The 114205-nt window shown below is 62.9% G+C and carries 103 protein-coding genes, 1 tRNA gene and 1 other RNA gene (1 of these 105 cut by a window edge); 50 read left to right on the forward strand and 55 right to left on the reverse strand.

The features are described from left to right. Positions 1-285: 285 nt before the first annotated feature. Positions 286-2040, reverse strand: coding sequence for an ABC transporter ATP-binding protein (locus NKH03_RS05275; protein WP_352967483.1), 1755 nt, complete (start codon positions 2038-2040; stop codon positions 286-288). Between the two features lie 169 nt (positions 2041-2209). Here NKH03_RS05275 and NKH03_RS05280 point away from each other — a divergent pair, with 169 nt between their 5' ends. Both NKH03_RS05280 and NKH03_RS05285 read left to right on the forward strand, forming a co-directional pair. Continuing rightward, the gene (locus tag NKH03_RS05280) at positions 2210-3490 is read left to right on the forward strand and encodes an amidohydrolase family protein (RefSeq protein ID WP_352967484.1); all 1281 of its coding nucleotides are present in this window, start codon (positions 2210-2212) and stop codon (positions 3488-3490) included. Between the two features lie 210 nt (positions 3491-3700). After that, positions 3701-4624, forward strand: coding sequence for a DMT family transporter (locus NKH03_RS05285; protein WP_352967486.1), 924 nt, complete (start codon positions 3701-3703; stop codon positions 4622-4624). Positions 4625-4636: 12 nt separating this feature from the next. Here NKH03_RS05285 and NKH03_RS05290 read toward each other — a convergent pair whose 3' ends face one another. After that, positions 4637-5539, reverse strand: coding sequence for a phosphotransferase (locus NKH03_RS05290; protein ID WP_352967488.1), 903 nt, complete (start codon positions 5537-5539; stop codon positions 4637-4639). Between the two features lie 103 nt (positions 5540-5642). Between NKH03_RS05290 and NKH03_RS05295 the strand changes: the two genes are divergently transcribed. Further along, positions 5643-6275, forward strand: a complete 633-nt coding sequence (locus NKH03_RS05295; RefSeq protein ID WP_352967489.1) for a class I SAM-dependent DNA methyltransferase — start codon at positions 5643-5645, stop codon at positions 6273-6275. Here the strand turns inward: NKH03_RS05295 and NKH03_RS05300 are convergent. Beyond that, positions 6272-8725: a GcvT family protein gene (locus NKH03_RS05300; protein ID WP_352967490.1), complete on the reverse strand. Its 2454-nt coding sequence runs from the start codon at positions 8723-8725 to the stop codon at positions 6272-6274. The two genes, NKH03_RS05295 and NKH03_RS05300, sit on opposite strands and share 4 nt — an antisense overlap. Next, on the reverse strand, positions 8722-9609 hold the full coding sequence (locus NKH03_RS05305) for a phosphotransferase (protein WP_352883795.1): 888 nt from the start codon (positions 9607-9609) through the stop codon (positions 8722-8724). Before NKH03_RS05305 ends, NKH03_RS05300 begins: the two co-directional genes overlap by 4 nt. A gap of 403 nt (positions 9610-10012) precedes the next feature. Here NKH03_RS05305 and NKH03_RS05310 point away from each other — a divergent pair, with 403 nt between their 5' ends. The 7 genes from NKH03_RS05310 (at position 10013) to NKH03_RS05340 (ending at position 17668) form a co-directional block, all read left to right on the forward strand. After that, on the forward strand, positions 10013-10789 hold the full coding sequence (locus NKH03_RS05310) for a DeoR/GlpR family DNA-binding transcription regulator (protein WP_352868889.1): 777 nt from the start codon (positions 10013-10015) through the stop codon (positions 10787-10789). A 69-nt stretch (positions 10790-10858) separates the two neighbouring features. Next, the gene (locus NKH03_RS05315; RefSeq protein ID WP_352967491.1) at positions 10859-11770 is read left to right on the forward strand and encodes a LysR family transcriptional regulator; all 912 of its coding nucleotides are present in this window, start codon (positions 10859-10861) and stop codon (positions 11768-11770) included. Positions 11771-11988: 218 nt separating this feature from the next. Beyond that, positions 11989-13143: an ABC transporter substrate-binding protein gene (locus NKH03_RS05320; protein ID WP_352967492.1), complete on the forward strand. Its 1155-nt coding sequence runs from the start codon at positions 11989-11991 to the stop codon at positions 13141-13143. Positions 13144-13354: 211 nt separating this feature from the next. After that, positions 13355-14365, forward strand: coding sequence for an ABC transporter ATP-binding protein (locus NKH03_RS05325; RefSeq protein ID WP_352967493.1), 1011 nt, complete (start codon positions 13355-13357; stop codon positions 14363-14365). 14 nt (positions 14366-14379) lie between these two features. Next, positions 14380-15330, forward strand: a complete 951-nt coding sequence (locus tag NKH03_RS05330) for an ABC transporter permease (RefSeq protein ID WP_352967673.1) — start codon at positions 14380-14382, stop codon at positions 15328-15330. Beyond that, positions 15320-16135: an ABC transporter permease gene (locus tag NKH03_RS05335; RefSeq protein ID WP_352868875.1), complete on the forward strand. Its 816-nt coding sequence runs from the start codon at positions 15320-15322 to the stop codon at positions 16133-16135. The genes NKH03_RS05330 and NKH03_RS05335 overlap by 11 nt, the downstream gene beginning before the upstream one ends. Before the next feature lie 105 nt (positions 16136-16240). Beyond that, complete coding sequence (locus tag NKH03_RS05340) at positions 16241-17668, forward strand: gamma-aminobutyraldehyde dehydrogenase (RefSeq protein ID WP_352868873.1); 1428 nt, start codon at positions 16241-16243, stop codon at positions 17666-17668. Positions 17669-17803: 135 nt separating this feature from the next. Here the strand turns inward: NKH03_RS05340 and NKH03_RS05345 are convergent, their stop codons facing one another. The 9 genes from NKH03_RS05345 to NKH03_RS05385 all read right to left on the reverse strand — a co-directional run bounded on the left by NKH03_RS05345 (position 17804) and on the right by NKH03_RS05385 (position 26910). Then, positions 17804-18118, reverse strand: a complete 315-nt coding sequence (locus NKH03_RS05345; RefSeq protein ID WP_027039679.1) for a hypothetical protein — start codon at positions 18116-18118, stop codon at positions 17804-17806. A gap of 136 nt (positions 18119-18254) precedes the next feature. Then, complete coding sequence (locus NKH03_RS05350) at positions 18255-18617, reverse strand: nuclear transport factor 2 family protein (protein WP_352967495.1); 363 nt, start codon at positions 18615-18617, stop codon at positions 18255-18257. An 84-nt stretch (positions 18618-18701) separates the two neighbouring features. Continuing rightward, the gene (locus NKH03_RS05355) at positions 18702-19676 is read right to left on the reverse strand and encodes an alpha/beta fold hydrolase (RefSeq protein WP_352967496.1); all 975 of its coding nucleotides are present in this window, start codon (positions 19674-19676) and stop codon (positions 18702-18704) included. Between the two features lie 111 nt (positions 19677-19787). Next, on the reverse strand, positions 19788-20099 hold the full coding sequence (locus NKH03_RS05360; RefSeq protein WP_352872016.1) for a formate dehydrogenase subunit delta: 312 nt from the start codon (positions 20097-20099) through the stop codon (positions 19788-19790). Next, the gene (fdhD, locus tag NKH03_RS05365; protein ID WP_352872017.1) at positions 20089-20919 is read right to left on the reverse strand and encodes a formate dehydrogenase accessory sulfurtransferase FdhD; all 831 of its coding nucleotides are present in this window, start codon (positions 20917-20919) and stop codon (positions 20089-20091) included. The genes NKH03_RS05360 and fdhD overlap by 11 nt, the downstream gene beginning before the upstream one ends. A gap of 2 nt (positions 20920-20921) precedes the next feature. After that, positions 20922-23834, reverse strand: a complete 2913-nt coding sequence (gene fdhF, locus NKH03_RS05370; RefSeq protein WP_352967497.1) for a formate dehydrogenase subunit alpha — start codon at positions 23832-23834, stop codon at positions 20922-20924. Positions 23835-23844: 10 nt separating this feature from the next. Beyond that, entirely contained in the window at positions 23845-25401 is a 1557-nt protein-coding gene (locus NKH03_RS05375; protein WP_352967499.1) for a formate dehydrogenase beta subunit, read from the reverse strand. Next, a complete protein-coding gene (locus NKH03_RS05380) occupies positions 25398-25871 on the reverse strand; it encodes a formate dehydrogenase subunit gamma (RefSeq protein ID WP_502913488.1) in 474 nt (157 codons plus the stop codon). Before NKH03_RS05380 ends, NKH03_RS05375 begins: the two co-directional genes overlap by 4 nt. Before the next feature lie 139 nt (positions 25872-26010). Next, positions 26011-26910 carry a LysR family transcriptional regulator gene (locus NKH03_RS05385; RefSeq protein WP_352967674.1) on the reverse strand — a complete coding sequence of 300 codons (900 nt, stop codon included), beginning with the start codon at positions 26908-26910 and terminating at the stop codon, positions 26011-26013. 152 nt (positions 26911-27062) lie between these two features. On the opposite strand from NKH03_RS05385, the gene NKH03_RS05390 reads away from it, so the two are divergent. The 4 genes from NKH03_RS05390 (at position 27063) to NKH03_RS05405 (ending at position 32136) form a co-directional block, all read left to right on the forward strand. After that, positions 27063-27704 carry a DUF47 family protein gene (locus tag NKH03_RS05390; RefSeq protein WP_352872022.1) on the forward strand — a complete coding sequence of 214 codons (642 nt, stop codon included), beginning with the start codon at positions 27063-27065 and terminating at the stop codon, positions 27702-27704. 3 nt (positions 27705-27707) lie between these two features. Beyond that, the gene (locus tag NKH03_RS05395) at positions 27708-28712 is read left to right on the forward strand and encodes an inorganic phosphate transporter (protein ID WP_352967675.1); all 1005 of its coding nucleotides are present in this window, start codon (positions 27708-27710) and stop codon (positions 28710-28712) included. A 275-nt stretch (positions 28713-28987) separates the two neighbouring features. Next, positions 28988-29944 carry a glycosyltransferase gene (locus tag NKH03_RS05400; protein ID WP_352967501.1) on the forward strand — a complete coding sequence of 319 codons (957 nt, stop codon included), beginning with the start codon at positions 28988-28990 and terminating at the stop codon, positions 29942-29944. Further along, positions 29941-32136: a GtrA family protein gene (locus NKH03_RS05405; RefSeq protein ID WP_352967502.1), complete on the forward strand. Its 2196-nt coding sequence runs from the start codon at positions 29941-29943 to the stop codon at positions 32134-32136. Before NKH03_RS05400 ends, NKH03_RS05405 begins: the two co-directional genes overlap by 4 nt. A 151-nt stretch (positions 32137-32287) precedes the next feature. On the opposite strand, the gene NKH03_RS05410 is transcribed toward NKH03_RS05405, so the two are convergent. Then, complete coding sequence (locus NKH03_RS05410; RefSeq protein WP_352967503.1) at positions 32288-32665, reverse strand: VOC family protein; 378 nt, start codon at positions 32663-32665, stop codon at positions 32288-32290. 246 nt (positions 32666-32911) lie between these two features. Here NKH03_RS05410 and NKH03_RS05415 point away from each other — a divergent pair, with 246 nt between their 5' ends. After that, a complete protein-coding gene (locus NKH03_RS05415) occupies positions 32912-34099 on the forward strand; it encodes an Mrp/NBP35 family ATP-binding protein (RefSeq protein WP_352967504.1) in 1188 nt (395 codons plus the stop codon). A gap of 61 nt (positions 34100-34160) precedes the next feature. Here NKH03_RS05415 and NKH03_RS05420 read toward each other — a convergent pair whose 3' ends face one another. Then, the gene (locus tag NKH03_RS05420) at positions 34161-34613 is read right to left on the reverse strand and encodes an SRPBCC family protein (RefSeq protein WP_352876055.1); all 453 of its coding nucleotides are present in this window, start codon (positions 34611-34613) and stop codon (positions 34161-34163) included. A 147-nt stretch (positions 34614-34760) separates the two neighbouring features. Between NKH03_RS05420 and NKH03_RS05425 the strand changes: the two genes are divergently transcribed. The 4 genes from NKH03_RS05425 (at position 34761) to NKH03_RS05440 (ending at position 39473) form a co-directional block, all read left to right on the forward strand. Further along, positions 34761-36566 (forward strand): IlvD/Edd family dehydratase, encoded by a 1806-nt coding sequence (locus tag NKH03_RS05425; protein WP_352967507.1) that lies wholly within the window; start codon positions 34761-34763, stop codon positions 36564-36566. Between the two features lie 233 nt (positions 36567-36799). Further along, positions 36800-37624 carry a chromate resistance protein ChrB domain-containing protein gene (locus NKH03_RS05430; protein WP_352967677.1) on the forward strand — a complete coding sequence of 275 codons (825 nt, stop codon included), beginning with the start codon at positions 36800-36802 and terminating at the stop codon, positions 37622-37624. Beyond that, positions 37621-39012, forward strand: coding sequence for a chromate efflux transporter (gene chrA, locus NKH03_RS05435; protein WP_352967509.1), 1392 nt, complete (start codon positions 37621-37623; stop codon positions 39010-39012). Before NKH03_RS05430 ends, chrA begins: the two co-directional genes overlap by 4 nt. Positions 39013-39074: 62 nt before the next feature. Next, on the forward strand, positions 39075-39473 hold the full coding sequence (locus NKH03_RS05440) for a hypothetical protein (protein WP_352967510.1): 399 nt from the start codon (positions 39075-39077) through the stop codon (positions 39471-39473). Positions 39474-39492: 19 nt separating this feature from the next. On the opposite strand, the gene NKH03_RS05445 is transcribed toward NKH03_RS05440, so the two are convergent. Together NKH03_RS05445 and pdxR are read right to left on the reverse strand one after the other, a co-directional pair. Continuing rightward, positions 39493-41079, reverse strand: coding sequence for a trimethylamine methyltransferase family protein (locus NKH03_RS05445; protein ID WP_352872031.1), 1587 nt, complete (start codon positions 41077-41079; stop codon positions 39493-39495). Positions 41080-41266: 187 nt separating this feature from the next. Next, on the reverse strand, positions 41267-42760 hold the full coding sequence (pdxR, locus tag NKH03_RS05450; protein ID WP_352872033.1) for a MocR-like pyridoxine biosynthesis transcription factor PdxR: 1494 nt from the start codon (positions 42758-42760) through the stop codon (positions 41267-41269). A gap of 275 nt (positions 42761-43035) precedes the next feature. Between pdxR and pgi the strand changes: the two genes are divergently transcribed. Together pgi and NKH03_RS05460 are read left to right on the forward strand one after the other, a co-directional pair. Continuing rightward, positions 43036-44706, forward strand: coding sequence for a glucose-6-phosphate isomerase (gene pgi, locus NKH03_RS05455; RefSeq protein WP_352967678.1), 1671 nt, complete (start codon positions 43036-43038; stop codon positions 44704-44706). 5 nt (positions 44707-44711) lie between these two features. Further along, positions 44712-45434: an HAD family hydrolase gene (locus tag NKH03_RS05460; protein WP_352967511.1), complete on the forward strand. Its 723-nt coding sequence runs from the start codon at positions 44712-44714 to the stop codon at positions 45432-45434. Positions 45435-45647: 213 nt separating this feature from the next. Here the strand turns inward: NKH03_RS05460 and NKH03_RS05465 are convergent, their stop codons facing one another. Beyond that, the gene (locus NKH03_RS05465) at positions 45648-46526 is read right to left on the reverse strand and encodes an SDR family oxidoreductase (RefSeq protein ID WP_352967513.1); all 879 of its coding nucleotides are present in this window, start codon (positions 46524-46526) and stop codon (positions 45648-45650) included. A 129-nt stretch (positions 46527-46655) separates the two neighbouring features. On the opposite strand from NKH03_RS05465, the gene NKH03_RS05470 reads away from it, so the two are divergent. Together NKH03_RS05470 and NKH03_RS05475 are read left to right on the forward strand one after the other, a co-directional pair. Further along, positions 46656-47282: a TetR/AcrR family transcriptional regulator gene (locus NKH03_RS05470; RefSeq protein WP_352829656.1), complete on the forward strand. Its 627-nt coding sequence runs from the start codon at positions 46656-46658 to the stop codon at positions 47280-47282. Positions 47283-47524: 242 nt separating this feature from the next. Continuing rightward, entirely contained in the window at positions 47525-47770 is a 246-nt protein-coding gene (locus tag NKH03_RS05475; RefSeq protein WP_352967679.1) for a cupin domain-containing protein, read from the forward strand. A 175-nt stretch (positions 47771-47945) separates the two neighbouring features. Here the strand turns inward: NKH03_RS05475 and NKH03_RS05480 are convergent, their stop codons facing one another. The 4 genes from NKH03_RS05480 to NKH03_RS05495 form a co-directional block, all read right to left on the reverse strand. Next, positions 47946-48680 carry an NADPH-dependent F420 reductase gene (locus tag NKH03_RS05480; protein WP_352967514.1) on the reverse strand — a complete coding sequence of 245 codons (735 nt, stop codon included), beginning with the start codon at positions 48678-48680 and terminating at the stop codon, positions 47946-47948. Positions 48681-48697: 17 nt separating this feature from the next. Then, positions 48698-49054 (reverse strand): MarR family winged helix-turn-helix transcriptional regulator, encoded by a 357-nt coding sequence (locus NKH03_RS05485; protein ID WP_352553916.1) that lies wholly within the window; start codon positions 49052-49054, stop codon positions 48698-48700. A gap of 473 nt (positions 49055-49527) precedes the next feature. After that, positions 49528-50271: a class I SAM-dependent methyltransferase gene (locus NKH03_RS05490; protein WP_352872038.1), complete on the reverse strand. Its 744-nt coding sequence runs from the start codon at positions 50269-50271 to the stop codon at positions 49528-49530. Then, on the reverse strand, positions 50268-52277 hold the full coding sequence (locus NKH03_RS05495) for a long-chain fatty acid--CoA ligase (RefSeq protein WP_352967515.1): 2010 nt from the start codon (positions 52275-52277) through the stop codon (positions 50268-50270). The genes NKH03_RS05490 and NKH03_RS05495 overlap by 4 nt, the downstream gene beginning before the upstream one ends. Before the next feature lie 454 nt (positions 52278-52731). Between NKH03_RS05495 and NKH03_RS05500 the strand changes: the two genes are divergently transcribed. The 5 genes from NKH03_RS05500 (at position 52732) to NKH03_RS05520 (ending at position 57994) form a co-directional block, all read left to right on the forward strand. Beyond that, complete coding sequence (locus NKH03_RS05500) at positions 52732-54324, forward strand: ABC transporter substrate-binding protein (protein ID WP_352967516.1); 1593 nt, start codon at positions 52732-52734, stop codon at positions 54322-54324. Positions 54325-54374: 50 nt separating this feature from the next. Continuing rightward, positions 54375-55382, forward strand: a complete 1008-nt coding sequence (locus tag NKH03_RS05505) for an ABC transporter permease subunit (RefSeq protein ID WP_352876027.1) — start codon at positions 54375-54377, stop codon at positions 55380-55382. Positions 55383-55452: 70 nt separating this feature from the next. Further along, a complete protein-coding gene (locus NKH03_RS05510; RefSeq protein ID WP_224618710.1) occupies positions 55453-56307 on the forward strand; it encodes an ABC transporter permease subunit in 855 nt (284 codons plus the stop codon). Between the two features lie 2 nt (positions 56308-56309). Continuing rightward, positions 56310-57167, forward strand: a complete 858-nt coding sequence (locus NKH03_RS05515; protein WP_352967680.1) for an ABC transporter ATP-binding protein — start codon at positions 56310-56312, stop codon at positions 57165-57167. Further along, complete coding sequence (locus NKH03_RS05520; RefSeq protein ID WP_352967517.1) at positions 57164-57994, forward strand: dipeptide ABC transporter ATP-binding protein; 831 nt, start codon at positions 57164-57166, stop codon at positions 57992-57994. Before NKH03_RS05515 ends, NKH03_RS05520 begins: the two co-directional genes overlap by 4 nt. Positions 57995-58064: 70 nt before the next feature. Here NKH03_RS05520 and NKH03_RS05525 read toward each other — a convergent pair whose 3' ends face one another. The 4 genes from NKH03_RS05525 to NKH03_RS05540 all read right to left on the reverse strand — a co-directional run bounded on the left by NKH03_RS05525 (position 58065) and on the right by NKH03_RS05540 (position 61259). Continuing rightward, positions 58065-59339 carry a cysteine desulfurase-like protein gene (locus NKH03_RS05525; RefSeq protein WP_352872044.1) on the reverse strand — a complete coding sequence of 425 codons (1275 nt, stop codon included), beginning with the start codon at positions 59337-59339 and terminating at the stop codon, positions 58065-58067. 43 nt (positions 59340-59382) lie between these two features. Next, complete coding sequence (locus NKH03_RS05530; RefSeq protein ID WP_224698919.1) at positions 59383-60057, reverse strand: amino acid ABC transporter permease; 675 nt, start codon at positions 60055-60057, stop codon at positions 59383-59385. Positions 60058-60208: 151 nt separating this feature from the next. Further along, positions 60209-61006 (reverse strand): ABC transporter substrate-binding protein, encoded by a 798-nt coding sequence (locus tag NKH03_RS05535; protein WP_352967518.1) that lies wholly within the window; start codon positions 61004-61006, stop codon positions 60209-60211. Between the two features lie 73 nt (positions 61007-61079). After that, positions 61080-61259, reverse strand: a complete 180-nt coding sequence (locus NKH03_RS05540) for a hypothetical protein (protein ID WP_352872046.1) — start codon at positions 61257-61259, stop codon at positions 61080-61082. 23 nt (positions 61260-61282) lie between these two features. Between NKH03_RS05540 and NKH03_RS05545 the strand changes: the two genes are divergently transcribed. Together NKH03_RS05545 and NKH03_RS05550 are read left to right on the forward strand one after the other, a co-directional pair. Then, positions 61283-61564 carry a hypothetical protein gene (locus tag NKH03_RS05545; RefSeq protein ID WP_352872047.1) on the forward strand — a complete coding sequence of 94 codons (282 nt, stop codon included), beginning with the start codon at positions 61283-61285 and terminating at the stop codon, positions 61562-61564. A 49-nt stretch (positions 61565-61613) separates the two neighbouring features. Continuing rightward, positions 61614-62705 (forward strand): LLM class flavin-dependent oxidoreductase, encoded by a 1092-nt coding sequence (locus tag NKH03_RS05550; RefSeq protein WP_352967520.1) that lies wholly within the window; start codon positions 61614-61616, stop codon positions 62703-62705. A 173-nt stretch (positions 62706-62878) separates the two neighbouring features. On the opposite strand, the gene NKH03_RS05555 is transcribed toward NKH03_RS05550, so the two are convergent. From NKH03_RS05555 to NKH03_RS05615, 13 genes are all read right to left on the reverse strand, one after another. After that, entirely contained in the window at positions 62879-63274 is a 396-nt protein-coding gene (locus tag NKH03_RS05555; RefSeq protein WP_352872049.1) for a RidA family protein, read from the reverse strand. 58 nt (positions 63275-63332) lie between these two features. Next, positions 63333-64481 (reverse strand): acyl-CoA dehydrogenase family protein, encoded by a 1149-nt coding sequence (locus NKH03_RS05560; protein WP_352872050.1) that lies wholly within the window; start codon positions 64479-64481, stop codon positions 63333-63335. Positions 64482-64694: 213 nt separating this feature from the next. Continuing rightward, positions 64695-65507 (reverse strand): enoyl-CoA hydratase family protein, encoded by an 813-nt coding sequence (locus tag NKH03_RS05565; RefSeq protein WP_352967522.1) that lies wholly within the window; start codon positions 65505-65507, stop codon positions 64695-64697. Next, positions 65504-65974, reverse strand: coding sequence for a MarR family winged helix-turn-helix transcriptional regulator (locus NKH03_RS05570; protein WP_352661046.1), 471 nt, complete (start codon positions 65972-65974; stop codon positions 65504-65506). Before NKH03_RS05570 ends, NKH03_RS05565 begins: the two co-directional genes overlap by 4 nt. After that, a complete protein-coding gene (locus tag NKH03_RS05575; protein ID WP_352967523.1) occupies positions 65968-66726 on the reverse strand; it encodes an SDR family NAD(P)-dependent oxidoreductase in 759 nt (252 codons plus the stop codon). The genes NKH03_RS05570 and NKH03_RS05575 overlap by 7 nt, the downstream gene beginning before the upstream one ends. Positions 66727-66919: 193 nt before the next feature. Beyond that, entirely contained in the window at positions 66920-69208 is a 2289-nt protein-coding gene (locus NKH03_RS05580; RefSeq protein WP_352967524.1) for a bifunctional salicylyl-CoA 5-hydroxylase/oxidoreductase, read from the reverse strand. A 140-nt stretch (positions 69209-69348) separates the two neighbouring features. Continuing rightward, a complete protein-coding gene (locus NKH03_RS05585) occupies positions 69349-69948 on the reverse strand; it encodes a VOC family protein (RefSeq protein ID WP_352967526.1) in 600 nt (199 codons plus the stop codon). 76 nt (positions 69949-70024) lie between these two features. Then, the gene (locus NKH03_RS05590) at positions 70025-70861 is read right to left on the reverse strand and encodes an ATP-binding cassette domain-containing protein (protein WP_352967528.1); all 837 of its coding nucleotides are present in this window, start codon (positions 70859-70861) and stop codon (positions 70025-70027) included. Then, positions 70854-71732, reverse strand: coding sequence for an ABC transporter ATP-binding protein (locus tag NKH03_RS05595; protein ID WP_352967530.1), 879 nt, complete (start codon positions 71730-71732; stop codon positions 70854-70856). The genes NKH03_RS05590 and NKH03_RS05595 overlap by 8 nt, the downstream gene beginning before the upstream one ends. Continuing rightward, positions 71729-72577 carry an ABC transporter permease gene (locus NKH03_RS05600; protein WP_352872058.1) on the reverse strand — a complete coding sequence of 283 codons (849 nt, stop codon included), beginning with the start codon at positions 72575-72577 and terminating at the stop codon, positions 71729-71731. Before NKH03_RS05600 ends, NKH03_RS05595 begins: the two co-directional genes overlap by 4 nt. Further along, on the reverse strand, positions 72570-73577 hold the full coding sequence (locus NKH03_RS05605; protein WP_352967532.1) for an ABC transporter permease: 1008 nt from the start codon (positions 73575-73577) through the stop codon (positions 72570-72572). Before NKH03_RS05605 ends, NKH03_RS05600 begins: the two co-directional genes overlap by 8 nt. Positions 73578-73761: 184 nt before the next feature. Further along, positions 73762-75291 carry an ABC transporter substrate-binding protein gene (locus NKH03_RS05610; protein ID WP_352967534.1) on the reverse strand — a complete coding sequence of 510 codons (1530 nt, stop codon included), beginning with the start codon at positions 75289-75291 and terminating at the stop codon, positions 73762-73764. Between the two features lie 108 nt (positions 75292-75399). Next, positions 75400-76974 carry a phytoene desaturase family protein gene (locus NKH03_RS05615; protein WP_352967536.1) on the reverse strand — a complete coding sequence of 525 codons (1575 nt, stop codon included), beginning with the start codon at positions 76972-76974 and terminating at the stop codon, positions 75400-75402. 120 nt (positions 76975-77094) lie between these two features. Here NKH03_RS05615 and NKH03_RS05620 point away from each other — a divergent pair, with 120 nt between their 5' ends. From NKH03_RS05620 to NKH03_RS05640, 5 genes are all read left to right on the forward strand, one after another. Next, positions 77095-77886: a cyclase family protein gene (locus tag NKH03_RS05620; RefSeq protein WP_352967537.1), complete on the forward strand. Its 792-nt coding sequence runs from the start codon at positions 77095-77097 to the stop codon at positions 77884-77886. Between the two features lie 150 nt (positions 77887-78036). Continuing rightward, entirely contained in the window at positions 78037-79608 is a 1572-nt protein-coding gene (locus tag NKH03_RS05625; protein ID WP_352967539.1) for a phytoene desaturase family protein, read from the forward strand. Next, positions 79608-80090, forward strand: a complete 483-nt coding sequence (locus NKH03_RS05630; protein WP_352967541.1) for a MarR family winged helix-turn-helix transcriptional regulator — start codon at positions 79608-79610, stop codon at positions 80088-80090. Before NKH03_RS05625 ends, NKH03_RS05630 begins: the two co-directional genes overlap by 1 nt. Before the next feature lie 102 nt (positions 80091-80192). Further along, positions 80193-82346: a thiamine pyrophosphate-dependent enzyme gene (locus NKH03_RS05635; protein ID WP_352967543.1), complete on the forward strand. Its 2154-nt coding sequence runs from the start codon at positions 80193-80195 to the stop codon at positions 82344-82346. Then, positions 82339-83928, forward strand: a complete 1590-nt coding sequence (locus tag NKH03_RS05640; protein ID WP_352967546.1) for an indolepyruvate oxidoreductase subunit beta family protein — start codon at positions 82339-82341, stop codon at positions 83926-83928. Before NKH03_RS05635 ends, NKH03_RS05640 begins: the two co-directional genes overlap by 8 nt. 49 nt (positions 83929-83977) lie before the next feature. On the opposite strand, the gene NKH03_RS05645 is transcribed toward NKH03_RS05640, so the two are convergent. Both NKH03_RS05645 and NKH03_RS05650 read right to left on the reverse strand, forming a co-directional pair. Then, positions 83978-84166, reverse strand: coding sequence for a YodC family protein (locus tag NKH03_RS05645; RefSeq protein WP_352872076.1), 189 nt, complete (start codon positions 84164-84166; stop codon positions 83978-83980). 393 nt (positions 84167-84559) lie between these two features. After that, positions 84560-84635 (reverse strand) — tRNA-Thr (locus NKH03_RS05650). A gap of 322 nt (positions 84636-84957) precedes the next feature. Here NKH03_RS05650 and NKH03_RS05655 point away from each other — a divergent pair. Then, a complete protein-coding gene (locus NKH03_RS05655; RefSeq protein ID WP_352967547.1) occupies positions 84958-86115 on the forward strand; it encodes a hypothetical protein in 1158 nt (385 codons plus the stop codon). 24 nt (positions 86116-86139) lie between these two features. On the opposite strand, the gene NKH03_RS05660 is transcribed toward NKH03_RS05655, so the two are convergent. Both NKH03_RS05660 and NKH03_RS05665 read right to left on the reverse strand, forming a co-directional pair. Beyond that, a complete protein-coding gene (locus tag NKH03_RS05660) occupies positions 86140-87741 on the reverse strand; it encodes a cisplatin damage response ATP-dependent DNA ligase (RefSeq protein WP_352967549.1) in 1602 nt (533 codons plus the stop codon). 4 nt (positions 87742-87745) lie between these two features. Continuing rightward, positions 87746-88756 carry a ligase-associated DNA damage response exonuclease gene (locus NKH03_RS05665; RefSeq protein ID WP_352967551.1) on the reverse strand — a complete coding sequence of 337 codons (1011 nt, stop codon included), beginning with the start codon at positions 88754-88756 and terminating at the stop codon, positions 87746-87748. Between the two features lie 105 nt (positions 88757-88861). Here NKH03_RS05665 and NKH03_RS05670 point away from each other — a divergent pair, with 105 nt between their 5' ends. From NKH03_RS05670 to NKH03_RS05680, 3 genes are all read left to right on the forward strand, one after another. Further along, entirely contained in the window at positions 88862-89779 is a 918-nt protein-coding gene (locus NKH03_RS05670) for a class I SAM-dependent DNA methyltransferase (RefSeq protein ID WP_352967552.1), read from the forward strand. Between the two features lie 117 nt (positions 89780-89896). Then, on the forward strand, positions 89897-90259 hold the full coding sequence (locus tag NKH03_RS05675; RefSeq protein ID WP_352967553.1) for a hypothetical protein: 363 nt from the start codon (positions 89897-89899) through the stop codon (positions 90257-90259). 63 nt (positions 90260-90322) lie between these two features. Next, positions 90323-90850: a P-loop NTPase family protein gene (locus NKH03_RS05680; RefSeq protein WP_352967681.1), complete on the forward strand. Its 528-nt coding sequence runs from the start codon at positions 90323-90325 to the stop codon at positions 90848-90850. 13 nt (positions 90851-90863) lie between these two features. Here the strand turns inward: NKH03_RS05680 and NKH03_RS05685 are convergent, their stop codons facing one another. The 9 genes from NKH03_RS05685 to NKH03_RS05725 all read right to left on the reverse strand — a co-directional run bounded on the left by NKH03_RS05685 (position 90864) and on the right by NKH03_RS05725 (position 101555). Further along, entirely contained in the window at positions 90864-91805 is a 942-nt protein-coding gene (locus tag NKH03_RS05685; RefSeq protein WP_352967554.1) for a 2-hydroxyacid dehydrogenase, read from the reverse strand. 129 nt (positions 91806-91934) lie between these two features. Then, complete coding sequence (locus NKH03_RS05690) at positions 91935-93563, reverse strand: ABC transporter ATP-binding protein (RefSeq protein ID WP_352967556.1); 1629 nt, start codon at positions 93561-93563, stop codon at positions 91935-91937. Beyond that, positions 93560-94060: a type II toxin-antitoxin system VapC family toxin gene (locus tag NKH03_RS05695; RefSeq protein ID WP_352875958.1), complete on the reverse strand. Its 501-nt coding sequence runs from the start codon at positions 94058-94060 to the stop codon at positions 93560-93562. Before NKH03_RS05695 ends, NKH03_RS05690 begins: the two co-directional genes overlap by 4 nt. Next, entirely contained in the window at positions 94060-94347 is a 288-nt protein-coding gene (locus NKH03_RS05700; RefSeq protein WP_352875955.1) for a hypothetical protein, read from the reverse strand. The genes NKH03_RS05695 and NKH03_RS05700 overlap by 1 nt, the downstream gene beginning before the upstream one ends. Positions 94348-94450: 103 nt before the next feature. Continuing rightward, positions 94451-95596, reverse strand: coding sequence for an ABC transporter permease (locus tag NKH03_RS05705; RefSeq protein ID WP_352967558.1), 1146 nt, complete (start codon positions 95594-95596; stop codon positions 94451-94453). Further along, on the reverse strand, positions 95596-96696 hold the full coding sequence (locus NKH03_RS05710; RefSeq protein WP_352967559.1) for a microcin C ABC transporter permease YejB: 1101 nt from the start codon (positions 96694-96696) through the stop codon (positions 95596-95598). Before NKH03_RS05710 ends, NKH03_RS05705 begins: the two co-directional genes overlap by 1 nt. Before the next feature lie 279 nt (positions 96697-96975). Further along, positions 96976-98847 carry an extracellular solute-binding protein gene (locus NKH03_RS05715; RefSeq protein ID WP_352967561.1) on the reverse strand — a complete coding sequence of 624 codons (1872 nt, stop codon included), beginning with the start codon at positions 98845-98847 and terminating at the stop codon, positions 96976-96978. After that, the gene (locus NKH03_RS05720; protein ID WP_352967562.1) at positions 98844-100721 is read right to left on the reverse strand and encodes an extracellular solute-binding protein; all 1878 of its coding nucleotides are present in this window, start codon (positions 100719-100721) and stop codon (positions 98844-98846) included. Before NKH03_RS05720 ends, NKH03_RS05715 begins: the two co-directional genes overlap by 4 nt. A gap of 156 nt (positions 100722-100877) precedes the next feature. Next, positions 100878-101555 carry a c-type cytochrome gene (locus NKH03_RS05725; RefSeq protein WP_352872093.1) on the reverse strand — a complete coding sequence of 226 codons (678 nt, stop codon included), beginning with the start codon at positions 101553-101555 and terminating at the stop codon, positions 100878-100880. A 193-nt stretch (positions 101556-101748) separates the two neighbouring features. Here NKH03_RS05725 and NKH03_RS05730 point away from each other — a divergent pair, with 193 nt between their 5' ends. Further along, complete coding sequence (locus NKH03_RS05730) at positions 101749-102477, forward strand: 3-deoxy-manno-octulosonate cytidylyltransferase (RefSeq protein ID WP_352967564.1); 729 nt, start codon at positions 101749-101751, stop codon at positions 102475-102477. Positions 102478-102496: 19 nt separating this feature from the next. Further along, a complete protein-coding gene (locus NKH03_RS05735) occupies positions 102497-103360 on the forward strand; it encodes a prephenate dehydratase (RefSeq protein WP_352967565.1) in 864 nt (287 codons plus the stop codon). Here the strand turns inward: NKH03_RS05735 and NKH03_RS05740 are convergent. From NKH03_RS05740 to NKH03_RS05750, 3 genes are read right to left on the reverse strand one after another with little or no spacing between them, the layout of a single operon-like run. Beyond that, positions 103357-103662 (reverse strand): Dabb family protein, encoded by a 306-nt coding sequence (locus NKH03_RS05740; RefSeq protein ID WP_352604110.1) that lies wholly within the window; start codon positions 103660-103662, stop codon positions 103357-103359. The genes NKH03_RS05735 and NKH03_RS05740 overlap by 4 nt on opposite strands. Before the next feature lie 36 nt (positions 103663-103698). Continuing rightward, positions 103699-104643 carry an NAD(+) diphosphatase gene (gene nudC, locus NKH03_RS05745; protein WP_352967567.1) on the reverse strand — a complete coding sequence of 315 codons (945 nt, stop codon included), beginning with the start codon at positions 104641-104643 and terminating at the stop codon, positions 103699-103701. 41 nt (positions 104644-104684) lie between these two features. Beyond that, positions 104685-105104: an HIT domain-containing protein gene (locus NKH03_RS05750; RefSeq protein WP_013527933.1), complete on the reverse strand. Its 420-nt coding sequence runs from the start codon at positions 105102-105104 to the stop codon at positions 104685-104687. 306 nt (positions 105105-105410) lie between these two features. Between NKH03_RS05750 and ffs the strand changes: the two genes are divergently transcribed. From ffs to NKH03_RS05795, 9 genes are all read left to right on the forward strand, one after another. Beyond that, an RNA gene (gene ffs / locus NKH03_RS05755) (signal recognition particle sRNA small type) lies at positions 105411-105507 on the forward strand. 105 nt (positions 105508-105612) lie between these two features. After that, positions 105613-107430 (forward strand): DNA polymerase III subunit gamma/tau, encoded by a 1818-nt coding sequence (locus NKH03_RS05760; RefSeq protein WP_352967568.1) that lies wholly within the window; start codon positions 105613-105615, stop codon positions 107428-107430. Positions 107431-107460: 30 nt separating this feature from the next. Next, complete coding sequence (locus NKH03_RS05765; RefSeq protein WP_013527931.1) at positions 107461-107784, forward strand: YbaB/EbfC family nucleoid-associated protein; 324 nt, start codon at positions 107461-107463, stop codon at positions 107782-107784. Positions 107785-107810: 26 nt separating this feature from the next. Next, complete coding sequence (locus NKH03_RS05770) at positions 107811-108227, forward strand: hypothetical protein (protein ID WP_352967683.1); 417 nt, start codon at positions 107811-107813, stop codon at positions 108225-108227. Between the two features lie 125 nt (positions 108228-108352). Further along, positions 108353-109279: a cell wall hydrolase gene (locus tag NKH03_RS05775; protein ID WP_352967569.1), complete on the forward strand. Its 927-nt coding sequence runs from the start codon at positions 108353-108355 to the stop codon at positions 109277-109279. Positions 109280-109482: 203 nt separating this feature from the next. Further along, a complete protein-coding gene (recR, locus tag NKH03_RS05780; RefSeq protein WP_352872101.1) occupies positions 109483-110088 on the forward strand; it encodes a recombination mediator RecR in 606 nt (201 codons plus the stop codon). A gap of 26 nt (positions 110089-110114) precedes the next feature. After that, positions 110115-111398: a lytic murein transglycosylase gene (locus NKH03_RS05785; protein WP_352967570.1), complete on the forward strand. Its 1284-nt coding sequence runs from the start codon at positions 110115-110117 to the stop codon at positions 111396-111398. A gap of 261 nt (positions 111399-111659) precedes the next feature. Further along, a complete protein-coding gene (locus NKH03_RS05790; protein ID WP_352967572.1) occupies positions 111660-113303 on the forward strand; it encodes an ABC transporter substrate-binding protein in 1644 nt (547 codons plus the stop codon). Positions 113304-113320: 17 nt separating this feature from the next. Then, positions 113321-114205: the 5' portion of an ABC transporter permease gene (locus NKH03_RS05795; protein WP_352967574.1), read on the forward strand. The gene runs 177 nt beyond the window's last position; 885 of the gene's 1062 nt are visible here — the first part of the coding sequence; the start codon lies at positions 113321-113323; its stop codon lies off the right edge, out of view.

Below are 114205 nucleotides of genomic sequence, written 5' to 3' on the forward strand. Positions count from 1 at the left end.
CAACGAAGCCATCGTCGAAACCTCCAGAATCAACAATGGCAGCTACAGAATCACATACGATTCAACCGCATCAAGCCATTTTCCGCCTTCGCTTCTTCACACTTGACCACAGCACGAAGCAAATGTGTGCGCACGCTAGCCCCCTGTGGGAGAAGGTGGCCGAGCGAAGCTCGGTCGGATGAGGGGTGTTCCAGCTTGGCAAAGACGGTACTCCGTCCAACACCCCTCAACCGTCTCGGCGCTGCGCGCCGATCCACCTTCTCCCGCAGGGGGAGAAGGAATGAGCTACGGCATCAGCTGGTACTCATACAGCTTCTGGTAAAGCCCGCCTTGCCTGAGCAAGGTCTTGTGCGGACCGCTTTCCACCACCTTGCCGGCTTCGAGCACCACGATCGTGTCGGCCTGGTGCACGGTCGACAGGCGATGCGCGATGACGATCGTCGTGCGCCCTTCCGTCAATTGCTGCAGCGCGTCGCGGAAGAGCGCTTCCGATTCGGCGTCGAGCGCGCTGGTCGCTTCGTCCAGGAGCAGGATTTCGGCATTGCGCAACATGGCGCGCGCGATCGAAATCCGCTGGCGCTGGCCGCCGGAAAGCAGTGCGCCGTTTTCGCCTACCTCGGTCTCGTAGCCTTTCGCCTGCGCGCGGATGAACTCATGCGCGTTGGCCGCCCTGGCGGCGGCGATCACCTCTTCGTCGGTCGCGCCCTCGCGCCCAAGCCGGATGTTGTGCATGATCGTGCCGGCAAACAGGAACGTGTCCTGGCTGACATAGGCGATCTTTTCCCGCAGCGAGGCAAGCGTCGCATGGGATATAGCCTGGCCATCGAGCAGCACCCTGCCGCTCCGCGGGTCGTACATGCGCATGATCAGGTTCAAAATCGTCGATTTGCCGCCGCCGGAAGGCCCGACCAGCGCCGTCATCTTGCCGGGCGCAAGGGTCAGGTCGAACCTGTCCAGCACCGGCGGGCCATTCTGATAGGCGAAGCTGACGGCGTCGAATTTGATCTCGCCCGGACCGGCCAGAAGCGGCTTTGCATCCGGCTTCTCGGCCAGCGTCAGCGGCTCGTCGGCCAGTTGGAACATCATGCGCACGCCGACGATGCCGCTCTCCAGTGAGATGCGCACGCGCGCAAGGCGCTTTGCCGGTTCATAGGCGAGCAGCAGTGCCGCGATGAAAGCCATGATGCCGCCCGGTGTCTGGCCGCCCTCCAGCACCATGAAGCCGCTGACCATAACGGCGCCCGCGATTGCCAGCCCGGCGAGCGTCTCCATCACCGGACTGGTGATCGCCTCCAGCGTGGCGATGTTGTTGGCCCGGTTCTCGACATCCGACACCGCCTTGAACATGCGCTTGCGCATCACGCCTTCGAGGTTGAAGGATTTGACCACGCGCACGCCGATCGCGGTTTCCTGCATCACCTGCACGATCTGGCCGACCGAGCGGAACTCCATAGCGGCGAACTTGCGCACGCGCTTCAGGATGCGGTTGACCCCATAGATGGCCAGGGGACCGACGATGAAGCAAATCAGGGACAGCGCCGGCTGTTGCACGATCATGACCAGCACAAGGGCAACCAGGGTCACCAGATCCCGCACATAGGACGTGACGATGAGGTCGAGCACGTTGCGCGCCGCTTGCGCGTTGTTGGTCATGCGGGTGATCAGGTCTGATGACGAGGTCGAGTGATAGAACTCGATGCCTTGCGCCAGGACGCGATCGTAGATCTTGCGTTGCCGTTCGGCGATGATGGCGTTGCCGACCCGGCTCATGAAATAGGCCTGGACGAAATTGGCGATGCCCTTGACGATGAAGATCGCGGCGACCGCCAGAGCAATCATGTTGACGCGATCGATCCTTTTGTCGACCACGAATTCATTGGTGATTTCGCGCAGGATCCATGCGCTGGCAGCCGTCATGCCGGCCACCACCAGCATCGACAGGACGGCGGCGCCGTAGCCAAACATATGCTGACGGAAGGATTCCCGAAGCAGCCTCACAACGAGGCGCTGGTTCTCCGTCGAGCGGAAAAAACGAAACAAATGGCTGGTCCTTGAAACCGCGACAACGAAGGCGGCTTATAGAGGGAGTTGCGGCCGGATGGAACCATAGGCAGATGCGGCGGACAAACCACTGTTGCAAGCGGCATCGACGGGATGCGATTTTCGGCCTCGGCCACATCAGATGATTCTTTTGACGGGATGACGACAGATGGATTTTGACCTTATCGTTCGCGGCGGCACATTGCCTGATGGCAGGGTAGCCGACATCGGCATCACCGGTGAGACGATCGCGGCGATCGAGCCCACACTGCAGGGTGCCGCGCGAACCGAGATCGATGCCCGTGGCAATCTGGTCTCCGCGCCCTTCGTCGACCCGCATTTCCATATGGACGCGACGCTCTCCTACGGCATTCCGCGCATCAACGCGTCGGGCACGCTGCTCGAAGGCATTTCGCTGTGGGGGGAACTAAAGCCGCTTTTGACGCATGAGGCGGTGCGCGACCGCGCGTTGGCCTACTGCGACTGGGCGGTATCGATGGGCCTGCTCGCCATCCGCACCCATGTCGATGTCTGCGATGACCGCCTGCTGGCGGTCGAGGCCCTGCTCGAGGTCAAGAAGACGGTCGCCCCTTACATCGATCTGCAACTGGTCGCCCTTCCGCAGGACGGGTTCTACCGCTCGCCGACGGCACGGGAAAACACCCTCCGCGCGCTGGACATGGGCGTCGATATTGTCGGCGGCATCCCGCATTTCGAGCGCACCATGGCCGACGGCACGCGCTCGGTAACGGAATTGTGCGAGATCGCGGCCAGGCGCGGCCTGATGGTCGACCTGCATTGCGACGAGACCGATGATCCGCTGTCGCGTCACATCGAGCAGCTTGCCCATGAGACGCAACGCCTCGGGCTGCACGGCAAGGTCGCCGGCTCGCACCTCACCTCGATGCATTCGATGGACAATTACTACGTCTCGAAGCTGCTGCCGCTGATCGCCGAAGCCGGTGTCTCGGCCATCCCCAACCCGCTGATCAACATCATGCTGCAGGGCCGCCACGACACCTTCCCGAAGCGCCGGGGTATGACCCGGGTCAAGGAAATGCAGGCGCTCGGCATCCGCGTCGGCTGGGGCCAGGATTGCGTGCTCGATCCCTGGTATTCGCTGGGCACCGCCGACATGCTCGACGTCGCCTTCATGGGGCTGCACGTCGCCCAGATGTCGAGCCCGGCCGACATGGCGCGCTGCTTCGACATGGTCACCAATGTCAACGCGTCGATCATGGGCCTCGATCATCTCGGCCTGGCGGTCGGCAAGCGCGCCAGCCTTGTCGTCCTCGATGCCGGCAATCCGGTCGAGGCCCTGCGCCTGCGCGCCGAACGCCTGTGCGTCATCGCCAGGGGCAAGGTGGTGGCGGAGAGGACGAAGCAGGAGACCAGGCTTTCGATCGATGGAAGGCCGGGAATGGTGAACCGGCGGCACATATCCAGCTAGAGCGGGTCACCGTTTCGCGGAAACGGCGAACCACTCCTAGCTCTTTGTTTTGACGCAATTCCGGACAGAAAACCGTTTCACACTTTTCCTGGAATTGCTCTAGATACAGCCGATTCCCGGCGCTGGTCTTACCGATTGCCCGAATTCTCCTCGTCAAAGCCGCCGCTTCCGTCTACGACGCGGCTTGCATGGGGAGGAATCGGGATCGGCATGTCGCAGCCCGTGGCGCAGAATTCCACAGTCAGGAACGTGCTTTTGGCCGGCATTCTGCTGATGCTGGCCGGCGACTTCCTGTTTGCGCTGAACGACGCAATGGGCAAGTGGCTGGTCGCCAGCTTCTCCGTCGGTCAGGTGGTGCTGATCCGGTCCATTGGTGCCTTCTTCGTGCTTGGCCCGATGATCGCCCATCAGGGCACGGCCAAACTGTTCCGCATGGAGCGCCTGGAGCTGCAGCTGCTGCGCGTTGTCATGACCACGCTCGACACCGCGCTCTTCTATGCCGCCGTCGTCTATCTGCCGCTTGCCGATGTCATGAGTTTCTACATGGCCGGGCCGATCTACGTTGCGGCACTCTCGCACCTCCTGCTTGGTGAAAAGGTCGGCTGGCGCCGCTGGATGGCGATCCTGCTCGGCTTCTGCGGTGTGCTGATCATGCTCAAACCGTCCTCGGCGGCGTTCTCGCTGTCATCGGGGTTTGCGCTCGTCGGCAGTATCTCCTTCGCCTTCGCCATCATTCTCAATCGCCGGCTGCGCGGCACCAGCGACACCAATCTGGTGACATGGCAGACCATCGGCACGCTGCTGGTCGGCGGCGTGCTGACCATCGGCGCCTGGCAGACGCCGTCAGCGCTCGATTTCGGCGCCATGCTGCTGCTCGGCATTGTCTCCTGCGGCGCGCATCTGATGATCACCAGGGCGCTCAAGCTGGCTCCGGCCTCGACACTGGCGCCGCTGCACTACACGCTGCTCCTGTGGGCGGTCGTCTTCGGGCTGGTGTTCTTCGGCGACGTTCCGGGCCCGCGCATCCTGATCGGCTCGGGCATCGTCGTTCTCGCCGGCCTGTTCATCTTCCACCGCCAGAAAGTGGTAGAGACCACGGTGCCGCCGGAAAACGTGCCGAAGGGCGTGAACTAATTTAGTCCAGGCTCAGCCCTGACGTATGGCCGCCAGATGCCTTGAAAATTCGGGGGTCTCCATCAGTGCCTTGCAGCGCGCGAACCGACCATCGGCATAGGCGCGGAAATCATCGACCGGATTGTTGTTGGCGAGCTGGATCAGCCCCCACAGCGTCCACAACAGATCGCACATCGCCTTGTAAATCACGACGCGGCCGCGCTCAGTCGGTCGGGCCTCGCCGCCGAAATAGGCGCGCATCATCTCTTCATCCTGCGCCGTGTCGAATTTGCCTTCCACGCTGAGGTCGCCAAGGTCCCAGAGCGGGTCGTTCATGCCCGAATATTCCCAGTCGACGATCCACATCCGCTCGCCGGTGTCGAGGAAGTTCTCGCACAGCGGGTCACAGTGGCAGGCGACGAGCGGCAGCGGATGGGCGGCGAGCGCCGACCGCACGGTCTCGGCCTCGCGCACCACGTCATGGTAGCCGGCGGGCAGGGCGACATCCTTGGTCGACAGCACCTTGAGATAATCGTCGATCATCGCAAACAATTCGAAGCGGAAGGGAAACACTGCACCGGAACCGTGCAGCTTGCGGAGGGCCTCGCCCGCACGGGCCGGACTGCCCGGCTGAAGCCTGAATTTCTCCGGCGACATGGTTTCGGCGCCGGCGATGAAGCGCGTCACCATCACGCCGGTGCCCGGGTCCACATGCAGCACCTGCGGACTGACCCCTGCCTTTGCCGCCTCGCGCGCCGCTACCGCTTCATTGGCACGGTTGATGTATTCCTCGGTGCCTTTGCCGGGGATGCGCAGGCAGAAGTCGCCGGCCCTGAACACCAGATTGGTGAGACCGCCGAGCCGTTCAATTGGCCCGGTGTAGCCGGCCAGCATGGGAATGGCGTCCAGGGTCGCACGCACTTCGTCTGTCACCATGCCTGCGCCCCCCACGCTGTTATTTGTCGCAGCGACGGTTCCACAATTTTCATGCTTTGGCTATCATCCGTAAAAGGGCCAAGGAATGGCGGACAGGACAAGAGTGGCGGACAGCAAACATCAGGGCGCACTTGCCGAGGCCTACGCGGCCAAGCGGCCGGAAGAAGTCGCGGCGCTCTACGACCGTTGGTCGCAGACCTATGACGCCGACATGTCGGCCGCCGGCTATCGCCATCCGACCATCTGCCTCGCGCTGCTGGCCCGCCATCTGCCGCGCGGTTCAGCCCCGCTGCTCGACGCCGGGGCCGGCACCGGGCTGATCGGCGAATGGTTGAACATCGCCGGCTATCCCCAGGTCGAGGCGCTCGACATTTCACAAGGCATGCTCGATCAGGCCGCGCGCAAAGGCGTCTATTCGGCGCTTCATTGCCTGCCTCTCGGCGGTCATCTGCCTTTTGCCGACGGCGCCTATGCCGGGATCATCTCGGCCGGCGTCTTCACCTCCGGCCATGTCGGCGTCGACGGGCTGGACGAACTGATCCGCATCTGCCGTCCGGGTGGCATCATCGTGCTGACGGTCAAGAACACGCTATGGGATCAGGGCTTTGCCGCACGCATCGCCGAACTCGAGACGCAAGGCCTCGTCAGCCGCGTCGAGGAAACACGGCCTTATGTTTCGATGCCGGGCGAGGCCGACACCGTGCCCAGCCGCGGTCTCGCTTTGCGCGTAAATTAGGCCTTCACTCTCTCCGCTGCCGGATCATACATCGGCTCGAGATGGATCTTCGCCGGCGTCCGTTCCATCGCGACCACCAGTTCGTACTCGCCCGAGGCGAGAAAATCGTCGCTGACGCCATCGGCGTTGCGCACATAGCCGTAGCCGATGTTCCTGCCCACCGTGTAGCCATAACCGCCACTGGTGAGATAGCCGACCGGCTCGCCATCGCGCAGGATGGTCTCGCGGCCGAGCAGCACGATCTCCGGATCATCGACCGTGAAGCCGGCAAAGCGTTTCTTAAGTGCCATGCCGCTGGCCGTCTCGAGCGCCTGCCGTCCGACGAAATCCGTGTTCTTGCGCAGCTTGACCGCCCAGCCGAGGCCGGCTTCCTGCGGCGTGTCGTTGGGCGTGATATCGGAGCCCCAGGCGCGATAGCCTTTTTCCAGCCGCAGCGATTCCAACGCGCGGTAGCCGACGGGGCGGATATCATGCGCCTTGCCAGCTGCCATCAACGCGTCGAACACTTCGCCGGTGGCCGCGATCGGCACATGCAGTTCCCAGCCGAGTTCGCCGACATAGGTGACACGCAGTGCCCGAATTGTGTGGCCGGCGATGGCAATCTCGCGCACATGGCCGAACGGGAAGCTTGCGTTCGACACGTCTGCATCGGTCACGCCAGCCAGCACATCTCGTGCGCGTGGTCCCATCAGCGACAGTGTGCCGAAATCCTCGGTGACATCGATAAGCGTGGCATTGAGCCCTTCGCCGATATGATCGCTGATCCATGACAGATCATGCGTGCGGAAGCCTGTGCCGGTGACGATGTAGAACTTCTCCTCGGCCAGCCGCGCCACCGTCAGGTCGGCCTCGATGCCGCCGCGTGTGTTGAGAAGCTGCGTGTAGGTCAGCCGGCCGACCGGCTTGCTGACGTCGTTGGCGCAGATCCAGTCCAGCGCCTTCAGCGCGTCGGGCCCGCTCAGCTCATATTTGGCAAAGGACGATTGATCGAAGATGCCGACCTTTTCGCGCACGTGCCGGTGCTCGTCGCCGACCGCCGCGAACCAGTTCTGCCGGCCCATCGAATAGATGTCCTGCGGCTCGACGCCTTGCGGTGCGAACCAGTTCGGCCGCTCCCAGCCGAGCTTCGAGCCGAATACGGCGCGCTGCTGTTTCAGCCTCTCGTAAAGCGGCGAGACGATACGGGGCCGCCCGCTGAGGTACTCCTCATGTGGAAAGCCGATCGTATAGTGCTTGCCATAGGCCTCCAGCGTGCGGTCGCGGACCCACTGCCGATCACGGTGCAGATTGGAAAAGCGCCTGATGTCGACCACCCACAGGTCGAGCGGCGCCTCGCCATCGACCACCCACTGCGCCAGCACCCAGCCGGCGCCGCCGCCCGACGCTATGCCGAAGGCATTGAAGCCGGCGCCCACGAACATGTTGGCGCATTCGGGCGCTGTGCCCAGGATGAAATTGCCGTCAGGCGTAAAACTTTCCGGGCCGTTGATCATCTGCTTGACGCCGACGGTTTCCAGCGCCGGCACACGCGCGATCGCTTGCACCATGTGCTGCTCGAAATGGTCGTAGTCGTCGTCGAACAGCCGGAACTCCCAATCATTGGGCACATCGCCCCCGGGGAGATCAGTCGTCCAGGCTTGCGGGTTCGGCTCATAGCCGCCCATCACCAGTCCGCCGACCTCCTCCTTGAAATAGGTGCGCCGGTCCGGGTCACGGATGGTCGGCGCGTCGGACGCCAGTCCGTCGATCTTCTCGGTGATGATGTACTGGTGCTTCACCGGCTGCAGCGGCACGTTGATGCCGGCCATCGCGCCGACCTGCCGCGCCCATTGCCCGGCGCAGTTGACCACCTTGTCGCAGGCGATGTCGCCCTTGCTGGTCTTCACCACCGTGATGCGGCCGTCCTTCATCTCGAAGCCGGTGACGCGGACATCCTCGAACAGTTTCGCGCCATGCATGCGCGCGCCCTTGGCCAGCGACTGCGTGATATCGGATGGGCTCGCCTGGCCGTCGGTCGGCAGCCAGGAAGCGCCGACAAGATCGCCGGTTTCCATGAGCGGCCACATGGCCTTGACCTCCGCCGCCGACAGCAGTTGCATGTCCATGCCGAAGCTTTTCGCCGTCGTCGCCAGCCTTTTGTACTCGATCCAGCGGTCGGCATTGGTGGCGAGCCTGAGGCACCCGGTCATCTTCCAGCCGGTGGCAAGGCCGGTCTCGGCCTCAAGTCCCTTGTAGAGGTCGACGGAGTATTTCAGCACGCGGGTGATCGAGGCCGACGAGCGCAGCTGCCCGACCAGGCCGGCCGCGTGCCAGGTCGAGCCCGAGGTCAGCTTGCCCTGCTCCAGCAGCACCACGTCGGCCTTGTGGTCGCGCGCCAGGTGATAGGCTGTCGAACAGCCGATGATGCCGCCGCCAATGACGACAATGGCGGCCTGGCTCGGCAATGTCATGATTTCGGTGTCCCGTACTTCGTTCTGTAGTTTTCCAGCGCGGCGTCGAGCCGCGTCAGGTTTTCCTCGGTGTAGGCGACGTAGTCGATGCCGGGCGCGTCGAGATAGAGCTCGGACACCATGCTCCACATCGCCTCGCGCAGCAGCGAGGCGCATTGCATGGCCGCGTGCGAGCGGCGGATCGCCTCGTCCGGTTCCTTCATGAAATACGCGGTCAGGAAGGCGAAGGATTCCTCGTCGCTCATGCCGGCGTTGGAGGCCACGCCGGCGAGGTCGAACATCGCCGTGTTGAAGCCGGCATATTCGAAGTCGATCAGCCACAGCCTGTTGCCATCGTCGAGAATGTTGGCCGGCAACAGATCGTTGTGGCCAAAGACGATCGGCAACAATTTCTGCGCGCGCTCCAGTTCGTCTGCCAGGGTCAGCAGGCGCGGCAAGTCGCTGCGCTTGCGGCTGCCGCCTTCTTCAAGCGTGCGCGCATAGTCGCGGATGACATGGAACACCCAGAACATGAAGCCGGCACCTGAGACGTGATTGGGCATCTCGCGATGGAAGGCGCGCATCAGCGCCGCGATACGACCAAGATTGGTGCGCACATCTTCCGCCTGAAAGGTTTTGGCGTCGACAAACTCCGTCACAAGGATGCCCAGCTCGGCATGGATGACGGCCGGTGCGAAACCGGCGGCATGGGCCGCCCGCGCGGTCATCACCTCGCGCTCGCGAAAGACATGGTGGAACGGATAGTCCCTGCCGAAGCGCACGACATGTTTGCCGGCCGCGTCCGTGACCACATAGTTGGCGTTGCTCAAACCGCCGGGCAGTGGTGCGATTTCGATGCCGCCGGTCCAGCAGGACAGGGCGCGGATGCGTTCTTCGGCGGTCACGGAATGATCCCTGGTTTGCTGGGGTTCGATAAGGTGCCATGGACAGCGCAACGACGGCGGGGAGAAACGCAAAAAATCTCGTCGGTGCGGGATGCCAGGATCGGTATCCCGCACCGCACCGACGAGCCCCTGGCCAGGTTTTTGAGCCCCGGCATCCGCCCCCGCGGATCTGAAAATTCGTTGCGCCTGGCACGTTGCAAACGGCCCGGTGCGTGAGTTGCGGCTCTGCCATCACCCTCCCGTTGCAGTTCCGAACCCTGTCTTGATTTCACGCCAGGGTTGCTCGGTTGTCAAGAAAAAGATGTGACCTTTTTTGGGTGTTTTGCCCGAAACCATAAGGTACCTCCTTTAAAAGCGCTTGAATTACCTTAGAATCGGTCAAAGTCTAAGTTCGGGGAACCAAATGGCTCAATCCAAACGCCACGGCGAGATCCTGCGGCTGCTGCAGGAAGAAGGCACCGTCACCATCGCCAGCCTAGCCGACCGGCTGGGCGTGTCGCTCGAGACCGTGCGCCGCGACGTCAAGCCGCTCACCGGCGACGGCTCCGTCCTCAAGATGCATGGCGCCATCGGCCTGCCGTCGATGGTAGGCGAAGCGCCGTTCGAGCGGCGCATGCGTGAGAATGCCGATGCCAAGCGCGTCATTGCCCGCATGGTCGCTGGCACCATCCGCGACGGCGAATCGATCATGCTCGACACCGGCACGACAACCTCGTTTCTGGCCCGCGAGCTGCTCGGCCATCGGCGCCTGACGGTCGTCACCAACTCATCGGATATCGCGCGCACGCTGGCCACCATCAACGGCAACAAGGTCTACATGGCAGGCGGCGAATTGCGCAGCGATTCCGGCGCTGCCTTCGGCGCCTCGGCCATCGACTTCGTCAGCCGCTTCTCGGTCAGCCACGCCATCATTTCCACCGGTGCCGTCGATGCGGTGATGGGGGTCATGGACTATGATCTGGAAGAGGCCGAATTCGCGCGCATGGTGCTATCGCGCGGCCAGCGTTCGCTCGTCATCACCGATCACTCGAAGTTCGGCCGCCTTGGTCTGGTCCAGGTTTGCGGCTTCGACAGTTTTTCCGAGATCGCCACCGACCGGTCGCCGCCGCGCGATATAGCCGCGGCCCTGGCGCAGGCCGGCGCGCGGCTCAGCATCGTCGGCGCGGAGAGCGGGTTCTGATCCAGCCAACTTACGCCGACGATTTGGCCGGCACTTCCCACCGCCGCCTCCGCCGTGTTTAGTCCGGCCATGGCTTTCACCATCCGCCAGTTGCAGTTCTTCATCGCCGTGGCCGAGCAAGGCACGGTCTCGGGTGCCGCGCAGAACCTCTCGATCTCGCAATCTTCGGTCACCGAGGCGATCAAGGAACTCGAAAGCGATCTCGGTGTCGAATTGTTCGAACGCCATCCGCGCGGCCTCAACATCACCCATAAGGGCCATCAGTTTCTGCGCCATGCCACCAAGATCCTCGCCGACGTCTCCGACGCACGCCGTTCTTTCTCAGGCGAACAGGCGGTGGCGGGCGGGCGGCTGCAGCTGGGCGTCACCTCGCTGGTCGCCGGTTATGTGCTGTCGGATCTGCTCGCCCGCTACCGCCGCGCCTATCCCGGCGTCGAGGTCTCGGCCATCGAGGATAATGGCGATTATCTCGAGCATCTCTTGATCGGCGGCAAGCTCGACATTGCCGTCATGGTCACCTCCAATTTGCGCGACCGCACCGCGCTGCAGTCGGAAATCCTCGAAGTCTCGGCCTATCGGCTGTGGCTGCCGCTCGGCCATCCGCTCGCCAGCGCCGACATCATCAGCATTGGCGACATTGCCTCCGAAACGCTGATCATGCTGACCGTCGATGAGATCGAGGAAAACACCGGCAAGCTGCTGACGGCAATCGGCGCCAAGCCGCATGTCGCCTTCCGCACCCGTTCCGTCGAGGCCGTGCGCAGTCTGGTCGCGACCGGCGCCGGCGTGGCGCTGTTGCCCGACCTCGTCTACCGGCCCTGGTCGCTGGAAGGCGACCGCATCGAATCGCGTGACATTTCGGGCTCCTTGCCCGTGGTGCAGGTCGGCATGGTCTGGCGGCGCGGCTCCGGCCTGCCGCAGGCGGCGCGCGATTTCATCGGCCTTGCACAGTCGCAACGGACGGTCCGTCAGCGTGTCTGAGAGGTCGGCCGCCGACCTATCGGAAAAACCGATATCGACCTTCTGATAAATGAATTTGCGAAACCGGAATTTTCCAAGCACTTTCCGTTCAGGGACCAAAGCCGCCATCAGAGCGGCATCAAGCCCAACGGACGAACTGACTTTTTCAGTCCGCGCGTGACCCCTAGCGAAGACCGAAACCGGCTTTCGCAGTCAGGCGCCAAAATGGGAGATCGACGATGAATTCATTCCTCAAGTCATGCACTGCCTTGACGGTCGCGCTGACCTTTACCGGTCAGGCCGTCGCCCAGGTCAAGGAACTTGGCAAGGGCGAGGGTCAGGTCAACATCGTTGCCTGGCCGGGCTACATCGAGCGCGGCGAAACCGACAAGGGCTATGACTGGGTGACCTCCTTCGAGAAGGAGACCGGCTGCAAGGTAAACGTCAAGACGGCCAACACCTCCGACGAGATGGTCTCGCTGATGAACGAGGGTGGTTTCGACCTCGTCACCGCTTCGGGCGATGCCTCACTGCGCCTCGTTGCCGGCAAGCGGGTGCAGCCGATCAACACCGATCTTATCCCAAGCTGGAAGACTGTCGACGAGCGCCTCAAGGACGCGCCGTGGTTCACCGTCGGTGGCGTCCACTATGGCGTTCCCTACCAGTGGGGACCAAACGTCCTGATGTATAACACCGACGTGTTCAAGGAGGCTCCCAAGAGCTGGAACGTCGTGTTCGAAGAGATGAAGCTGCCGGACGGCAAATCCAACAAGGGGCGCGTGCAGGCCTATGACGGGCCGATCCACATCGCGGATGCCGCCAACTATCTGATGTTCCACAAACCGGAACTCGGCATCAAGGATCCTTATGAACTGAACGAGGACCAGTACAAGGCAGCGCTCGAATTGCTGCGCGTCCAGCGCACGCTGGTCGGCCGCTACTGGCATGATGCCGCCATCCAGGTCGACGATTTCCAGAACGAAGGCGTCGTCGCTTCCGGTTCGTGGCCGTATCAGGTCAACACGCTGGTCGCCGCCAAGAAGCCGGTCGCTTCGACCATTCCGGAGGAGGGCGCGACCGGTTGGGCCGACACCACGATGATGGAAGCCGACTCGGCCAATCCCAACTGCGCCTATATGTGGATGGAACACTCGCTGTCGCCGAAGGTGCAGGGCGATGTCTCGGCCTGGTTCGGTTCGCTGCCCGTCGTGCCCGCCGCCTGTAAGGGCAATGAGCTTTTGACCGACGAAGGCTGCAAGACCAACGGCTATGAGAATTTCGGGAAGATCAAGTTCTGGAAGACGCCGGTGTCGAAATGCGCCACCCAGAACGACAAGTGCGTGCCCTACTACCGCTGGGTGTCGGACTATATCGGCGTCATCGGCGGGCGGTAAGCGCCCTTACCCTCCCCCTTGTGGGGAGGGTCGACGCGCAGCGGCGGGGTGGGGGGTCGCGCGGACACGATTTTGCCTATGAGGCCACCCTCAACCCTCGGCCTCCCCCATCGAGGGGGAGGTGTAGTGGCGCGCGAAATTCGCCATCCGCTGCCATGATTTGCAGGCGAGGGTGATCGACAGAACTGAACCGGCAACAGACTGACAGCCCATGACCTCCGCCGTCTCCTTCCAGAAAGCCTCGCGCCATTTCGGCATCGTTCGCGCCGTCGACGCGGTCGATCTCGACATCGCGCCAGGCGAGTTCTTCGCCATGCTTGGGCCGTCCGGTTCCGGCAAGACCACCTGTCTGCGCCTCATCGCCGGCTTCGAGCAGCCGACATCGGGCTCGATCTCGATCTTCGGCGAACGCGCCGAGGGCGTCCCGCCCTATCGCCGCAACGTCAACACCGTGTTCCAGGACTATGCGCTGTTCCCGCATCTGAACGTGCTCGACAACGTCGCCTACGGGCTGATGGTCAAAGGCGCCGGCAAGGCTGAACGGCACAAGGCTGCGGAAGAGGCGCTGGCGCTGGTGCGGCTGCCCGGCTATGGCGCCCGCCGCCCCGGCCAGCTTTCCGGCGGCCAGCGCCAGCGCGTCGCGCTCGCCCGCGCGCTGGTCAACCAGCCCAAGGTGCTGCTGCTCGACGAGCCGCTTGGCGCGCTCGACCTCAAATTGCGCGAGAATATGCAAGAGGAGCTGAAGTTGCTGCAGAAGGCCCTTGGCATCACCTTCGTCTTCGTCACGCACGACCAGGGCGAGGCGCTGTCGATGGCCGACCGCGTCGCCGTCTTCAACGATGGCAAGATCATGCAGATCGGCACGCCGGAAGATATCTACCAGCGGCCGAAGACCCGCTTCGTCGCCGATTTCGTCGGCTCATCGAATGTACTGCCGCCGGATTTCGTCCAGCGCTATTCCGGCCAGCATCGCTGGGGCAGCCTGCGCCCTGAATCCATTCGCGTCGGACGAGCGGCCAGCGGGGTCATAGGTGGCGAAGGCGTGCCCGCCCGCCTCGTCTCGACCAATTATCTCGGCGCCACGACGAAGCTGGCGCTCGACGCCGACGGGCTGCGGCTGCACGCCATCGTGCCGGCCGGCACGGCTTTGCCGAGGGAAGGCGAGGCGGTCGTGCTCACCTTCAACCGCGAGCATCTGCATCTGATGGACGAGCCGGCATGAGACTCGACGCCGCCATGCCGCGTGCAACGGCCCCCGCCATCCTGCCGGGCAGCGGCGGCTTGCGCGGCGCGTTGTCGGACCTCTTCTGGCGCAAGCCGAGGGTCCTGCTGCTGCTCATGCTGCTGCCGCCGGTGCTGTGGCTCGGCATCGTCTATATCGGCTCGCTGTTCGCGCTGCTGGCGCAGAGCTTTTTCTCCATTGACGAGTTTTCCGGCCTGATCAACCGCCAGTTCACCTTGAAGACCTATGGCGACCTGTTCCAGGCCGCCAATCTCGACATCATCCTGCGCACGGTGACGATGGCGGCTCTGGTCACGCTGGCCTCCGCCGTCATCGCTTTCCCCATCGCCTACTACGCGGCGCGTTATGCGCGCGGCCGCTGGAAGGCGCTGTTCTATTTCGGCATCATGCTGCCGCTGTGGTCGAGCTACCTGGTCAAGATCTACGCCTGGAAGCTGATTCTGGCCAAGGAGGGCATCCTCACCTGGCTGCTCGCCAAACTGCAGCTGTCGTGGGTGCTCGACGCCTGGCTGTCGCTGCCGGTCATCGGCGGCAATTCGCTGTCGGTGTCGTTCACCGGCACCTTCATCGTCTTCGTTTATGTCTGGCTGCCTTTCATGATCCTCCCCGTTCAGGCGGCGCTCGAGCGGGTGCCCGGCAATCTGGTCGAGGCCTCGTCCGATTTGGGGGCTTCGCCGGGACAGACCTTCCGCAACGTGCTGTTCCCGCTGGCGTTGCCGGGTATCGTCGCTGGATCGATCTTCACCTTCTCGCTGACATTAGGCGACTACATCATCCCGCAGATCATCGGCACCTCGCGGCTGTTCATCGGCCAGGCGGTCTATTCGCAGCAAGGCACCGCCGGCAACATCCCGCTCGCCGCGGCCTTCACAGTGGTGCCGATCGTCATCATGGGGTTCTATCTCTGGGGCGCCAAGCGCATGGGAGCCTTCGATGCGCTCTGATCGCGGCCAATCCGCTCCGCTCGGCCTGAAGATCGCCGCTGCCTGCGGGTTGCTGTTCCTGCATTTGCCGATCCTGCTGATCTTCGTCTATGCCTTCACCACCGAAGAGAAGAGTTTCGTCTGGCCGCCGCCGGGGCTGACGACGCAATGGTTCGCCGTCACGTGGAACCGGCCTGACGTCTGGCAGGCGCTGTCGCTGTCGGTCAGGGTTGCCGTGATCTCGACGGCGATTGCGCTGATCCTCGGCACGCTCTGTTCGGCGGCGGTGTCGCGGACAAAATTCTTCGGCCGCGAAACCATCTCGCTGCTGGTCATCCTGCCGATCGCGCTGCCCGGCATCATCACCGGCATCGCGCTGCGCTCGGCCTTTTCGCTGGCCGACATCCCGTTTTCGTTCTGGACGATCGTGCTCGGCCACGCCACCTTCTGCGTCGTTGTCGTCTACAACAATGCGGTCGCCCGTTTTCGCCGAACATCGGGCTCGATGATCGAGGCGTCGATGGATCTTGGTGCCGACGGCTTCCAGACCTTCCGCCATGTCGTGCTGCCCAACATCGCCACCGCGCTGCTGGCCGGCGGCATGCTGGCCTTCGCTTTGTCCTTCGATGAGGTCATCGTCACCACTTTCACCGCCGGCCAGCAGCAGACGCTGCCGATCTGGATGCTGGAAGAGCTGATCCGTCCGCGCCAGCGCCCGGTCACCAATGTCGTCGCCATGGTCGTGGTGCTGGTGACGCTGCTGCCGATCCTTGCCGCCTATTACCTCACCCGCGACGGCGACCAGATCGCTGGAAGCGGCAAATGAAAAACAGCGAATAGGGAGTAGCGAATAGCGAATAGGGAATTTCGACGGTCAAGCCCTACTCGCTATTCGCTACTCGCTACTCGCTCCTGTTAAGGGAGAAACCTTATGGACACCCAGATGCTGATCGGCTCGAAATTCGAGAAGGGCACCGAAACCGAGGAACCGATCCTCAATCCGAAGACCGGGGCGACCATCCTCAACCTGCCCGAAGCCAGCCAGGCGCAGATCGAGGCGGCGGTGCTGGCGGCCGAAAAGGCGTTCGTCTTGTGGTCGCGCACCACGCCGGCGCAGCGCTCGGGCTATCTCCTGAAGATCGCCGACCGCATCGAGGCCGACGCAAAAGAGTTCGCCACGCTTGAGGCGCTGAACTGCGGCAAGCCGATCAATGCCGTGCTCAACGATGAGATTCCGGCCATCGTCGACTGCTACCGCTTCTTTGCCGGCGCCGTGCGCTCGATGCCGGGCGTCGTTGCCGGCGAATACATTCCAGGCCACACATCGATGGTCCGCCGTGACGCCATCGGCATCGTCGCTTCCATCGCGCCGTGGAACTACCCGCTGATGATGATGGCCTGGAAGCTGGCGCCGGCCATCGCCGGCGGCAACACCGTCGTCTTCAAGCCGTCCGAGCAGACACCGCTGACCGCGCTGAAGCTGGCGAAGATACTTGCCGAAATCCTGCCCGAGGGCGTCGTCAATGTCGTGCTCGGCCGCGGCGACAGCGTCGGCAACACGCTGATCAACCACCCGAAGGTCAACATGATCTCGATCACCGGCGATGTCGCCACTGGCAAGAAGGTACTGCAGGCGGCGGCCAAGTCGGTCAAGCGCACGCATCTCGAGCTCGGCGGCAAGGCTCCGGTCATCGTCTTCGACGACGCCGACCTCCGCTCGGTGGTCAACGGCTTGCGTGCCTTCGGCTACTACAATGCCGGCCAGGACTGCACCGCCGCCTGCCGCATCTATGCCGGCAAGAAGATCTACGACAAGCTCGTCGCCGATCTCTCGTCGGCTGTCTCGACCATCAAGTACAACCGTCCAGACGACACCGAAAACGAGATCGGGCCGCTGATCTCGCGCCGCCAGCGTGACCGTGTCTCGAGCTTCGTCGAGCGCGCCTCGGAACTGAAGCACATCGAGATCACCACCGGTGGCAAACCGGGCGAGGGCTCTGGTTTCTATTACCAGCCGACCGTGGTCGCCGGCGCCCTGCAGGAAGACGAGATCGTGCGGCGCGAGGTGTTCGGGCCAGTCGTCTCGATCACCCGTTTTTCGGAAGTCGACGAGGCGGTGAACTGGGCCAATGACAGCGACTACGGCCTGGCGTCGTCGGTGTGGACCAAGGACGTGTCGCGCGCCATGGCGACGGCCGCACGTCTCCAGTACGGCTGCACCTGGATCAACACCCATTTCATGCTGACCAACGAGATGCCGCATGGCGGACTGAAACAGTCCGGCTACGGCAAGGACATGTCGCTCTACGCGCTGGAGGATTACACCGCCGTCCGCCACGTGATGGTTGCGCATAGCTAGCGCCTTCCCTTCTCCCCGTTTACGGGGAGAAGGTGGCACGAAGTGACGGATGAGGGGCGGCGCGACGCTTCCAAAGCTGGCTCTGCCCCTCATCTGCCTGCCGGCATCTTCTCCCCGTAAACGGGGCGAAGACCGCTACTCCACGATTCGGTAGATGTTCCACAGGCTGGTGCCCGACACGACGTAGGGCTCGATCTCCTTGCCCCATTTGGCGTGCGCGTCGATCTTGCCGATCTTGGCGAAGAACGCCTCCAACTGGGCCAGGCTCTCGACCTGGTGGTGCGACTCGACCGTCGCTTCCCGGGCGCCGATCGAACCGGTCATGATCTGGAATTCCAGCTCGGCGAGGCCGACCTGCGAGCCGATCTCGCGTTCCCATTTCTTCAACAGGTCGAGCACGGTCTGCTTGTGCCCGAACTTGGCGTCGATCTGCCATCTGGCGCTGAACATTGTCTTCTCCTCCAGGGTTGCGGCCAGAGCATGATCTCGAAAAAGGGAAACCGGTTTTCTGAAAAGATCATGCCCCAGCACGGAAACAGAGCTATCCCGCTTCAATCGGGATGAATGAACAGGCTCTGCGGTTGACCTACTCGTCCCAGGCCTGCACGACGGTCTGCCGTGCAATCAGCCCGTTCTTCAGCTCCAGCATCGCGGCGCAGAACACCTTGGTGCCGTCCGGATAGGCGCAGGCCTGGGTGAAGGCCAGGCTGTCGCCCTCGGCGATGGTGGTGTCGACCTTGTGGGTCATCGCCCGGCTGCAGATGTCGTCCCAGAATGTGCTGATCGCCGCGCGCCCGCGAATCTCGCGCGGCTTGCTCGGCGGGTTGTTGCGGTCGATCACCCGCACCAGCGCGTCGTCGGCGTAGAAGCTCGACAGCATCCTGCTGTCACGGCCTTCGATCGCCTTCTTGATCGCCGCGCCATTCACTGTTTGGGTCTTGGTCAGCATTTCATCCTCCATTGGCCCGTCTTCCGACCGGGCGGTTGATGGGTCGAAGTGCTGCCCGGCGCTCATCGCCGGGCAGTGATTTCTTCACTGCGACTTGGCCTTGACGGCCGCGAACACGTCGTCGGTCTGCTTCTTGAAGGTCGTCAGATCGACCTGGCTGCCATTGAGTATCGTCGACCAGTGGCGCACGATCGCCGCCATAGCCACCGCCTCCACGCGGTCCAACTCGGCCACGGCTCGCCCACCGGTCAGGAACTCCTCGATCGGGTCGGCCACCCGATCGACATCGCCGGTCCAGATCGGATGATCGCGCCCGGGAATCTCGACCAGCCGCGCATTCGGGATCTTTTTGGCCAGGTAGCGGCTGGCGTCAGGATCGACCCGCGCATCGTTGCGGCGATGAATGAGCAGCGTCGGCGCGCTGATCGCCGCCAGCATGCCGCGCACGTCGATCCCGGCGTTCATGCGCGCCAGCGCCGCGGCCGCCGTCGGGCTCGCCGACAATCGTTCGAAGCGTGCCCACCACTGTGCGAAATGCACGTCGTCGACCCGGCTCGGCGCGAAATTGGGTAAAGTTGCGCCGGTACCCCAGGCTGTCTCAGCCATCTCGATGAAAGCATCGAGGCGTTCGGGCGACATCACCCATTTGTGGAAATGCGCATAACCGCCATAGAGCGCCAGCGCCCGCGTCCGCTCCGGATACATGGCGGCGAACAGCATCGCCATCGGCGCGCCTTCGGAGGCGCCGAGCAACGCTGCACGGCCGCTGCCGGCGGCGTCCATCACCGCGCGCACATCGTCCATCCGGGTTTCGAGACTGGGCAGGTGGTGGGCGTCGACTCGATCGGACAGACCGGTGCCGCGCTTGTCGAACAGGATCAGCCGCGAGAACGCCGAAAGCCGCCTCAGGAGCCTGGTATAACCTTCGTCTTCCCAGTGCAGGTCGAGGTTGGAAATGAAGCCCGGCACGAAGACGAGATCGAACGACCCCTGGCCGACCACCTGATAGGCGATCCGCACATCGCCGCTGTGGGCGTATCGGGTCTCGATCGGCCTCACGAGGTTTCCGCCCGGCCTGACGATTTCTGGTCGTCAACCATAGCAGAACAGCGTCGATCGCGGCAGTTTAAACTTTAGCGACAGCGAATATAGGCCGGCAAGATTCGACGGCTACTTTTGCGAGGCGGCGACGTCGGCGGGGAAGGCCTTGAGCCCGAGTTTGAGGTCGGCCTCAGCCGGGGTGATCGGCCGCTTGATCTTGACGGAGGCGGCCACCACCAACTCGTTGAAGTTCTCGGTGCCGGCGTCCAGCATTTGGAACAGTTGCAGCCGCATCCTCGGCTCCCAGAACTTGTTGATGTGCTCTGCGACGCCGGCAATGCCTTCCTCGCGTGGCTTGGAGTGGAAGAAATCGGCGATCTGGTTTGCCATGCGCACCAGCTTCTCGCGGGTGCTCATGATGTGTTCTTCGTCATGCGACATGCTTGGCAACTCCGCAAACCACCCGGCCGGGGTGGGTGAAAATATCAAAATCGTCGCCGCGAACCAGCGCCACCAGCGTCATGCCGGCCTCTTGCGCCGTGCGGATGGCAAGTGCGGTCGGCGCCGAGACGGCGATGATCAAGGCCGAGCCGATCGCCGCCGTCTTCTGCACCATTTCGACCGACACCCGCGACGTCACCACGACAGCACCGGATGCGCCATCGATGCCGGCCCTGGCAAGCGCGCCGGCCAGCTTGTCCAGCGCATTGTGACGGCCGACATCCTCGCGCGCCATGACGATGCCCTTGCCCGGTACATAGAAGCCGGCGGCGTGCACGGCTCCGGTCTCGGTGTGAAGCGGCTGCACTTTCGACAGAAGCTTGACCGAGCGAACGATATCGTCGGCATCAAGTGTAAGTTTCGACGCACCGACTTCGTCGACCGAGCGCATCGCTTCCTCGATCGATTCGATGCCGCAGAGCCCGCAGCCGACCGGGCCGGCCAGTCGTCTGCGCCGCGCCTCGAAGCGCGTGTTGGCGGTGTCCTTCAGCCTGATCTGGATGTCGATACCGGCGCCATGATCCTCGACCTCGATGGCCTCGATCTCCTCCGGCGTAGCAATGATGCCTTCGGTCAGCGAGAAGCCGAGCGCGAAATCCTCGAAATCGGCCGGGCTTGCCATCATCACCGCATGGGTCGTGCCGGCAAAGGAGAACGCCACCGGCGTCTCTTCCGGCACCATGCGGTCGGCAGCCGTCGTCCCGACCGCGCGGCGCGCCAGCCGCGATACCTGCGTCGTGGCTTTGCGACGCGCGCTCAAGACTATTCCGCCGCTTCCAGCTTCGCGATGCGACGGCTGTTGCGTGCCTGCTCGTCATAATCGCGCTGCCATTCCGACGGTCCGTTGGAGGCGCCGACCTGCACCGCCGTCACCTTGTATTCCGGACAATTGGTCGCCCAGTCCGAGAAGTCGGTCGTGATCACGTTGGCCTGCGTGTCCGGATGATGGAACGTCGTGTAGACGACGCCGGGCGACACCCTGTCGGTGATCAGCGCGCGCAGCGTCGTCTCGCCCGAGCGGCTGGTCAGCCGGACCCAGTCGCCGTCACGCAGTCCGCGATTCTCGGCATCGTGCGGGTGAATCTCCAGCCGGTCCTCGCCGTGCCACATGATGTTGTCGGTGCGCCTAGTCTGCGCGCCGACATTGTACTGCGACAGAATGCGGCCGGTGGTGAGCAGCAGCGGGAAGCGTGGCCCCGTCCTCTCGTCCGTCGCCACATATTCGGTACGGATGAACTTGCCCTTGCCGCGCACGAACGCATCGATATGCATGATCGGGGTGCCGAACGGCGCCTTCTCATTGCAGGGCCATTGCACGGATCCGACACGGTCGAGCAATTCGAAGGAGACACCGGCGAAGCTCGGCGTCGTCATCGCGATCTCGTCCATGATCTCGGAAGGATGCTGATAGTTCCAGTCCAGCCCGATCGCGCGGGCAAGCTCCTGCGTCGCCTCCCAATCGGCGTAGCGCGCCTTCGGCTCCAGAACCTTGCGCACCATGTTGATGCGACGCTCTGCGTTGGTGAAGGTGCCGTCCTTCTCCAGGAAGGTCGAGCCCGGCAGGAAGACATGCGCGTAGTTCGCCGTCTCGTTGAGGAAGAGGTCGTGCACGACGACGCATTCCATCGCGGCGAGGCCGGCTGCGACATGCTTGGTGTCGGGGTCGGACTGAAGAATGTCCTCTCCCTGGATGTAGATACCCTTGAAGCTGCCGTCGACGGCGGCATCCAGCATGTTGGGAATGCGCAGGCCGGGTTCGTCGTCCAGCTTCACCCCCCACAGGGTCTCATAGATGTCGCGCACGGCTTCGCCGGAGATGTGGCGATAGCCCGGCAGTTCGTGCGGGAAGGAGCCCATGTCGCAGGAGCCCTGCACATTGTTCTGGCCGCGCAGCGGGTTCACGCCGACGCCCGGCCGGCCGATATTGCCGGTGGCCATGGCGAGGTTGGCGATCGCCATCACCGTGGTTGAACCTTGGCTGTGTTCCGTCACGCCCAGGCCATAATAGATCGCGCCGTTGCCCCCGGTGGCGTAGAGACGAGCCGCGCCGCGGATCGCCTCGGGATCGACGCCGGACAGCTTGCCGACTGTTTCGGGGCTGTTCTCCGGCAGGGCGACGAATGATGCCCAATCCTGGAACTCGGTCCAGTCGCAGCGTTCGCGGATGAAGGCTTCGTCGAAAAGACCTTCGGTGACGATGACATGCGCAAGCGCCGTCAGTACGGCCACATTGGTGCCGGGCTTCAGCGGCAGGTGATAATCCGCTTCGATATGTGCCGACTTGACCATCTCGGTGCGGCGCGGATCGAGCACGATCAGCTTGGCGCCCTGGCGCAGCCGCTTCTTCAGTCGCGAGGCGAATACCGGGTGGGCGGAAGCGGGATTGGCACCGATGACGACGGCGACGTCGGTGTAGTCGACGGAGTCGAAATCCTGCGTGCCGGCCGAGGTGCCGTAGGTCTGGCCGAGCCCGTAGCCCGTCGGCGAATGGCAGACGCGCGCGCAGGTGTCGACATTGTTGTTGCGGAAGCCCTGCCGCACCATCTTCTGGACGAGGTAGGTTTCCTCGTTGGTGCAGCGCGACGAGGTGATGCCGCCGATCGCGGTGCGTCCGTACTGATACTGGATGCGGCGGAATTCCTTCGCCGTATGGGCGATCGCCTCTTCCCAGCTCACTTCGCGCCACGGATCTGTGATCTTTTCGCGGATCATCGGCGACAGGATGCGGTCCTTGTGGGTGGCGTAGCCATAGGCGAAACGGCCCTTCACACAGGAATGGCCGTGGTTCGCCTTGCCCTCCTTGTAGGGCATCATGCGAATAACCTCGTCGCCCTTCACTTCGGCCTTGAACGAACAGCCGACGCCGCAATAGGCGCAGGTGGTGACGGCCGAGCGTTCCGGCAGGCCCTTGGCAAGCACCGTCTTCTCGCGCAGCGCATCGGTCGGACAAGCCTGCACGCAGGCACCGCAGGACACGCATTCCGAATCGATGAATGCCTCATGCATTCCCGCCGAGACCCTGGATTCGAAACCACGGCCCTCGATGGTCAGCGCGAAGGTACCCTGCACCTCTTCGCAGGCCCTCACGCAACGCGAGCAGACGATGCATTGCGAGGCGTCATAGGTGAAATAGGGATTGGATTCGTCGCGCGCGATATAATCGACTGCCAGCGAGCCATGGCCGGGCGCCACGCCGTTTTCCGGCTTGACGTGGTTGCGGCCCTCGATGCCGTAGCGGTTCTCGGTCAGCCCGATCGACTTCGCCACCGCATCGAATTCGCTGGCGCCGGTTCCGGCCTTTTCGTTCCAGCCGGTCGGATGGTCGGAGACGTAGAGTTCCATGACGCCGCGGCGAATGGCGTCGAGCCGCTCTGTCTGCGTACGCACCACCATGCCCTCGCCGACGGGTGTCGTGCAGGATGCCGGCGTGCCGCCGCGCCCTTCGATCTCGACGAGGCAGACACGGCACGAACCGAAGGAGTCCAGCATGTCGGTGGCGCAAAGCTTCGGGATCTCGACCCCGCCTTCCATCGCGGCACGCATGATCGAGGTGCCTTCCGGGACGGTGATGCTGCGGCCGTCGACATTCAGCGTGACCCGCTTCTGCGCCTTCGATTCCGGGGTTCCATAGTCGATCTCTTCGACGAGGGATGGGAAGTCGGCTTTGATGTTCATCTGCCAGCTCCTATTCAGCAGCCACGCGCACGGGCGCTGGCTTGAAGTCATCGGGGAAATGGGTGATCGAACTCATGACAGGGTAGGGCGTGAAGCCGCCCAGTGCGCAGAGCGAACCAAACTTCATCGTGTTGCAGAGGTCGGTGACCAGAGCGAGGTTCTTCTCCGGTTCGATGCCCGCGGCAATTCTGTCGATGGTCTCGACACCGCGCGTCGAGCCGATGCGGCAGGGCGTGCACTTGCCGCAACTTTCGATGGCGCAGAACTCCATGGCGAAGCGCGCCTGTTTCAACATGTCGGCGGTGTTGTCGAACACCACGATGCCGGCATGGCCGATCAGCCCGTCCTTGGCCGCGAAGGCCTCATAATCGAATGGCGTGTCGAACAGCGCGCGCGGGAAATAGGCGCCGAGAGGTCCGCCGACCTGCACCGCCTTGACCGGGCGCCCGGTGGCCGTGCCGCCGCCGATCTCGTCGACGATCTCGCCCAGCGTCATGCCGAAAGCGGCTTCGAACAGGCCGGCATATTTGACGTTTCCGGCGATCTGGATCGGAATCGTGCCGCGCGAGCGGCCCATGCCGAAATCCTTGTAGAAGGCCGCACCCTTGTCCATGATGACAGGCACCGAGGCCAGCGAGATGACGTTGTTGATCACCGTCGGCTTGCCGAACAGCCCCTTGTGAGCCGGCAGCGGTGGTTTTGCCCGGACCATGCCGCGCTTGCCTTCGAGCGAGTCCAGCAGCGCCGTCTCCTCGCCGCAGACATAGGCGCCTGCGCCAACCCGGATCTCCATGTCGAAAGCATAGGCCGAACCCAGCACGCTGGCGCCGAGGACACCGGCCTTGCGGGCGATCTCGACGGCCTTGTTCATCGCCGCCACCGCATGCGGATATTCCGAGCGGACATAGACGAAACCCTTGGTCGCGCCTGTCGCGATTCCGGCGATCGTCATGCCTTCGATCAGCACGAAGGGATCCCCCTCCATGATCATGCGGTCGGCGAAAGTGCCGGAGTCGCCTTCGTCGGCGTTGCAGACGATGTATTTGCGGTCGCCTGATGTATCGAGCACCGTCTTCCACTTGATGCCGGTCGGGAAGCCGGCGCCACCGCGCCCGCGCAGTCCGGATTCGGTCACTTGGGCGACAATGGCGGCAGGCGTCAGTCCCAACGCATTCGTCAGTCCATTCAACCCGCCATGTTTCTTGTAGGATTCGAGCGAAAGCGGATCCGTGACGCCGCAACGTGCGAAGGTCAGCCGCGTCTGCTTGGCCAGGAAGGGGATTTTGTCAGGCGCGCCCAGCCAGCGCTTGTGATGGCCGCCGGTGAGGAAGCCGCCGTCGAACAGGCTTTTGACGTCGGAGGGCTTTACCGGTCCATAGGCGACGCGGCCGTTGGCGGTCGCCACTTCGACCATCGGTTCGAGGAAATAAGCCCCGCGCGAGCCGTTGCGCACGATCTTGGCTTCGATGCCGCGTTCGGCAAGCTCACTTGCGATCGCCTTGGCGACTTTTTCGGCACCCAGCGCCAGCGCGCCGGAATCGCCGGGAATGTAGATACGCGGGATCATGAGCGCACCTCGGCAACGATCTCGTCGAGCTTTTCATCATCGAGCCGCCCGATCACCTGGCCATCGAGAATTGCGGCGGGCGAACAGGCGCACAGGCCCAGACAATAGACCGGCTCCAGCGTCACCGAACCGTCGCCGGTCGTCTCATGGAAGCCGATGCCAAGCAACTGCTTCAGTTTGGCGGCGATGGCGTCCGAACCCATCGACTGGCAGGATTCCGCCTGGCAGAGCTTCAGCACATGCCGGCCGGCCGGATGGCTGCGATAATCATGGTAGAAGGTGACGACGCCGTGCACCTCGGCCCTGGAGATATTCAGCGCCTCGGCGATGACCGGCAGCGCATCCTTGGGCACATGGCCGAACTCTTCCTGGATGCCATGAAGGATCGGCAGCAGCGGGCCTTCGAGGCCCTTCAGCTCCTGGATGATCGCGGCCGTGCGCGATGTGATCTCGGTACTTGCAGGCTGCATCGTCACGCAGCGCCCTCCCTGGTCGATAGCGTTTTATCGCTAAGTCGTTACAAAATCAGAGGAAACCCGCTGAATCAATAAAGCTGTTTCGTTGCTCGATAGAAATTATCTATCGAGCGGTCATCCAGCATTGTTTAGCCTAGCGATGGGCGTGGAAATCGTCCGCCAGCGCCATCGCCTCGTCCAACAGCGCCGAGACCAGCGGCGTGTGCGGTTCGCGTGGCGCCGCCACCAGGCCGACCGTGTGGCTGGCGTCCGGTTCGACGATCGGGATGGCCCGGATCGGCTCGGAAAAGCCGAATGTTTCTGCAAGGTTGAGCGGCATGATCGACGACCATTTGCCGGTGCGGATATGCGAAAACAGCACGATCATCGAGTTGGATTCCAGCGTCGGCCGCACCTGCACGCCGGCTTCGGCCAGATGCTGGTCGATGATGCGGCGGTTCTGCATATCAGGCGTCAAAAGGCAGAGTGGCAGGCTGCTCAATTCCGCCCATGTCACTTTGTCGCGGTCGGAATAGGGATTTCCCATCGCGGTGATCAGTTGATAGCGCTCGTCATAGAGCGGCACGCTGGTGACCCGCCCCAGCGGCTCGTTGTCGAGATAGGTGATGCCGGCGTCGATGTCGAAATTGCCGAGCAGCGACAGCACCTCGATCGAGGTCCGCGACAGAACCGAGAAGGTGACGCCCGGGTGTTTTGCCCGAAACGGTGTCGTCAGCCGTGCCACCATGGCCAATGCGGTCGGAATGGCGGCGATGCGGATGCGTCCGGAAAGCCCGTGGCGCGCCGCGCGCATTTCCTCGCGCATGGAGCGGGTGTCGCCGACGATGCGCCGCGCCCAGACCAACACCTGCTTGCCCTCCGGCGTCAGTCCCTGGAAGCGCGAGCCGCGCAAAACCAGCATCACACCGAGCTGGCCCTCCAACTGCTTGATGCCGGCCGACAGCGTCGGCTGGGTCACGCCGCACAATTCCGCCGCCCGGCCAAAATGCTCCTCCCTGGCCAGCGCGATGAAGAATTCCAGCTTGTCGATCATGCGATCTTTCCGGTCGTTCGGCGCAAGGTCGGGGAAATTGCGTTTCATCGCAAGCGCCATGCGCAATTGGCCTGCATCCACATCTTTAAGCCGGCTACCTGTTCCCCCCGGCTGAATGCGGCGCTATGTGGATGAAACCTGGGAGATCGACCATGCTAGGCTGGTTCCGCAAGCTTTTGCCGCGCGAAGATCGCTTCTTCGAACTGTTCGAACGACATTCCCGCACCGTGGTCGGTGGCGCCGAGGCGCTGGAGCAGCTTCTCCAGGGCAAGGACATCGACCGCTGGGGCCAGAAAATCATCGATCTCGAAGACGAGGCCGACCATATCACCGCGGAAGTCCTGCTGGCGGTGCGGCGCTCCTTCATCACGCCTTTCGATCGCGGCGACATCAAGGACCTGATCCAGTCGATGGATGATGCCATCGACATGATGCACAAGACCGTCAAGACGGTGAAGCTGTTCGAAAAGAGGGAATTCGACCCGCTGATGCAGGAAATGGGCGGCATCATCGTCGCCGCCGCCAAGCTGGTGGCCGAGGCGATCCCGCTGCTCAGCAAGGTCGGGGCGCACACGGTGCGCCTCAATGCCATCGCCGAAGAGGTCATGCGCGTCGAAAGCCGGGCCGACGATCTGCACGAGCAAGGGCTGAAGGATCTCTTCAGGAAGCACGGCCGCAGCGACCCGATGGCTTACATGATCGGCAGCGAGATCTATGGCGAGCTGGAAAAGGTGGTCGACCGCTTCGAGGACGTCGCCAACGAGATCAGCGGCATCGTCATTGAGAATGTCTAGGTGATGGAAGCCACCATCGCCTTTCCCGTGCTGGTCGGCCTCGTCGCCGTCGCGCTGTTCTTCGATTTTCTCAACGGCCTGCACGACGCGGCCAACTCCATCGCCACCATCGTCTCCACCCGCGTGCTGAGGCCGCAATATGCGGTGTTGTGGGCGGCTTTCTTCAATTTCATCGCCTTCATGTTCTTCGGCCTCCACGTCGCCGAGACAGTGGGAAAGGGCATCGTCGACGTCAGCATCGTCACCCCGGCGGTGATCTTCTCGGCGCTCGTCGGCGCCATCGTCTGGAACATCGTCACCTGGATAGCCGGCATCCCGTCGAGCAGCTCGCATGCGTTGATCGGCGGTCTGGTCGGCGCCGGTGTGGCAAAGGCGGGCGTCGGTGCCATCGTCTGGACGGGACTCGGCAAGACTGTCGCCGCGATCGTCGTTTCGCCGGCGACCGGTTTTGTCTTGGCGCTTGTCCTGATCTTGACCGTTTCCTGGCTCTTCGTACGCCAGACGCCATTCGCCGTCGACAGCTCGTTCCGCGTCCTGCAGTTCTTTTCCGCCTCGCTCTATTCGCTCGGGCATGGCGGCAACGACGCCCAGAAAACCATGGGCATCATCGCCGTGCTGCTCTATTCGCAAGGCATGCTCGGCGCGACGTTCTATGTGCCGCTATGGGTCGTCCTCACCTGTCAGTCGGCGCTGGCGCTCGGCACTCTGTTCGGCGGGTGGCGCATCGTTCACACCATGGGTTCGAAGATCACCCGGCTGAACCCGATGCAGGGCTTTTGCGCCGAGACCGGTGGTGCCATCACGCTTTTTGCCGCCACCTGGCTCGGGGTTCCCGTTTCGACCACGCACACCATCACCGGTGCCATCATCGGCGTCGGCGCCGCCCGCCGGGTCTCGGCGGTGCGCTGGGGCATTGCCAGCAACATCGTCATTGCCTGGATCGTCACCTTGCCGGCGACCGCTGTGATTTCGGCGCTCACCTACCTCGCGGTCGGCCTGGCGGGGTGAGGTCGGCACTCTGGTGCTTGGAGTCGCCGCCGGGGGCCGCGCGGCATCAAGCTGATCAACCCATCCCCCAAGCGTAAGCTCGGCGACCAGGCCGTCAGTCACACACACGATGGGCCACGATCCTCAAAGTTGCGAAACCGTGAATTCTCGCTATACGTCAGGGGAGCTTCCTATCTTTTGGTTCCGATCTCCATGACATCTCCCGTCGCCATAGATTGCTCCAGCAATTGTGTCCTGACTTGTCGGAAGACTGGAGCCAGTCGTCACTAATGCCCATGAGCGATGTGCCCTGCATTGCAGTTATCCTGCCCTGCTGCAACGAGGCCGCCTCGATCGCGCAGGTGATTGCAGACTTTCGCCGTTATTTGCCGACAGCAAACATTTTCGTATTTGACAATAACTCTTCCGACGACACTGCACGCATAGCATCCGCAGCGGGTGCCCAAGTCCTGACGGTACCTATGCCGGGCAAAGGCAATGTGGTACGGCGCATGTTCGCTGACATCGAAGCCGATGTTTACGTGATGACGGACGGCGATGGCACCTACAGCATTGCCGATGCTCCGCACATGATTGATCGTTTGCTTTCAGATCGGCTCGATATGGTGGTCGGCACTCGGACCAGTGGACGGATCGAGGGCAGCGAAGCCTATCGTTTCGGCCACCGGTTCGGCAACCGGATGCTGACCCGCTTTGTGGCGATGCTGTTCGGCAGAACGGTTTCGGACATGCTGTCAGGTTATCGAGTGTTTTCACGCAGATATGTGAAATCTTTTCCAGCGCATTCCACAGGCTTTGAGATCGAAACAGAATTGACGGTCCACGCTCTCGAGCTACGCATGCCGGTGGCGGAGGTGGTCACAGGCTATGGCGCCCGCCCGAACGGTTCCCAAAGCAAGCTTCGGACATACCGTGATGGAATTCGCATCCTGACAACGATAGCGAAACTGTTTAAGGCGGAGAAGCCGCTTATCTTCTTTTCACTGGGTTCCGTCGCGACAACATTGTTGGCGATCGTCTTGGCCATCCCGCTACTAGAAACATACAACGAGACGGGACTGGTACCCCGGCAGCCTACAGCCCTGCTTTGCGTTGCGCTTGTTCTGTTAGGCGGCATCCTATTTGCATGCGGACTTGTTCTCGATACCGTTACGAGGGGTCGAACCGAGGTCAAGACGCTAGCCTACTTGAGGGTTCCCGGAATTGGCGCACTGCGGTCGCCGACACCATGATACACAAGCAGATCGGCTGGTTCGCCATCGCTGGCGTTGCCGGCTTTGCCGCGGACGCCAGTGTACTGTATCTGCTGCTTGCCTGCGACCTCGGACCCTTCACCGGCCGGCTATTTTCGTTCATGGCGGCGGTATTTGTGACCTGGCAACTTAACCGCCACAAGACTTTTGCGGTACAGTCCGGCGAGCCTTTGTGGTGCGAGGGGCTGCGTTACCTTGCGGCAATGACGTTTGGCGGTGCTGCCAACTGGGCAGTCTACGGCGCTTTCATCATGGTAGGATGGTCACCGATATCAGGCTTGGTTGCGGGCACTGGTGTTGGAACAGTCTTCAATTTTTTGTCGGCTAGGTCTTGGGTGTTCCAAGATCGCTCGCAATCCGCACGCCGAGGTTCGTTCCGCTCGTGGATCGGCGGCCTCGAACGCGCGCTTATCCACCCTCGTGCGGCGACGCGTGCGATGTGGCTCGCGCCCTTCCTAGGAGGGGTGATCGCTCTGCTGCTTGGGCAGGACAGCAACTGGGATTTGCTCAACTATCACTTCTACAACCCTTACGCGCTGCTGGACGGGCGGATCGGCACGGACTTAGCCGCGGCGCAGTTCCAGAGTTACTTCAATCCCCTGCTCGACCTGCCATACTACGCGATGGTGGCACACGCGCCAGCGATGGTGGCAGGCTTTGTCATGGGTGCGTTCCACGGCCTCAATTTCGTGCTGCTCCTTTGCATTGTTCGCCTCGTGCTCGGCAGCTCTGGCAAGCCTAACGATGCCACCTCAATTCTGCTTTCGCTGGTCGGGTGCATGGGGCCGGCATTCCTATCGGAATTGGGCAATACCATGGGCGACAACACGACAGCGGTGTTTGTGCTGTGCGCTCTCGCGCTGATAATGTGGCGGTTACGGCAAATTGTGGAGGCCGGCTGGCCGGGTGTCATATCGGCGGCAGCAGGGGGCCTGCTGATGGGTGCCGGCGTTGGTCTGAAACTCACCAACGCGGTTTATGCTGTCGCCCTGTGTTTGGCTCTCTTGTCGCTTCCGGCGCCATGGCTGCGGCGGCCAGTCCTTGCCTTCGCTTTTGGCTTGGGTGTATTCGCGGGGGTCGCGACGACATCTGGCTATTGGTTCGTCACGATGCTGCAGGCTTTTGGAAATCCACTGTTCCCGCAATTCAATGCTTGGTTCGGCGCGCCACTCGCTGCGCCGATCACGATCGTAGACGCGCGATGGCTGCCGAAAAGTATTTCGGAGGCGCTGCTGTTCCCCTTTGCGATGGTCACCAACGCCAACCGTGTCGGCGAACTGCCAATGCGACCATTTGTCTGGCCCGTTTTGTGGCTGCTGATGGTTTTGTGGATCGGCGCCATCGTCATGCGTAAATCCAGCCCGGTCCTGTCGGCTCCTGAACGCCTTGTCGTGTTGTTCGTGAGCTTGGCCTTCGTGATCTGGATGGCGATTTTTAGCATCTATCGTTATGCCGTCCCAATGGAGATGCTTGCGCCGCTGGTCGTTTGGATTGTGATGCACAAACTCCTCAGCGGCGACATGGCGAAACGGGTCGCGGCTGTAACGCTCGCTCTGGTCGCGACATCTGCAGTGGCTGATTCCCGCTCATGGGGTCACGAAGCGTGGGACACGCGCGCGTTTGGCGTGGTGGTGCCAGACCTGCCGCTATCCGGGACAATATTGTTAGTTGCGGAGGAAGCGCCAAATGGCTGGATGGCCCCCTTCTTTCCACCGGAGATGGCGGCCGTCGGCCTCGGGACGAACTTTCCGGAAGGGCCAGCATACAGTGTGCGTGTCCATCAAATAATCGAGCAGGCAGGTGGCAAGGCTTGGGCCGTGATGCCAGCCCACACTGACGAACAGGCAATGCGTGTAGCTCAGATGAACGGCACCCTTGCACCCTTGAAATTGTCTGCGTCGGGGTGGCCCTGCCGGAAGCTGTCAGCGCTGCTGCACCGCGTGAGCAAGCACTTGCGGGTGGACGAAGCCGCAAAAACGGGGAGCTGTCGACTGGTGTCGTTGCCTGCAGGCGGTATGAGTTTGGCCGAAGCTGATCTCGCGACCATCCAGCGATCGGATATAATCATCAAGCGTTATGGTCTTGCCCTCAATGCCGCAAGCTGTCGAACCTTTCAAGCGTGGGTCGGTGCAAAGCCACGTCCCTATCAACTGTGCGAAGTTGGCTTTTGACTGCGTAATCCGGCAGCCCAGGTCGTCGCAATAGCCTGCGCCAAATCATCGTCATCCGCCGCCACCTTGCGTCACAGACCCACCTCGCCGTCCGCGTGGCGGGAGGAGGTGAACCTCGTGGCGCGTGGCGAGCTGGTAATCGCGATTCAGTCTAGCCGCTCACAAGGTTCAGGATGTTGCCGTCTGGATCCTTGAACCAGGCGACTTTCATTCCGGAGCCGACATGGATATCGCCCTCCAGTGTCAAGCCCGGCATCTCATAGTGCTCGAAGCTGACGCCCTTCGACTTCAGCGCCTTGACGACATTGCCGATCTCGTCGCCAACGGCCCACGTCACCGCTGTTGCCTTGTTGGTTCCGGCATATTGGGAATGATAGACGTTGATGGCTGTGTCGCCGCTTTTATACACGATCAGTTCACCGCCCTCATCGTGCACCTGCTCCAGGCCAAGCGTTCCCTCATAGAAAGCCTTGGCTTTCGCGAGATCCTTCACCGCGAGGTTGGCCGTTGCGTTGAAGTTTGCGAGCATGATGATCTCCTTCCCTGGTTGTCGTGCTCACCATGGTCATGCAGATAGGTCGCACCGGCAGATTGGCGACCGTCGACTTTCTGGAATGATCGGCCACCTTGGCTGCCGTTTTCCGCGGATGCGTTCGATCGGCGATCAGACAGGCTTCGTCGTTTTTCCGGGCACGCCGAGGCACCTGTTGCTCCACGCCTTGGTTCTGTCCGGAAACTGCATTATCTGAAGCCCTGAACGTCCAAGGAAAAAATCATGTCCGCCGTCCAGCAGAACGTCACCAAGGAAATCGTCATCGAGCGCCTGAAGACGGTCAACGGACCGGATTTCACCGGCAACATCGTCGACCTCGGCATGGTTTCGGAGATTTTCATCGCCGACGGGAAGGTCTTCTTCTCGATTACCGTTCCCGCCGCCCGCGCCCAGGAAATGGAGCCGCTACGTGCCGCGGCGGAACGTGTCGTCAAGGCGATCCCCGGTGTCGCCAGCGCCGTCGTCGCGCTGACGGCCGAAAAGAAGGGCGGCGGCATGGAGGCGCCGGTTCCGTCGCGCCCCGCACCCAGGCCGGTTCCGCCCGCTGCTGCCACGCCGCGTGCTGCGCCGCACGCGCCTGCCTCGCACAGTTCGGGAAAGCGCGGCGTGCCCGGTATCGAGGCAATCATCGCGGTTGCCTCCGGCAAGGGCGGCGTCGGCAAGTCGACCACCGCCGTCAACATCGCGCTTGGCCTCGCCGCCAACGGCCTGCGCGTCGGCGTGCTCGATGCCGACATCTACGGCCCATCCATGCCACGGCTGCTCAATATCCATGGCCGACCGCAGACCGTCGACGGCAAGATCCTGAAACCGATGGAGAATTACGGCCTGAAGGTGATGTCGATGGGCTTCCTCGTGGATGAGGAAACGCCGATGATCTGGCGCGGCCCGATGGTGATGTCGGCACTGACGCAGATGCTGCGCGAGGTCGAGTGGGGCCGGCTCGACGTGCTCGTCGTCGACATGCCGCCCGGCACCGGCGACGCGCAGCTGACCATGGCCCAGCAGGTGCCGCTGGCCGGCGCCGTCATCGTCTCGACGCCGCAGGACCTTGCTCTCATCGACGCGCGAAAAGGCCTCAACATGTTCAAGAAGGTCGACGTGCCGTTGCTCGGCATCGTCGAGAACATGAGCTATTTCATCGCTCCCGACACCGGCAAGCGCTATGACATTTTCGGCCATGGCGGCGCCCGCCGCGAGGCCGAGCGCCTCGGCGTCACCTTCCTCGGCGAAGTGCCGCTCGAGATGGGCATCCGCGAAAGCTCGGATGCCGGCACGCCGGTTGTCGTCTCGAAGCCCGACGGCGCAGAGGCGAAAATCTACCGCGACATCGCTTCGAAGGTTTGGGACCGGGTCAACGAAGAACGTGATGCGGCTGCTGCCGCCGTGCCGAGTATTGTGTTCGAGTAGGTTTCCGCTCGGTCGACGCCAACCCTAAACAAGCCCAAGCATTGTTCTGGCAGGCTTCAGCCTAAGCCGCGCCGACCTTTTCGCCGAAGCTGGAAAAAAACTGTCCGGCGAGTTTCTTCGAGGTCGATTCGATCAGCCGGCTGCCGAGCTGGGCGATCTTGCCGCCGACATCGGCCTTGGCGGCGTATTTCAAAACCGTGGTATCGGGCCCATCTGATGCCAGCGTCACGTCCGCACCGCCCTTGGCGAAACCGGCAATGCCACCCTTGCCCTCACCCTGGATCGTGTAGGAGTGCGGCGGCTTCAGGTTCTTCAGCGTCACTTCGCCGTTGAACGTCGCCTTGATCGGTCCGATCTTCACCACCACGGTCGCCGCCATTTCGGTCGGCGATTTCATCTCCAGGCTCTGGCAGCCGGGAATGGTCGCCTTCAAGACCTCGGGATCGTTCAGCGCTTCCCACACTTTTTGCAGGGGAGCGGCAATGCGCTCCTCGCCTTCGATCACCAAAGCCATGAAAACCTCCCGGACAAGACTGAATGAAGCCCTAACGCACGGCCGGGCGCCTGTCTATCACACCAAAGTCCGGTTGCGACCGCACGCCCTCTTGCCTGCTCCCGCGCGTTGCCATATCGATTTGTCTTACAAATACGGAGACCACCAATGGCAGGCGCCCCCACCCACAAGAAAAAATTTCGCTCGCAGGAGTGGTTCGACAATCCCGACAATCCGGGCATGACGGCGCTCTATCTCGAGCGCTACCTGAATTACGGACTAACACGCGCCGAACTGATGTCCGGCAAGCCGCTGATCGGCATCGCCCAGACCGGCTCCGATCTTTCGCCCTGCAACCGGCATCATATCGAACTTGCCAAGCGCGTGCGCGAAGGCATCGTCTCGATGGGCGGCATTCCTTTCGAATTTCCCTGCCATCCGATCCAGGAGACCGGCAAGCGCCCGACCGCCGCTCTTGACCGTAACCTTGCCTATCTCGGCCTGGTCGAGGTGCTTTACGGTTATCCGCTCGATGGCGTCGTGCTCACCATCGGTTGCGACAAGACGACGCCGGCCCTGCTGATGGCGGCCGCCACCGTTAACATCCCGGCGATCGCGCTGTCGGTCGGCCCGATGCTCAATGGCTGGCACAAGGGCAAGCGAACCGGCTCCGGCACCATCGTCTGGGAATCGCGCCAGCGGCTATCGGCTGGCGAGATCGGCTATGACGAGTTCATGGATATCGTCGCCTCCTCGGCGCCGTCCACCGGCTATTGCAACACCATGGGCACCGCCACGACGATGAACTCGCTGGCCGAGGCGCTTGGCATGCAATTGCCTGGCTCGGCCGCCATTCCCGCACCATACCGCGAGCGCGGCCAGATTTCCTATGAGACGGGAAAGCGCATTGTCGAGATGGTGCACGAGGATCTGAAGCCGTCCGATATCATGACGCGCCAGGCCTTCGAGAACGCCATCGTTGTCAACTCGGCCATTGGCGGCTCGACCAACGCACCGATCCATCTCAATGCGATTGCCCGCCATCTCGGCGTGCCGCTCGACAATGACGACTGGCAGAAGGTCGGGCTCAAGATCCCGCTCATCGTCAATCTGCAGCCGACCGGCGAATATCTCGGCGAGGATTATCACCACGCGGGCGGCGTGCCGGCCGTTGTGGCCGAATTGATGAAGGGCGGATTGCTGCCTTTCCCCGAGGCCATCACCGTCAACGGCAAATCGATCGGCGACAACTGCGAAGGGGTGGTCAACGAGAACATCGAAGTCATCCGCACCGTGGCCGAGCCGTTGAAAGCCAATGCCGGCTTCATCAACCTGCGGGGCAATCTGTTCGATTCGGCGATCATGAAGACCAGCGGCATCTCGCCGGAGTTCCGCGAGCGCTATTTGTCCAACCCCAGGGATCCCGAGGCTTTCGAAGGCAACGCCATGGTTTTCGACGGGCCGGAAGACTACCACGCCCGCATCGACGATCCGGCGCAAGGCATCGACGAACACACTATCCTGTTCATGCGCGGCGCTGGCCCGGTCGGCTATCCCGGCGGTGCCGAGGTCGTCAACATGCAGCCGCCGGCATACCTGATCAAGAAGGGCATCCACGCGCTTGCCTGCATCGGTGACGGTCGCCAGTCGGGCACGTCTGGTTCGCCGTCGATCCTCAACGCCTCGCCGGAGGCGGCGATCGGCGGCGGGCTGGCGCTGCTGAAGACGGGCGACCGTGTCCGCGTCGACCTGCGCAAGGGCACGGCCGATATCCTCGTCACCGATGACGAGATCACCCGCCGCCGCGCCGAACTGCAGAACAATGGCGGCTATCACTATCCCAAGCACCAGACGCCCTGGCAGGAGATCCAGCGTGGCATGATCGCGCAGTTCTCGGAGGGAATGGTGCTGGAGCCGGCGGTGAAATACCAGGACGTCGCGCACACCAGCGGCGTTCCGAGGGATAATCACTGATTATTCCAAGGGATAATCATCAATTATTCCTGGCGACAATCACTGATGCTGGATCAAGGACAGGCGGCCTGAACAATCAGGCCGCCAGTCGGACCAGCAGGTCGAGAACGGTCACCATCCTTGACAAGTACGCGCGATGTATCCACCATCATGACAAGGGGTGCATCGCGACGACCCCGTGAGGCGTCAGCCCAATGTTCGCGTCCAAGCTTCTCTTCCAGGAGGTGGACGCCATGCCGTCAACAACCGCTATCACTGTACCGCAATTATCTCGTCTGATCGGGCTGCCGGGTGCGCCGGTGATCATCGATGTTCGCATAGACGAAGATTTCGACGCCGATCCGCGCCTGTTGCCCGCTTCGTGCCGGCGCGATTTCAAAACCGTTTCGACCTGGGCGCCCGCGTTCGCCAGCAAGCCGGTGGCCATCGTTTGCCAGAAAGGGCGGAAACTCTCGCAAGGGGTAGCCGCCTGGCTGCGCCATGAGGGAATCACCGCCGAATCCCTTGAAGGCGGCTTTGAAGCCTGGCGCGATGCCGGGGGGCTGCTGGTCCGCACCGACAGATTGCCGCCGCGCGACGAAAAGGGGCGCACTATATGGGTGACGCGGACACGCCCTAAGGTCGACCGCATCGCTTGCCCCTGGCTGATCCGGCGTTTCGTCGATCCTCACGCGATCTTCCTGTTTGTCGAGGCGGCCGAAGTGCCTGATGTGGCCGACCGCTTTCAGGCCGTGCCTTTCGACATCGACAATGTGTTCTGGAGCCATCGCGGCGAACGCTGCACCTTCGACACGATGATCGAGGAGTTCGGACTGGAGTCCGAGGCGCTCGATCGCCTTGCCGTAATCGTGCGCGCGGCGGACACCGCAAGGCTCGATCTGGTGCCCCAGGCCGCCGGCTTTCTGGCTGCCTCGCTTGGCCTGTCGCGTATGTTCCGCGACGACCTGGAACAACTGGAAGCAGGCATGCTGCTCTACGACGCATTCTTCCGCTGGTGTCGCGACGCCACTGAGGAAACGCACAACTGGCCAGCCACCGGGACGGGTAAACCGACATGAACGCTCTTGTACCGGCGGATGCGGCGGGAGACGTGCCGGTTCCGGCTGCGCCGACCTTCACCGAAGCCACGAAGGTCTGGGCGAAGATCGGACTGCTCAGCTTCGGCGGACCGGCCGGGCAGATCGCGCTGATGCACAAGGAACTGGTCGAGGAGCGGCGCTGGATCGGCGAGCAGCGTTTCTTGCATGCGCTGAATTACTGCATGCTGCTGCCTGGGCCGGAAGCCCAGCAACTCGCCATCTACATCGGCTGGCTGCTGCACAGGACGGCCGGTGGCCTTGTCGCCGGCATCTTGTTCGTCGTGCCGGGCGCGCTCGTCATGCTCGTCTTGAGCAGCCTTTACGTGCTCTACGGCGACATGCCGATCGTCGAAGCGCTGTTTTTCGGGGTGAAGGCGGCGGTGCTCGCCATTGTCATCGAGGCAGTGATCCGGATCGGGCGGCGTGCCCTGAAGAACCGCGTCACGGTGTCGATCGCGGTCGCGGCGTTCATCGCCATCTATGCGTTGAATGTGCCTTTCCCGCTCATCGTCCTGCTCGCCGGCCTGACTGGATGGCTGGGAGACCGCGTTGCTCCCGGCCTGTTTTCCGGCTCCGCCCATGGCAAGGGCGATGTTGGCGACTTCAATGGAGCGGTCGACCTGATGTTCGAACGCGGCGAACTGGCCCATGTCGAGCCGACCAGATGGCATGCACCGCGCACCGTCGCGATCTGGCTGCCGCTGTGGCTTGGGCCCGTTCTTGTGATCTCGTGGTTCACCGGCTCTGCAAGCGTCTGGACCGAGATAGGGCGGTTCTTCAGCCTGATGGCTGTCGTCACCTTCGGTGGCGCCTATGCGGTGCTTGCCTATGCCGCACAGGCAGCCGTCCAGTCCTTCGGCTGGCTCGCCCCCGGTGAAATGGTCGATGGTCTTGGGCTTGCCGAAACGACGCCGGGTCCACTCATCCTGGTGTTGCAGTTTGTCGGCTTCATCGCCGCGTTCCGCCACGCCGGGTCGCTGGACCCGTTGCTTGCCGGATCGCTGGGGGCGTTGCTCACTCTGTGGGTGACGTTCACGCCCTGCTTCTTCTGGATATTCCTCGGCGCGCCCTATATCGAGGCCCTGCGCGGCAACAAGGCATTGTCGGCCGCACTGGGCGCGATCACCGCCGCTGTTGTCGGCGTCATCATGAATCTCGCTCTATGGTTTGCCTTGCATGTCATCTTCCACGAAGTCCGCAACATCGGCCTTGGCATGAATGTGCCGGTGCTTTCGTCGATCGACTGGCGCGCGGCACTGCTTTCCGTTGCCGCTATGATCGCCATCCTGAAACTGAAACTCGGAATGCTGCCAACGCTTGCCGCGTCTGCTCTTGCCGGTGTCTTGTTGCTGGCGGCGGGGGGATAATGCCATCCCCTTTTGTAATCCGCTTGCGAACCACCTAATTGGTTGGAAACGGATTGGAACCCATGGCGGGACGACGCTCTTCTCTCGGCTTCCTCGGAATGTTCGGCCGCTCGAGCGACTTGAGGCAGCTCGACGCCGCATTGCGTGGCGCCGACCTGCATCCTGCCCTTGTGCCGGAGGGCGTGAAACTGACCATCGTCAATCTGATGAAGGATCCTTGGCCCGACGAGCCGCCCGGCCAGGCCTATGCGGAAGTGGCGCAACTGTTCAGCTATTGCGTTGCCGGGCCCGAAATCTTCGAAAGCTCCCACGGCTTGCAGCAGCGGCAGGACGTGGAGCGCCGGGTCGAGGCCGCGGTGCAGGCCGGCGACAGCTTCGATGCGCAAATCGTGCTGATGGCGCTGCACGCCAAGCTGATCGATGCCGAGGTCGTCGAGCGCTACGGGCTGAGCGCCGAATAACTGTTCCGGCGAGCGTTCCTTACCCGCCCATGCTGCCGCGCGGCAGTTTGATCATTTCGCCAAAGCGGGCGCGCAGCCGGTCGTCGATCTGCTTAGGCACATGGCGCGGAAAGCGCTCGGCAAGCACGCGCTTCTTCTCGATGATCGCCCGCTGCAAGATGTCGGGCCGGCCCTTCTCGTTCCATTCCTTGGGAGAAAAGCGATCGCCGACGGCGGGATAAAAATACTCCGTCTGCATCAGCCGCAGCGTCTGTTCGTTGCCGAGATAGTGGCCCGGACCCTTCAGGCAGACATCGGCGATGGTGTCGATCGACAGCGCTTCGTCGGTCACCTCGATGCCGCGCACGCAGCGCAGGCAATGGCCGAGCATGTCGTTGTCGATGATCAGGCTTTCCAGGCAAAAGCCGAGCAGCGAGGCATGCATGCCAGCCGATTCGTAGACAAGGTTGAGCCCGGCGAGACCGGCCATCACGTCGGTGATGCCCTTTTCGTAGCCGGACTGGATATCCGGCAGTTTCGAATCCGTCATGCCGGCGGCCGAGCCGCCCGGCAAATCGTAGTATTGCGCCATCTGCGCGCAGGCCGCCGTCAGCACCGCCTGCTCGGCCGAACCGCCGGACATTGCGCCGGTGCGCAGATCCGAAACGAACGGCCAGGTGCCGAAGATCGCCGGATGGCCCGGCTTGATGGCGTTGACATAGACGAGACCAGCCAGCACTTCGGCCACCGCCTGCACCACGGCACCCGCAATCGCCGCCGGCGCCGTGGCGCCTGCCTGGCCGGCCGAGAGCAGGAGAATCGGGATGCCGCCCTCGACGCAGGCCTCGAGCACGCCGCAGGCGTCCTCGGCGAATTTCATCGGCGGCACGACGAAGCAGTTGGAGTTCGACACGAAAGGCCGGGCGCGGAAGTTTTCCTCGCCGCCGGCAATCGCATAAAGCATCTCCAGCGCCGGCTGCACATTCTCGCGCACCGTAAACGAGGTGCCGACATGCTTCGACGTGCCCATCACGCAGGCATAGAGCGTGTTGAAGTCCATTTCGAGTGGATCTGGAATGTCGCGCGGCACCATCGGCCGCTGGAAGAAATGGATGTTGTCGAGCCCTTCGACGAGGCGGGCGGCGTCATAGATGTCCTGCAGCAGCGACTCTCGGTATTCGCGCTTCTCGACATCGACCAGATGCACTGCGGCGCCCGCCGTGCCGTAGTGCACGCGCTTGCCCTTGATAAGCATGTCGTGCTTGGGGTCCTGGCCGTGCAGGGTGAAATGCCGTGCCGCCTTCTTGATCGTCTCGAGCACGAGCCCGCGCGGGAAGCGGATGCGCCCATCGTCGCCATAGGTGGCGCCGGCCTCGGTCAAGGCTTCGATGCAGGAGGGAATGGCATTGGCGAAACCGACCGTTTCCAGGAGCGTCAGCACCGCTTCGTGGATACGTTCCTGGTCGTTCTGGGTCAGCGGTCCGTAGCTGCCGCCTTCGAGGCCGGCGCGCACCGGCTTGATGTCGTCGGCCAAGGGCGCTGCCCGCATGGCGCGGCGCGCTTCGCGCCCGCCGGAGCGACGCGAACGCTGATCCGCCGCCGCTTCCTGCTTTTCAAGAACTGACATGGAGACACTCCAACTTTCCGAGAAGCAGGGCGCGGCGGTTGGTCCACCATCGGCTGCTTCTTCCCCTTATGTCTCCGACTATGCCGCCGGCATTGGCCCAGACTATGGGCCAGTCGGTCCGGTTGCATATGCCAGAGCTAATGGAGTCGGAGCCGCGCCTGCGCGGCCCCAGGGGGATGGCGATGGATCAGGCGGCCGCGGGCCTGCGTCCGGCGGCGGTGGCCAGTTCGCGGATGCCCGGCTCGATGTGCTGCAGCGCGATCGATGAGATGCCCAGCCGCATGAAACGCGAAGGCTTGTCAGTGCGATCGAAGAACCGGTCGCCCGGTTCTATGATGACGCTGCGCGAGGCTGCTGCCTCGGCCAGTCCGCGCGCATCGGTGCCACGCGGCCCTTCGAGCCACAGCGATGTGCCGCCGGCCGAATCGGTCGAGCGCCATTCCGGCAGGAAGGCGGAAATCGCATGGACCAGACGCTTGCGGCGCTCGTCGAAGGCCGACGACAGCCGCCGCACAAGCGCCTCGTGATGGCCGAGCGACAGGAAGAGCGCTACGGCGCGCTGGTTGTTGGCCGGCGGATGGCGCAGCATGAAGCGGCGTAGCGCCCTGAGTTCGGAGATCAGGCCAGCCGAAGCAACGATGTAGCCGAGCCGCAGGCCCGGAGCCAGCGTCTTCGACATCGAGCCGACATAGACGACACGGCCTGAGCGATCGAGGCTCTTCAGAGCCTGCTGCGGTGCTTCGTCGAGAAGCTGGCTGTCATAGCCGTCCTCGATGATGATCTGGTTGTAGCGGTTGGCCCGCGCCAGAAGATCCTGCCGCCGTTCCGCCGACAGCGGCACCATGGTCGGGCAATGATGGCTGGGCGTGACGAAGACGAACCCGGAATCATTGGGAATAGAAGCGGTTACGATGCCGGACTGGTCGACCGGCACCGGCTCTATCTCGGCGCCCGCAAGGCGGAAGATCGAGCGTGCGTCGGGGTAGCCGGGATCCTCCATCGCCACCTTGGAGCCCTTGGACATCAGCAGCGTCGCCAGCATGTAGAGTGCGTTCTGGGCGCCCAGCGTGACGATGATCTCGTCGGGATTGGCGAAGATGCCGCGCCGCGGCAGCAGCCGCGCCTGGATCTGCTCGATCAGCAGCGGATCGTCGCGGTCGACCATGTCGGACGCCCAGTTGCGGATTTCGAGCACGGCCAGCGCCATGCGGTTGCACTCGCGCCACTCGGCGGTCGGGAACAGCGCCGGGTCGAACTGGCCGTAGACGAAGGGGTAGGACGACTTGATCCAGTTCTCGTGCTTGGCCGGCGGCGGCATGTCGCTGGCGGCGATCTTGCGGCGTGCCTTCCAGTCGATCTCATTGGCCTGATCGGGCGCCTTCTGGTGTGGCTTGGCAGGCGTTGCCAGCACATCGGGATTGACGAAATGACCACGCCGCTCGCGCGCCACCAGGAAGCCCTGGTCGACCAGCTGCTGGAACGCCAGCACCACGGTTCCGCGCGCCACGCCGAGTTTTTCGGCCAGGATACGGCACGAAGGAAGCGGCATCGAAGCGGCGATCTGGCGGTCGAGAATGGCGGCCACGATGGCTTGGCGGATCTGTGCCTGCAGGGTCTGGCCCGATTCCGCCGAAATCCGGAACAGGCCGGACCATATGGCCGTGTCGTTACGCTGTGGCATGGGAGATGTTCCTCGATGGCCAGCCTTTTTCGCTTGGCTGGACCAGCCGAACGTAACCGTGGCACAAGGGGTTGCGCCAATCAATTTTTCTGATCGTTGGGATTTATGCCAGTGATCCTTCACGCCATTTTGATGCTGCGCTGCACCATCGCGGGGTGACGCGGCGCCTCATCCCGGCGATGACTTCGTGCGTCATCGCTGCGCATTGAAATGGCTGGAATTAGGCTCGATAGATTGTCGCGACGACACGCGCCGGAAACATCCGGTTCGTAATGATGGCTCTTAGGTCTCGGAGTTCGGCAGTGGATCAATCGTCCTTTCAAAAACAGCTCGCCGCGTTGCGCGACCATCGCGCGGCGGCGCCCGCCAGCATGCGCCAGGCCTTCGCCGCCGATCCCAAGCGCTTCGTTACATTCTCCGCCACCGACGGCGACCTTCTGCTCGACTGGTCGAAATGCGCGGTCGACGCGCTCACCATGGACTTGCTGGAAAAGCTCGCCAAGGCGGCCGATCTCGAAGGCCGTCGCGACGCCATGTTCGCCGGCAAGAAGATCAACCTCACCGAGGACCGCGCCGTGCTGCACACGGCACTGCGCAACCTGACCGGCAAGGGCGTCACCGTCGATGGCCAGGACGTCAAGGCGGACGTCATGGCCGTGCTTGACGCCATGAGCGCCTTTGCCGATGCCGTACGCTCGGGCAAGGCGGCCGGCGCCACCGGCAAGAAGATCACCGACATCGTCAACATCGGCATCGGTGGTTCCGATCTCGGCCCGGCCATGGCGACGCTGGCGCTGGCGCCTTATCATGACGGGCCGCGCGCGCATTACGTCTCCAACATCGACGGCGCCCATATCCACGACACGCTGAAGGGCCTGTCCGCCGAAACCACGCTGTTCATCATCGCCTCCAAGACCTTCACCACCGTCGAGACGATGACCAATGCGCAGACGGCGCGCAAATGGGTCCAAGAGGCGCTCGGCAAGGAAGCGGTCGGCAAGCATTTCGCCGCTGTCTCGACCTCGCTCGACTTGGTGGCCAAGTTCGGCATCGCGCCGGATCGTGTCTTCGGCTTCTGGGACTGGGTCGGTGGCCGCTATTCGCTCTGGGGCGCGATCGGCCTGCCGGTGATGATCGCTGTTGGCCCGCGGAATTTTCGCGCCTTCCTCGATGGCGCGCACGAGATGGATGAGCATTTCCGCACCGCGCCCGTGCAGGAGAACCTGCCGACCCTTTTGGGGCTGGTCGGCTGGTGGCATCGGGTGATCTGCGGATATCCGGCGCGCGCCGTCATCCCTTATGATCAGCGCCTATCCAGGCTGCCGGCCTATCTGCAGCAGCTCGATATGGAATCGAACGGCAAGAGCGTCACCCTCGAGGGCACGGCGGCGGCGACGCCGACCGGGCCGCTGGTCTGGGGCGAGCCCGGCACCAACGGCCAGCATGCCTTCTTCCAGCTCCTACACCAGGGCACCGATTTCATCCCGGTCGAGTTCCTCGCGGCGGCGGTCGGTCACGAGCCCGATCTCAAGCATCAGCACGATCTGCTGCTCGCCAACTGCCTGGCCCAGTCGGAAGCGCTGATGAAGGGCCGCACGCTGGATGAGGCCCGCGCCCAGATGCTGGCCAAGGGCATGAAGCCGGCCGAGGTCGACAAGATCGCCCCGCATCGTGTCTTCTCCGGCAACCGGCCCTCGGTGACCATCCTCTACCGCAAACTCGACCCGCGCACCTTCGGCCGGCTCATCGCGCTCTACGAGCACCGCGTCTTCGTCGAGGGGACGCTGTTCAACATCAACTCCTTCGACCAGTGGGGCGTCGAACTCGGCAAGGAACTGGCCACCGGCCTTTTGCCTGTCGTGGAGGGCAAGGAAAGTGCCGCCAAGCGGGATGCATCGACCGCTGGTCTTGTGGGATTCATCCACCATTTGCGTGGATCGGAGTGAAAAGCTTGGCAGACATCAAGGGAATATTGTTCGACAAGGATGGAACGCTTGTCGACTTCAACGCGACCTGGCTCGGCGTCGCCGATTTCATGGCCATGGACGCCTCCGAAGGCGATCGCTGGAAAGCCGACAGGCTGCTGGCGGCTGCCGGCTTCGATTTCGCCAACAGGCGATTCAAGCCGGACTCCATCTTTGCGTCCGGCACCAATCTCGATGTCGTCGAATTGTGGTTTCCGCGCCTGTCCAATGAGGACCAGATGCTTGCGGTTGCCCGCTTCAACGAGATCACCTCGGTCCAGGGGTCGGCAATGGCGGTGGCGTTGCCGGGCATCGTCGACACGCTGACGGCATTGCACAGAAAATCCTACCGACTTGGCGTCGCCACCAACGATTCGACCAGCGGCGCGGAAAAGACGCTGGTCACGCTCGGCGTCGCCCAGCTGTTCGACGCCGCCTATGGCTACGACGCGGTGGCCAACCCGAAGCCAGCACCCGACACGATCCTGGCCTTCAGCGATCTCACCGGGCTGAAGCCGGCGGAAATCGCCATGGTCGGCGATAACAGGCACGACCTCGAAATGGCGCGGGCCGGTGGCTGCGGACTAGCGGTCGGCGTGCTCTCCGGCACCGGCACCCGCGAATCGCTGGCCGGCATCGCCGACATTGTTCTTGATTCGGTTGCCGATCTGCCCGACTTTCTTTCGGCACGGGTCAAGGAAACGACCTGACGGGCAGCGGCCGGGGCAAAATCAACTTGGGCTTTCCCGCCAACGGCTGAGATGGGTGGGTTGCGGACAGTCCGCTCCTGCATCGACCGGCCTGAAAGGCAGACTTCGGCGATTGGGTAATTTGGGCCCGCAATCAGTCCGACGGCTTTCGGCGCCCGTGCGCCGAAAGCTGACGTTGAGGTCATAGGCCGCGACGTGATAGAGGTTCCGCTATCAGATCATGTTCGACATACCGAGCGCAGTAAGCAGGTTGTTTTGAATAGGAGCGACGGCCTGATTCAGTCCCTCCACCCCGAAGTCCATGCCCTCTGGCATGACGACGGTGCGCAATGGGCGCCGTTCCGTAGCCTCGACTAGCCGTGCGATGGCGTCAGCCACCAACTGAGGGCGGGGTGGGTTCGCAGGATCAAGTCCCTGATCGGAGTTGTTTTTGATTTGGCCTGGGACCAACGCAACTGCGCCATATGTCGCCAAGACCTGCTCGTCCGAGGGCGCTGGGCTAGATGGAAGCAGATTGCTCGGAAATGGCCCGGGTTCCACGATCACCGAGTCTACGCCGAAGCTGGACAGTTCATATCGATATGCCTCGGCAAGCGCTTCAAGCGCGAACTTGCTCGCGGAATAGACACCAAAGAACGGAAAGATGACGCGCCCCATCAACGAGGTGACATGGATCAGCACGCCGCTACCCGCAGCACGCATATGGGGTAGGACGGCGCGGTCGGCCCTTACGGCCCCAAAAAAGTTCACCGCAAATTGCTGCTCGATGTCTGCCACCGTGTAGGCTTCGGTCACGCCGACGAACATCGTGCCCGCGTTGTTGATGAGCGCATCAATCCTGCCGTGTTGCTCGACGACCCGATCGATCGCAGCGTTGACCGACGCTTCGTCCGTCACATCCATCTCAATGACCTGCAGCTCATGCCCTTCGGCTTTTGCAGCGTTGATTAGCTCACTGCCTGTCTGGCTGTTTTTGCCTTCGATGTCACGCATGGTCGCGACCACCACGTGCCCGCGCCTGGCGAGCTCCAAGGCGGTGAGCTTTCCAAAACCGCTGCTCGCGCCGGTAACAACTACAACCTTGCTGCTCATTTTCTCGATCCTCTCGCTTGCCCACCTAACGGGACAAGCAGGTATATACAGACCTGTACGTCCGTTGCAAAGAGAAAATAGACAGACTATTCTGTTTCTACCCCGAACGCGCAAAACCGGCAGGCGAGAATGAAAACTTTGGATGTGAGTGAGTACCTCGACCTGGAATCGCGGTCGCTGGATGCCCTGGCTCCGCGAGAGCGAATTCTGAAAACAGCGTCTGAACTATTTTACCGAAACAGCATCCATACGGTGGGAATAGATCGCATCATCGCCGAGAGCGGCGTCGCAAAGATGACGTTCTATAAGCACTTCCCCTCGAAGGCCAATCTTGCAGCTACCTATCTGCGCCATAAAAGCGCGCTGTGGTTCGACATGCTGGCGACTGCGACCGAACAGGCTGGACCGGTGCCGCTGGATCGCGTGCTGGCCATATTTGACGCACTGAACGAGTCCTTCCAGGCGCCTACTTTTCGCGGCTGTCCTTTCGTTCGAGGGCTGGCCGAGTTCGGACCGGACGCGGAAACGCCAGAGGTGCAGGCAACGCTCGCAGCATATTTCCATGACTTACATGAGTTTGTCGTGTCGCTCATCCAGCCCTTGAAGTTGAAAAATCAAGAGAGCGTGGTCGTCCAGATCCTCGCGCTCATCCAGGGCTCGCTCGTGAACGCACAAGCCATGAGGGGGGGCGTTGAACCTCTTGCAACGCGCGATGCGGCCAAGATGCTGCTCGAGGCTGCGGTTGAGCGCGGCTGATCGAAGGAAATTTCGGCGTGTGCGGCGCCTGATGGTCAGCTCAGACGAAAAAAACGTGGCCACAGGCCGAGCGCGAGAATTTGGCGGCGAATGGAGCGCATTCGGCCGCAGCTCGATGAAGAAAACTAAGCGCGACATCAATGAGGACTAATGATGCATATTCCAGCTAGCCAATCGAAAGAGATAAACACACTAGAGGGTACGATATGGAAATACTTCCTAAACAGTGAGGTAGGCATTTCATATCAAACGCTGACGATGAGAAGTCCAAATCAGGTCAGCACCTGAATAAGGAAACCAATGAAACATACTTCATTGTTAAGGGGACGGCGAAATTTGTCGTTGGCGACAAGGAGTACGACGTGGGTGAGAAAGACGTTGTGGTCGTTGAAGCAGGGATTGCACACTACATTGAAACCGGTGCTCTTACCTACTTAACTATCACAAGGCCGGATTGGAAACCCGAGCAATATCAACACGTGGATTAGCGTGGCGGTCAATGACGCCATGGGCCACGGTTTCATGAAGGCTTCAACCCTTCCAGAAATTTTTAGGGCATGTGGAGAGCGGGGGGCCATGGCGATGGTCCCAGTGAAAGAGGCGTCCCAGTAAGTTGTCGAAGACCGCGTGCCGCCCACTTATCGCGGGCGGCCGCTATCTACATCAGGCGGACAAAGACCGATTGGTTGCGACTGCGCCAGTTCGGGTGAACTCTACGTCCGGCTTTGAGAACGATGCCATGATAGCGTCGCGGTTTGATGGAGCGCGTTTCTTGTCAGCGGCGGTAAGCGCAGCCTTGAGCTCGTCGGCGGTCAACTCCGTGCAATAGGCCGGAGTGCCCGGCTGCAGCCGCCAGGACTCTTCAAGAGTACCCGCATCCACCGTATCGAAGCCAGTGACGCTGACGAGATCGGAGACAAGTGCTTTGGCTTCGGCGTCGTCACCGGAAATCGGGATGGCAATGCGATCTGGAGCGCCCGCCTCCAAACCCGCCTCGGCCAACGTAAGACTTAGCAGCGCGTTCCAAGCCTTAACAAGGGGGCGCCCCACCTGCTCGCTGGCCCAAACGGTCTCCGGCTTGCCGCTATCAACCTCGGAGATTTTGCTGTCTCGGGCGGGATAGTAATTGGAGGTGTCTACCACGATTGCACCAGCAGGAGCGCCAGCAAGAACCGCTGCCAGGTCTGGGTTCTTGGCGAAGGGCACTGAGAGGATGACCACATCGGCATCCTGCACGGCCGCCTCTCTCCCAACGGCCTGGATGCCGGTGCCGGCAACTGTGTCCGCAAGACTTTCGGGGCCACGCGAGTTCGCCAGTTTCACCTGGTGGCCAGCGGCGTCCAGCTTCTTTGCAACCAGCGAGCCGATGTTGCCGGCCCCAATGATTCCGATTTTCATTTTACATCCTTTGGTTTTCAAATTTTAGCAGGGTGAGCGAAGTCATGAAGAGTGTCTCGCAGCGCAATGATCTCGTCCTCGGACATTTGACAGGCACTCTTGATCTTGCCGGAGATGCTCCAGACCTCGTCCTTGATGCTGTGAGCGGCAGGTGTGAGATCGACAAGGACCCGGCGTTCGTCCTCGGGATCGCGCATTCGCGTCACCATCCCGCAGGTATCGAGCCGCTTGAGCAATGGGGTGATCGTGCCGGTGTCCATGCCCAAAGCGTTTCCAAGATCACCTACGGACCGGGGCGCGGACGCATAGAGCTCCAGCATCACAAGGTACTGGGGAAAGGTCAGGCCCAGCGGATCGAGGAACGGCTTGTGCATGCGTGCCATCCGACCCGCCGCCCCGTACAGGGCGAACGAGATTTGCATTCGAACCAAATGTGACGCGCTTTTTTGAGGTGCCATACCATAGCTCAAAGAGACAAACCGAGTTCACTGGCGAACTAGTATCTAGTGCACTAGATAATGTAACTATGGAGGATTGCAACCCTCCAGCTGCACTTGGAGTCAGACCGCATGCGCGACTAATCTTCCGGCGAATGCGCCTTGGAGGGCCTGGGGTTCTCGAAAACCTGATCGACATATGCCCGGCAGGGGTCCCTCGGGTGGGCATCGGGGACGCTGGGCAATGGCAGCTTTCGGGAGAGGATGCCGCGGCCCCAAACGACTGGAGGGGGCGCGTTGTTGATGTGGCCCGCAGCGAAGGAAAGGCAGCTTTTACGATTTTCGAGCTTAGGGCTGGAGTGACCGAGATGAGGTCGAACTCGGTCATTCCGAGTGACTGGGTTTTGATCTCAGCGACAGCGGTCATCCGCTTCAAAGGAAAACACACCGCTCGGCTTCAGCGCGCTGTCTTTCGTCTGGCCGAAATCCGGCACCTTGTATTCGGCGAGCAGGTGCAGCCGTGATCGTGGCAAATAGGCGCGGCCGGGGTCGCCGACTAGGACCTCGATGCCGGCATTCAGGCAGCGTTCGAGAAAAGGCATGACTCGATCGGCGACGTCCTGTCCATAGAAGACATCGCCGGCAAGCACGAGGTCGACCATGGGTGGCGAACCCCTGGTGACATCGTCTCCGATCACGGTGATGGCGACGCCGTTGGCCGCCGCGTTGAGGGCGAGCGCAGCAACACCGTTGCGGTCGATCTCCGCGGCGATAACTTCGCGCGCGCCAGCCTTGGCGGCGGCAATGCCGACAAGGCCGGAACCCGCGCCGAGGTCGAGCACGCGGCGACCGGCCACCATTTGCGGGTGGTCCAATATGTGGCGCGCAAGCACCGCGCCGCCGGCCCAGGCATAGGCCCAGTAGGGCGGCCGCGGCTCGGGTCCATCGTCGTCCGCCTCGATCGTGTCGTCATCGGCGTCGGAGCTTTGGTGCGGATCGGTAAGCCGCCTCAGGCCGCTGGCCGGATGCGGCGTATAGAGCCGGATCTCGGGGAGCGATGGCACCGGGGCGAGGCGCATGTTCGCCCTGATGAACTCTGCCGGGTCTGGACTGCAAGGTGCATCCACGGCCTCAGGGCCGTCGGCTATCGTCATTCGCGCAACGCTCGCCGCAGGATCTTGCCGACCGGTGTCTTCGGCAGCTCGGTCCTGAACTCGATGTATTTCGGCCGCTTGTAGCCGGTCAGGTTCTCGCGGCAATAGGCGGTGATTGCCTCGGCGGTCAGCGCCGGATCCTTCTTGACGATGAACAGCTTCGGCACTTCGCCGGAATGCTCGTCCGGCACGCCGATCGCCGCCACTTCGAGCACACCCGGATGCATCGCCACGACTTCCTCGAGCTCGTTCGGATAGACGTTGAAGCCCGAGACCAGGATCATGTCCTTCTTGCGGTCGACGATCTTGGTGTAGCCGCGCTCGTCCATGAAGCCCATGTCGCCGGATTTGAAGTAGCCGTCCTTGGTCATCACCTTGCCGGTCTCATCGGGCCGGTTCCAGTAGCCCGCCATCACCTGCGGTCCCCGGATGCAGATTTCGCCGACCTCGCCGAGCGGCAAGTTGTTGCCGTCATCGTCGCGGATGGCGATCTCGGTCGAGGGCAGCGGCAGGCCGATCGTGCCGGTGAAGTCGCCGGAGGTGAACTTGTTGGCCGTGGCCACCGGCGAGGTTTCCGAAAGGCCGTAGCCTTCGGTGACCGAACAACCGGTCAGCGTTCTCCAGCGTTCCGCGACGCCCTTCTGCACCGCCATGCCGCCGCCCAGCGTCAGGATCAGCGGCTTGAAGTCGAGCTTGCGGAAATCCTCATTGTTGAGCAGTGCGTTGAACAGCGTGTTGAGGCCCGGAAAGATGTGCACGGGGTACTTCTGCAACTCCTTGACGAAGCCGGGAATGTCGCGCGGGTTGGGAATGAGCACATTGCGGGCGCCTTGCTGCATGCCCATCAGCGCGTTCACCGTCAGTGCGAAAATATGGTAGAGCGGCAGCGCGCAGATGAAGTTGGGGTGCGCGGGTTTCGGCTTGATCGTATAGGCGTCCTCCATCCATTGCGCGTTCTGCGCGACGTTGGCGAGCACATTGCTGTGCAGCAGCGTGGCTCCCTTCGAGACGCCCGTGGTGCCGCCCGTATATTGCAGGAAGGCGACATCGTCGGCTGCCACCTTGGCCGGCTTAAAACCCATACCGGCGCCGGCCTTCATTGCGGCATTGAACTTGACATGGCCGGGCAGCGACCATGCCGGGACCATCTTCTTCACGCGGCGAACGACGAAATTGACGATGGTGCCTTTCAGGCCGCCGAGCATGTCGCCCATCGAGGCGACCACGACATGCTTGACCGCCGTCCTGGCGATCACCGCCTGCAAGGTGTTGGCGAAGTTCTCCAGGATGACGATGGCTTGCGCACCGGAGTCCTTGAGCTGATGTTCGAGCTCGCGCGGCGTATAGAGCGGGTTGATGTTCACCACGACATAACCGGCTCGCAAGACGGCCATCATCGCCACCGGATATTGCAGCACGTTCGGCATCATCAGCGCGACGCGCGCGCCCTTCTGAAGGCCTTTCGATTGCAGATAGGCGCCGAAGTCCGCCGACAGCCGCTCGACATCGGTGTAGCTGATGGACTTGTCCATGCAGGTGAAGGCGGGCTGGGCCGAAAACTGCTTGCAGGCAGCGACGAGGAAATCGCCGATCGAGCTGTATGGCAGGGCGCCGATTTCGGCCGGGACGTTTTTCGGATAACTCTTGAGCCACGGCTTTTCCGGCAGGCCGGCGGCAAGCGCCGTCAGTGCATTCGGCAATCGCTTGGCGGCGGCAGGCTTCGCTGCCGGCGGGGCCTCGGCCGCAGCAGCCTTCGCCACCGGCTTGGCGGCTGCCGGCTTTGCAGCAGACACTGTCTTTCCGGCAACAGTCTTGTTCGAGGCTTTCTTGGTCGAGGCTTTGGCTGCCGGCTTTGTGCTTGCCTTCGCCGGCACGGTGGCTGCCTTCGGCTTGGCCGCGGCGGCTTTGGCAGCGGGTGCTTTCGGCTTGGCTCTGCCGCCGGCTGCTTTTGGAGCCGCCTTGGCTGCCGCTTTCGCCGGCGCCGTTTTCCTTGATGCTTTTGCCACCCGTTCCTCCCTCGACAATTCTTGTTCGTCCGCGCCGCGCTCGCCCCTGAATTGACAGAGACGTCCTCCGCTGCCGCCGCTATGCACCTATGTATTGCCTCCATTGGCGACCGTGCAAGTCTTGCCCCTGCGGCAAGGCTGGAAAGATTTGCCGTCGAAAATCTTTCCTGCCGCCGACACTCCCAACCGCTGTCCCGCCGCACTCTCGGCCGCTCGGAGGCGCGCGCGGCATCGATTATCGTCAGATCGGTGATCAATAAAAAAATGCGATCGTTAATAATCCCGTGAATGGAAGAAACTGCTAATTTTTTCTGTCATTTAGCAAAATCGCGGATTTTTTTCCTGCTTCCCAAGGGGTAAGCAAACGGGGTGTTCCAAAGCCGGAAAAACGGTGCTTATATGCGCGCTTCGCGAGCCTGATAGAGGGGCTTGGAAGAACATCAGGGAGTGCTCAATGAAGAAGAAACTGACTTTTGCAGCCGCGTTGCTGGCTGCAAGCGTCCTGGGCGGCGTGGCCAACGCGAAAACTCTGGTCTATTGCGCGGAAGCTTCGCCGGAGGGTTTCGACCCGGCGCCGTATACCGCCGGCCAGACCTTCGACGCGTCGTCGCGCACCGTCTTCAACCGCCTTGTCGAGTTCGATCACGGCAAGACAACGACCTCGCCGGGCCTGGCTGAAAGCTGGACGATCTCCGACGATGGCAAGGAATATGTCTTCAAGCTGCGCAAGGGCGTCAAGTTCGCCGCCACCGACTATTTCACCCCAACGCGCGACTTCAACGCCGACGACGTGGTGTTCTCTTTCGAACGTCAGGTCGACAAGAACGGCCCGTGGTTCCAGTACATCCCGGGTATTGCCTATCAGTATTACAATGACCAGTTCGGCGACAACATCACCAAGGTCGAGAAGGTCGATGACCTGACGGTGAAGTTCACCCTCAAGGAACCGGCAATCACCTTCATTCCGACGCTGGGCATGGACTTCGCCTCGATCGTCTCCAAGGAATATGCCGACAAGCTGCAGGCGGACAAGACGCCCGAGCTGTTCAACCAGAAGCCGATCGGCACCGGCCCGTTCATCTTCGTCGATTACCAGACCGACGCGGCCATCCGCTACAAGGCCAACCCGGACTATTGGGGCGGCAAGCAGAAGATCGACGATCTGGTCTTCGCCATCACCACCGACCCGGCGGTGCGCGCGCAGAAGCTGAAGGCCGGCGAATGCAACATCATGTCATACCCGGCACCGGCCGACATCGCCGGCCTGCAGGCTGAACCGAGCCTGAAGGTCGACGAGCAGGAAGGCCTCAATGTCGGCGCGCTGATGTACAACACCCAGCAGAAGCCGTTCGACGACGTGCGCGTCCGCAAGGCGCTCAACATGGCCATCAACAAGAAGGCCATCATCGACGCCGTCTTCCAGGGTGCCGGCCAGGTGGCGATCAATCCGATCCCGCCGACCATGTGGTCGTACAACAAGGAAGTGAAGGACGATCCGTACGATCCGGATGCGTCCAAGAAGCTGCTCGAAGAGGCCGGCGTCAAGGACCTCAAGATGAACGTCTGGGCCATGCCGGTGTCGCGCCCTTACATGCCGAACGCGCGCCGCACCGCTGAATTGATCCAGTCGGACTTCGCCAAGGTCGGCGTCACCGTCAACATCGTCAGCTACGATTGGGGTGAATACCTCAAGCGCGCTTCCGCGGTCGATCACGACGGCGCCGTCATCGTCGGCTGGACCGGCGACAATGGCGATCCGGACAACTTCCTCGGCGTGCTCCTGAGCTGCGCTTCCGTCGGTTCGAACAACCGCGCGGAATGGTGCAACAAGGACTTCGACGCGCTCATCAACAAGGCCAAGACCGTTTCGGATCAGGCCGAGCGCACCAAGCTCTACGAAAAGGCACAGGTCATCTTCAAGGAACAGGCACCCTGGGCGACGCTCGCTCACTCCAAGGTGTTCATGCCGATGCAGAAGACCGTCACCGGCTTTGCGATGGATCCGCTCGGTATCCATCGCTTCGACGGCGTCGATATCGCCGAATAAGGTTGCGAAACGGGGGCGTCACCGCATGGTGGCGCCCCCACTCGCCCGCCATGCTGCGTTATATCCTCGGCAAGCTCGCCCTCATCATCCCTACCTTCATTGGGATAACCATCCTCGCCTTTGGCTTCGTGCGCATCCTGCCCGGTGATCCGGTGCTGGTGCTTGCGGGCGAACGCGGCCTGTCGCCCGAACGCCACACGGCGCTGATGCACCAGTTCGGCTTCGATCTGCCGATATGGCAACAGTACCTGACCTATTTGACCAACATCCTGAGCGGCGATTTCGGCACCTCGTTTTCCACCAAGACGCCGGTGCTCAAGGATTTCCTGGTGCGCTTCCCGGCAACGGTCGAGCTCGCCATTTTCGCGATGATCTTTGCCGTAGTCCTGGGGGTCGCCGCCGGCATCTTCGCCGCCATCCGCCGTGGATCCTGGTTCGATCAGCTGACCATGGGCACCGCGCTGGCAGGCTATTCCATGCCGATCTTCTGGTGGGGTCTGCTGCTGATCATCGTGTTTTCCGGCACGCTGCACTGGACGCCGGTTTCCGGCCGCATCGATCTTCTCTATTTCTTCAAGCCGGTGACCGGCTTCATGACCATCGACTCGCTGATCTCGGGGCAGAAGGGCGCCTTCCGTTCGGCGCTGTCGCACCTCATCCTTCCCACCGTCGTGCTCGGCACCATTCCGCTGGCCGTCATCGCCAGGCAGACGCGGTCGGCGATGCTTGAAGTGCTCGGCGAGGACTATGTACGCACCGCGCGCGCCAAGGGCCTGGCACCGCGCCGCGTCATCGGGCTGCATGCCTTCCGCAACGCGCTGATTCCGGTCGTCACCACCATCGGCCTGCAGGTCGGCACGCTTTTGACCGGCGCCATCCTGACCGAGAGCATCTTCTCCTGGCCCGGCATCGGCAAATGGATGATCGACGCCATTTCCAAGCGCGACTATTTCACCGTGCAGGGCGGGTTGCTTTTGATCGCGTTGATCGTCATGTCGGTGAACCTCATCGTCGACGTGCTCTACGCCGTCATCAACCCACGCATCCGGGCCAACTGACATGAGCAACGAAGGCCCAGCCACCATTGAAGCCGTGACCGTCGTCAAGCAGCAGGACGCAAGGCTGCAGATGTTCGGCGAGTTCTGGCACTACTTCTCCGTCAACAAGGGCGCGGTGATCGGGCTCTTCGTCTTTGCACTGCTGATCCTGATCGCCATCTTCGCGCCGCTGCTGGCGCCGCATTCGCCCGACGATCAGTTCCGCGACTTCTTCCTGACGCCGCCGGCTTGGCAGGAGGGCGGCAACGCACAGTTCCTGCTCGGCACCGACGCCGTCGGTCGCGATATGCTGTCGCGGCTGATCTACGGCTCGCGCTTCTCGCTCGCCATCGGCTTCGTCGTCGTCACTTCAGCGCTGATCTCGGGCGTGATCCTCGGCCTGCTAGCCGGCTACTGCCGTGGCTGGGTCGACACCCTGATCATGCGCATCATGGACATCATCCTGGCCTTCCCGTCGCTGCTCTTGGCCCTGGTGCTGGTCGCGGTCCTCGGCCCCGGCCTCGTCAACGCCATGATCGCCATCGCCTTTGTGCTGCAGCCGCATTTCGCCCGGCTCACCCGTGCCGCCGTGATGGCCGAGAAGACTCGCGAATATGTCGTCTCGGCCAAGGTCGCCGGCGCCAGCCATCTGAGGCTGATGCTGGTCACCATCCTGCCCAACTGCATCGCGCCGCTGATCGTGCAGGCGACGCTGTCCTTCTCCAACGCCATTCTCGAGGCTGCGGCCCTCGGTTTCCTAGGCATGGGCGCGCAGCCGCCGACGCCGGAGTGGGGCACCATGCTGGCCGAGGCGCGCGAGTTCATCCTGCGCGCCTGGTGGGTGGTGACCTTCCCGGGCCTCGCCATCCTGATCACCGTCTTCGCCATCAACCTTATCGGCGACGGCCTGCGCGACGCGCTCGACCCCAAGCTGAAGAGGTCGTGAGCATGCCTCTGCTCGAGATCAAGAACCTCACTGTTTCCTTCGATACGGCGGCCGGACCGTTCATGGCCGTGCAAGGCATCGATCTCGCGATCGAGCCGCGCGAAGTGCTGGCGATCGTCGGCGAGTCCGGCTCCGGCAAGTCGGTGGCGATGCTGGCGGTAATGGGCCTGTTGCCCGACACGGCAACGGTCAAGGCCGACCGCATGGCCTTCGACGGCGTCGATCTCCTGAAGCTCAGCCCGTCCGAACGCCGCAAGATCGTCGGCAAGGACATTTCGATGATCTTCCAGGAGCCGATCGCCAGCCTCAACCCATGCTTCACCGTGGGCTTCCAGATCGAGGAGGTGCTGCGCTTCCACATGGGCATGGATCGCGCCCAGCGCCGAGCGCGTGCCATCGAACTGATGAAGCTGGTCGGCATCGCCGACCCGGAGGAGCGCCTGAGCTCGTTCCCGCACCAGATGTCGGGCGGCCAGTGCCAGCGCGTCATGATCGCCATCGCCATTGCCTGCAACCCGAAACTGCTGATCGCCGACGAGCCGACAACGGCGCTCGACGTCACCATCCAGAAACAGATCCTCGATCTGCTGGTTTCGCTGCAGGCCAAATACGGCATGGGCCTGATCATGATCACCCACAATATGGGCGTGGTCGCCGAGACCGCCGACCGCGTTATCGTCCAGTACAAGGGCCGCAAGATGGAAGAGGCCGACGTGCTGTCGCTGTTCGAGTCGCCGAAGAGCAATTACACGCGGGCCCTGCTGTCGGCCTTGCCGGAGAACGCCGTCGGCGACCGGTTGCCGACCGTGTCCGACATGATGTTCGAGCCGGCGCCTTCGGCTGCGGGAGCCGCCTCATGAGTATCACCGTTCTAGAAGGCAAGAACATCGTTCGCGACTACCACATCGGTGGTGGCCTGTTCACCGGGCCGCGCACGGTGCATGCGGTCAAGGGCGTCTCCTTCACAGTGGACAAGGGCAAGACGCTGGCCATCGTCGGCGAAAGCGGCTGCGGCAAGTCAACGCTTGCCCGCATCATCACGCTGATCGATCCGGCGACGGCGGGCGAACTGTTCATCGACGGCAATAAGGTCGACATCGCCAGGAACGCATTGACGAAGGAGATGCGCCGCAAGGTGCAGATCGTCTTCCAGAATCCGTACGGATCGCTCAATCCGCGCCAGAAGATCGGTGACGTGCTGGGCGAGCCGCTGCTGATCAACACCGACAAGCCGGCCGCCGAGCGTCGCGACCTGGCGATGAAGATGCTGAAAAAGGTCGGCCTCGGACACGAGCACTACAATCGTTATCCGCATATGTTCTCCGGCGGCCAGCGCCAGCGCATCGCCATTGCCCGCGCGCTGATGCTCAACCCAAGCCTGCTGGTGCTGGACGAGCCGGTCTCCGCGCTCGACCTTTCGGTGCAGGCGCAGGTGCTCAATCTGCTCGCCGACCTCCAGGACGAATTCCAACTGACCTATGTCTTCATCAGCCACGACCTGTCCGTGGTGCGTTACATCGCCGACGATGTGATGGTGATGTATTTCGGCGAAGCGGTCGAATACGGATCGCGCGACGAGGTCTTCGCCGACCCCAAGCACAGCTATACCCGGACGCTATTCGCGGCCACGCCGCGCGCCGACGTCGCATCGATCAAGGCGAGGTTGGCGAAGAAGAAGGCGGCTTGACGTCTCTTCGTCGTCCCAGGGCCTTCGCCGCGTCGCTTCGCTTCAGGATGACGACGCTGGAGTGGCCGCCTCACGACAGCTTGGCGATGATGGTGCGCAGCGCTTCGCCGAAGCGGTGGATCTCATCGACCGTGTTGTAGTGGACCAGCGAGGCGCGGATGGCGCCGCTGTCCATCGAGAGATTGAGGCGCTTCATCAGTCGCGGCGCGTACATGTGGCCGTCGCGGATGCCGATCTGCATCTCGGCCATTTCCTCGACGATCCGCTGCGGCGACAGTTTGCCGATGTTGAAGCAGAAGGTCGGCACCCGTTCCACAATGCGGGCCTCGTCGGCAACGCCATAGATGGTCGCGCCGCAACCTTTCAGCACAGCAAGCATCTCGCGCGCCAGCACCAGCTCGTAGTCGCGGATGGCGCTCATGCCGGCAACGATGTTGTCGCGCCGCGAGCGGTTGTTGGAGGGCGCAAGATTGCGGCCGATCAGTTCCAGATACTGCACGGCCGCATCCATGCCGGAGACGTTCTCGTAGATGAACGTGCCCGCCTCGACCTTGTAGGGCGGCTCGTCGGGGATGAAATCCTCGCGGAAGGTCGGCAGCCGCTTCAGCGTTTCGAAACGGCCCCACAGGAAGCCCATATGCGGCGAGAAATTCTTGTAGCCGGAGCAGACGAGATAGTCGCAGTCCCAGGCCTGCACGTCGATCAGCCCGTGCGGCCCGTAATGCACGCAGTCGAGGAACACCTCGGCACCGGCCGCGTGCGCGATCCTGGCCACCTCGGCGACATCGACGATCGAGCCGATCGAGTGCGCGGTCACCGTGCACGCGACCAGACGGGTGCGGTCGGAAACGAGCGGGCGCAGATCGTCGACATGCAGATTGCCGTCCTCGCGCATCCGCCACCATTTGAATTTCGCGCCAGCGGACTCTAGCGCCAGCCATGTCGCGATGTTGGCGTCGTGGTCCATGTCGGTGATGACGATCTCGTCGCGCTCTTGAAGCATCTGGCCGATGCCGAGGCTGACCAGGCGGATGAACGAAGTGGCGTTCATGCCGAAGCAGATTTCCGCCGGGCTGTAAGCGTTGATCAGCAGCGCGACGCTTGTCCGGGCATCTGCGACCGACTGGTCGACGGTGACGCTGCGGCCATAGCGGCCGCCGCGCTGCACATTGTGCGAAACCAGATGGTTGGTCACCGCGTCGAGTACGCTCTGCGGGATCTGGGCGCCTGCGGCATTATCCAAGAAGATGAAATCGCCGGCCCGTTGCAAGGCGGGGAACATGGCGCGGATGGTGTGGACGGGAAACGCGGTTGCGCTCGCATTGTCGGTCTGGTGCTTGTTCACGGGTAGGCTCCTGCGAAGGACTTGGAGGGATCGGTTGGCGAGGTCAGCGCTTCTTTTCGGTCTTGAAGCGCTCTTCAAGCAGGCTGACGAGGCGGACCATCGGCCAGAGGAAGATGAGATAGACAAGCGCCGCGCCGATCAGCGGCGAGGGGTTGGCATAGAGCGACTGCGCGTTGGTCGCTTCCTTGAGCAGTTCCGGCAGCGCCACGGTGGAGGCGAGCGAGGTGTCCTTGAACATCGAGACGCAGTTGCTGGTCATCGGCGGGATGACGACGCGGATCGCCTGCGGCAGCACCACCTTGCGCAAGGTCAGCAGGAACGGCAGGCCAAGCGCCTGCGACGCCTCGAACTGGCCACGCGGAATGCTTTCGATGCCGGAACGGAACACTTCCGCCGAATAGGCCGACATGATGAAGGCGAAGGCAGTCACCGCCGAGGCCCAGGACGACAGGCGGATGCCGAGGAACGGCAGCGCGTAGTAGATCAGGATCAGCACGACCAGCACCGGCAGGGCGCGGAAGATGTCGGTGTAGCCGACCGCGAGCCAGCGCAGCGGCTTCGGCGCATAGAGTCGCACCAGGCTGATCGCCAGGCCGATGGGGATGCCGATGCCGATGCTCAAAATGCCGAGCAGCAGCGTGTTCAGGAAGCCGCGCAGCAGCGCCGGCAGGCTGGACATGATGACATCGGGGTTGAAGAAGGTGTCGAGCAGCGACATGGGAGCGTTCCCGAACCCCAGAGCAAAGAATGCTCGCGTTAAAATCAATTGACCTCGCCGACGGCGGGGTGTCTGCGGCGGAAGCCGGCGCCAAGGCGTGAAATGAATCGTGCCGGCCTGGAAAGCCGGCACGATTTCAATGCATTGCCGCTCAGGCCTTCGGCAGCGGCATTTCCTTCAAGGTCGAAGAGTCGGCGGGCGCGTCGCTGCCGAACCACTTCTTGTGGATCGCGGCCAGCGTGCCGTCCTTCTTCATCGCGCTCAGCGCGTCGTTCAGCTTGCCGAGCAGCGGGTGGTCCTTGGTCAGCATCAGGCCGTATTGTTCGCCGGTCTTGATGCGTTCCTTGACGATCAGGTCCTTCATCTTGGTGAAGGAATATTCCATGCCCGGAATGTCGCTGACGGCGGCGTCGACGCGTCCGGCGCTGAGGTCGAGCAGCAGGTTCTGCTGCGTGTCATAACCCTTCACGTCGCTGAAGCCGTCGGCTTCCTGATGCGCCTTGACCCAGGTCTCGCCGGTCGAGCCGGACAGCACGCCGACGATCTTGCCCTTGAGGTCGGCTTCGGCCTTGATCGCGCTGTCGGTCTTGGTGGCGATGCCCATGTCGGAATCATAGTATGGCTGGGTGAACGACTGCGACTTCAGCCGCTCCGCCGTGATGGTGATCGACGAGATGGCGACATCGATGCGCTTCGACGTGGTGGCGGCGAACAGCGCCTGGAAGCCGAGATCGGCGATGTCGGTGGTCATGCCGACGCGCTTGGCCGCTTCGTTGACGATGTCGACTTCAAAGCCCTCGAAGGTGCCGCTCTCGTTCTTGTATTCGAACGGCGGATTGGTCGGGTAGGCGCCGACATTCAGCACATCGGCGGCATAGGCGGTGGCGGGGCCGGCGGCGATGCCGATTGCGGCGGCGAGAAGAAGCAATTTGCGGCGAGTGAAGCTCATCTGTGTTCCCTCTGTTGTTGATCGGGCGGGTTGCTCCCGCACGGTTTTTTGCCGCCCCGCTTCAGGCAGGGCGTCAATTCATGGCAGCGACCATGCGGTCGAGCGCGGTCGCTATCTGGTCACGTTCACGGCAGACGCACATCCGGAGGAAGGCCGTGGCGATGTTCTCGGTGTGCAGGTCGCGGATCTGGGCGCGCGCACCATCGAAGGCATAGCGCGCGCTAGACGATGACTGGGGCACTATGAACGACAAGGACTGAAACCCCTCCCACCACGATGGACTGGCAAGCAAGCCCCTCCGGCACGGCAATCGCCATCGATTTTGGAATGCTTATCCAAAGTGCCGCGGTTTTCAAGGCGAAAGTTTTAAGCTTAAAAAGTTTGACCGGATTGTTGCCCGGCCGATACGCCCTTGGCCGTGCTTGTGTCGCGCAAGTTCGGCTACGCGTCGTAGAAAGAACCTTCGGCCGCACCAGCCTCGAGAACCCATCTCCCTTTTTCGTCCTGCCCAAATCCATATCCGCAAACCATCGCAAGGCGAAGCTATTTCATGCTTGAAATATTTTTGCGGGGCCGTAGCGTGCGATCTTCGCCGGGAGGTCGCGACATGAACAAACCACATCCCTTGCACGGCCCGAACAGACTGAAGCTCGGCGTCTTTTCGACCAATGCGGATGGAGGGCTTGCCATCACCGATGTGCCGGAACGGTGGACGGCGAGCTGGCAGGACAATCTGACGGCGGCGCGGATCGCTGACCGCGCCGGCCTGGAGTTCATGCTGCCGATCGCGCGCTGGCGCGGCTTCGGCGGCCGCAACAAGGTGCGCGAATGGTCGTTCGAGACCTTCACCTGGGCAGCGGCACTTGCCATGGCCACCGATCGGATCGGCCTGTTCATGACCGTGCATGTGCCGCTGGTGCATCCGCTCTATGCCGCCAAGGCGCTGGCGACGGTCGACCATATCAGCCAGGGCCGCGCCGGCTTGAACATCGTCTGCGGCTGGAACCCGAAGGAATTCGGCATGTTCGGCACGCCCCTGGTCGAGAAGGGCTACGACCAGGCGGCCGAATGGATCGAGATACTGGAAAAGCTTTATGCCTCGGCCGAACCGCTCGACTATGAAGGCACCTATTATCGCCTCAAGGAAGCCGTCAGCCGGCCGGCCAGCCTGCAGGCTCCGCGCCCGGTGACGATGAACGCCGCTTTCGGCGGACCGGGCCGGGATTTCGCCGCCGCCCGATGCGACTATCTCTTCACGACCTTTTCCGAGATGAGCGATGCCGGCAAGCACGTCGCCGATATCAGCGAACGGGCCGACAAGGCGGGCCGGGATGTCGGCGTCTACACCGTGGCGCATGTCGTCTGCCGCCCGACGATGGAGGAGGCGCAAGCCTACTACACGCGCTATGCTGTTGATATGGCCGACCACAACGCGGTCGATGCGCACATGGCCAGCAAGAAGGAATTCTCGCAATCGCATGACCCGCATGCGTATGACCGCTACCGACAGCGTTTCGCCGGCGGCGCCGGCACCTACCCGCTGATTGGAACGCCGGAGACGATCGCCGCCGACATGGTCGCCATTGCCGGACACGGCTATCAGGGCATTGCGCTGTCCTTCGTCAACTACACGCAGGAGCTGCCCTATTTCTGCGATCACGTGCTGCCGATATTGAGACAGGCGGGCCTGCGCGAATAGTGGTGGTGCTCAGGGGATCAGCTACCCTGTGGCAGCCAGGATTTCATCGTCAGCTTCGATAATCATCGCGAACATTCGGATTTAGCCGAAGCCTTCCCGACGTCGTCATCCCAGGGTCTCCGCGACGGAGCTTCGCTCCTTGCTCCGCCCGTGGATGACGAAGTGATGAGCGTTTACTCCGGTATGACGGCGGTAGCCTGAATCTCCACCTTGGCGCGATCCTCGACCAGTGCCATTACCTGCATGGCGGCCATCGCCGGAAAATGCCGGCCGATCACTTCGCGGTAGGCCTCGCCGATACCCCTGAGATTGGCGAGGTATTCGGCCTTGTCGGTGAAATACCAGGTCATTGAGGTGATGTGCCGCGGCACCGCGCCGGCTTCCGCCAGCACCGCCACGATGTTCTGAAGCGTCTGCTTCACCTGGCCGACAAAGTCGTCGGTCTCGAACTGGCATTGGCCGTTCCAGCCGACCTGTCCGCCAACGAAGACGAGCCGCCCGCGCGCCGCGACGCCATTGGCGTAGCCGACGGGTTTTGCCCAGCCTTCCGGCTGCAGAATCGTGTGCATTCAAAACCTCCCGGTACCCAAAAACCAAGTCTCGAAATCGCTCGTCAATTTCCTACCGTCAGGCCGCGCCCATCACCTGCCGCGCAATCACCACTTTCTGCACGTCGGAGGCACCCTCATAGATGCGCAGCGCGCGGATCTCGCGATACAGGCTTTCGACGATATGGCCTTTGCGGACACCGTCGCCGCCATGCAGCTGCACTGCCCTGTCGATGACGCTTTGGGCGTGGTCCGTCGCGTATAGTTTCGCCATGGCCGCCTCGCGCGTCACCCGCGCGGCCCCCATGTCCTTGGTCCAGGCGGCGCGATAGACCAAAAGGGCTGCCGCATCGACGTCGAGCGCCATGTCGGCGATATGGCCCTGCACCATCTGCAGTTCGGCCATCGGGGCGCCGAACAGTTTGCGTTCGCCCACGCGCTTGATGCTTTCATCCAGCGCACGTCGGGCAAAGCCGAGTGCCGCCGCACCGACGGTCGAGCGGAACACGTCGAGCACCGACATGGCGATGCGGAAGCCGTCGCCTGGTCTGCCGATCAGCGCCGAGGCGGGCAGGCGAACCTGGTCGAAAGACAGCCGCGCCAGCGGATGCGGCGCGATCACTTCCAGCCGCTCGGCAATGCCAAGACCCTTGACGTCGCCCGGCACGAGGAAGGCGGAGAGCCCCTTGGCGCCCGGCGCCTCGCCGGTGCGGGCAAAGACGACATAGAGATCGGCGATGCCGCCATTGGAGATCCAGGTCTTTTCGCCGGAGAGAACATAGCTTTCGCCGTCACGGGTCGCCGTCATTTCCGTATTGGCGACGTCCGACCCAGAGCGCGGCTCCGACAGGGCAAAGGCTGAGATCGCCTTGCCGGCGCGCGTCTTTGCCAGCCACTGCTGCTGCTGCGGCGTGCCGAACAGGCTGAGCGCGCCGGTGCCGAGCCCTTGCATGGCAAAGGCGAAATCGGCCAGCCCGTCATGGCGGGCGAGCGTCTCGCGGGTGACGCACAAAGTGCGGACGTCGAGTGGTCCCGGATTGTCGGTGTCGAGAGCCGTAGGCCTCAGCCAGCCGTCCTGGCCAAGCTTAGTGACCAGCTCGCGGCAGGCGGCATCTACATCATGGTGATCGACCGGCAGGTTTTTTGAGCACCATGTCTCGAGACGTTCGGCCAGTTCGCGATGGCGGTCCTCGAAGAATGGCCAGGAGAGGAAGGAACGGTCAGGCATTGGCGCGCCCTCGGTTTTCGTCGCGCTCCGTCGCACCCCCCTCTGCCCTGCCGGGCATCTCCCCCGCAAGGGGGGAGATTGGCAGCCTCGTCGACGGCTTCGACCTAACAATGTTGGAGATTGGCGAAAACAAAACGTGCAACCGATCTCCCCCCTTGTGGGGGAGATGTCCGGCAGGACAGAGGGGGGTGCCTGGGCGCAAACCTACCGTCATCAATCCCCCTCGAACACCGGCTTTTCCTTGGCCACGAACGCCTTGTAGGCGCGCTCGAAATCGCGGGTCTGCATGCAGATCGCTTGCGCCTGTGCTTCCGCCTCGATCGCCTGGTCGAGGCCCATCGACCATTCCTGGTTGAGCTGCGTCTTGGTGATGCCATGGGCGAAGGTCGGGCCGGAGACGATGCGCGCCGCCATGTCGAGCGCGTCGGCCTCGAGCGCCGCGGCATCGACCAGCCTGTTGTAGAAGCCCCAACGTTCGCCTTCCGCCGCCGTCATGGTGCGGCCGGTGTAGAGCAGTTCGGCGGCGCGGCCCTGGCCGATGATGCGCGGCAGGATCGCGCAGGCGCCCATGTCGCAGCCGGCAAGGCCGACGCGGGTGAACAGGAACGCGGTCTTGGCTTCCGGCGTGGCGATGCGGATATCGGAACTCATTGCAATGATGGCGCCGGCGCCAACCGCGACGCCATCGACCGCCGCAATGATCGGCTTGCCGCAATTCAGCATCGCCTTGACGAAATCGCCGGTCATGCGGGTGAAGGCAAGAAGCTGTTTCATGTCCATCTTGACCAGCGGGCCGATGATGTCATGGACATCGCCGCCGGAGCAGAAATTGCCGCCATTGGACAGGAACACCACTGCGTCGACGTCGTCGGCATAGACGAGGTCGCGGAACGTGTCGCGCAACTCCGCATAGCTGTCGAAGGTCAGCGGGTTCTTGCGTTCAGGCCGGTCGAGCCGGACCTTTGCGATCCTGCCCTCGACCTCCCAGAGGAAATGCTTCGGCTTGCGCCCGGCCATTTCGGTCATTCGCGTCCCTCCCAATTGCTGCGGAACGAGGTCAGCATACCGGTCAGCCGGCGCGCGTCGTCCTCGCTGACCTTGCCCAGCAATTCGCCGATCCAGCCTTCATGCGCCGCGGCGATGGTGGCAAAGGCCTGCGTGCCTTCCTCGGTCAGCCGCACCATCGACGTGCGGCGGTCGCCATTGCGCCTCGCGCGTGCCACCAGCCCTTCCGAAACCAGCCGGTCGACAATGCCCGTGACGTTGCCGTTGGAGACCAGCAGGAAGCGCGACAGGTCGCTCATCAGCATGCCTTCCGGCACCCGATAAAGGGCCGCCATCACATCGAAGCGCGGCAGCGTCGTGTTGAATTCCTTCTTCAGGCGCTCGCGCAGCTCGGCCTCGATCGTGCGCGAGGCACGCAGCAGCCTGATCCACAGACGCAAGCGGTCCTTTCCGGGTCCCGACGGCGCGGGCAGGGGGCCGGCTACCATGTTTCGCCTCCTGAGACGGAAATTGCCTGTCCGGTGATCGATTGGGCGGCGTCGCCGCACAGCCACAGCACGGCGGCGGCAACCTCTTGCGGCTGGATGAAGCGGCCTTGCGGATTGGTCGAGGCGAGGCTCGACCGCGCCTGCTCGGCCGAGCGGCCGGTCTTTTCGATGATGCGTTGGATGGACTCCTCCAGCATCTCGGTTTCCACAAAGCCCGGGCACACGGCATTGACGGTGACGCCGGATTTCGCAGTCTCCGCCGCCAGCGCCCGCATCAGGCCGACGACGCCATGCTTGGCCGCGACGTAAGCCGCGACATACGGATAGCCCTTGAGTCCGGCCGTCGAGGCGATGAAAACGATGCGGCCCGCCTTGCGCGCGGCCATCCCGGCCAGCGCCGGCTTCACCGTCAGGAAGGCGCCGGTCAGATTGACGTCGAGCGTCCGCTGCCAGTCGGCAAGCGTTGTCTTGCGCGCCGGCGTGCTACCGGCCATGCCGGCATTGGCCACGACGATGTCGAAGGGCCCTCGTGCGGCTTGCGCTGTCTCGTAAAGCGACGCCATTGCTGTCTCATCGGTGACATCGGCGGCAGTGCCGAAAATGCCTTTGCTTTCGCCGGCCACCTTGGCAAGTTCCGCCTCGCGCCGGCCGCAGATGGTCACGTCGATGCCGGCGCCCGCCAGCGCTAGCGCGATTGCTCGGCCAACGCCGGAGCCGCCGCCAGTGACCAGCGCATGCTTGCCCGCGATCATGTGCCAATCCTCGAAACTTGGCGCCAAGTACCTCGACCCCTAACCCTCCCCACAAGGGGGAGGGAGAAGGCAGCACCTATCGATCGCAAACTTATGCGGTTTCCGCTGGGTCGAACGCAACATAGTCCCCCTCCCCCTTGTGGGGAGGGGCTAGGGGTGGGGGTACAGCGTCGACGTAGCAAGCGAAAAGCACTCATACTTTTAGCCCCGCGGCAGCATCACGCTCGGCCAGCCGGTAGAGCTGGTCGCGTCCGGGCAGATAGGGATCCGGCCATTTGACGCCACGGTCGCCGAGCGTAACCGCGGCATGCAGCGTCCAATAGGGATCGGCGAGATGCGGCCGTGCCAGCGCCACCAGATCGGCGCGGCCGGCCATCAGGATCGAGTTGACGTGGTCCGGCTCGTAGATGTTGCCGACCGCCATCGTCGCCATGCCGACCACGTTGCGGATACGGTCGGAAAACGGCGTCTGGAACATGCGGCCATAAACCGGCTTTGCCAATGCGGAGGTCTGACCGGCCGAGACGTCGCAGATGTCGACGCCTGCCTCATGCAGCAGCCGCGCGATCTCGACCGCGTCGGCGGGCGTCACGCCTTCGATGCCAAGCCAGTCATTGGCGGAGATGCGCATCGAGATCGGTTTTTCCGCCGGCCAGGCGGCGCGTACCGCACGGAAGATTTCCAGGGGATAGCGCATGCGGTTTTCCAGCGAACCACCGTACTTATCCGTGCGCCGGTTGGTGACCGGCGTTATGAAAGACGACAGGAGATAGCCGTGCGCGGCGTGGATTTCGAGCATGTCGAAGCCGCAGCGATTGGTCATCTCGGCCGAAGCCACGAATTCGTCGCGCACGCGGTCCATGTCGGCGCGGTCCATCGCCTTCGGCACCTGATTCTGCGGCGACCACGCCACGGCCGATGCCGCCATCACCGGCCAGTTTCCGGAGGCCAACGGCACGTCGGTGCCCTCCCAGCCGAGCCGGGTCGAACCCTTGGCGCCGGAATGGCCGATCTGGGCGCAGATCTTGGCTTCGGTCTCGATGTGGACGAAATCGACCAGCCGCTTCCACGCCACCTCATGTTCGGGCGCATAGAAGCCGGGACAGCCGGGCGTGATGCGCCCTTCCGGGCTGACGCAGGTCATCTCGATATAGATGAGGCCAGCACCGCCCTTGGCCCGCTCGGCGTAGTGGGTGAAATGCCAGTCGGTCGGGCAGCCGTCGACAGCCTTGTACTGCGCCATCGGCGAGACGACGACGCGGTTTTGCAGCTTCAGATCGCGCAGCTTGAAAGGCGCGAACATCGGCGCGCGGCGCATGCCGCCGGCGCCCGCCTGGCGCTGGAACCATTCTTCCGCGCCCCCCAGCCATTCGGCATCGCGCAGCCGCAAATTCTCGTGGCTGATGCGCTGCGAGCGGGTCAAAAGCGAATAGTTGAACTGCACCGGATCGAGGCCGAGATAGCGCTCGACCTCCTCGAACCATTCGAGCGAATTGCGCGCCGCCGATTGCAGCTTCAGCACCTCGGTGCGGCGGGCATCCTCGTATTTGCGGAAGGCGGCGTCGAGGTCGGGTTCGGTTTCGACATATTCGGCCAGCGCCACGGCGCTCTCCAGCGCCAGCTTGGTGCCGGAGCCGATCGAGAAGTGCGCTGACGCCGCCGCATCGCCCATCAGTGCGAGATTCTTGTAGGACCAGCGCTCGCACAGCACGCGTGGGAAATTGATCCAGGCCGAGCCCCTGATATGGTTGGCGTTGGTCATCAGCGCGTGGCCGCCGAGATGCTTCGCAAAGATACGCTCGCAGGTGGCGATCGATTCCTGCTGCGACATCGCACCGAAGCCGAAGGCAGCCCAGGTCTGTTCGCTGCACTCGACGATGAACGTCGCGGTGTCGCTGTCGAATTGGTAGGCGTGCGCCCACACCCAGCCATGCTCGGTCTTTTCGAAGATGAAGGTGAAGGCGTCGTCGAATTTCTGTTGCGTGCCCAGCCAGACGAACTTGCATTTGCGGGTGTCGATGTCGGGCTTGAAGATGTCGACGAAGCTGTTGCGCGCCCTGGAATTCAACCCGTCGGCGGCGACCACCAGATCATGCGTTTCCATGTAAGGTCGGGGATCGGCAATGTCGGTCTCGAACATGAGCTTGACGCCGAGTTCTCGCGCTCGGCGCTGCAACAGGATGAGCAGCCGCTTGCGGCCGATGCCGCAGAAACCGTGCCCGGTCGAAACCGTACGCACGCCGTCATGGATGACGGCGATGTCATCCCAATAGGCGAAATGCTTCTTGATCCAGACGGCGCTGACCGGATCGTTCTTCGACAAATTGTCGAGCGTCTCGGCCGACAGCACGACGCCCCAGCCGAACGTGTCGTCGGCGCGGTTGCGCTCGAACACCGTCACCTCGTGCGCGGCGTCCCTGAGTTTCATCGAAATGGCAAAGTAGAGGCCGGCTGGTCCACCGCCGAGAACCGCAACCTTCATGTCTGCGATCTCCTCTTCGCTTCCTGGCTTCAGTATCGCGCTGGCGGCAAATTATTTCAAGCTTAAAGTTTCATATCGAAATGATTCAACGTCGCATTTGTGTGGCGTGCTTGGGGAACATCCGCAAGTACGCTGTCCCATCATTTTTCCGGGTTCTTTGGGCTCCATAAAACTGTCTCGGCATCCTTCTCGTACGCCATGCCCGTGGGATAGCTGATCGCTTCGAGTTGAAGCCCCCACGGCGCCTGGAAGTAGAGGATGGTCTGGCCGGCGGCCGGACCTTCCTTGACCGGCAATGGTCCCATGCGCGTCTTCACGCCCTTGGCGTCGAGATAGGCTTTGGCGGCAGCGACATCTTCGACATAGAAGGCGATGTGGAAGCCGCCTATGTCGCTGTTCTTCGGCGTCAGGTCCTTCTGGTCGGGCGCGGTGTATTTGAACAGCTCGATGTTCGATCCATAGCCGCAGCGGACCATGGTGACCTGCTCGATCACCGCTTTGGGATCGACACCCAGAAGATCCTGCATGAAAGTGCCCTTGTCGTCGGCGAACGGGCCGAACGACATCGCCTTCTTGCAGCCGACCACCTCGGTGAAGAAGTCGACCGCCTGCTTCATGTTAGGAACCGTGATGCCGGTGTGATCATGCCCGCGCATGCCGGGGATCGAGCTGGCGGCGGCCATGCCGGCGCTGCCGAGGACAAAGGCCGCGAGTGTTGTGTTTCGAAGTATCGTCTTCATGTCAGTCCTCTCCATTGGCGGGACCAAGTCATTGCGGTCGCACGTCCAAAGCCCGCTTTCCGGCGTGCGTGTGCATTCATGTCGAAGCTTTGGCGACGGCAGGGTTGTCCAGCCAACCCGGATCGATCTCGGGCAGGGGAATGGCCGCGATGAGGTCGCGCGTGTAGGCCTGCCGAGGATTGTCGAACAAGGCGTCGGTGGCGCTGGCTTCGACGATCACGCCTTCGCGCATGACGATCACTTGCTGGCACAACCGCCGAATGACCGACAGATCGTGGCTGATGAAAGCGACGGTCAGGCCCATCTCGGCGGCGAGCTTCTCCAGCAGGGTCAGGATTTGCGCCTGCGTCGACACGTCGAGGCCGGAGACGATCTCGTCGGCCAGTACGAATTTCGGTGACAGCGCCAACGCGCGCGCGATGCCGACGCGCTGGCGCTGGCCGCCCGACAGTTCGTGGCGGTAGCGGCTGGCGAAGCTCTGCGGCAGGCCGACACGCTGCAGCGCTTCTGCGACTCGCGCCTTCAGATTGTCGCCAAGGCCGTTCTGTTTCAGCGGCGCGGCGATGATGCTGGCAATGGTGCGGCGCGGGTTGAGCGACGACATCGGATCCTGGAAGATCATCTGCATATCGCGGCGCAGCGGCCTGAGCTCCGCCTCAGGCAGATGGGTGATATCGCGGCCGTCGAAGCAGATGCTGCCGGCGCTGGGCTCCAGCAGGCGCACCAGCGCGCGGCCGAGTGTCGATTTTCCCGATCCGGATTCGCCGACGATGCCGGTCACCGATCCCCGGGGCAGATCGAAATCGAGGCCTTTTAGGATCTCGGCCAAGGGCGCGCGGCCGATCAGTGGCTTACGCGTCATGTCGGGCAGGGCGACCTTCAGCCCGCGCACGGAAAACAGCGGCTCAACCATGCGGCCGCCTCCAGGCCTGGTCGGCGGCCGTGATCTCCGCGGCCAGTCCGGCCAGTACCGCCTCGTCCACTGGCTTCAGCGAAGCGAACGGGTCGGTGTAGCGCGGCGTGGCGGCCATCAGCGCTCGCGTATAGGGGTGCTGCGGCGCGGCGAAGAGGGCAGCCGTTTCGGCCTCCTCGACCACCTTGCCGGCATAGAGCACCGACACTTTCTGGCTGATCTTGGCGACGACGCCGAGATCATGTGTGACGAACAGGATCGCCGTGCCGTGCTCGCGCTGCAATTGCACGATCAGCCGTAGAATCTGCTTCTGCACCGTGACGTCGAGCGCCGTCGTCGGTTCGTCGGCGACGATCAATCGGGGCTCGGCGGCGAAGGCGGCGGCGATCAGCACGCGCTGGCGCATGCCGCCGGAAAGCTCGTGCGGATAGCTTTTCAGCACGCGGTCGGGGTCGCGGATCTGCACCTCGTCCAGCAGTTGGCGAATGCGGGTATCGGCCCTCTCGCCACTCCAGCCGAGAATGCGCACCAACCGGTCGGTCATCTGCGAGCCGATACGCCGCGACGGATTGAGCGCGGTCAGCGGGTCCTGCGGGATCAGCGCCGTGCGCGCACCGATCAGCGTGCGCCGCGCCTTGGGCTGAAGCTTGCCGAGGTCTTCGCCCTCGAGCAGCATGTCGCCTTCGACAATGCGCACGCTCGACGGCAGCACGCCGAGCACCGCCTTGCCGATCATCGTCTTGCCGGCGCCGCTCTCGCCGACCAGCGCACGGACCTCGCCGGGCTGGACGGAAAGCGACACCGAGCGCAGCACGCGCTGGCCGTTCGGCAGCACGGCGCTCAGATCCCTGATATCGAGACAGGCGCTCATCGCAGCACCGGGTCGAAGCGCGTCTTCAGCGCCTCGCCGAACTGGCTGAAAGACAGCACCGTCAAGATCAGCGTGACCAGCGGGAACACCAGCACCCACCACGCCTGATGGATCGACAGCCGGCCCTCGGCGATGATGCCGCCCCAGGTCGGGTCGTCGGTCGAGATCGACAGATTGACGAAGGACAGGATCGCCTCGACGATGACGGCGATGCCCATTTCCAGCGACAGCAGCGCGACGATCGACGGCACCACATTGGGCAGCACTTCGCGCAGCATGATGCCGATGCGGCCATAGCCGGCGATGCGGGCATTCTCGACATAGTCCATGCGCGATTGGCCCATGGTTTCGGCACGGATCACTCGGCAGAAACGCGTCCAGTCGATGATGGCGATGGCGAGGATGACGGAGCTGAGGCCGGTGCCGAGCACGGCCACCAGAAGGATGGCGAACAGCACCGGCGGAAACGCCATCCAGACATCGACGATGCGCGAGATGATGCGGTCTGCCCAGCCGCCGAAATAACCCGCGATCAGCCCAAGCGTCGAGCCGACCAGGCACGCCGCGATGGCGGCGGCAAAAGCGACGATGAAGGCGATACGTCCGCCGAAGATCAGGCGGGAGAACAGGTCGCGGCCGAGGCTGTCGGTGCCCAGCCAGTAGCCTGGCTCGGCACCATCAATCCAGAACGGCGGCAACCGCTCCAGCATCAGATCCTGCGCCAGCGGATCCTGCGGCGCCACCAGCGGCGCGAAGATCGCGGCCAGCAGCGCCAGCAGCAGCCAGCCGCCGGCAAGCCACAAGCGCGGCGACACGCTACGCCTTCGAGCACGGCCCTCATCCATGGCGCAGCCTCGGATTGAGCAGGGCATACATCATGTCGACGGCGAGGTTGATCAGCACGAACAGCAGCGCGAAGACCAGCACGATGCCCTGGATCAGCGGCAGGTCGCGGTTGATGACGGCGTCGATCGCCATATTGCCGAGGCCTTCATACGAAAACAGCCGTTCGACGATGACCGTGCCGCCGATGAGGAAAGTGAACTGCACGCCGACCAGCGTCAGCGTTGGCAAGGCGGCGTTCTTCAGCGCCTCGCGCAGGATGACCTGCGTTTCCGAAAACCCCTTCACCCGCGCCAGCACGACATAATCGAGGTCGAGCACTTCCTTCAGCGACTGTTTCAGCAGTTGCGAGATGATCGCCGCCAGCGGTAGCGCCAAAGCCACGGCCGGCATCAGCATGTGCTTCAAGAGATCCCAGGTGAGGTCGAGGCGCAGGCGCAACAGGCTCTCGAACAGATAGAACTGGGTGACGAACGGCAGGTCGAGTTGCGGCGATACCCGGCCGGAAATGTCGAAGATCGGCACCAGCACGCCGAACAGCAGGATCAGCACCAGGCCCCACAGGAAATCGGGAATGGAGAGTGCCGCGCCGCTGGCGATGTCGATGCCTGCCTCGACCGCCGTGCCGCGTTCGCGGGCGCCGATGATCGCCGTCGTGCCGCCGAGTGCCACAGCCATCACAAGCGCGACGATGGCGAGCTCCAGCGTCGCCGGCAGCCGGTTGAAGACAAGGCCGAGTACGTCTTGCCGCAGCGAGATCGAGGTGCCGAAGTCGCCTCTGGCAACCCCGGACAGCCAGATGAAGAACTGCTGCACGATCGTCTTGTCGAGTCCGTAAAGCGCACGCAGCCGGGCAATGTCGGCATCCGTGGCGCCGGGCGGCAGCATCATGGCGATCGGATCGCCGGGAGCGACGCGGATCACGACAAAGACGACGACGGCCACGCCGAACAGCGTGATCAGCATCGTCAGAAGACGGATCATGAATCTTTGCAGGAGCATTCTGGCGTAGGCCTAATGCGTTTCAGTGACTGATGGAACGAACAGTCCCCTCATCCGGCCGTCGACGGCTGAGTAAGCCTCTTCTCCCCAGCAGGGAGAAGGTGGCCCGAAGGGCCGGATGAGGGGGCCTGCGCAAGTTGGGCGAAGGCACGCCGTCTCGTGACAGCGTGCCATTTCGCCTGTCTCAAGCCGGGGTCATCAGGGCCGGCAGCAGCGCGCCGGACACATGCTGCACAACATTGACGCCCTTGGCATGCACGATCGGCTGCGCATACTGCATAAGCGGCAGCACATAGGCCTGCTCGGCGATGTATTTGTCGACAGCCTTCCAGCCGGCGATGCGCTTGGCCTCGTCCTTTTCGCCCCACAGCGGGTTGATCATGTCGATCAAATCCTGGCTGTCCCACACCGAATGCGGGCTCGGGCCGTACATGGCAAAGCCGGTCGAGGTGGTCGGATCGCCGATGGCGTTGCCCCAGTTGTAGAAGGCGGCCGGGGCCAGCTTGTCGGCGGCGCGCAGCTCGTAGTGCTTGGCGATCTCGTAGACCTCGATCGTCGCCTCGATGCCGACCTTGCGCCACATGCCGACGATCGCCTGGATCATCTCATAGTCCTTGGGCTTGAAGCCCTTGGTCGTCTGGATGGTGAACTTGACCGGCTTTTCCGGCGAATAGCCGGAGGCAGCGAGCAGTTCCTTGGCCTTCTCGGGATTGTGCTCGACCTTGATCGACGCATCGTAGGCCGCGTATTCCGGCGTCTCCAGCGTGTCGATCGGCTGGCCATAGCCGCGCAGCAGGCGATCGACCAGCAGCTTCTTGTCGATCGACATGACGGCTGCCTGGCGGACGTTCTTGTCCAGCATCGCCTCGATGTCGTTGAAGAAGATCATGCCGATATCGGACACGTTCTTGCACGAGCCGGCAAGCCCGTCCTTGGCGATCAGCCGGTCATATTCCTCATAGGGAATTTCGAGCGTCACCTGCGAGGAGCCGGACTCGATCTCGGCGACGCGGCTCGCCGCGTCAGTGACGAACTTGATCGTCACGTTCGCGAAGGCGGGCTTGCCGCCCCAATAGTTCGGGTTAGCCTTCAGCCGCAGGAAGGCGTTGCGCTCGAATTTTTCGACCATGTAGGGGCCGGTGCCGATCGGCGCCTTCTCGAAGCCTTCGGCGCCCACCTTCTCGTAATAGGCCTTCGGCATGATGTAGCCGGTCAAAAACGACATCCATTTGAAATACACCGGGTCGAACTGCACGACGTCGCCGGTGATCTTGTTGCCGTCGATCTTGAAGTTGTTGACGTTCTTCCAGACGAACTGGATCGGGTTGCCGGTCTTCTCGTCACCCGCCCGCTGCAACGACCAGACCACGTCTTCCGCCGTGAAAGGCGAGCCGTCGTGCCATGTCACGCCTTCGCGCACCGTCATCATGATCTTTGTGCGGTCGTCGTTCCAGCCCCATTCGGTGAGCAGGCCCGGCGCGAAGGACAGGTCGGGCTTTTGCGGGATGAACTGGTCGAACACCGACTGGTAGAGCCCCTGGATCGTCGGGTTGACCGCCGAAGGTCCGGTGGTCGGATCCCAGGACGGCAGGTTGACGTTGTAGGCGATGGTCAGTTCGCCGGCGGCCGCCTTGGCGATCCGCGGCAGGCCGACAGCGGCTACCCCGAGTGCCGCGGCACTGTATCCCAGCAATTCACGTCTGTTGATTGTCATGGTCGTTCCCCTTGTTGGTTTATTGTCCTTGCGCGGCGTCGTCAGTTCATTGTTCAGGCTCTTGGGCAGCAGCGCCTTGCCCTTTTTCGCCTGTGTGAATCTTCGGCTCTACCTCCCGCCAAGCTGTTGCGCGAGCATGTATCCGGAAGCCGCGCCGGTGCCGGCACCTGGCCATGTCGCGGCGCCGGTGAGATGCAGATGCGCCACCGGCGTGTTCCAGCCGGCGTAGCCGCGCGCCGGGCGAAACAAAAAATTCTGTGCCAGATGATGGCTGCCGCAGACCTGGTCGCCGCCGACGAGGTTCGGGTTCTCGCGCTCGAGATCGATGGGGGAGAAGACGGCGCGGCCGAGGATATTGTTTCGCAAGCCGGGCGCGTAGGCCTCGATGATGTCGAGGACACGCTCGGCGTAGACCTCCTTGACCTTGTCCCAACGCGCCGGCGCGATCTTGCCGGCGGCATCACCTGTGATTTCGGCGGGCAGCATGCGCACCTGCACCCACAGCACATGCCTGCCTTCAGGCGCCCGCGACGGGTCGATCGCTGTCGGCTGGCCGACGACCAGCACCGGCTCGTCCGGCAGCATCCCCGCCATCGCCTGCTGGTAGGTGCGCGACATGGCATCGAGCGACGGCGACAGATGCACATAGGCGAACTGCCGCAACTCGGCTCCGGCGCGCCAGTCGGGCAGGTCGTCGAGCGCCAGGTGGATCATCATCGTGCCCGGCGCATAGCGGAATTTCTGCATCGCCGTGTCGAAGCCGGCGTCACCCGAACCGTCGGGCAGCAGCTTGCCGGTCAGTGCCTTGGGCGCGACGCCGGCGATGACCGCCCTAGTGGCGGTATGCGTCTCACCGGAAGCAAGCCTCACACCGGTTGCCTTGCGGGCGGAAATAGTGATCTCGGCCACCTCGGCGCCAGTGACGATCTTGCCGCCGGCGGACGTCACCATGCCCGACAATGCGCGGATGATGGTGTCGGCGCCGCCCTTGCCCAGCACCATGCCAAAGCTCTGGTTGGCCATCGATTCCAGATAGGGGAAGACGGCACCCCCGGCGATGTCGGGGGCGAAGTCGAGATGCATGCCCCAGGTGGCGAGCGTCGCCCTGATATGGGGCGACTCGAAAGTCTCCTCCAGCCACGCGCGTGGCGAAGACAACAGCAGCCGTCCCGTATCGAGCGCCCCCGACATGCCCTTCTTGCGCCACAGGTTCCATGCCGTGCCGGCCAGCGCGCGGGCGCTCATCGGCGAACCGAGCAACCTGAACAGATGCTCGGCTTCCGCCGGAAAGGCGGCAACCAGTCCGCGCCATGTCGCGGCATCGGCAGCGGAGAAGGCGGCCATGCGCGCCGTGGTCTTTTCCAGATCGTTGCTGACGCCGAACCAGCGTCCGTCCGGAAAGGCGCTGGCGAAACAATCGGCGACCGGCGCGAACTCCAGCCCCTGCGCTTTCAATTCATTTGCATATTTCCGGTGGAAGGCCGAGCCGGCGAACAGGCTTAGATTCATCGCGCCGAAATCGTGGCGGAAGCCGGGAAGGGTGAATTCGCGCGTCTGGACGGCGCCGCCGATTGTTGCGCTGCGTTCGAAAATCCCGGTTTTCCAGCCTTTGAGCGCCAGATGCGCGGCGCATGCCAGACTGTTGTGGCCCGCCCCGACAAAGATGGCGTCGAATTCGCTCACGCCCCGGTCCCATTTTCCTTTATGCTTAAAGATAATTGCAGATGCATATGTTTTCGTCTAGTAGGATATTAAGGGCCGAGACGAGCCTTGATCATCAGATGAAAGAGGGAACAGAGAACGATGGACACCCAAAAACTCCTCGGCGAAGTCGCCGGCCAGCTTCTTTCAGGCGCCATCAAGGTGGTCGACCTGACGGCGCCGCTCGGACCGGATACGCCGTTGATCAAGCTGCCGCCGGAACTCGCCGTCGACACGCCCAAGGTCGAGATCCACTCGATCTCCCGCTATGACAAGAACGGCCCGTGGTGGGCATGGAACTGGCTGAAGCTTGGCGAGCATTCGGGCACGCATTTCGATGCGCCGCAGCATTGGATCAGTGGCAAGGATTATGCCGACGGCGCCACCGACACCATTCCGGCCCAGAATTTCGTCGGCCCGGTCAATGTCATCGACTGTTCGAAGGAAGCCGCCGCCGACCCTGATTTCCTGCTCACCGTCGACCACATCAAGGCGTGGGAAGCCAAGCATGGCGCCATCAATGCCGGCGAATGGGTGGTGATGCGCACCGATTGGTACAAGCGCAACGGTTCCGAAGCCGAGTTCCTCAACGCCGACGAGACCGGCCCGCATACGCCCGGCCCGACAGCCGAAGCCATCCAGTTCCTGATCAGCAAGGACATCAAGGGCTGGGGCAGCGAGACGATCGGCACGGATGCCGGCAAGGCCGGCGGCATGGAGCCGCCATTCCCGGCGCACACGCTGATGCACAAGGCCAACCGCTACGGCCTCGCCAGCCTCTGCAATCTCGACCAGCTGCCGCCGAAGGGCGCCATCCTGATCGCCGCGCCGCTCAAGATCGAACACGGCACCGGCAGCCCGATCCGCGCGCTGGCGCTGGTGTCGAAGCAATAGGGCGAGGTGGGGTCTTCGGGAGAAGATCATGCGCAAAGGCGAAACCGGGTTGATGATGTGGCAACCGTGCAGTGGTGGCGCTCCACGGCGCGAAGGAATGCAACGCTGCGCGTTTAAACCTCGCTTCCCGCCCACGGGGAGCAATCGTTAATGAAGGCCCCCGATCACATCATCGTCGGCAGCGGCATCAACGCGCTGGTCTGCGCGGCGATGCTTGGCGGCAAGGGTGCCAAGGTGCTCGTGCTGGAGCGCAATGACCGCATTGGCGGCTGCATGCGCACAGAGGAGATCACCGCGCCCGGCTTCATCCATGACGTGATGGCAACGACCTTCGTGCTGTTCATCACCTCGCCGGCCTTTGCGGCACTCGGCGCCGACCTTGCCCGGCACGGGCTGGAATTCTGCCATACCGGCACGCCGACCGGCGTGCTGCGGCCGGACGGCAGCCATGCGGTGCTCACCACCGACCGTGCCGCCAATGTCGCCGCGTTCAACGCGATCGCGGCGGGCGATGGCGACCGGCACGCCGGCGATGTCGGCAACATCGAGCGAAATGCCGGCCTGCTGTTTGGCCTGCTCGGCGGCAGCCTGTGGTCTTATCCCACGGCGAAACTGTTGGCAGGCGATGCCTGGCGGCGTGGCCCTCGCGGCCTTGCCGCCTTTCTCGGCGAGGCACTTGTGCCGGCGCGGAACTGGCTGGAAAGCACCTATCGGTCCGAGATAATCCGGGCTTTGTGGGCACCCTGGGTGCTGCATGCCGGGCTTGGTCCCGAAGATGCGTTCTCTGGCCAGATCGCCAGGGTGATCGCCTTCGCGCTGGAGGCGGCGGGCGCGCCGATCGTCAAGGGGGGCGCGCGGAACCTGCTTTCAGCCTTCGAGGCACTCATCACCGAGCGCGGCGGCGTCATCTCCACCGAAGCGGACGTTGCTTCCATCATCCTGACCGGGGGCCGCGCCACCGGCGTGCGGCTGGCTTCGGGCGAAACGGTCCATGCGAAGAAGAGCGTCATCTGCTCGGTCACGCCGACGCAGCTCTATGGCCGGCTGCTCGGCGCGGATGCGCCCCAGGCCGATGTCGAGGCGACGCAGAAATATCGCTACGGCAAAGGCAATTTCCAGATTCACTACGCTCTCGACAAGCCGCCGGCATGGCACGGCGAAGGCCTCGACAAGGTGGCGTTGCTGCACATGACGCCGGGACTGGAGGGCGTGTCGAAGGCCTGCAACGAGGCGGCGCGCGGCATGCTGCCGGAGGTGCCGACCATCTGTGTCGGCCAGCCGCACGCGCTCGACCCGTCACGCTGTCCGCCGGGCAAGGCTATCCTGTGGCTGCAACTGCCCGAGGCCCCTCGCCACATCAAGGGCGACGCCGCCGGCAAGCTGCCGGCACCCGCAGATGGGCAGTGGACTGACGCGCTGCGCGAGGCCTATGCCGATCGCGCGGAAGCCATCCTCGCCAGTCATATCGAAGGTTTCAAGGACAGCGTCATTGCGCGCCGGGCCTATTCTCCAGCCGACCTCGAAGCGATGAACATCAATCTGGTCGGCGGCGATCCTTATGGCGGTTCGTCTGCTATCGATCAGTCATTCCTGTGGCGGCCGTTCAAGACCAGCCGCAATCATCAGACCGGCATCAAGGGTCTCTACCACATCGGCGCCTCGACCCATCCGGGCGCCGGCCTCGGCGGCGGCTCCGGCTTTCTCCTGGCGGGGAGGCTGTGATGGAAGAGAAGGTTGCCGAAAAGCGCCAGCGCATTTCAACCTTGGGGCAGATCGGCCTGCAGCAATTCGCCCCCTATCTGATGAACCGCATCATGGGCCGCTACAACGCCACCTTGCGCGACGATTTCCGCAAGCAGGGGCTGACCATCCCGCAGGTGCGCACGCTCGCCGTGCTGTCGGTGTCCGACGGCATCACCGTGAACGATCTTTCGGTCTATACGGTCATCGAGCAGTCGACCTTGAGCCGGACGCTCGACTCGCTTGAGGGCCAAGGTCTTGTGCGGCGTGAGCAGGGCGTCACCGACAGCCGCATCCGCCATGTGTTCCTCACCGACGATGGCCGCGCCGAGTTCACGCGCGCCTGGCCGGCCATGCATGACGCGTTCGAGGCGATGTTCGACGACGTCGACGATGCCGAATACGCGGCGCTGATCGCGACGCTGCAGAAGATGCTGAAGAACATTCGCAAGCACGACATCTAGCATGACCCCGAAAAGTGGCCCCGGTTTTCGGAAGAGGTCATGCTCAAACAGATAGACCTACGCGCCGCCAGCCCCTGGGCGGTAACGGAAGGATTGAAAAGAATGGCCGAACGGTCTTTTGCCAAGGAAGTCGAAAAACTCAGGCTCGGTGCCGGTGAGGAATTTGCCGGCGAAGGCATCCTCGCCATCACCAAGGCGCTGCTGCAATGCGGCGTCGGCTATGTCGGCGGCTACCAGGGCGCGCCGATCAGCCACCTGATGGACGTGCTGGCCGACGCACAGGACATTCTGGGCGAGCTCGGCGTGCATTTCGAGGCCAGCGCCTCGGAAGCCACCGCCACCGCCATGCTGGCCGCCTCGGTGCATTACCCGATCCGTGGTGCCGCGACGTTCAAGTCGACCGTCGGCACCAATGTCGCCTCCGATGCACTCGCCAATCTCGCCTCCGGCGGCGTCACCGGCGGCGCGCTGATCATCGTCGGCGAGGATTATGGCGAGGGCTCCTCGATCATGCAGGAGCGCAGCCATGCCTTCGCCATGAAGAGCCAGTTCTGGCTGCTCGACCCGCGCCCGAACCTGCCGTCGATCGTCAAAGCGGTAGAGGACGGCTTCGAGCTGTCCGAGATTTCCAACACACCGGTCATGCTGCAGGTCCGAATCCGCTGCTGCCATGTCCATGGTCATTTCATCGCCAAGGACAACAAGCGCCCGCCGATGACAGTCGCCGATGCACTCGACGCCCCACGCCGCGACACCGGCCGCATCGTGCTGCCACCCGCTTCCTTCCTGCATGAGAAGGAAAAGGTGCAGAAGCGCTGGCCGGCGGCGGTCGATTTCATCGCCAAGAACAGGATCAACGAGTTCTTCGGGTCCGATCACGGCTCGGTCGGCATCGTCATGCAGGGCGGCATGTACAATTCGGTCATCCGCGCGCTGCAGCGGCTCGGCCTTGCCGACACTTATGGCGACACCGACGTGCCGCTTTACGTGCTCAACGCCGTCTATCCGCTGATCGATGCCGAGTTCCTGTCGTTCTGCGAGGGCAAGCAGTCGGTGCTGGTCGTCGAGGAAGGCCAGCCCAATTACATCGAACAGGCCTTCGCTTCGATGCTGCACAAGGCCGGGCGCGGCACCAGGCTGGTCGGCAAGGAGCATCTGCCGATGGCCGGAGAATACACCGGCCAGGTCATGCTCGACGGCATCGGCGCCTTCCTGCGCGCCGAGGCGCCGCATCTTTTGCCGGGCGAAGTGCGCGCCCCCAACAAGGTCGGCGACGGTGTCGATACAGCTGACCTGATCAATGTCGTTCCAGGACGACCGCCCGGTTTCTGCATCGGCTGCCCGGAGCGGCCGATCTTTGCCGCGACAAAACTGGTCGAGCAGGAGCTCGGCAAGCACCACATCGCCTCCGACATCGGCTGCCATCTGTTCTCGATCATGCCGCCTTTCGAGCTCGGCGCCACCACCATGGGCTACGGACTGGGGCCAGCTTCCGCCTCGGCGTTCAATTCGCCCGACGCCAAGCGCCGTTCGATTTCCTTCGTCGGCGATGGCGGCTTCTGGCACAACGGCCTGACCTCCTCGATCGGCAATGCGGTGTTCAACAAGAATGACGGTGTCATCGTCATCGTCGACAATTTCTATTCGGCCGCCACCGGCGGCCAGGACATCCTCTCATCCCGTGCCGGCAACAAGACCAAGTCGACGAAGCATCCGATCACCGAGGCGGTGAAGGGCATGGGCGTCAAATGGCTGCGCCATGTCGACCGCACCTATGACGTGACCAAGATGCAGGAAACGCTGCGTGAGGCGCTGACGACGGAGGAGAAGGGGCCGAAGGTGATCGTCGCCTCGTCCGAGTGCATGCTCAACCGGCAGCGCCGCGAAAAGCCGCTGGTCGACAAGGCAATCAAGGGCGGCGAGCGCATCGTCAAGCCGAAGTTCGGCGTCGATGAGGACATCTGCACCGGCGATCATGCCTGCATGCGGCTGTCGGGTTGTCCGTCGCTGTCGGTCAAGTCGCTCGACGATCCGCTGCGCGACGATCCGGTGGCGCATATCGACCAGAGCTGCGTCGGCTGCGGCAATTGCGGCGAGGTCGCCGATGCGGCGGTGCTGTGCCCGTCCTTCTATCGCGCCGACGTCGTGCACAATCCGAGCCGCTGGGACCGCGCCCTCGAAGCAGTGCGCCGCGCCACCATCAGACTGTTGCAGCGCCGCCGCGAAAGCCGGCGCCTGACCTTCGCCGATGCTTGACGCCGTCCCGCCATTTCGCGCCCGGCCCGGCGCCCAGGACGGCGAGCGCGTCATCAAGCTTGCCGTGCTGGCGGTCGGCGGCCAGGGCGGCGGCGTGCTGGCCGACTGGATCACCGATGTCGCGGAGCGCAACGGCTACGTTGCGCAATCGACTTCGGTCGCCGGCGTCGCCCAGCGCACCGGCGCCACGATCTACTATGTCGAGATGGCTCGCGACACCGGCCGGCTGCCGGTCTTCGCGCTGTCGCCCTCGCAAGGCGACGTCGACATCCTGATCGCGGCGGAATTGATGGAAGCCGGCCGCGCCATCATCCGCGGCTTCGTCACGCCCGAGCGTACCACGCTGATCGCCTCGTCGCACCGCATCGCCGCCGTGTCGGAAAAGATCGAGCCGGGCGACGGCCGCGCCTCGTCTTCCAAGGTGCATGCGACGGCGGAAGCCGCATCGAAGCGCTTCATCGCTTTCGACATGGAAAAGATCGCTGCCGACAATGGCTCGATGATCTCGGCCAGCCTGCTTGGCGCGCTAGCGGGGTCCGACGCGCTGCCATTCTCTCGCGAGAGCTACGAACAGGCGATCGGTGCCGGCGGCCGCGGCGTCAAGGCCAGCCTCGCCGCCTTCGGTGCCGCGTTTGATCGCGCGCGTGGCACGGCGGCACCAGCGCCTAAGCAGGCAGAGCCAGTGATCGTCGAATCCGCGCTGGGTACAGGACAGGTGACTGGGCCGCAAAACCTGCTGCAAGGCTGGCAGGCCTTGGCCGCCCGCATCGATCTGTTGCCAGTGGCGGTTCGCGACATGGCGCTCCGGGGCTTGCGAAAGGTCGTCGACTATCAGGACATTGCCTACGGGCGTGAGTATCTTGACCGGCTGGACAAGGCGGTCGCGCTGGATGGGCCGGATCGCGGATATGGCTTGTCCATCGCCGCGGCAAAGCATCTGGCCAACGCGCTATGCTATGACGACATGATCCGAGTCGCCGATCTGAAGACACGCTCGACGCGCGACAGGCGCGTGCGCCGCGAGGTCGGCGTCAAGGACGGCTCGATCCTGCAGGTAACCGAATATTTCCATCCACGCATCGAGGAGTTCTGCGGCACGCTGCCGGCGGGTCTGGGTAGCTACATCGAAAGCCGGCCGAAGCTCGCCGCTTTTCTCGACCGCCGCATCAATCATGGCCGCCGCATCCGCACCGACAGTTTTGCCGGCTTTGCGGCACTCTGGTTCATCGGCGGCCTGCGCCGCTGGCGCCGCAGCCTGCTGCGCCACAAGGTCGAGATTGCCCATCTCGATCGCTGGTACGCGCTGGCTCTCGACCATGTGCCCCGGGATTACGCGCTGGCCGTCGAGATCCTCAATTGCCGCCGGCTGATCAAGGGCTACAGCGATACCCATGTCCGCGCCCAGTCGAAATTCGACCGCGTGCTGTCGGCGCTCGATCTGGTCAAGGGACGCGCGGATGCCGCCGACTGGATCCGCCGCCTGCGCGAAATGGCGCTGAAGGACGAGAAGGGCGACATGCTCGACGGCGCGCTGAAGACGGTGGCGACGCTGGGGCCGGATCCAATCAGCCGAAATATCTAGCGGGCGTCCGCTGATTGCAGCGAGGGCGCGAGCCCATGCAGCGGCGCCGCTAGTCCGACTGTTCGGCCGCAACCAGTTGTTCAGGCTTGAACCCGGCATGTTGCGGGGTCCATACTTCGCCCTCGCGATTGAACCAGTGGCACATATACATGCCCGAGGCAGCGCCATCGCTCACCGTCATCCTGGGGCCCCCGGATTTCAGCCTGACGACGTCTCCGGTCTTGAAAGTATTGGGCATTTTGACCTCCCATGCTGAGCCCGCGAGTTTCACACCAAACCAGGGTCTCGACAATGGCAGATGTGCTTCGCTGGCGTCGCAATCCTTTGCACCAGCAGCGCGACGACGGCCAGGACGTCGGGAGCACGATCGGGTGCGAAGGCGATGCATCGTGGGTAGGTTTCGGTGAGGTCGACAGGGTCGTGGCGGAGCGGCTACGCCGGAGACGGCAAATCTCTGAAGCCTCGGTTCGATCCCGAGGCGGAGGCCTCCACCCCACACCAAGATGCTGTCGGACCAACAGGGACACCGATCCTGCCCGGCAAAAGCATTCAGCCGAGACAAAGAAGCGAGAGGCCGGCCGCAAGAGGCTTCGCCCAGTGAGCGCGCCATTGACCGTTCGTTTGGGAGAAGTGGTGCCGCTTAGGTGACTCGAACACCTGACCCCATCATTACGAATGATGTGCTCTACCAACTGAGCTAAAGCGGCCCGGGAGGCCAGGGCCTCCAAGATGCGGGGGTGATAGACGCAACCGGCCGTGAATTCAAGATGTGACTTGGCGATTCATGCGAGCGTCTCGTGCCGCCGTCGAAAGCCGGCCGCCGCGTCGTTCGCAAATCGGTCGCGAGATCGCGTTGCGCACGCCTCCGGCGCGTGAAATCGATGAAACATGCTGATTTCGTTGCCGGAACAGTGCCGCAATGGACTTTGCACACCTCTCCAAGGCAGAATGCGCCGCTCGCCCGTTGATTGATTGGCCGCCTGCGGCTAACGATCACGGCAAGGTTGGCGAACGGACAGAGGGACCCGCTTGGACGCGATCGAAAAAGCGATCCGGAACGCCTTGGAGAAAGGCAACGCCGAGGACCGCGCATTCCGCGAAAGGGTCTATCGCGCGGCTTTTTCCGCGCTCGACCGCGCGCTGAAGGCCAATCCGGACGTGACCGTGGAACTCGCCATCAAGCGCCGCAAGGCGATCCAGGCGAAAATCACTGAAATCGAATCCGAGTTCCTGCCGGCGGTGCCGGATGTCGGCCCGCGGGGCGATGCACCGGCGATCGAGCTTGGTGCGGACTCGGCGCCTGCGGTCGAGACCGGCCAGCAGGCACCGTCACCCGCTGCCGTCAATGAGCCAGTGCAATCCGCTGCCGACACGCCGCGCTCTGCCTCGGATGCGCCGCGCTCGCGCGTGCTGCCCGTCGTTCCCGACATCATGCCGGACGCTGCCCTTCCCGACGCCCCATCCATCGACATGTCGGCTCCGGCCCCGGCCGGTGCCGCGGCGGAAGTGGCGCCCGATCGCGATGAACGGCGCATAAGGGGGCGTCGCCTGCCGCTGACCGCCATCTTCCTGACCGTGACGCTGCTTGCCGCGGTTGGCATCGGCCTGTTCTTCGCCGTACAGACCGGCGTCTTCAAGACACAGGCGCAACTCGACACCGCCCCGCCGCAAGCGCCGCCGACCGTCGACGACGACGATTTCACACCGGCCGAAGGCGGCCCGGCAAAGCCCGGTGCCGCGGACCAGGCGCACGACTGGATCAACGTGTTTTCGCCGACCGACGCGTCGCATGTCAGCGCCCCGTCGGACGCCAAGGCCGAGGTGATGAAGGACGATACCGGATCGTTCCTGCGCATCCGCTCCGGCGCGTCCGGCTCGGCGATCAGCTTCGACGTCGGGCAAGGCGTGCTGGAGAAGCTAGCCGGCAAACATGCCGTGTTCGACATCATCGCCCGCTCCGAGGAGGGCAAGGAGACGCAGATCTCCGTCGATTGCAATTTCGGCGAACTCGGCGATTGCGGCCGCAAACGCTACGCGGTCGGCCAGCAGCAGAACGAATATCTGTTCGACGTGAAGTTTCCCGACAAGCGTCCCGGCTCTGCGGGCACGATCGCCGTCAATTCCGACTTCGACAAGCAGGGCAAGGCCGCCGACATCTACGAGATCCGGGTTTCGGTCGAGCCGTAAAGCATCAGGCGCTGAAAGAGCGAGCTAACGATCGAGCAGCGCCTGCAGCGTCTCGATGCGATCGGCCTCGTTGGCCGGCTTGTCCCAGCGCAGCCGTGAAATACGGGGAAAGCGCATGGCGACGCCGGATTTGTGCCGGGTCGAGCGGTTGAGCCCCTCGAAGGCGACTTCCAGCACCAGGCCGTTGTCGCGGTCGGCCCGCACCGAGCGCACCGGGCCGAAACGCTCGACCGTGTTGTCGCGGACATATTTATCGATCTGCCTCAGTTCCTCGTCGGTGAAGCCGAAATAGGCCTTGCCGACCGGCACCAGCTCTTCTTCGCCTTCGGGACCCGACCAGACGCCGAACGTATAGTCTGAATAAAAGCTGGAGCGCTTGCCATGGCCGCGTTGGGCATACATCAGCACCGCGTCCACCGTGTGCGGATCGCGCTTCCACTTGAACCACGGACCTTTCGGCCGGCCAGCGACATAGGGTGAGTCCCAGCGCTTCAGCATGACACCTTCGATGATTGGATGCAGCGGTACCCGCCGCAGTTCTTCCAGCGCATGCCAGTCTGAGAATTCGACGAACGGCGACAGATCGAACCGGCTTGGGTCGAGCGTCCTCACGAAGGTTTCGAGGCGGCCGCGGCGCTCGCGAAACGGCAGCGCGCGCAAATCCTCGTCGCCGATCTGCAGCACATCGTAGCAACGCATGAAGGCCGGATACTGCTGCTGCATCTTCGGCGTCACCGTCTTGCGGTTCAGCCGCTGCTGCAGATCCGAGAAGGTTCCCGTCGCCTCTCGGGGATCGCCGACCAGTAGCTCGCCATCCAGCGTTGCCGAAAAATGCATGGCTTCGGCGAGATCGGGAAAGGCGCCCGAAACATCGTCGCCGGTGCGCGAATAGAGCCGGCGGATGCCGCCTTCGGCCACCGCCTGGACACGGATGCCATCCCATTTCCACTCGGCCGCATAATTCACCGGATCGAGCTTTTCGAGATCGCCGTCACCGACCGGGTTCGACAGCATTACCGGGCGAAACGATGCCATCGCCGTATTCCGCGGCTTGTCGGCCTTGCCCTCCAGCCACGCGAACAGCGCCGCGTAGGGCGGCGACAGCCCGTGCCAAAGCTCTTCGATCTCGGTGACATCGACCTTGCCGAAATCCGCCAGCGCCTGTTTGGCCAGCCGCGCCGACACACCGATGCGCAGGCCGCCGGTGACCAGCTTGATGATGGCAAAGCGGGCCGAGATGCCGGCGCTGTCGAGCAGCCCTGCCAGCACCTTCGGCCCGTCGGAACGGCTTGCCGCCTGTAGCTTCGCGACGACCTCGCCCAGCGTCGGCTCGCGATTCGCGATGTTTCCGGGCGTTTGCGGCCAGACCAGCGAGACTGTCTCGGCCAAATCGCCGACATAGTCGTAGGAATAGCCGAACAGCACCGGATCCATGCGCTCGGTGACCAGCGTGCGCAGCATCGCCGGCTTGACCGCGGCGATGTTGAGATCGCCGGTGATGGCGGCCAGCGCCAGCCCGCGATCGGGATCCTCCACGGTGCGGAAATAGTCGGTCAGCAATGTCAGCTTGCCGTTGCGCGACGGCGTCAGCACCAGGCGATCAAGAAGTTCGGCGAAGCGGTTCATGCCATCAATCGCCCTCGTCCTCGTACCCCACCAGGTGCAGTGGCCGGGCGGCGATGCCTTCGAGTTCGCACCAGCGCACCAGCGCTTCCTCGCGGCCATGCGTCACCCAGATTTCCTCGGCTCCGGTCTGCTTGATGGTGGTGGTCAGTTCATCCCAGTCGGCATGGTCGGAGATGATCAGCGGCAGTTCGACACCGCCCTGCTTGGCGCGCTGGCGGATGCGCATCCAGCCCGAAGCGAAGCACGAGATCGGATCGGGAAAGCGCCGTGCCCAACGGTCGGCGAAGGCCGATGGCGGGCCGACGACGATGGCACCGGCGAAATCATCCCTGCCGCCACTTTCGACGGTTGCCGGCTCCAGGTGCCCGAGGTCGATGCCCTGGCTCTGGTAGTATTCGCTGAGTTTGGCCAGTGCGCCATGGATGTAGAGCGGCTTGTCGTAGCCGGCGTCACGCAACAGCCGCATCACCCGCTGCGCCTTGCCAAGCGCATAGGCGCCGACCAGATGCGAGCGTTCTGGGAACTGTGCCGCCGATTTCAGCAGGCGAGCGATCTCCTCGGTGTCGGGTGGATGACGGAACACCGGCAGGCCGAAGGTCGCTTCGGTGATGAACACATCGCACTGGATAGGCTCGAATGGCGCGCAAGTGGCGTCCCTCTGCCGCTTGTAGTCACCGGAGGCGACGATGCGCATGCCCTGATGCTCGACCGATATCTGTGCCGAGCCCAGCACATGGCCGGCTGGGTGGAAGCTGACGCTGACGCCGTTGAGGTCGATCGTCTCGCCGAGCCGGGCTGCTTGCGTCGTTCCCGCGAAATCGTCGCCGTAGCGCAGGCCCATTATGTCGAGTGTCTGCCGCGTCGCCAGCACCGAGCGGTGGCCGGAACGCGCATGGTCGGAATGGCCATGCGTGATCAACGCCCGGTTGACCGGCCGCACCGGGTCGATGAAGAAATCGCCTGGCGGGCAATAAAGGCCCTCGGGCCGGGGATGAAGCAGGTCGCTGGCGCGCATGGTCGCAAGATAGGATATAATTCCGCTGCGGAAAGCCTGTTGTAAGTGACTGCTGACTCCCACATACAGCACCGCCGGCTCGATCCGCCGGCAGGACCCATCGCCATGAAACCGCTCCAGGCCTCGTCCGGCGACTTGAACGCCGATCGCCGTGCCGACTATGCCGAGATGCTCCATGCGGATGGCGATCACGCGGCAGCGGCGGAATTGCTGCTCGGTGCGCTGGAAATGACACCGCAATGGGCGATGGGCTGGTTTCGCCTCGGCGAGATCCAGCAGGCGGCGGGCGCGCCGGATCTGGCGGCACGGGCCTGGACGATGTCGCTGCAACTCGATCCATCGGACCGTCAAGGCGCCGCGCTGAACCTGCAACTGATCGGCAAGGCGCCGGCGGTCGACGCGCTCCCCAGCGCCTTCGTCGAGACCTTGTTCGACCACTATGCCGAGAGCTTCGATGAATCACTGGTCGACAGACTGGGCTACCGGCTGCCTGAGTTGCTCGATCAGGCCATTCGAACGGCAAGGCCAGGCCGCTTCCCGCTGGCGCTCGATCTCGGCTGCGGCACCGGCCTGATGGGGCAGAGGCTGCGGCCGATCGTCGATCGGCTGGAGGGCTATGACATTTCGGCCAGGATGCTGGGAAAGGCCCGTGCGAAGGGCGTCTACGATTTCCTTGCCAAGGCCGATCTGCGGGATTTTGTCCATGCCGGCCCGAAAGCCGAGCTGGTGGCGGTGGCCGATGTCTTCATCTATGTCGGTGCGCTCGACGGCGTTGTGAAGACGATTGCCGGCTTGCTGGCCAGCGGTGGCCTGTTCGCGTTTTCCGTCGAGAGATTGGCCGGCGATGGCGATTTTGTCTTGCAGCCATCGCGCCGCTACGCGCATGCGGAACACTATGTGCGTGACGTCCTGGCTGCCAACGGATTTTCGGTCCTGTCCCTGGAAACGACCGTGATCAGGCAAGACCGGCGGGAACCCGTCAACGGGCTGGTCGTCGTGGCGGGCAAGCTGCCGGCGGCTTGACCCTGCTGTCTCGCCGTCCTCACAAATATCCGTGCTGCGAAAAAGTCCGATTTGCATGAGCGACTGATATTTGCGATCTGGTCGGATCAGGGCGGTATATCAGGAGGAGCATAGTCGATGCGCTGGAACATGATTGTCTTGGCATCTTGCGTGCTGACCGCCGGCTGCGTTGGCGGCAATTCGATGTCGGAACGGCAGGACGCCAACATCCAGTCCTCCCTGCGGTATGACAGCGTTCCGTGCGACCAGCTGCTGGCGCAGCGCAACGGGCTGGCGCAGCAATACAGACTTCCGACGACGGCCAAGCCGACATTCTCCAATCCGGCGATGGGCTTCGGCCCGTTCACGCCGGACATGCGCTCCAAGGCCAAGCGCGACACCGACCAGGCGAGTGGCGAAATCGATGCCATGAACCGGTCGATCGATCGCCGCGAATGCGGCCAGCCGGACAAGCAGAAGAAGCTCGCCCTGCCTGGTTAAGGATCCGAGACCGCCATGGGTCGAAAATCGCAGGCAACGAACCACCTTGTAGGGCACGATCGGATGCATCTCTCGGAGCTCGGGGACCGCATATGTATCTTGGGGCCGTCCAACAGTGGCAAGTCGACCCTCGCCGACGCGATTGCCCGCAAGCGTGATCTGGCGACTGTTCACCTCGATCAGCTCTTCCATCTCCCGAACACGGATTGGGAAGCGCGCCCAAGGGACGAATTCATTGCCTTGCATGACGCCGCTGTCGCCGGCGAGCGTTGGGTGATGGATGGAAGTTATTCGGTTTGCATGCCCCAACGTTTTCGGCGGGCGACGGGATTGATCCTGTTGGACATTTCCACGCCTACAAGTCTGTTGCGCTATTTTCGCCGGACGTTGCTGGAGCGGGAGAGGCGCGGTGCCTTGGCGGGCGGGCACGACAGCATCAAATGGGATATGATCCACCATATCACCGTGGCCACACCGAAAAATCGCCACCGGTACCTGGCAATGTTCGAGCAGCTCGATCTGCCAAAGGTGCAATTATCGTCACTGCGGGCAATCAAGAAATGCTTCCGGGAGTGGGACCTCGCCCGATGAGGCCTTATCCTGGCTAGTACCCCGCCTTACGGTCCACCAGATTGTCGAGCTTTTCGCCGCGCTCGAAGGCATCCATCTGGCGCAGCATGATCGGCGCCAGATGGACGGGGTCGGAGGTCGCCGCCGCGTGCGGCGTGACGAACACTTTTGGATGCCGCCACAGCGGACTGGTCTTCGGCAGCGGCTCGACCTCGAACACGTCGAGGCTCGCCTCCTTCAGCGTGCCGTCATCCAGCGCCCGCAAAATGTCGGCGTCCTTCTGCAGGCGGCCGCGTCCGGCATTGATCAGCACCGAGCCGCCGAGGCCGTTGCGCTTCCGCAATTCCTTCAGCACGCCATAGTTGATGATGCCCTTGGTGTCCGGCGTCAGCGGCAAAAGCACCACCAGGATGTCGGTCGCCTTGAGGAAAGGGATAAGTCCGGCCTCGCCGGAATAGGTCGCCACGCCTTCCATGGCCTTGTCGCTGCGCGACCAGCCATTGACGGCAAAGCCGAGCGATAGCAGCACCGAGGCCGCCGCGCGGCCGAGGCTGCCGAGGCCCATGATGCCGACGGAAATGTCGCTGGCCGGCCTTTGCTGCGGCTCGTGCCAGACCTTCTTCGACTGCTGCGAGCGGTAAAGCAGACCTTGGCGATGATGGTCGAGCACCCGCCAGACGACATATTCGGTCATGTACTGGGTGAGGTTGTCGGCGACGACCTTGACGATCGGCACGTCGGGCAGGCCGGGGTCGGCGAAGATATGGTCGACGCCGGCGCCGATCGAGAAGATGGCGCGCAGATTGGGCAGCGACGCCAGGATGTTCGGCTTCTGCTTCCACACCACGGCATAGGTGATCGACGGGTCGCTGGCGCCGTCCGGCTCCAGCACCACCTCGCGTTCGGCCGACAAAAGGTCGCGCCAGCGCTGCGGGTGAAAGCCGGTGACGGCAAGCAGGATGCGGCCTTTTTCCATAGCTGTACTTCTAGTCCCTCTTTACGCCACCGGTTCATAGTTTCATGGAAACGCTGAGCCGCTCTCTCTATTTGTTTGGCGCAATTCCGGACGGAAAACCGTTTCATACTTTTCCCGGAATTGCTCTAGTCACTCGCTGACGATGCCGATCGGTGCCGTCTCGATCTTGAAGGCGGCCGAGATCAGCGCCCGAGTATAGTCGGTTTGCGGATTTTCAAAAATCTGCTGGGAAGGACCGGCTTCGACGATCCTGCCATTGCGCATGACGATGACGTCGTTGGCGAGCGCGCGGATGACCTTGAGGTCGTGGCTGATGAAGAGATAGGCCAGGTCGTGCTTGGCCTGCAGGCCGCGCAACAGGTCGACGACCTGCGCCTGCACGCTCATGTCGAGTGCCGATGTCGGTTCGTCCAGCATGACGAAGCGCGGGTTGAGCACCATGGCGCGCGCGATGGCGACGCGCTGGCGCTGGCCGCCGGAAAACTCGTGCGGGTAGCGGTTGCGCGTCGCCGGATCGAGGCCGACCTCCTTCAGCACGGCGGCCACCTTGTCGTCGCGCTGGTCTGGCGACAGTTTCGGCTCGTGGATCTTCAGGCCTTCCTCGATGATCTCGGCGATCGACATGCGCGGGCTGAGCGAGCCGAACGGATCCTGGAAGACGATCTGCAATTCGCGCCTGAGCGGCCGCATGGCGTTGAAGGTCAGCTGGTTGATGTCGCGGCCGTTGAACTGGATGGTCCCGGTGGACGAGATCATGCGTGCCAGCGCAAGGCCGAGCGTCGTCTTGCCGGACCCGGATTCGCCGACCACGCCGAGCGTCTGGCCGGCCCGCACGGTGACATCGATGCCGTCGACCGCCTTCACATTGTCGACGGTGCGGCGGAAGAAGCCCTGCTTGATCGGGAACCAGACCTTTATGTCCTTGCCGGTCATGACAGGTTTGGCCGCGGCATTGGCGGCCGGCGGCTTGCCCTTCGGCTCGGCCGCCAGCAGATGCCTTGTATAGGCATGTTGGGGATTAGCGAAAATCTCCTTGGTCGGCCCGGTCTCGACGATCTTGCCCTTGGTCATCACGCAGACCCGGTCGGCAATCTTGCGCACGATGCCGAGGTCGTGGGTGATGAACAGCATCGACATGCCCTTGCGGCTCTTCAAGCCGGCCAGCAGCTCGAGGATCTGCGCCTGCACGGTGACGTCGAGCGCCGTCGTCGGCTCGTCGGCGATCAATAGTTCCGGCTCGTTGGCCAGCGCCATTGCGATCATCACGCGCTGACGCTGGCCGCCGGACAACTGGTGCGGATAGGCATCGAGCCGTTTTTGCGGATCGCGGATGCCGACCTCGTTGAGCAAGGCCAGCGTGCGCTCCTTGGCCGGGCGGTCGGCCATGCCCTGGTGCAGCTTCAGGATCTCGACGATCTGCTGCTCGATCGTGTGCAGCGGATTGAGCGAGGTCATCGGCTCCTGGAAGATCATGGTGATCTTGTTGCCGCGCACCTGCCGCAACTGCTTCTCGCTCATCGCAAGCAGGTCGGCGCCCTGGAACAGGATCTTTCCCGACGGGTGGCTGGCGCTGGGGTAGGGCAACAGCTTCAGCACCGAAAGCGCCGACACCGATTTGCCGGAGCCGGATTCGCCGACCAGCGCCACCGTCTCGCCCTTGGCGATGTCGAACGAGATATGGTCGACCGCCATCGACTGCTGTCCGCCTTGCGCAAAGGTGACGCTGAGGTCGCGAACGGAGAGCAAGGAAGCAGTCATGTATCAATTTCCGCTATAACTTTATCAAGGGCAGAAATCTCCGGTCGTATGATCGAAATTTGCGCTGTCAATTGGGGAGGGACAAGCCGATTTGGTGCGATAGAATAGGCTTCCTTCAAACTGGTATCGGCAGTCAGAAATTGCGTGCATCCGAAATGCATCGCCGTCGAAAGGTGAATAGCATCCGGCAGCCTGAGAGAAATGAATTGCGAGCGAAGCTGTGCTGCGTGCCAGAGAACCTCGCGAGTTACCGTCCCAATCGAGACAAAAGCGTTGCCAATCGAAACATTGTCATAGAGCTCGACAAGCGGCTCATTGCTCTTTTTCAGAGGGTCAACCATCAACTCTGCCAGCACGAGTTCGCTTGTCGCGAGGAAAGGCTGCTTTCTGCCCTCGTTCATTGAAATGAGCTGAAGCAGCTTTTTTGCCAGAGCATCGTTATTTTCGAAAGCGTAGATGAAAATGTTCGTATCGACGTAAAGCCGGAAGGCGGCCATCAATCCTCCCACTCATCGCGGAGGGCACGAACACGCGCAACAGCCTCGTCGAGACTTGTTCCCGCCGCGTTGGCCTGCGCATTCCGCATAAGTTCAAGCAATTGTTTGTGGCCGAGGGGCTGTTTGGCTTCCTCTTCTACCGTCACCTTAACCGAGGCGCTCAAAGCTATACCCTCCCGCAGTTCATCCGGGAGTTTGGATGCAGGGTAATGCTCAAGGATGACCTTATTCACACCTCTGTCCTTCCGTTGGTTCGATATGAGGATCTGCCGCTTCTGATCCGTCATTGACCATCGCCATCAGTCATCTCGACAATTAATGCATATGCTCATTTTCGTTCGAACTGCCTCACCGAGAATATATCATGCTGAATGCCGATCCGCATCGTTGTCATCTGAACGTCTTGCGCGGATCGAAGGCATCGCGCGTCGCCTCGCCGACAAAGACCAGCAGCGACAGCATCAGCGAGATGACGATGAAGCCGGAAATGCCGAGCCACGGCGCGTTGAGGTTGCGCTGCGCCTGCTTGAGCAGTTCGCCGAGCGAAGCGGAGCCGGGCGGCAGGCCGAAGCCGAGATAATCGAGCGAAGTCAGCGTCGAGATCGAGCCCGAGAGCAGAAAGGGCATGAAGGTCAATGTCGCCACCATGGCGTTGGGCAACAGGTGCCGGAACATGATGGTGCGGTTGGGCACGCCGAGCGCGCGCGCCGCGTTGACATATTCGAAGTTGCGGGCGCGCAGGAACTCGGCCCGCACCACACCGACCAGCGCCACCCAGGAGAACAGGAGCATCAGGCCGAGCAGGATGAAGAACCCCGGCGGCAGGATAGCGGCGACGATGAGCAGGAGGTAGAGCACCGGGATCGCCGACCAGATTTCGATGAAACGCTGGAACAGCAGATCCGTCCAGCCGCCGAAATAGCCTTGCACGGCGCCGGCCGCGACGCCGATCAGGGCCGATCCGGCGGTCAGGATCAGGCCGAACAGCACCGAAATGCGAAAGCCGTAGATGACGCGCGCCAGCACGTCGCGCGCCTGGTCGTCGGTGCCGAGCCAGTTCCAGTTGCCGACGACGCAGGCCGGGTCGTCAGCACCTTGCGGATACTGGTTGCATCGCGTCTTGGCGTCATACTCCCAGGACGGCTTGGCCGGGGCCGCCTCCGGAATGGCGTTGTTGACGGTCTGATAGGAGTAGCGCACCGGCGGCCAGATCATCCAGCCATTGGCGCTGATCTCGTCCTGGATGACCGGGTCGCGATAATCGGTGACGGCGTAGAAGCCGCCGAATTTTTCCTCGGGATAGGCAACCAGCACGGGAAACAGGATCTCGCCCTTGTAGGAAGCGATGATCGGCTTGTCGTTGGCGATGAATTCGGAAAACAGCGACAGCACGAACAGGACGAGGAAGATCCACAGCGACCAGTAGCCGCGCCGGTTGGCTTTGAAATTCTGCAGGCGGCGCTTGTTGAGCGGCGACAGAAACGGCCGCTTGATCCGCGCGGGTGCCGCTTCCGCGGTGACAGTGGCCTCCGACATCAGACGTCTCTCCGCTCGAAATCGATCCTCGGATCGACCCAGGTGTAGAGCAGGTCGGACAGCAGCCCGACGAGCAGTCCGAGCAGCGAGAAGATGTAGAGGTTGGCGAACACCACGGGATAGTCGCGCTCGACCACCGACCTGAAGCCGAGCAGGCCGAGACCGTCGAGCGAAAAGATGTTCTCGATCAGCAGCGAGCCGGTGAAGAAGGCCGAGATGAAGGCGCCGGGAAAGCCGGCGATGACGATCAGCATGGCGTTGCGGAAGACGTGGCCGTAGAGCACCTGCCGTTCCGACAGGCCCTTGGCGCGCGCCGTCACCACATACTGCTTGCGGATCTCTTCGAGGAACGAGTTCTTGGTCAAAAGCGTCGTGGTGGCGAAGGCCGACAGCACCAGCGCCGTCAGCGGCAAGGTCATGTGCCAGAAATAATCGACGATTTTGCCCCACCAGGACAGCTGATCCCAATTGTCCGAGGTGAGGCCGCGCAGCGGAAACCAGTCCCAGAACGATCCGCCGGCAAACAGCACCATCAGCATGATGCCGAACAGGAAGCCCGGGATGGCATAGCCGACGATGACGACGCCGCTGGTCCAGACGTCGAACGCACTGCCGTCCTTGACCGCCTTGCGGATGCCGAGCGGGATCGAGATCAGGTAGGATAGGAGCGTGATCCACAGGCCGATCGAGATCGACACCGGCATTTTTTCGAGGATCAGGTCGAGGACCGAAATGTCGCGGAAATAGCTGTCGCCGAAATCGAACCTGATATAGTTCCACAGCATCATGCCGAAGCGCTCGAGCGGCGGCTTGTCGAAGCCGAACTGCTTTTCCAGCTTCTTGATGAATTCGGGATCGAGGCCCTGCGCGCCGCGATATTTCGAACTGACATCGCTGGCGGCATCGAAATTGGCGCTGCCGCCTGCGTCGCCACCACCACCACCGCCGAGGCGGTCGCTGCCGCCCTGGTTGGTCAGCCTGGCTATGACCTGCTCGACCGGCCCGCCGGGGGCAAACTGGATCACGGCGAAGGATATCGCCATGATGCCGAACAGCGTCGGGATCATCAAAAGGATGCGGCGCAGGATATAGGCGCCCATCAGATGTTGTCCTCCTCGAGGCGGGCCACGGAGCCTGGAAGTACCTCCAAGGCAATCGCTGCAGGCAAATTGTCGGCGCCTGCGCCGCCCCTCATTGTCCTGCCGGACATTTCTCTCCGTATAGAGGCGGGGAGAAAGGGGCTGGCCGCGATCTCGGCGCTTTTATCGCGACGGTTGTGATTGGCGAAAGCATCGATGAACGCGCCCCTCTCCCAGTCACTACACGGGGAGAGGATGCCGGCAGGCAGGTGAGGGGCGGCGCCAACGCCCGCAAGAAATTCAGCCTTTGCCAATTTTCGCAGCCTTGCCCTTATCGAACCACCACAGCGCCTCGACCGGAAAGCCGAAATCGGGCTTTTGTTCGGGAAAGCCGAACATGTCCCAATAGGCGCTTCGGTGATTCGCCAGAAACCAACTTGGAATCCAATCGCACCGCGCGCGCAAGACCCGGTCGAGCGCCCGCATCGCCACGGTCAGTGTTTCACGGTCCTTTGCCGCGCCGACGGCGTCGATCAGCGTGTCGATCGCGGGGCTCGAGACGCCGGGCAGGTTGCGTGACCCCGAGAGGTTGGCGGTGCTGGAATGGAAGAAGACCTCGACATCGTCGCGCGTCGGTGTCGCACTGAACGAGAAAGCGGCCGACAGCAGGTCGAAATCGAACGTTGCCTGTCTGGACTGGTACTGCGCCGAGTCGACCAGACGGATCGTGGCGTCGATGCCGATCGCCTTCATGTTGGCGACCCAAGGCGAATAGACCTGCACGAATGTGTCGTCGTCGACCATGAATTCGGCCGAAAGCTTGTTGCTTTTGTCGTTGACGACGAAGTCGCCGGACCGTTTCCAGCCCGCTGCGTTGAGAAGCTTCGCCGCCTTGCCAAGCAATTTGCGGTCGCGGCCGGAGCCGTCGGATGCGGGCAGAGCCACGGCCGCGCCGAACGCTTCTGCCGGAATCTGCCTGCGCAGCGGCTCCAGCAAGGCCAGTTCTTGCGGCGAAGGCGGTCCCTCGGCGCGGAAGTCCGATTTCTCGAAGCAGGATTGCGAGCGCTCGTAGGAACCGTAGAAGAAGTTGCGCCGGGTCCATTCAAAATCGAAGCAGAGAGCGATCGCCTGGCGCACGCGCGCGTCGCGAAACTGTTCGCGCCGTTGATTGACTGCGGTTCCCTGCATTGTCGGCCGCTTTTCCGCTGGGAATTCGTGTTTGATCACCTTACCGGCGGAAAATGCGGGGAAATCATAAGCGGTGGCCCAGACGCGTGAGGTGAACTCCTCGCGGTAGGTGATTTCGCCCTTCTTGAAAGCTTCGAAGCCAGCCGCCCGGTTCTGATAGAACTCGATGCGAATGCGGTCGAAATTGTTCTGGCCGCGATTGACCGGCAGATCGCGGCCCCAATAGTCGGCAACCCGGTCATACTCGATCCATGCCCCGGCCGAGAATTGCCTGACTTTGTAGGCGCCGGAACCGAGCGGCGGGTTCAGTTGCGAACTGTCGAATGGATTGGCCGTGTAAAAGGCCGTCGACAGGATCGGGAACTCGACGATGTTGAGCACGGTCCGGGCCGATTGCTTGCCGGAAAAAGTAAGCCGCAGCGTGCGATCATCCAGCGCGACGGCGTCGACCATATGTGTCAGTGACAGCGACAGATCGGGATGGCCCTTGTCCTTGTAGAGCTTGAGGGTAAAGGCCGCGTCCTGCGCCGTCAGCGGCGAGCCGTCGTGGAAACGCGCTTCGGGGCGAAGCGAGAAGGTGAAGCTGTTGCGGTCGTCCGACAGCATCACGCCGTCGGCGAGTTGGCCGTAGACGGCATCGGGCTCGTCGAGCGCCCGCACCATCAGCCCGTCGAAGCACATCTCCATGCGCGGCGGCGCATCGCCCTTTTGGGTGAAGGAGTTCAGCGTGTTGAAGGTCAGGGTGTTCTGGTTGTAGCCCCAGTTCGGCGGCGAGAAGTTGAAGGTGCCGCCCTTCGGCGCATCGACATTGACATAGTCGAAATGCGTGAAATCCGGCTTATATTTGAGATCGCCGAAGGCTGACAGGCCATGCAGCTTGGTGCCGGTCGCAATTTCGGCAAAAGCCTTCCCGGGCAGCAGGGCCGCGGCCGCGGCCGCGCCGCCCAGTGCCAGGAAATCACGGCGGGGCAGCACCGCCGTCAATTGCTGCCCCTGTATTTGGCAGCCAGCGCCTTTTCCTTGTCGGGAACTATCCACCAGGAATCGATGTCGGCACCGATATAGGCGGGCTGCCTGTCCGGGAAGCCGAACTTGTTCCAGTAGGCCAGCCAGACCGCGGAGCGGTGATATTGCGGCACGACATAGAAGTTCCACAGCAGGATGCGGTCGAGCGCGTGCGTGGCGGCGACGAGGTCGTCGCGGTCGGTGGCGAAGATGATGCGGTCGACCAGCGCGTCGACGATAGGATCCTTGATGCCCATCAGATTGCGCGAACCGGGCGAGTCGGCGGCTTTCGAGCTCCAGAAGTCGCGTTGCTCGTTGCCCGGCGATTCCGACTGCTGCAGAATCCCGGTGACGACATCGAAATCGAAATTGTTGACCCGGTTGATGTACTGCGTCTGGTCGATGATGCGCAAAGTGGCGTCGACGCCGATCTTGCGCAGATTGGCGATGTAGGGACTGGCGATCACCTGATCGGTGTCGTTCCAGCCGAGGATTTCGAATTTGAACGGCGCGCCGGTCTTGGCATTGACCATCTTGCCGCCCTTGATCACCCAGCCCGCCTTGGCGAAGAGATCGACCGCCTGTTTCAGGTACTTCCGTTCCGCTTGCGGCGAATCGTAGACCGGCAGCTTGAATTCCTGGGTGAAGAGTTCGGGTGGCAGCTTGTCGCGGTATTTTTCCAGGATCTCCAGCTCCTTGCCTTGCGGCAACCCGCTCGACGCCAGTTCGGTGCCCTGGAAATAGCTTGATGTGCGGGTGTTGAAGCCGAAGAACAGGGTGCGGTTCATGCTCTCGAAATCGAACGGGATGGTCAGCGCCTCACGCACCAGCCGGTCCTGGAACAGCGGCCGCCGCTGATTGAGGGCAAAGCCCTGCATCGGTTGCGGCGCCTTGGTCTGGAAGTCCTTCTTGATGACGTCGCCGGCCTTGAATGCCGGGAAGTTGTAGGCCGTTGCCCATTTGCGCGAGCTGAATTCGCGGTTGATATCCTCCAGCCCGCCCTTGGTGAAGGCGAGCCAGGCAGCGTTGTCGTCGAGGATATAGGTGTAGCGTCGCGTGTCGAAATTCTCGCGGCCGATCTTCACCGGCAGCTTGGCCGCCCAGTAGTCCGGCACGCGCTGCCAGATGATTTCCGAGCCCGGCTTGAAGCTGGCGATCTTGTAGGCCGCCGACCCGAGCGGAATTTCCAGCGTCGGCTTGGTGACGTCACGCTTCTTGCCGTTGGCATCGGTGCCTTCCCACCAATGCTTCGGCAGCACGGCGAGGTCGCCGATGATCTTGGGCAGTTCGCGGTTGCCCTTCTGGTTGAAATGGAATTCGACCTCGCGGTCCGAAATCGCCACTGCATCGGTGACATTGTCGAAATAGCGGCTGTATTGCGGACTGTTGGCCTTGAGCACCTGGAACGACCAGATCACGTCGTCGACGGTGATCGGCTGGCCGTCATGCCATTTGGCGCGCGGGTCGAGCCGATAGGTCGCCGAGGAATAGTCGGAGGGATATTTGTAGGCATCCGCGATCAGCGGATGGCTGGTGCTGCCTTCGTCGGTCGCCTGCTCCATCAGCGTGTCGTAGAGCAGGCCGCCGCCGAACCCGACCAGGCCGGCGGCCGGCGATCCCTGTACGATGTAGGGATTGAAACTGTCGAAGGTGCCGAGCACCACCGAATTCAACGTGCCGCCCTTGGGCGCGTCCGGATTGACGTAGTCGTAGTGCTGGAAATGGTCGCCGTATTTGGACTCGCCGATCAGCGATGAGGTGGTGCGCCATTCGTCGGCATGGCTCGTCTGCAATCCCGCCGCCAAAAGAGCTGCCGCCAGCATCGACTTGAGAAGCGTCCGGCCAACCGTCATGCACTATCCTCTTCGCAATGCCCGTTCATGGACAATCTAGACGATTTGGCGCTCGTGAAAACCGCCATGCGCGGCTTTGTCGCCGCCTATGCGGTTTTCCTAACGAAAAAGCCGGGCTGAACCCGGCTTTTTCAAGGTCGTCGAGATGATATCCGGTTATTGAGCGGGCGCCGGTGCGGGTGCGGCCGGAGCTGCCGGCTTGGCTGGCGCGGCACCTTCAGCCGGCTTCGCCGGGGCGGCACCATCGGCCGGCTTGGCGGGCGCGGTTGCGTCGGCGGCAGCGCCTGGCGCCGGCAGCGGCTTCGGATTGTCGGACAGCGTGCGTAGATAGGCGATGACGTTGGCGCGGTCCTCGTCCTTGGGCAGGCCGGCGAAACCCATGGCGGTGCCCTTCACGAATTTCTTCGGCGAGGTGATGAAGTGGTTGATGTTGTCGTAGGTCCACTTTTCGGCGCCGCCCTTGGAAAATTCCTTCATGCCGGCCGAATAGGCGAACCCTTCATGCTCGGCCACCGGGCGGTCGACGATATCCCACAGATCGGGGCCGACCTTGTTGGGGCCGCCCTTTTCGCCGGAATGGCAGGCCTGGCATTTCTTGAAGACGGCAGCACCTTGCTCGACATTGGCGGTCGCCAGCAGGTCGGCGATCGGCTTGGCTTCGGCGGCAGGCGCTGCCGGGCCGCCTTCGGCGGGCTCGGCGGCCTCGATGGCGAAACCGGGCTTTTCCGGCGCCGGCGAGGCAAACAGCGCGTCGGACACAATGCCGACCGAGAAGACGACGAAAACGGTTCCGAGCAATCCGGCGAGCAGTTTGTTGACTTCGGTGGAATCCATACGCCCCTTGCTCCCTTTTCCGGCGGACCGAACCGTCCACTCCGTCCGTCGGTATCGTGACCCCACCCTGCCAGGGCGGTCAAATCGGGCGGAAACTAGGTCTTTTGCTGCGGCGTTGCAACACCTATAAGGGCGCTTCCAGTGAGACCTTTTGCCACTTTCCCTGCCCTCTTTGAGACGCCTTGCACCGCGCATGTCCACGCTGATCTTGATCCCGGCCCGCATGGCCTCGACACGCCTGCCGGGCAAGCCGCTGGCCGACATCGCTGGCGCGCCGATGATCGTCCATGTCGCCCGCCGCGCCACCGAGTCCGGCCTCGGCCGGGTCGTGGTGGTGACCGACACGCAAAGCGTGGCCGATGCGGTGCGTGCGCATGGTTTCGAAGCCGTGATGACGCGCATGGACCACGAATCCGGCTCCGACCGCATTCACGAGGCACTGGTCGCGCTTGATCCCGAGCGCAAGGTCGAAACCATCGTCAATGTGCAGGGCGACCTGCCGACCATCGATCCCGGCATCATCGCCGCATCGCTCAGGCCGTTCGAGGATAGCGCGGTCGACATCGCCACCCTCGGTGTCGAGATCGTCCGTGACGAGGAAAAGACCAATCCCAACGTCGTCAAGATCGTCGGGTCGCCGCTCTCGGGCACCAGGCTGAGGGCGCTCTATTTCACCCGCGCCATGGCGCCTTGGGGCGACGGGCCGCTCTATCACCATGTCGGCCTCTATGCCTATCGCCGTGTCGCGCTCGAGCGTTTCGTCGCGCTGAAGCCGTCGCCCCTGGAACGCCGCGAACGGCTGGAGCAGCTGCGGGCGCTGGAAGCCGGCATGCGCATCGACGCCGAGATCGTCCAATCGCTGCCGTTGGGCGTCGATACGCCGGAAGATCTTGAACGCGCCAGAACGATCCTTTCAAACTGAGAAACCCGAGAATTGGCCCATGCCTGAAAAGACCAACAGAATATCCTTCCAGGGCGAGCCGGGTGCCAATTCCGACACCGCTTCCCGCAACGTCTATCCATCTATGGAGCCGTTGCCGTGCCCGACCTTCGAGGACGCGTTCAACGCGGTCGAGACGGGGAAGGCCGACCTCGCCATGATCCCGATCGAGAACACCATTGCCGGGCGGGTCGCCGATATCCACCATCTGTTGCCGGAATCAAAGCTGCACATTGTCGGCGAATATTTCCTGCCCATCCATTTCCAGCTGATGGCGCTGCCCGGGGTCAAACGCGATGAGATCAAGACCGTGCACAGCCACATTCACGCGCTTGGCCAGTGCCGCAAATACATCCGCAAGAACGGCTGGAAGGCGATCGTCGCCGGTGACACGGCCGGTGCCGCCAAGATGGTCTCCGAGGTCAAGGACCGCACCATGGCGGCCCTGTCGCCGGCGCTGGCCGCGACGCTCTATGGGCTCGACATCATCGAGCAAAATGTCGAGGACACCGACAGCAACGTCACCCGCTTTGTCGTCCTCACCAAGAACAACCAATGGGCCGAGCGCCCGTCACCGGACGTCAAGATGATGACCACCTTCATCTTCCGCGTCCGCAACGTGCCGGCCGCGCTCTACAAGGCGATGGGCGGTTTCGCCACCAACGGCATCAACATGACCAAGCTGGAGAGCTACCAACTGGGGGCTTTCACCGCGACGCTGTTTTATGCCGACATAGAGGGTCATCCGGAAGATCCGCTGGTCAAGCTGGCGCTGGACGAGCTTCGCTTCTTCTCACGCGAAGTGCGAATTCTCGGCGTCTACCCGGCCAGCGCGTCGCGTGAGCAGTGGAAGGTCGCTGACTAAATCACCGCGCCCAGCGGCACGTAGTCAATTTCCATGAATGTCTCGACCTCCGGCACCCAGCGGTCGCGCACGAAGGCGACATGGTCGGGATGATCGTTGTACCTGGTGTAGGCAGCCTGGTCGGCGAACTCCATCGAGAAGCCGAAATGATAATCGTTCTTGGGGCTGATCTGCCGCAATTGCTCGAAATGCGTGACGCCCCTGATCGCGGTGAGGATTTTCTTGGCGTCGACCAGGAACCTCCTTTCCTCCAGCGAATGTGGCGGATGCTTCAGCGTGAAGACGACGGTGTGACGGATCATTTGCTGCTCCTGAAATGTCTTCGATACTCGCTGCCATCATTCCGAATCGACCCAGGCGCGGATGAGGTGATGCGCAATGGCGCCTTTCGGTGGCGTGACCAAATTGCCGGGATGCTCCCTGGTCAGCATCGAACGCACCTCGTCGCGGGCAAACCAGCGGCAGTCCTCCAACTCGTTCAAATCGGCCTGGATATCGTCGTTGAGCGGCTCGCCGAAGCAGCCGATCATCAGCGAATAGGGAAACGGCCAGGGCTGGCTGGCGTGGTAGACGACACGGCCAAGCCTGATGCCGGCCTCCTCCAGCGTCTCGCGGCGCACCGCCGCCTCGATCGTCTCGCCCGGCTCGATGAAGCCGGCAAGGGCCGAGTACATGCCCGGCGCGAAATGCCGGCCGCGCCCGAGCAGGCACTTCTCCCGCGTCGCCGTCAGCATGATCGCCACCGGATCGGTGCGGGGAAAATGCTCGGTGCCGCAATTCGGGCAATGCCGCTTGTAGCCGCCGGCCCGCATCTGCGATTGCGTGCCGCATTTGCTGCAGAAACGATGGCTGGCATGCCAGGCGAGCAGGGCCGCCCCTTGCGCCATCGCGCCGGCAGCCGCCTCGTCGATCAGCCCTTGCATATAGACCGAGCGATAGTCGATGGCCTTGATGGTTTCCGGCAATTGCTCGGCGTCGATGCCGGCCGGCACCGCCAGCACCGGTCCAAGTTCGGAAAGGCCGAGCAGGATGCCCTGCGCCAGGGAAACCTTGAAGGGCTCGCTCTCGGCGGCGCCGAACCAGGGGTTGAGACCGCTGCCATCCCCGAGCTTCAGATAGAGCCGCCCCCCATTCATCAACAGTAGTCGCGTCGCCGGGTCGGCGAGCGCCTTGTTGACCGAATCGTCGGCGCGGTTTTCAGACTGCCGGTCGATGGTGTTGCCGGCAAAGCCGACGAACTGGCTCGGCTCGCGCAAGGGCGCGTCAAACAGGCGGAAGCTCATGGAGACTCTGGGGTAGGTTGCGGAATGGACACGGGGAACGCTTATAGCGCCGCCTTGATCGTTTCGGCAAACCGCCGCAGGTCGGAACGTTGATAGGGCTCACGCAGGCCGTGTCCCCACACCGGGCCTGGCCAGCCGGGATCGCCTTCCGAACGCGCAATGACGTGGATGTGCAACTGGCGCACGATGTTGCCAAGCGCGCCGGTGTTGATCTTGGTGCAGCCGGTCGCTTTCTTCAGCGCCTGCGCCACCATATTGGTCTCGAAGGTCAGCATCGCCTGGTCGAGCGGCGTCATGTCGTGGATCTCCTCCGCGCCGGGCCGCTGCGGCACTAGGAGCAGCCATGGCCAGCGGCGGTCGTTCATCACCCGCAATTCGCACAGCCCAAGCCACATCAACTGCTCGCTGTCCGCCTCCAGCCGGGCGTCCAGCGTGAATCCGGCCTTCAGGCCCGGCAACATCGGCGTTTCCCTTGCTTTTCTTGGTTTCTTCAAACGCAGGAACGCTAGAGCGGCGGCAAGAGGGCTGCAAGCGAATCATTGCGCCCCTCGCGGTCGGCAGCTTTTCACGATAGGAATTTTTTCTTGATTTCGTGACCTCAGCTATGGTACGTGTTTGCCCATGGTGCTGATTTGCGCCAGTGACCCGCCGTACAGGCGGGTTTTTCGTTTGATGCTCAGCCCAACGCGCTGGCGAATGCTGCGAAGGAACCGGGGATTTCTTCTGCGCACTTGCATTTCATCGTCGAATTGCCGATATGGACAGCGGGAGGTTGGTGGTGGACGATCCACTCGCCAACCGGGTCAGGTCCGGAAGGAAGCAGCCCTAACGAGCCCGGAACGGGTCATTGTTCCAGCCTCCCACCTCATCGGCCCCTCTCGCGACATTGACGACGCATTGCAGCGCGGGCGAGACTATGCGCAGGAATCGGCCGCCTTCGGGCGCGGCCATTTGGAGCTTTACGGGCGTATGAGCGAAGCCGGCAATTCGGGACCAAAAAGCCTGGAGAATGGCAAGGCCGCCGCCTATCGCGTGCTGGCGCGCAAGTACCGTCCTTCGAATTTCTCCGAACTGGTCGGCCAGGAGCCGACGGTGCGCACCCTCACCAATGCCTTTGCCACCGGCCGTATCGCCCAGGCCTGGATGCTGACCGGCGTGCGTGGCGTCGGCAAGACCACGACGGCGCGCATACTCGCGCGTGCCCTGAACTATAAAACCGCTGATATCGACCAGCCTTCGGTCGACCTTGCCGTGCTCGGCGAGCATTGCCAGGCGATCATGGAAGGCCGCCATGTCGACGTCATCGAGATGGACGCCGCCTCGCACACCGGCATCGACGATATCAGGGACATCATCGAGCGCGTGCGCTACGCGCCGGTCTCGGCCCGCTACAAGGTCTACATCATCGACGAAGTGCACATGCTGTCGACGCAGGCCTTCAACGGCCTGTTGAAGACGCTGGAAGAACCGCCGCCGCACGTCAAATTCATCTTCGCCACCACCGAAATCCGCAAGGTTCCGATCACCGTCCTGTCGCGCTGCCAGCGCTTTGACTTGAGGCGCATCGACGCTGGCGCGCTGGTCGCGCATCTTTCCTCGATATCGGCCAAGGAAGGCATTTCGGTCGACGACGACGCGCTGGCGATGATCGCCCGCGCCGCCGAAGGCTCGGCCCGTGATTCGCTCTCCATCCTCGACCAGGCGATTGCCCATGGCGCCGGCTCCGTCAGCGCCGATGCGGTTCGGGCGATGCTGGGGCTCGCCGACCGCGCCCGCATCGTCGACCTGTTCGAACATGTCATGAAGGGCGATGTGGCGGCCGCCCTTGGCGAATTCCGCGCGCAGTACGATACCGGCGCCGATCCGGCCGCCGTGCTGACCGATCTTGCCGAGTTCAACCACCTGGTCACCCGGCTGCGTTTCGTGCCGACGGCCATCGAGGACGCCTCGCTCTCCGAAGACGAGCGGCAGCGCGGCGCGGATTTCGCCAGGACACTGTCGGTCAGGGTGCTGTCGCGGACATGGCAGATGCTGCTCAAGGGCATTCCCGAGGTGCAGTCCTCCAACAGGCCGGTCAGTGCGGCTGAAATGGTGTTGATCCGGCTGGCGCACGCCGCCGACCTGCCGACGCTGGACGAAGCCTTGAGATCGCTCGAGGGCGCTGCGCCGGCGCAAAATGGCGCGCCGCGTCCGAATGGCGCGCCCGCAAGTTCCGGCAATGGCAGTGGCGCCAGCGCGGTGGCGCAGACGCGCATGCCTGCCGGATCGGGCGGCGCACAGACCATGCGGCTGGTCGAAGCCACGCCCGCTCCCGCTGCCTTCGTCGCTCCGCCGGAACCGGTCGCGGAAGCGCAATCGGTGCCGCTGAAATCGCTGGCCGACATCATTGCCCTGGCCGACGCGCAGCGCGACATCGCCTTCAAGGTGCTTGTCAAGAGCTGCATCCGTCTCGTGCGCATCGAGCCCGGCCGTATCGACGTCGGCCTGACCAGCGACGCGCCCAAGATGCTGCTCAACGACCTGACGACGAAGCTGCGCGCCTGGACCGGCCGCAACTGGCTTGTCTCGCTGTCGAAGGAAGAGGGTGGCCAGACGCTCGCGGAAATGGAATCGGCCAAGCGCGAGAACGCCTTCCTCGATGCCAAGAGCGACCCGACGGTGGCCGCCATCCTGGCGCGCTTTCCCGGTGCCAAGATCATCGACGTGCGCATTCCAGACGCGCCGGAAGCCGAAACGACCGAGGCCGAAGTGCCGGTCGAGCCGCTGGCTGACGACGACGAAACGTGATCCAGCCACGAATCCGCAAAGGACCCGACCATGAAAGATCTTCTCGGCCTGATGGGCAAGGCGAAGGAAATGCAGGCCAAGTTCCAGGCCATGCAGGACGAGATCGCCACGCTGGAAGCATCCGGCCAGGCCGGCGGCGGCCTCGTCAACGTCACGCTGACCGGAAAATTCGAGATGAAGTCGCTGAAGATCGATCCATCCCTGTTCAAGGAGGACGATGTCGAGATCCTCGAGGATCTGGTGCTGGCCGCTCACAATGACGCCAAGACCAAGGTCGAGCAGATCATGCAGGAAAAGACCAAGGCGCTGACCGCCGGTCTGCCGATCCCGCCGGGAATGAAACTGCCCTTCTAGCGTTCGGCGCGCCCCCCGTGATCGACATGACCGACGAGCCCTCCGAAAGATTGATCGAGCAGCGTATCCGCAACAGGATCTATGAGATCCTGGAAATCCTGGCCGATTGCGACGGCGGCGTCGATCTCGTCGGCATCAAGGGTTACTTCGATCTGTTCGAGGATTTCGTCCATCGCCCGTCGATCGAAGCCGGCACGTCGGCGCTTTCGAAGGACGAACGCGCCATCGTGCTGGAGATCGCCGAATTCCTGGAAGCGGCCTGCGAGACAAACCCGGACTTCACCAAGGCCGAATTCATCGAAAGCGACTGGCCGGCAAGGATCGCGCCGACGGCCAGGGACGCGCGGACGCTGTTCCTCCGGCGTGGCCTGTTTTCGGAGAAAATCGAAGAGGCTGAACCTGGCCAACCGGCGGCGATTGCGGCCGGGCGCTGGCCCGCATAAAGCCATGCAACTGTGCCAATTTGGCAACAGGACCCTATTAATAACGTTTTGGCCATCTTTTTGCCTGAAAGTGTCTCATTCTTGCCGCAGCCTGGGGGCGGGCATGGAAGTGAGAGGGTTACCTGTTGATTGCCACGCGATGGAAGACGCCGCTGTTGCTCGGCGCCGTCATTTCACCCTTGTTTTTGGCTGCCTGCAGCCAGACCACTTCGCACGGCATGTCCGTCGCCAGCCTGACCGACGCCATCACGCCGAGTTTCCTGAGTTCCCGGGCCTACAGCCATACGCCGAAGGACAAGGAATGCCTGGAAAGGGCGATGTTCTTCGAGTCCAATCGCTCGAGCCGCGACGGCATGATCGCCGTCGGCACGGTGGTGATGAACCGGCTTCGCTCCGGTAACCACGGAAGCACCATCTGCGAGGTGGTGGGCGAGCGCGGGCAGTTCGCGCCTGGCGTCATGACGAGGCCGATGAATTCGCGAGCGCTGCCCGATGTCGAGGAAGCCGCCGATGCCGTGCTCAAGGGCGAGCGCAAGGCCAAGCTGAAAGATACGATGTATTTCCACACCGCCGGGCTGCGCTTCCCTTACAAGAACATGCACTACACGATGGTTGCCGGCGGCAATGCCTTCTATGAGAAGCGCGGCCGCAACTGGCAGCCGTTGCCGGATGAGCCGCGGGTCGCCATTGCCTCGGCTGCGCCCGAGAAGCCGGCCGCACCGGTGACAATGGTCGCTTCCGCCGAGCCGGCACGTCCGGACACGACGGCAGCCGTTCGATCCGCTGCTGTCCAACAGACGTATGTGACCGCGGCCGCCGCGCCGCCCGCGAAATCCGCGCGTGTCTCGGCGGAGCCGATGGTGGTCGCGATGCAGGAGCCGATGGAAGAACCGGATGCCGCCCGTTTTGGCGGAACCCTGAACACAAGGGTCATCTCCTCGGTTCAAAACGCGCCGCAGGAGGCGTCGATGGGATTCCAGTCGACGCCTGAGAACACCGACGCCATCGGCGCGATGATTATCAGCCAGGGCCGGCCGCTCGAAACCAACTGATTCGCGCTCCATGGTCCGCCCGATGGTCCACCAAGCCAATATGGCGGGTCATGCGGACACGGGATGTTTCAAAGCGCTCTGAAAAATCCTGGAGCGGTTCATCGTTTCGCGGAAACGGTGAACCGCTCCAGCTTTTCGTTTTGACGCAGCTCCGGATGGAAAACCGCTTCGCACTTTTCCTGGAATTGCTCTAGATCAGAGCGATGTCCAAGCGAATCGCCGGTCCCGAGATCGAACGCCTGATCCAGCTCCTGGCCAAGGTGCCTGGGTTGGGTCCCCGCTCGGCCAGGCGTGCCGCCCTGCATCTGATCAAGAAGAAGGAACAATTGCTGTCGCCGCTCGCCGCCGCCATGGCCGAGGCGGCCGACAAGGTACGCATCTGCTCGACCTGCGGCAATGTCGATACGTCGGACCCGTGCATGATCTGTACCGATCCGCGCCGTGACGCCGGCACCATCATCGTCGTCGAGGACGTCTCCGATCTGTGGGCGCTGGAGCGGGCGGCGGCGATGAATGTGCGCTATCATGTGCTCGGCGGGACGCTGTCGCCGCTCGACGGCATCGGTCCCGACCAGCTCAACATGCGCTCGCTGGTCGACCGTGTCGCCGGCGGCGAGGTCAAGGAGATCATCCTCGCCGTCAACGCGACGGTCGAGGGCCAGACCACGGCGCATTACCTGACAGACCAACTGGCCGGCTTCGACATCAAGGTGACGCGCCTGGCGCATGGCGTGCCGGTCGGCGGCGAGCTCGATTATCTCGACGAAGGCACGCTGGCCGCGGCGCTGCGCTCGCGGACGGCATTTTGACAAAGCTACGGGAGAGGGTGCGGATCATGATTGCTGCGCGTCCTTCGAGGCTGGGTGTGAAGGAACGCAAACCTCTCGGATTGGCTCTGTTTTCCTTTTTTGCAGTTCTTCTCGCGGTCCTCCTTTCCGCTCCCGCTTCCGCCGCCAAGATCGACGACCAATTCCGCGCCTGGCTGCAGAACGACCTTTGGCCGCAAGCCAAGGCGAAAGGCATCTCCAAAAAAACCTTCGACGCCGCATTCGATGGCATCAACCCCAACCTGAAGCTGCCCGACCTGGTCAAACCAGGCGAGAAGGCGACCACGCCGCGGAAACAGCACCAGGCCGAATTCGGCTCGCCCGGCGCCTATTTCGCCGAGAAGACGGTTCGTGCGGTGACGGCAGGCGGACGCGCGCGTGAGGCCACCAATGCCAGGACACTTGCGGCAATCGAAAAGCGCTATGGCGTGCCGGGCGAAGTGCTGTTGGCGATCTGGGGCCGTGAGACCGGCTTCGGCGCGGCGAAGATGCCTTACGACGCCTTCGAGGTGCTGGGGACCAAGGCGTTCATGTCGACCAAGAAGGATTTCTTTCGGACCGAACTCCTGGCCGCCCTCGAAATCGTCGAGCGCGGGCTGGCTCCGGTCGGCGCGATGAAATCATCCTGGGCCGGCGCGCTCGGCCAGCCGCAATTCATGCCGACCTCGTTCCTGAAACATGCCGTCGATTTCGATGGCGACGGCCGCGTCGACATCTGGAGCTCGACGCCGGATGTACTGGCTTCGATCGCCAACTACCTCGTCCATTATGGCTGGGTGAAGGGCCGCGGCTGGGGTTTCGAGGTGACCGTGCCCGAGGCGGTTTCCTGCGCGCTGGAAGGCCCGGACCAGGGCAAGAAGATCTCCGAGTGGGCGGCAATGGGCATCAAACGCGTCGGCGGCAAACCGTTTCCGGCGAGCGAGATGAAGGCCGAGGGTTTCCTGCTGATGCCGGCGGGACGCAGCGGCCCGACCTTCATCGCCACCCCCAATTTCTATGTGCTGAAGGAATACAACACCAGCGACCTCTACGCGCTGTTCATCGGCCATGGCGCCGATCGCATCGCCCATGGCGATCAGAATTTTGCAGGAAGCTGGGGCGCGGTCGGCGGGCTCCACCGTTCCGACATCGCCGTCCTGCAACGAGCGCTGGAGGCCAAGGGCTATGATGTCGGCAGCGCCGACGGACTGCCCGGCTTCAAGACCCGCCGTTCGATCGGCAAGTGGCAAGCCAAGAACGGCCGCGCCGCAACCTGCTTCCCCGATGCCGGCCTGGTAGCCACGCTGAAATAGCGCCGAAATCAGCAGGTTTTTCTCGATCGGCCGCCTCGACTGGCTGGCCTGGGCGCCGACAGGCCACCGGCCTTTCTGGCCCAATGAGTCGTCGTATAAATGCTCGTTGCCCGCCACGAGGCCGCCGGATATGGTGTTGACCAACTGGACAAAAACCGCAACGGTAAGAGATCAGACGGGCCGTCTCCAGGCCCGAAAAGAATTCCGCAACCCTGAGCCGGGAACTCAGGTCAACAAACAACAAAACAGGGAACAATCACGATGATGATGGAAAAGTTTGCTCTACGCTCCCGCACCTTGCTCGCGGGCGCAGCCATGTCCGCGCTGCTTCTGGCGGGCGCGCCAGCCGGTGCGGTCACGCCCGCCGACACGCTGGTCGAAGGTTTCGCGATCGACGACATCATCTCCATGGATCCCGGCGAGGCGTTCGAGCTGTCGACCGCCGAGGTCACCGGCAACACCTATGATCTGCTGGTCCGTCTCGACCTCAGCGACACCTCCAAGGTCAAGGGCGACCTCGCCGAAAGCTGGACCGTCTCCGACGATGGCTTGACCTACACCTTCAAGCTCAAGCCCGGCCTGAAGTTCGCATCCGGCAATCCGATCACCGCGGCCGACGTCGCCTATTCGTTCGAGCGCGCCGTAAAGCTCGACAAGAGCCCGGCCTTCATCATCGGCCAGTTCGGCATCAGCGGCGACAACGTCACCGAAAAGGCCAAGGCGGTCGACGATGGAACCTTCCAGTTCACCGTCGACAAGGCCTATGCGCCGAGCTTCGTCCTGAACTGCCTGTCGGCAACGGTCGCTTCGGTGGTCGACAGCAAGCTGGTCAAGGAACATGTCGTCACCGCGGCACCCACCGCCGATTACAAATGGGACAATGATTTCGGCAATGCCTGGCTGAAGACCGGCTATGCCGGCTCCGGCGTCTTCAAGCTGCGCGAATGGCGTGCCAACGAAGCCGTCGTCATGGAGCGCAACGACAATTACTACGGCGAAAAGGCCAAGCTAGCCCGCGTTATCTATCGCAATATGAAGGAAAGCTCGGCCCAGCGCCTGGCGCTCGAAGCCGGCGACATCGACGTCGCCCGCAATCTCGAGCCGAACGATCTCGACGCCATCGCCAAGAACGCCGACCTCACCACCACCAGCGCGCCGAAGGGCACGGTCTACTACATCAGCCTCAACCAGAAGAACCCGAACCTCGCCAAGCCCGAGGTCCGCCAGGCGTTCAAGTATCTGGTCGACTATGATGCCTTGAGCTCGACCATCCTCAAGGGCATCGGTGAGATCCACCAGACTTTCCTGCCCAAGGGCGTGCTCGGCGAACTCGACGAGAATCCGTTCAAGCTCGATGTCGCCAAAGCCAAGGAATTGTTGGCCAAGGCCGGTCTGGCCGACGGTTTCAGCGTAACCATGGACGTACGCACCGGCCAGCCGACGACGGGCATGGCGGAATCGATCCAGCAGACGCTTGGCCAGGCCGGGATCAAGCTTGAGATCATCCCGGGCGACGGCAAGCAGACGCTGACCAAGTACCGCGCCCGCAACCACGACATTTATATCGGCAACTGGGGCCAGGACTATTTCGATCCGAATTCGAATGCCCAGACCTTCGCCTCTAACCCGGACAATTCGGATGCCGGCAAGTCCCACACGCTTGCCTGGCGCAACTCGTGGGACATTCCGGATCTGACCAAGGAGACGGAAGCAGCGCTGCTGGAGAAGGACGCAGGCAAGCGCGCCGATATGTACAAGGATCTCGAGAAGAAGATCCTCGACACCAGTCCCTTCGTTATCATTCACCAGCAGCTGGAAGTGGTTGGCCTGCGCAAGAACCTCAAGGGCCTTGCGCTCGGCCCGAGCTTCGACACCAATTTCGTCGGGTCGGTCTCGAAAGAATAACGCCGCGGACGCGCCGCATGAGCGCGGTTGAAAACGAGGGCGGGCGCGGCAGCGCCCGCGCCGTCGCCATTGCATCATCGCTCGGCCGCTTCCTGGTCATCGCGATCACGACCTATCTTGGTCTGCTTGCGGTGACCTTCTTCATCGGCCGTGTCATCCCGATCGACCCGGTGCTGGCGGTGCTCGGCGACCGGGCGCCGGCCAATGTCGTCGAGCGCACGCGCCGCGAGATGGGCCTCGACCTGCCGTTGATCGAGCAGTTCTATATCTATGTGAAGAATGCCCTGAACGGTAATTTCGGCGTGTCCGTGCTGACCACAAACCCGGTCATGACCGACATTCGCCGGGCGCTTCCGGCCACGACGGAACTGGCGACGCTGGGAACGCTGATCGGCGCGCTGTTCGGCGTGCCGCTTGGTGTGCTGGCCGCGGTCAGGCGCGGCAGCTTCATCGACCAGATCGTGCGCATCATCGGCCTGATCGGCTATTCCGTGCCGATCTTCTGGCTCGGGCTGCTGGCGCTGGTGCTGTTCTACGCCAAGCTGCAATGGGTAGCCTTCCCGGCGAGGCTCGACGTCGTCTACGAATACACCTTCACGCCGATCACTGGTTTCTATCTGCTGGATTCCCTGTGGCAGGGGCAGTGGGATGTTTTCTATGATGCTTTCCGCCACATCATCCTGCCGGCCTCGCTGCTCGGCTACTTCTCGCTCGCCTATATCAGCCGCATGACGCGCTCGTTCATGCTCAACGAGCTGTCGCAGGAATACATCGTCGCCGCACGCGCCAAGGGCCTGTCGGAAACCCGCATCATCTGGGGGCATGCGCTGCGCAACGCCGCGGTGCCGATGGTGACGGTGATCGCGCTCTCCTATGCCGGCCTGCTCGAAGGTTCGGTGCTG

The organism is Mesorhizobium sp. M1406 (assembly GCF_040317555.1).
In the GTDB taxonomy this organism is placed as follows: domain Bacteria; phylum Pseudomonadota; class Alphaproteobacteria; order Rhizobiales; family Rhizobiaceae; genus Mesorhizobium.

Coding starts and splice junctions, on each gene's coding strand:
- NKH03_RS05620 (WP_352967537.1), top strand. CDS start 77,095: ATGGACACCCAAAAACTCCTCGGCGAAGTCGCCGGCCAGCTTCTTTCA.
- NKH03_RS05710 (WP_352967559.1), bottom strand. CDS start 96,696: ATGGGCGCCTATATCCTGCGCCGCATCCTTTTGATGATCCCGACGCTG.
- NKH03_RS05590 (WP_352967528.1), bottom strand. CDS start 70,861: ATGGTTGAGCCGCTGTTTTCCGTGCGCGGGCTGAAGGTCGCCCTGCCC.
- NKH03_RS05725 (WP_352872093.1), bottom strand. CDS start 101,555: ATGGATTCCACCGAAGTCAACAAACTGCTCGCCGGATTGCTCGGAACC.
- NKH03_RS05325 (WP_352967493.1), top strand. CDS start 13,355: ATGACCTCCGCCGTCTCCTTCCAGAAAGCCTCGCGCCATTTCGGCATC.
- NKH03_RS05740 (WP_352604110.1), bottom strand. CDS start 103,662: ATGATCCGTCACACCGTCGTCTTCACGCTGAAGCATCCGCCACATTCG.
- nudC (WP_352967567.1), bottom strand. CDS start 104,643: ATGAGCTTCCGCCTGTTTGACGCGCCCTTGCGCGAGCCGAGCCAGTTC.
- NKH03_RS05560 (WP_352872050.1), bottom strand. CDS start 64,481: ATGCCTGACCGTTCCTTCCTCTCCTGGCCATTCTTCGAGGACCGCCAT.
- NKH03_RS05430 (WP_352967677.1), top strand. CDS start 36,800: ATGCCGTCAACAACCGCTATCACTGTACCGCAATTATCTCGTCTGATC.
- NKH03_RS05570 (WP_352661046.1), bottom strand. CDS start 65,974: ATGGTAGCCGGCCCCCTGCCCGCGCCGTCGGGACCCGGAAAGGACCGC.
- NKH03_RS05700 (WP_352875955.1), bottom strand. CDS start 94,347: ATGACGGATCAGAAGCGGCAGATCCTCATATCGAACCAACGGAAGGAC.
- NKH03_RS05770 (WP_352967683.1), top strand. CDS start 107,811: ATGACCGACGAGCCCTCCGAAAGATTGATCGAGCAGCGTATCCGCAAC.
- NKH03_RS05290 (WP_352967488.1), bottom strand. CDS start 5,539: ATGGTGACAGACGAAGTGCGTGCGACCCTGGACGCCATTCCCATGCTG.
- NKH03_RS05545 (WP_352872047.1), top strand. CDS start 61,283: ATGGACTGGCAAGCAAGCCCCTCCGGCACGGCAATCGCCATCGATTTT.
- NKH03_RS05390 (WP_352872022.1), top strand. CDS start 27,063: ATGCTAGGCTGGTTCCGCAAGCTTTTGCCGCGCGAAGATCGCTTCTTC.
- NKH03_RS05415 (WP_352967504.1), top strand. CDS start 32,912: ATGTCCGCCGTCCAGCAGAACGTCACCAAGGAAATCGTCATCGAGCGC.
- NKH03_RS05720 (WP_352967562.1), bottom strand. CDS start 100,721: ATGACGGTTGGCCGGACGCTTCTCAAGTCGATGCTGGCGGCAGCTCTT.
- NKH03_RS05785 (WP_352967570.1), top strand. CDS start 110,115: ATGATTGCTGCGCGTCCTTCGAGGCTGGGTGTGAAGGAACGCAAACCT.
- NKH03_RS05595 (WP_352967530.1), bottom strand. CDS start 71,732: ATGAGCGCCTGTCTCGATATCAGGGATCTGAGCGCCGTGCTGCCGAAC.
- NKH03_RS05465 (WP_352967513.1), bottom strand. CDS start 46,526: ATGAGCAGCAAGGTTGTAGTTGTTACCGGCGCGAGCAGCGGTTTTGGA.
- pgi (WP_352967678.1), top strand. CDS start 43,036: ATGGCTCTTAGGTCTCGGAGTTCGGCAGTGGATCAATCGTCCTTTCAA.
- NKH03_RS05750 (WP_013527933.1), bottom strand. CDS start 105,104: ATGTTGCCGGGCCTGAAGGCCGGATTCACGCTGGACGCCCGGCTGGAG.
- NKH03_RS05310 (WP_352868889.1), top strand. CDS start 10,013: ATGGCTCAATCCAAACGCCACGGCGAGATCCTGCGGCTGCTGCAGGAA.
- NKH03_RS05680 (WP_352967681.1), top strand. CDS start 90,323: ATGCATCTCTCGGAGCTCGGGGACCGCATATGTATCTTGGGGCCGTCC.
- NKH03_RS05420 (WP_352876055.1), bottom strand. CDS start 34,613: ATGGCTTTGGTGATCGAAGGCGAGGAGCGCATTGCCGCTCCCCTGCAA.
- fdhF (WP_352967497.1), bottom strand. CDS start 23,834: ATGAACATCAAAGCCGACTTCCCATCCCTCGTCGAAGAGATCGACTAT.
- NKH03_RS05490 (WP_352872038.1), bottom strand. CDS start 50,271: ATGACGATAGCCGACGGCCCTGAGGCCGTGGATGCACCTTGCAGTCCA.
- NKH03_RS05645 (WP_352872076.1), bottom strand. CDS start 84,166: ATGCCCAATACTTTCAAGACCGGAGACGTCGTCAGGCTGAAATCCGGG.
- NKH03_RS05360 (WP_352872016.1), bottom strand. CDS start 20,099: ATGTCGCATGACGAAGAACACATCATGAGCACCCGCGAGAAGCTGGTG.
- NKH03_RS05625 (WP_352967539.1), top strand. CDS start 78,037: ATGAAGGCCCCCGATCACATCATCGTCGGCAGCGGCATCAACGCGCTG.
- NKH03_RS05555 (WP_352872049.1), bottom strand. CDS start 63,274: ATGCACACGATTCTGCAGCCGGAAGGCTGGGCAAAACCCGTCGGCTAC.
- NKH03_RS05320 (WP_352967492.1), top strand. CDS start 11,989: ATGAATTCATTCCTCAAGTCATGCACTGCCTTGACGGTCGCGCTGACC.
- pdxR (WP_352872033.1), bottom strand. CDS start 42,760: ATGCCACAGCGTAACGACACGGCCATATGGTCCGGCCTGTTCCGGATT.
- NKH03_RS05330 (WP_352967673.1), top strand. CDS start 14,380: ATGCCGCGTGCAACGGCCCCCGCCATCCTGCCGGGCAGCGGCGGCTTG.
- NKH03_RS05480 (WP_352967514.1), bottom strand. CDS start 48,680: ATGAAAATCGGAATCATTGGGGCCGGCAACATCGGCTCGCTGGTTGCA.
- NKH03_RS05440 (WP_352967510.1), top strand. CDS start 39,075: ATGGCGGGACGACGCTCTTCTCTCGGCTTCCTCGGAATGTTCGGCCGC.
- NKH03_RS05410 (WP_352967503.1), bottom strand. CDS start 32,665: ATGCTCGCAAACTTCAACGCAACGGCCAACCTCGCGGTGAAGGATCTC.
- NKH03_RS05575 (WP_352967523.1), bottom strand. CDS start 66,726: ATGATCGCGGGCAAGCATGCGCTGGTCACTGGCGGCGGCTCCGGCGTT.
- NKH03_RS05790 (WP_352967572.1), top strand. CDS start 111,660: ATGATGATGGAAAAGTTTGCTCTACGCTCCCGCACCTTGCTCGCGGGC.
- NKH03_RS05340 (WP_352868873.1), top strand. CDS start 16,241: ATGGACACCCAGATGCTGATCGGCTCGAAATTCGAGAAGGGCACCGAA.
- NKH03_RS05500 (WP_352967516.1), top strand. CDS start 52,732: ATGAAGAAGAAACTGACTTTTGCAGCCGCGTTGCTGGCTGCAAGCGTC.
- NKH03_RS05520 (WP_352967517.1), top strand. CDS start 57,164: ATGAGTATCACCGTTCTAGAAGGCAAGAACATCGTTCGCGACTACCAC.
- NKH03_RS05300 (WP_352967490.1), bottom strand. CDS start 8,725: ATGACATTGCCGAGCCAGGCCGCCATTGTCGTCATTGGCGGCGGCATC.
- NKH03_RS05705 (WP_352967558.1), bottom strand. CDS start 95,596: ATGTCGGAGGCCACTGTCACCGCGGAAGCGGCACCCGCGCGGATCAAG.
- NKH03_RS05670 (WP_352967552.1), top strand. CDS start 88,862: ATGAAACCGCTCCAGGCCTCGTCCGGCGACTTGAACGCCGATCGCCGT.
- NKH03_RS05395 (WP_352967675.1), top strand. CDS start 27,708: ATGGAAGCCACCATCGCCTTTCCCGTGCTGGTCGGCCTCGTCGCCGTC.
- NKH03_RS05350 (WP_352967495.1), bottom strand. CDS start 18,617: ATGCTGACCAAGACCCAAACAGTGAATGGCGCGGCGATCAAGAAGGCG.
- NKH03_RS05730 (WP_352967564.1), top strand. CDS start 101,749: ATGTCCACGCTGATCTTGATCCCGGCCCGCATGGCCTCGACACGCCTG.
- NKH03_RS05600 (WP_352872058.1), bottom strand. CDS start 72,577: ATGGATGAGGGCCGTGCTCGAAGGCGTAGCGTGTCGCCGCGCTTGTGG.
- NKH03_RS05565 (WP_352967522.1), bottom strand. CDS start 65,507: ATGACCGAAATGGCCGGGCGCAAGCCGAAGCATTTCCTCTGGGAGGTC.
- NKH03_RS05535 (WP_352967518.1), bottom strand. CDS start 61,006: ATGAGCTTCACTCGCCGCAAATTGCTTCTTCTCGCCGCCGCAATCGGC.
- NKH03_RS05425 (WP_352967507.1), top strand. CDS start 34,761: ATGGCAGGCGCCCCCACCCACAAGAAAAAATTTCGCTCGCAGGAGTGG.
- NKH03_RS05660 (WP_352967549.1), bottom strand. CDS start 87,741: ATGAACCGCTTCGCCGAACTTCTTGATCGCCTGGTGCTGACGCCGTCG.
- NKH03_RS05485 (WP_352553916.1), bottom strand. CDS start 49,054: ATGCACAAGCCGTTCCTCGATCCGCTGGGCCTGACCTTTCCCCAGTAC.
- NKH03_RS05765 (WP_013527931.1), top strand. CDS start 107,461: ATGAAAGATCTTCTCGGCCTGATGGGCAAGGCGAAGGAAATGCAGGCC.
- NKH03_RS05685 (WP_352967554.1), bottom strand. CDS start 91,805: ATGGAAAAAGGCCGCATCCTGCTTGCCGTCACCGGCTTTCACCCGCAG.
- NKH03_RS05345 (WP_027039679.1), bottom strand. CDS start 18,118: ATGTTCAGCGCCAGATGGCAGATCGACGCCAAGTTCGGGCACAAGCAG.
- NKH03_RS05405 (WP_352967502.1), top strand. CDS start 29,941: ATGATACACAAGCAGATCGGCTGGTTCGCCATCGCTGGCGTTGCCGGC.
- recR (WP_352872101.1), top strand. CDS start 109,483: ATGTCCAAGCGAATCGCCGGTCCCGAGATCGAACGCCTGATCCAGCTC.
- NKH03_RS05285 (WP_352967486.1), top strand. CDS start 3,701: ATGTCGCAGCCCGTGGCGCAGAATTCCACAGTCAGGAACGTGCTTTTG.
- NKH03_RS05445 (WP_352872031.1), bottom strand. CDS start 41,079: ATGTCAGTTCTTGAAAAGCAGGAAGCGGCGGCGGATCAGCGTTCGCGT.
- NKH03_RS05530 (WP_224698919.1), bottom strand. CDS start 60,057: ATGTCGCTGCTCGACACCTTCTTCAACCCCGATGTCATCATGTCCAGC.
- NKH03_RS05675 (WP_352967553.1), top strand. CDS start 89,897: ATGCGCTGGAACATGATTGTCTTGGCATCTTGCGTGCTGACCGCCGGC.
- NKH03_RS05315 (WP_352967491.1), top strand. CDS start 10,859: ATGGCTTTCACCATCCGCCAGTTGCAGTTCTTCATCGCCGTGGCCGAG.
- NKH03_RS05605 (WP_352967532.1), bottom strand. CDS start 73,577: ATGCTCCTGCAAAGATTCATGATCCGTCTTCTGACGATGCTGATCACG.
- chrA (WP_352967509.1), top strand. CDS start 37,621: ATGAACGCTCTTGTACCGGCGGATGCGGCGGGAGACGTGCCGGTTCCG.
- NKH03_RS05515 (WP_352967680.1), top strand. CDS start 56,310: ATGCCTCTGCTCGAGATCAAGAACCTCACTGTTTCCTTCGATACGGCG.
- NKH03_RS05280 (WP_352967484.1), top strand. CDS start 2,210: ATGGATTTTGACCTTATCGTTCGCGGCGGCACATTGCCTGATGGCAGG.
- NKH03_RS05585 (WP_352967526.1), bottom strand. CDS start 69,948: ATGAAGACGATACTTCGAAACACAACACTCGCGGCCTTTGTCCTCGGC.
- NKH03_RS05735 (WP_352967565.1), top strand. CDS start 102,497: ATGCCTGAAAAGACCAACAGAATATCCTTCCAGGGCGAGCCGGGTGCC.
- NKH03_RS05640 (WP_352967546.1), top strand. CDS start 82,339: ATGCTTGACGCCGTCCCGCCATTTCGCGCCCGGCCCGGCGCCCAGGAC.
- NKH03_RS05510 (WP_224618710.1), top strand. CDS start 55,453: ATGTTCGGCGAGTTCTGGCACTACTTCTCCGTCAACAAGGGCGCGGTG.
- NKH03_RS05635 (WP_352967543.1), top strand. CDS start 80,193: ATGGCCGAACGGTCTTTTGCCAAGGAAGTCGAAAAACTCAGGCTCGGT.
- NKH03_RS05470 (WP_352829656.1), top strand. CDS start 46,656: ATGAAAACTTTGGATGTGAGTGAGTACCTCGACCTGGAATCGCGGTCG.
- NKH03_RS05760 (WP_352967568.1), top strand. CDS start 105,613: ATGAGCGAAGCCGGCAATTCGGGACCAAAAAGCCTGGAGAATGGCAAG.
- NKH03_RS05400 (WP_352967501.1), top strand. CDS start 28,988: ATGAGCGATGTGCCCTGCATTGCAGTTATCCTGCCCTGCTGCAACGAG.
- NKH03_RS05380 (WP_502913488.1), bottom strand. CDS start 25,871: ATGCAGCCTGCAAGTACCGAGATCACATCGCGCACGGCCGCGATCATC.
- NKH03_RS05695 (WP_352875958.1), bottom strand. CDS start 94,060: ATGGCCGCCTTCCGGCTTTACGTCGATACGAACATTTTCATCTACGCT.
- NKH03_RS05385 (WP_352967674.1), bottom strand. CDS start 26,910: ATGATCGACAAGCTGGAATTCTTCATCGCGCTGGCCAGGGAGGAGCAT.
- NKH03_RS05665 (WP_352967551.1), bottom strand. CDS start 88,756: ATGCGCGCCAGCGACCTGCTTCATCCCCGGCCCGAGGGCCTTTATTGC.
- NKH03_RS05610 (WP_352967534.1), bottom strand. CDS start 75,291: ATGACAATCAACAGACGTGAATTGCTGGGATACAGTGCCGCGGCACTC.
- NKH03_RS05630 (WP_352967541.1), top strand. CDS start 79,608: ATGGAAGAGAAGGTTGCCGAAAAGCGCCAGCGCATTTCAACCTTGGGG.
- NKH03_RS05690 (WP_352967556.1), bottom strand. CDS start 93,563: ATGACTGCTTCCTTGCTCTCCGTTCGCGACCTCAGCGTCACCTTTGCG.
- NKH03_RS05550 (WP_352967520.1), top strand. CDS start 61,614: ATGAACAAACCACATCCCTTGCACGGCCCGAACAGACTGAAGCTCGGC.
- NKH03_RS05375 (WP_352967499.1), bottom strand. CDS start 25,401: ATGATCCCGCGTATCTACATTCCCGGCGATTCCGGCGCGCTGGCGCTG.
- NKH03_RS05335 (WP_352868875.1), top strand. CDS start 15,320: ATGCGCTCTGATCGCGGCCAATCCGCTCCGCTCGGCCTGAAGATCGCC.
- NKH03_RS05580 (WP_352967524.1), bottom strand. CDS start 69,208: ATGAAGGTTGCGGTTCTCGGCGGTGGACCAGCCGGCCTCTACTTTGCC.
- NKH03_RS05505 (WP_352876027.1), top strand. CDS start 54,375: ATGCTGCGTTATATCCTCGGCAAGCTCGCCCTCATCATCCCTACCTTC.